This window comes from Variovorax sp. OK212 (assembly GCF_900112425.1).
Lineage (GTDB): Bacteria > Pseudomonadota > Gammaproteobacteria > Burkholderiales > Burkholderiaceae_C > Variovorax.
Genome location: NZ_FOLP01000014.1, coordinates 57,672 through 168,286, shown reverse-complemented (window position 1 = coordinate 168,286; position 110,615 = coordinate 57,672). Strand labels below are relative to the sequence as shown.

The following is a 110,615-nucleotide window of genomic DNA, read 5'->3' as shown; positions in this document are numbered from 1 at the left end:
GCACAGTGATCAAGAAATCCGTGACCATCAGCAATAAGCTGGGCCTGCACGCACGCGCATCGGCCAAGCTCACCAAGCTCGCAGGCAGCTTTCCCTGCGAGGTGTGGCTGTCGCGCGGCGACCGCCGCATCAATGCCAAGAGCATCATGGGCGTGATGATGCTGGCCGCCGGCCTCGGCTCCACCGTCGAGCTCGAGACCAACGGCCCGCAGGAGGAAGAAGCCATGAACGCCATCGTCCACCTGATGGACGACAAGTTCGGCGAAGGCGAATGAAATGGCCCACCCCCAGGCTTCCTCACTTCGTGTAACCGCCGGCCCCCTCGCAGGGGACGATGCCGGGCGCCCGGCAAAGCCGCTTCGACGGCATCTCGCAAGCTAGGTCATGACCTTCGCAGTCCACGGCCTTCCCGTTGCCCGTGGCATTGCCATCGGGCGCGCGGTGCTGGTGGTGTCCAGCCGCATCGACGTGGCCCACTACTTCATCAAGCCCGAAGAGATCGAGACCGAGATCGACCGCGTGCGCACCGCGCGCAACGCGGTGGCCGAAGAGCTCGTCAAGCTGCAGGCCAACGTCGCGCAGATGGGCCCCAACGACGCGCCGCACGAACTCGCCGCGCTGCTCGAGGTGCACCAGATGCTGCTGCAGGACGAAGCCCTGAGCGGCGGCGTGAAGCACTGGATCAGCGAGCGGCTCTACAACGCCGAATGGGCGCTGACCACGCAGCTCGAGATCATCGCGCGCCAGTTCGACGAGATGGAAGACGCCTACCTGCGCGAGCGCAAGGCCGACCTCGAGCAGGTGGTCGAGCGCCTGCTGCACCGCATGAAGGGCACGGCCGCCGTGCTCGCGCCGAGCCCGCCGCGGCGCAAGCGCGCCGCCGCCGCGGACGACGACTCCGACAACGACGACCCCACCGCGGGCGACGGCATCGACGTGCCGCTGGTGCTCATTGCGCACGACCTGTCGCCGGCCGACATGCTGCAGTTCAAGAAGAGCGTGTTCGCCGGCTTCGTGACCGACGTGGGCGGGCGCACCTCGCACACCGCCATCGTGGCGCGCAGCATGGACATCCCGGCCGTGGTCGGCGCGCGCACCGCGAGCCAGCTGGTGCGCCAGGACGACTGGGTCATCATCGACGGCGACGCCGGCGTGGTGATCGTCGACCCGTCGCCGATCATCCTGGCCGAATACGGCTTCAAGCAGCGCCAGGGCGACCTCGAGCGCGGCCGGCTCGCGCGGCTGCGCCACAAGCCGGCCGTCACGCTCGACGGCCAGCGCGTCGAGCTGCTCGCCAACATCGAGATGCCGGAAGACACCGCGGGCGCGGTCAAGGCCGGCGCCGTGGGCGTGGGCCTGTTCCGCAGCGAGTTCCTCTTCATGGGCCGCGAGTCGTCCACGCGCCAGACCCGGCTGCCTGACGAGGAAGAGCAATACCAGGCCTACAAGCGCGCGGTCGAGGGCATGCAGGGCATGCCGGTGACGATCCGCACCATCGACGTGGGCGCCGACAAGCCGCTGGACAGCAAGTCGGCCAACAAGCAGGAGCACCTGAACCCCGCGCTCGGCCTGCGCGCCATCCGCTGGAGCCTGGCCGACCCGGCCATGTTCCTCACGCAGCTGCGCGCCATTCTTCGCGCCGCGGCGCACGGCGAGATCCACCTGCTGATTCCCATGCTCGCGCACGCCAGCGAGATCCGCCAGACGCTGTCGCTGATCGACTTCGCGCGCACCGAGCTCGACAACCGCGGCGTGGTGCACGGCCAGGTGAAGCTCGGCGCCATGATCGAGATTCCGGCCGCCGCGCTCACGCTGCGCATCTTCCTGAAGCACTTCGACTTCCTGTCGATCGGCACCAACGACCTGATCCAGTACACGCTGGCCATCGACCGGGCCGACGAATCGGTGGCGCACCTGTACGACCCCGCGCACCCCGCGGTGCTGCGCCTGGTGGCCGACACCATCACCGAGTGCCGGCGCCAGGGCAAGGGTGTGTCGGTGTGCGGCGAAATGGCCGGCGACGTGGCCTTCACGCGCCTGCTGCTGGGCCTGGGACTGCGCAGCTTCTCGATGCACCCTTCGCGCATCCTCGCGGTCAAGCAGGAGGTGCTGCGCGCGGACACCGGCAAGCTCGAGGCGTGGGCCAAGAGCGTGCTCGAATCGGACGACCCCGCCGCCACCATGGCGGGCTGATTCATTCGCGAAACACCGAGGAACCGGCTTTGCCGGGCCTCCGGTGTTGCCCCCGGCAGGGGGAGGAGCGACACGAAGTGCGCGCAGCCTGGGGGCGCGCCGAAATATAACGATACACGCCGCAACCGTGGCGAAAGGACTTGCGCAGCGCGCGCAAGCACGATCAGGCCTTCTCTTCCAACCCTGAAAGAAAGGCCTGCATCATGAAGTTCGTCTCCACCTCCGTCTCGTTCTCCCAGATCATCGCGATCAGCTCGTTCGCCATGCTCGCCGCCGCCGGCGCCAAGGCCGAAAGCTACGAGGGCGTGCAGCCCGCGGTGTCGGCCAAGAGCCGCGCCGACGTCAACGCCGAAGCCATGCGCACCGCCTCGGCACCCAACCAGAACGTGGTGCGCGGCTCGCGCGGCGCCGAGACCATGGCCGTGTCGATGGAGCGCGACCGCGTCGTCGCCGAGGCCATGCGCACCGCGGCCGCGCCCGACCAGAACGTGTCTTCTGGCTCGCGCGTGAACAGCAAGGTCATCTCGACCCTGCAGAACCCCGTCGACGCGCGCGCCGCGGCCATCAACGCCAAGAGCAGCCGGCTGTAAGCAGCCCTTCAACCGCCCTTCAACCGCCCTTCGGGCTGTTGCCACCCCCGTCGCAATAAAGCGAAACACGCCGATACCCCGGCGAGAGGACCTGGCCCGGTGCGCATCGCACCATCGAGCTTCCTCCTCACAAGACAACCAAGGACTTGAAATGAAGCACTGGATCAAACGCACTCTCTTCGGTTTCGCGGGCGCCGCCATGGTGGCCGGCAGCATCGCCGGCTGTGCCGGCCAACGCCACGGCTGGAGCGGCGACAGCGCGGACTTCCGCGCGAAGATGGTCGAGCGCGTGGGCAGCAAGCTCGAGCTCGACGCCAATCAGAAACAGAAGCTCACCGTGCTCGCCGAGAAGCTGCAGGCGCAGCGCGAAGCCATGCGCGGCGCGGGCGGCTCGGGCGACCCGCGCTCGCAGTTCAAGGCGCTGTTCGCGGGCAACAAGCTCGACCAGGCCGGCGCCACGCGCCTGGTCGACGAGAAGACCACCGCCGTGCGCAACGGCAGCCCCGAGATCATTGCCGCCGCCGCCGACTTCTACGACAACCTGAACGCCGCTCAGCAGCAGAAGGTGCGCGACTTCATGGAGCGCGGCGGCCGCCGGTGGAGCCACCGTGGCTGACGTCGGCCCAGCCCCGGGCTTCGCGCGCTTCGGGTCGCTTCGCCTTCCCGCTCTGCGGGGGCAGCAGCAATGGCCCGGCGAAGCCGCTTCCACGGTGTCTCGCGAGCAGGCTGTCGAGCAGGGCACCGCGGGCACGGTGGGCGGCGTTCGCGCGCTGCTGCGCATCGAAGGCGCCGCGGTGTTCGCCGTGGCGCTGGCTGCCTATGCGCAGTTCGGCGCGGGCTGGGGCGCGTTCGCGCTCTGGCTGCTGGTGCCCGACCTCTCGCTGCTGGGCTACCTCGCGGGCCCGCGCGTGGGCGCAGCGCTCTACAACGCGGCGCACTCGTACGCGGGCCCCGCGCTGCTGCTGGCGCTGGGCGTGTTCGCCGCCATGCCGTGGGCGGTGGCCGGCAGCCTGATCTGGCTGGTCCACATCGGGCTGGACCGCGCGCTGGGCTACGGCCTGAAGTACGCCGCGGGCTTTGCCTTCACGCACCTCGGGCGCATCGGAAAGGCCGATCCATGGTGAGCGGCGTGAACCGATTGCCCCACGCACGCATCGCGCGCATCGCACGCGCCTGGATGCTCGCCGAAGCCCTCTCGCTCGGCCTGGCATCGGCGGTGCACGCCGGGCGCATCGTGCCGGGCTACGCGCATGCGCCCGCCCGCGTGGCCGAATCGGTGATTGCCACCGTGCTGGTGCTCGCCACGGTCGAGACCTGGCTGCGCCCCGGCGACGCGCGCCGCGCCGCCATCTTCGGCCAGGGCTTCGCGCTGCTGGGCACATTGGTCGGGTTGGGCACCATCGTCGCGGGCATCGGCCCGCGCACCGTGCCCGACGTGGTCTATCACGCGCTGTTGCTCTCACTCCTGGTGACGGGCCTGACCTGGGCGGTGCGATGCCGGCAGGTCTGATGGTCAGCGAAGTCATCCGCCATTTCCTTGCCAGGAGGCACAATCCCGCCATGCCGCGCATCCTGCTGATCGACGACGACGAACACCTCGCCGCGCCGCTGACCACCTACTTCGCACGCTTCGGCTGCACGCTCGAAAGCGCCGTGCGCCCGAGCGAAGGCCTTGCCAAGCTGCGCGCGGGCACCTACGACGCGGCGATCCTCGACGTGATGCTGCCCGAGATGGACGGCTTCGCGCTGTGCCGCGAGATCCGCAAGGAAAGCGACATTCCCATCGTGATGCTCACCGCCCGCGGCGAGGTGATGGACCGCGTGGTCGGCCTGGAGCTCGGCGCCGACGACTACGTGCCCAAGCCCTTCGAGCCGCGCGAGCTGGTGGCGCGCGTGCAGACCATCCTGCGGCGCCAGCGCAGCGTGCCGCAGGCGCCGGCCGCCAGCAGCCAGCAGCGCGTGTTCGACGGCCTGGCCATCGACCTCGACCGGCGCCAGGTGCTGCGCCACGGCGAGCGCGTGGAGCTCACCGGCACCGAGTTCGAACTGCTGGCGCTGCTGGCGGGCGAGCCCGGCAAGGTGTTCAGCCGCGACGACATCCTGAACCGCCTGCGCGGCCACGAGGCCGAGCTCTACACGCGCGCGGTCGACATCGTGGTGAGCCGCCTGCGCAAGAAGCTGGAGCCGCTGGACTGCATCAAGACGCTGCGCAACGCCGGCTATGCGCTGGCGGTCGCACGCAGCGAGGCGGCATGAGCGTCAACCGCAGGGACCATCGCGCAGCCATGCGCGAGATGCGGCGCCGCATGGCGTGCCATGAGGACATGTCGCGCGAAGAGTGGCGCACCCAGTGGCACGCGCGCTGGAACGAGAAGGTGCAGGGCAAGCGCCGCTGGCGCCGCTCGCTGCGCGTGCGGCTGGTGCTGATGTTCGTGATGCTCGCGCTGGTGATGGCGGCGGTGTTCATGGGCGGCATGAAGAAGTCGTTCTCCACCGGCTGGGCCGAAGCCGCCAAGCCCATGCTGACCGACTACACCGACCGCCTGGTCGCGGAGATCGGCACCCCGCCCGACGTGACACGCGCGCAGGCGCTGGTGGCCCGGCTGCCCATCACCATCCGCATCGTCGGCCCCACCGTCAACTGGGACTCCAACCCCGGCGGCGCGAGCAGCCCCGGCGGCTGGATGCACGACCGCGAGGACGTGTTCGGCGGCGAGAAGTGGTTCATTCGCCCCACCGCCGACGGGCATCGCGTGATCTTCGGCTGGGCGCCCAAGCTCTGGGAGCTGGCGCCGCGCGTCATCGGCTGGGCCACGCTGGGCCTGCTGCTGTCGTGCGTGCTGCTGGCCTATGCCTACGTGAGCCGCCTGCTGCGCCCGCTGATCGACATCCGCGAAGGCGCGCAACGCTTCGGCCGCGGCGAGTTCACGCAGCCCATTCCCGTGCGCCGCAACGACGACCTGGGCGACCTCGCGCAGCGCATCAACACCATGGCCGACGACATCCAGGCCATGCTGGACGCCAAGCGCGGCCTGCTGCTGGCGCTGAGCCACGAACTGCGCTCGCCCCTCACGCGCGCGCGGCTCAATGCCGAGCTGCTGCCGGCCACGCCCGAAGGCCAGGCCGAGCGCGAGGCGCTGCTGCGCGACCTGAACGAGATGCGCGACCTCATCAGCGACCTGCTGGAGAGCGAGCGCCTGGCCAGCCCGCACGTGGCGCTGCTGCGCGAGCCGGTCGACCTGGCGGTGCTGGTCCGCGAGACCGTGGCCGAGATGCCCGGCGCGCAGCACGTGCACCTCGACCTGGCCGAAGGCCTGCCGCCGCACGGCGTGGACCGCATGCGCATCCGCCTGCTGGTGCGCAACCTGCTCGACAACGCGCTGCGCTACAGCGCCGGCGCGCCGCGTCCGCCCTGCGTGTCGCTGCGCGCGGTGCTTGACGGCAAGAAGCAGGGCGTGGAGATCGAGGTGCGCGACCACGGCCCCGGCGTGGACGAGGAACAGCTCGAGCGGCTCACCGAGCCCTTCTACCGCACCGACGGCGCCCGCGCGCGCGCCACCGGCGGCGTCGGCCTGGGCATGTACCTGTGCCGGCTGATCGCCGAGGCGCATGGCGGCGAACTGACGGTGCGCAACGCGCAGCCGGGGCTGCAGATCATCGTCAGGTTGACCTAGCACGGGGAGCGCGCGCTGGCCCGGGCGGCGCGAGCTCATGGGCCCCGCCGTCGCTGTCGCCTGCGCTACCCGGCCGGGCCGGGCCCCACGGCTACGATGCGCCTCCGTGCCAGCGTCCGTCATTCAAGGTCAAGGAGACACCATGAGCAGCCCCCTCACCAACCACCAGGTCCGCCTCGCCAAGCGCCCCGAGGGCACCGCCACGCGCGAGAACTGGAAATTCACCACCGAGCCCGTCGGCGAGCCGGCCGAAGGCGGCGTGCTGGTCAAGACGCTGTCGCTGTCCCTTGACCCCGCCATGCGCGGCTGGCTCAACGACGCCAAGAGCTACATCCCGCCCGTGGCCATCGACGAGGTGATGCGCGCCGGCGGCATCGGCCGCGTCGTGGCCTCGAAGAACCCCAAGTTCGCCGTCGGCGACACCGTGTACGGCACGCTGGGCGTGCAGGAATACATCCTGATCGCGCAGGAAGACCTGAAGCGCAACGGCCTCGTGAAGGTCGACCTGAGCGTCGGCACCATCGGCCAGTGGCTCAATGTGCTGGGCATGCCGGGCATGACCGGCTACTTCGGCCTGATGGACGTGGGCCAGCCCCAGCCCGGCGAGACCGTGGTGGTCTCCGGCGCGGCCGGTGCCGTGGGCCAGACCGTGGGCCAGCTGGCCAAGCTCAAGGGCTGCCGCGTGGTCGGCATTGCCGGCGGCGCCGCCAAGTGCGACTGGGTGGTGAAAGAGCTGGGCTTCGACGCCTGCATCGACTACAAGGCCGGCGAGGGCGCGGTGCGCGCGGGCCTGAAGGAACATTGCCCCAAGGGCGTGGACGTGTACTTCGACAACGTCGGCGGCGAGATCCTCGACCACGTGCTGGCCAAGCTGGCGCGCAAGGCCCGCATCATCATCTGCGGCGCCATCAGCCAGTACAACAACGCCAACAGCATGCCCGCGGCCGGCCCGCGCAACTACCTGAGCCTGCTGGTGAATCGCGCGCGCATGGAAGGCATCGTGGTGTTCGACTACGCCGACCGCTATCCCATCGCCATCGCCGAGATGGCCGGCTACCTGAAGGACGGGCGCATGAAGAGCAAGGAAGACATCGTGAAGGGGCTGGACACCTTCCCCGAGTCGCTCAACAAGCTGTTCGCGGGCGAGAACTTCGGCAAGCTGGTGCTGCAGGTGGCCGAAAACTAAGAGCATGCAGCAACCGATACCCGACGACCGCACACAAGGAGTGGCAGTTCCTAGCGGTCAATTGGTCGGAATCTGCGTCATCGATTACGACATGCTCGACAGAGAAGGCCGTCCTACTGTTCGACCGTCATCAGAACATGGTGCTGGTATTTGGCGCTCAGGTCACTGGCACGTTTCCGTTGAGACGGCGGAACAACTGATAGGGAAGAGCATCTGGATTCACGAGAAGCAGCGTGGCCCCAGCCATTTCGGGGGAACAATTACGGGCTACTTCATGGAGTCTTATCCAGGTAGCCACTTCGACAGCTATGCTGTTTTCTTGTTTGTTCCAGACATCAACCACAAAGGCGTGAAAACTTCGTCGGAAGGTTGGGGCCAGGAAAAGAAATACGTCTACGCCAAATAGACTGTTCTATTTTTAGTTTGCTGCACCGGCTTGTGCCTGAGCTAAGGGCTTAGCGGCGGAAACGTCGCCGCGTCAGCTCCCCACCTTGTTCGGATCGCGCCACGCCCGCTCGAACGGCAGCCGCCACGCGTGCGGCGCGATCAGCTGGTGCACCGGCTTCGGTCCCCATGAGCCCTGCTCGTAGAGCCGCACCGGCGGCGGCGACTCGAGCAGCTGGGTCGACACCTCCCACAGCCGCTCGATGCCTTCGGCCGTGGTGAACAGCGTGCGGTCGCCGCGCATCGCGTCCAGGATGAGCCGCTCGTAGGCCTCCAGCACCTCGCCGGCCATGCCGGTGTCGCGCATCGCGAACTGCAGGCTCAGCTTGTCCAGCCGCATGCCGGGGCCGGGTCGCTTGCCGTAGAACGACAGCGACATCTTCGACGCGTCCGCCAGGTCGAAGGTCAGGTGGTCGGGCCCCTGCGCGCCCACGCCCGAGCCGGGCGGAAACATGCTCTTGGGCGGCTCGCGAAAGGCAATGGAAATGATGCGCTGGCCCTCGGCCATGCGCTTGCCGGTGCGCAGGTAGAAGGGCACGCCGGCCCAGCGCCAGTTGTCGATGTGGCACTTCAGCGCAATGAAGGTCTCGGTGTCGGAGTCGGGGTCGACGCCTTCCTCGCCCCGGTAGCCGCTGTACTGGCCGCGCACCACGTCGCCGGGCTGGATCGGCTCCATGCTGCGAAACACCTTGTTCTTCTCTTCGCTGATGGGCGCGGGCTCCAGCGCGGTGGGCGGCTCCATGGCCATGAACGCCAGGATCTGGAACAGGTGCGTGACCACCATGTCGCGGTAGGCGCCGGTCTGCTCGTAGAAGCCGGCGCGCTTGCCCAGGCCCAGCGTCTCGGGCACGTCGATCTGCACGTGGTCGATGAAGTTGCGGTTCCAGATGGGCTCGAACAGCCCGTTGGCGAAGCGGAAGGCCAGGATGTTCTGCGCCGGCTCCTTGCCCAGGAAGTGGTCGATGCGAAAGATCTGCTCTTCCTGGAACACCTCGTGCAGCTTGCCGTTGAGCGCGACGGCGCTGGCCAGGTCGGTGCCGAAGGGCTTCTCCATGACGATGCGCGAGCGCTCCACCAGCCCGGCCTCGCCCAGCGTGCGCACCACGGTCAGCGCCGCGCTGGGCGGCACGCTCAGGTAGTGCAGGCGCTGGCACTCGGTGCCCAGCGAGGCCTCGGCCCGGTCGACCGCGGCGCGCAACGCGGCGGCACCGGCCGACAGCGGCACGTAGTCGAGGGTGGCGGCAAAGGCCTCCCAGGCGGCGGGGGTGGTCTTGCGGCTGCCGAACTCGTCGAGCGCCGAGCGGGCCGCGGCGCGGAAGCCCTCGACATCGAGTTCGTCGAGCGACACGCCGATGATGCGGCAGCCCGGAATGAAGCCGGCGCTGCACAGGTGGAACAGCCCCGGCAGCAGCTTGCGCCGGGCCAGGTCGCCGGTGGCGCCGACCAGCACCACCACCTGCGGGAAACGCGGGCCGACACCGGGAGGGATCTTCGCCATGTTGTCACCTTGGAGCTGTTGTGCCCAAGGCCTAGCGATTTCGGTGCCAGCCTGGGGGGAATCAGTCGATGGCGGGGCGCATCGGCACGTCGCCCAGCGCCTCGTCGTCGCGCAGGCTGTGCGCGGCCTTCAGCAGTTCGATCGACATGCCGTCGCTCTGGCCGGCAAAGCCCTTGGCGACGCCTTCGAGCACGGTGGACAGGCCCACTTCGCCGTCGGCGCGGGCGTCCATGCTCACGTTCAGCACCCGGGCCGCCATCTGGCGGTAGGTGATGGCGCCCGCGCTGTCCAGCGCGGCCACCAGGTCCAGGTACAGCGCCAGGTTCAGGTCGAACACCAGCTTGGGGGTGATTTCGAAATCCTCGTTCTTGTTCTTGTTTTCCATGGATGGGCTCCTTTTTTCCTTGGCCTCCACTCTAGCCAGAAAAAGGGTGGGTAACCCGTCGGACACAGCCTGATTCAGTCTCCCCGCGCGCGGGTACCCATCACCGCCGCGGAGATGATGAGCCACGCCGCGAGCACGATGGTCCAGGTCAGCGGGCGGCCTGTGACCAGCAGCAACAAGGCCGTCGAGCCCAGTGGCGTGATGTAGCTCAGGATGCCGATCTGGCGCGCGTCGCCGCGCTTGAGCGCCATGTCCCACACATAGAAGGCCGCGCCCAGCGGGCCCAGGCCGCACAGCACCAGCAGCAGCCAGTCGCGCCCCGACAGCGCCACCGAAGGTTCGAGCAGCACATGACAGCCCAGCGAGAGCAGGCCCGAAACCAGCCCGAACAGGCCGATGGCCGAGGTCGGGAAGGCCGCGACGCGCTGGGTTCCGAGCGAGTAGCTGGCCCAGACGAAGGCCGAGGCCGCGGCCGGCAGGAAGCCCCAGTGGCCGGCCGGCGCCCCGCTCGGCGTGCTGCCGCCGCTCGCACCGAGGATCGCCGCCGCCGCGCCCGCGAACCCCAGCAGCCCCGCCACGATGTGCAGCGGCCGCAGCGACACGCCCGGCAGCAGCACCGGCGCCAGCACCACCATGAGCAGCGGCCACAGGTAGTTGACCAGGTTGGCCTCGACCGGCGGCGCGTAGCGCAGCGCGATGAACAGCAGGAAGTGGTAGCCGAACAGGCCGTAGATGCCCAGCGCCAGCGTGCGCGGCGGCACTTTCCAGGCGCGGCGGTCGCGCAGCACCAGCGGCCAGCTCGGCACGCTGCCGATGACCAGCGCCAGCCCCGTGAGCAGGAACGGCGGCAGGTGCGACAGGGCGGTGCCGAGCGAGGCCAGCGTGGTCCAGAGCGCGATGGCGAGCAGGGCGTAGACGGTCGAGGACATGAGCGGCGAGGCTACGCGATCCGGTCGTCGCGCAATGGCGGCGCGTCGTCGCGCAACGACGATCCTGGGTCTTGCTCCTTCCCCTCCCGGGGAAAGGTTGGGATGGGGGCGGGCCTTCGATCAGGCGCCGCGCATTTTCGGAGGCCGTCGTGCCCCCACCCGGCCCTCCCCCAGCGGAGGAGGGAGAAATACCGAAGTCAGCGGCGCAGGGCCGCCGTCAGCGCCGAAGGCGACCGGTAGCCCGTGCGGCGCGCCGTCTGCGCCACGCTCAGGCCGCCCAGCCGCAGCTCGCGCGCATGCGCCAGCCGCAGCGCGCGCAGCCACTGCATCGCGCCCATGCCCTGCTCGTCGCGGCAGCGCTGCGCGAATTGGCTGGCGCTCAGGCAGGCCACCTCGGCCAGGTCGGCCACGCTCAGCGGCTCGTGCCAGCGGGCGCGCGCCCAGTCGGCCAGCGCGGGCCAGTCGATGCGCCGGCGGCGCGAATCGGCAGTGGGCGGCGCGGGGCACCAGGCTTCCAGCAGCAGCGCCGGGCCATGCAGCAGGGCGAGCGCGGACGCCTGCGGCTGCTGGATGCACTGCGCCAGGTAGCGCGCCAGCGTGTGCAGCTGCGGCGCCTCGGCCGGCGCGCGCTCGGCGCAACGCGCCCATGCGGCGTGCGTGGTATCGAGCACCAGGCACCGGCTGTGCCGCCCGCGCGCCTGGAAGTCGTGCCGGTCGCCGGGCGCGACCACCTGCGCCTCGCCCGCGCCGATGCCGGCACCACGGCCTTCCACCTCGATCTCGAGCACGCCCTCCAGGCCGATCAGCACCTGGAAGTGGTCGTGCGCGTGGCTGCCGTGCGCGGCACTGTAGTCGCGCAGCACGAGTTCGTGGCGCGCCGGCAGGGAGAAATCGGGAGCGTGCATGGCTGGCGCGGATTGTCCGCGCAGCCTCTGCGGCACCGCAAGTGCAGCGCCTGCGTCAGGTTTGCTCGGCGTCGTGCACCGGCCGGCCGTTGACCCGCACGGCCTCGATCACGCGGCCTTCGCCGGTTGCCAGCGGCTGGGCGCGGCCCTCGGCACGCACTTCGTCGCCGATCTTCAGGCCCAGCCGCTCGAAGCCGTCGGGCCGGGTGTGGACGAAGTCGCCCGTGTCGAGCACCACGCCGTTGGCCTCGCCGTGGCGTGCGTAGTTCAGGCGCACCACCGTGCCGTCGATGCGTTCGCCGGCGCCCGCGTGCCGCGGCGCTCGCCGTCGACCGAGGCCAGCCGCTCGAAGCGGTACACCGTGTGCGCCGCCTTCCCCTTGGGGGAGGGGCCTTCCTCGGTGCCCTCGATCACCAGCGCCTGGCCGACCTGCAGGCCCGCGAGGGCGGACGCCGCGCCTTCGTCGTGGCGCTCGAAAACGAACTGCGTGGGCACGCCGTCGGTGTCGATCAGCACGCCTTCGACGCCGCCCCTGGGGCTGTACACCAGGTGCTGGAAGCGGCCTTCGACGGACCAGACATCGAGGGTGTCATGGGTGTCGTGGTTGTCATGGGAATGCGCCATGGGGAGTCCTTTGCGTGAGTGGTCGTGGAACGGAAAAACACGATCAACCGAGCCGCAGCAGCAGCGCCGACGCCGCGCACACGACCAGGAAAGGAATGCTGATGCGGTGGAACTCGCGCAGCCCGTGCGGCACCTTGGCCAGCCGCAGCGCGATGAGGTTGGCCAGCGAGCCCAGCACGCAGCCGAAGCCGCCCACGCTCACCCCGGCCGCCAGCGCGGGCAGGTCGTGCACGTAGCGGTCGAGCAGGATGGTGGCCGGCACGTTGCTGATGAACTGCGAGGTGACGATGGCGGCAAGGTAGGCGCGCCAGCCTTCGGCAATCGGCCATTGCCCCACCAGCGCGGCCACGGCCGGCAGCTCGGCGAGCTGGCGCAGGTCGACGAACATCAGCGCGATGATGGCCAGCAGCGCCCAGTCGACGCCCAGCAGCACGCGGCGCTGGAACAGCAGGTAGGCGCCGAACACCACCGCCAGGCCGGGCAGCAGCCAATGGCGGTCGAGCGCCACCACGAAGCCCACGAACAGCACGCCCGACAGCGCCAGCAGCCGCGGCTGCACCGGCGCGGCCTCGGCCGCCGGCTTGAGCGCGACGGCCGTGCGCGGCACCAGCAGCCACACGGCCACGAAGAGCCAGAACAGCATCACCAGCACGGTGGGCGCCATCATCAGCATGAAGCCGCCGAAGCTCTCGCCGGTGCGGTGCCACAGGTACAGGTTCTGCGGGTTGCCGATGGGCGTGAGGGCAGAGCCCGCGTTCACCGCCAGCGCTTCCAGCACCACCAGCCGCGCCAACGGCAGGTGCGCCTGCGTGGCCAGCACGCGCGTGAGCGGCACGAGCAGGAACAGGCTCACGTCGTTGGTGACCAGCGCCGACAGCACCGCCGCCGTGGCCACCAGCAGCAGCGCGAGCTGGCGCAGGTCGGTGGTGCGCGCCAGCAGGCGCTGGGCGGCCGACTGCAGCATGCCGCTCTTCTCCACGCCCTGCGTGATGGCCAGCAGCCCCGCCAGCGCGCCCACGGTCTGCCAGTCGACCAGGCCGAGCCAGTCCATCGGCGCGCGCGGGCGCAGGAAGGCGAACAGCACGGCCACGGCCACCAGCACCCAGAGCAGGCCGTTGCCGCCGCCCTCGTGGGCAGAGGGCGCGCTGTCTGCAGGGGGGGCGGGCAGGGTCGTGTCTTTGGTCATGGGCCGCGATCCTGCCTTGTCCGCGGGTTGCACCGCGTCAGCCGGGGGCGCGTTCGCGCAGTTCCCGCTTGAGCACCTTGCCGATGGCGCTGCGCGGCAGTTCGTCGATGAAGCTCAGCCGCGCCAGGCGCTGCGTCTTGCCGAGCTGGTCGTTGGTCCACTGCAGCAGCGCGGCTTCGGTGGTGGCGTCGCCCTCGCGGCGCACCACGAAGGCCACCGGCGTCTCGCCCCATTGCTCCGACGGCACGCCGACCACCGCCGCGTCGGCCACCGCCGCATGGCCGCGCAGCACGCCTTCGAGGTCGCTCGGGTAGATGTTGAAGCCGCCGCTGATGATCATGTCCTTCTTGCGGTCGAACAGCGTGAGGAAGCCCTCGGCGTCGAAGCGGCCCACGTCGCCGGTGCGGATGAAGCGCTTGCCGCTGGTGTCGAACCACTCGGCCTCGCGCGTCTTCTCGGGCTGGCGGTGGTAGCCGGTCATCATGCCGGCCGAGTGGCCCACCACCTCGCCGGCGGCATCGAGTTGGTCGCGCGGCAGCTCGAGGCCGTTCTCGTCGATCAGGCGGATGTCGCTGCCCGGCGCGGCCTGGCCCACGGTGTGCAGCTTGGTGGGGTTCAGGTGCGCCTCCAGGATGCAGGTGCCGCCGCCCTCGGTCATGCCGTAGAACTCGATCAGCCCGCCGGGCCAGCGCTTGAGCACGTCGGCCTTCAGCGCGGCGTTGAACGGCGCGCTGGTGCTGAACTTGAACCGGTAGGACGACAGGTCGTGCGCGTCGAAGCGCGGGTGCGCCATGAGCCGCTGGTACTGCACCGGCACGAGCATGGTGTGCGTCACGCGGTGCTTCACGGCCAGCTGCAGGTAGCCCAGCGCGTCGAACTTGGGCATCAGCACCACGCAGCCGCCGAAGGCGATGGTGGGGAAGAACACCACCAGCGTGGTGTTGGAGTACAGCGGGGTCGACAGCAGGGTGACGGTGTCGCTGTCGTATTCGTACTTGGCGCCGCGCTGCACGTGGGCCCAGCGCATGCCGTGGCCCTGCACGATGCCCTTGGGCTCGCCCGTGGTGCCCGACGAATAGATGATGTTGAAGGCCCACGACGGCTGTACTTCCACCGACCGGGGCTTCGCGCCCACCGGGGCCAGCCAGGCGTCGAACGCGCCGCCGACCTGCGAGCCGTCCAGCGCGATGCGGGGAATACCGCCCGGCGCGGCGGGGCCGATGACGTCGGCGGCCGACGCGTCGCTGAACAGGATGCGCGCGTCGGCGTCGGAAATCATCCGCGCCAGGCTCGCGGGCGTGGAGCCGGGCGCCAGCGGGGCCACGGCCACGCCCGCGCGCAGCGCGCCCAGGAACACCGCCGCGTAGTTGACCGACGAGGCGGCGCACACGGCAATGGCGTCGCCGGGCTGGAGGCCGTCGCGCTGCAGGCTGGCCGCGATGCGGTCCATCAGCGCGTCGAGCGCGCCGTAGCTCAGCGTGTGCTGCGCGTCGGCCAGCGCGGCGTGGCCGGGGGTGTGTTGCGCGTGGAGTCGAACCAGGTCGGCGATGGCGCCGAAGCTGTGTTCCATCGAGGCTTGAACAGCGGGGTGCATGGGAGAGTCGGTCCTTCAATCTTGGCCAGCCGGCAGGATAGCGGAGCCACCGGTTCTGACCAGCGCCTTGGCGACGGCCGGCCGGCGCGAGCAAACCCCCGTCAGTTGCCGCTCAGGATGCGGGCGCCACGATCCCTGCGCGCCCCCGCCGACAACGCGGACGCCTTTTGCAACAACAGGGAGTTTTCCGTGCACATCCTCTGGACGATCGTGATCGGCTTCATTGCCGGGCTGCTGGCCCGCGCCGTGTTGCCTGGCAACAATTCGATGGGCTTCATCCTCACCGTGGTGCTCGGCATTGCCGGCTCGCTGGTGGCCACCTATGCGGGGCAGGCGCTGGGGCTCTACGCCGCGGGCGCGGCCGCCGGCTTCGTGGCCTCGGTGATCGGCGCCGCCGTGCTGCTGCTGGCGTGGCACCTCGTCAGCCGCTGACCCTTTCACAACAGTTCCACAACCGTTTCACGCAAGGAGTTCCCCATGGGTCTACTCGACATCCTCCAACAGGCCATCGGCCCCCACAACGCCGAAGCCCACATCGACCAGGTCACGCAGAACGCCTCCCCCGGCGAGCTTGGCGCGGGGCTCGCCGCGGCCATGCGATCCGACCAGACGCCGCCCTTCGGCGACATGGTCGGCAAGATGTTCGGCCAGTCCTCGCCCACGCAGCAGGCCGGCGTGCTCAACCAGATCCTGGCCACGCTCGGCCCCGCGGCCGCCTCGGCGCTGGCCGGCGGCGTGCTGGGCCGCATGCTGCAACCGGGCCAGACGCAGGTCACGCCCGACCAGGCCTCGCAGCTGTCGCCCGCGCAGGTCACCGAGATCGCCGCGCATGCCGAGCAGCAGCATGCGGGCGTGGTCGACGAGGTGAGCCAGTTCTATGCGCAGCACTCGGGGCTCATCAAGACGCTGGGCGGCGCGGCCATCGCCATTGCGCTGGCGAAGATGAAAGAGAACGCCACGCGCGGCTGAGGCCGTTCGTTCAGCGCGACGACACGGTGGCGGCCTGGGTCTCCCCCGGCGCCGTGTCGCCTCCGCCCATCACCTTGTAGAGCGTGATGCGGTTGCTCTGCTCCGACAGGCGCAGGCCGATCAGCGTCTGCTGCGCGGTGTACAGCGAGCGTTGCGCGTCCAGCACTTCCAGGTAGCTGTAGCTGCCGTTGCGGTACAGCGCGTTCGACAGCGTGTAGCTCTTCTGCGTGGCGTCCACCAGCGACTGCTGCGCCGCCAGCTGCTCGCCCAGCGAGCCGCGCACGGCCAGCGCGTCGGCCACTTCCTTGAACGCGGTCTGCACCGTCTTCTCGTAGGTGGCGAGGTCGATCTCGCGCTGCGCCCTGGCGGCGTCGAGGCTCGCACGGTTGCTGCCGGCGTTGAAGATCGGCAGGCTCACCGACGGCGCAAAGCTCCACGCCCCGTTGCCGCCCTTGAACAGGCCCGACAGCGCGGTGCTCGTCGAGCCCGTGCTCGCGGTCAGCGAGATGGTCGGGAAGAACGCCGCGCGCGCCGCGCCGATGTTGGCGTTGGAGCCTTGCAGCGTGTGCTCCGCGGCCAGCACGTCGGGCCGCTGCTGCAGCAAGGCCGAAGGCAGCCCGGCGGGCACATCGACCAGCGCGCTGGCCGGCGCCATGCCGGCCGCGGGCAGCAGGTCGTCGGGCACGCCGGCGCCGGCCAGCAGGTCGAGCGCGTTGCGGTCCTGCGCCACCTGCGCGGTGTAGCTGGCCACGTCCACGCGCGCCGAGTCCACCGTGGTCTGCGCCTGGGCCAGCACCAGCGCCGAGCTGGCGCCCAGCGCGTGCATGCGGCCGGTCAGCGCGTAGGAGCGCTGCCGGCTGGCCAGCGTGTCCTGCGCGAGCTGCAGCCGCGCGTTGTCGGCGGCCAGCGTGAGCCAAGCCGAGGCGACTTCCGCCACCAGGCTGATCTGCGTGCCGCGCCGCGTGGCCTCGGTCGACAGGTAGCTTTGCAGCGCCGCCTCGTTGAGGTTGCGCACGCGGCCGAACAGGTCGAGCTCGTAGCTGCTGAAGCCCAGCGCGGCGGTGTACTGCGTGCCGATGGACGATTCGCCGCTGCTGCTCGCCGACGCCGAGGTGCGCTGGCGCGTGCCGCCGGCCGTGGCGGCGACGCTGGGGAACAGCTCGGCGCGCTGCACGCCGTACTGCGCGCGCGCCTTCTCGATGTTCCGCACCGCCACGCGCAGGTCGCGGTTGTTGGCCAGCGCCAGCGTGACGGTGCGGCGCAGCCGGTCGTCGGTGATGAAGCTTTCCCAGCCGGTGGCGGCTGCGGCAGTGGCTGCAGTCGCGGTGTCTTTCGCAGCCTTGGCACCGGTCGAGGCCGGCCACGCCGAGGCCACGGGCGCGTCGGGCCGCGAATACACGGGCGCGAGGTTCACGCAGCCCGCCAGCAGCGCGGCCGCCACCAGCGCGCAGAGTCTGAAAGCGTGTGCGGTCATGGGGTTCCTTCCGTTGCAAGCAGGGGCAGCGTGGGCGCGGCCTCGGGTTTTGTCTTCGGCGCGAAGAAGCGCCGGATCACGACGAAGAACAGCGGCACGAAGAAGATGCCCAGCGCCGTGGCGGTTGCCACGCCGCCGAGCACGCCCACGCCGATGGCGCGGCGGCTGCCCGAGCCCGCGCCGGTGCTCAGCGCCAGCGGCAGCACGCCGAACATGAAGGCCAGCGAGGTCATGAGGATGGGCCGCAGCCGCAGGCGCACCGCCTGCAGCGTGGCGTCGACCAGCGCCATGCCCTCGTCCTGCAGCTGCTTGGCGAACTCCACGATCAGGATCGCGTTCTTCGCCGACAGGCCCACGGTGGCCAGCAACCCGACCTGGAAGTACACGTCGTTCGACAGCCCCGCCAGCTTGGTGGCCAGCACCGCGCCCAGCACGCCCAGCGGCACCACCAGGATCACCGAGAACGGCACCGACCAGCTCTCGTACAGCGCGGCCAGGCACAGGAACACGAACAGGATCGACACCGCGTACAGCAGCGGCGCCTGCGAACCCGACAGCCGCTCCTGGTAGGAGCTGCCCGCCCATTCGTAGCCGATGCCCTGCGGCAGCTGCTTCATGATGCGTTCCACCGCCGCCATGGCCGCGCCCGAGCTCACGCCCGCGGCCGGGTCGCCGATGAGCTCGAAAGACGACATGCCGTTGTAGCGCGACAGCTGCGGCGAGCCGTAGGTCCAGCGGCTGCTGGCGAAGGCCGAGAACGGCACCATTTCGCTGTTGCCGTTGCGCACGTACCAGCTGTCGACGCTGTTCGGCTGCATGCGAAAGGGCGCGTCGGCCTGCACATAGACCTTCTTCACACGGGCGTTGTTGACGAAGTCGTTCACGTAGCTGCCGCCCATCGCGCTGGACAGCGTGTCGTTGATGTCCGAGGTGGAAAGGCTCAAGGCGGCCGCCTTGCGGTCGTCGATGTCGATCGCGAACTGCGGCGTGTCGTCCAGGTTGTTGCTGCGCACCTGGCTCAGTGCCGGGTCCTTGCGCGCCAGCGCCAGGAACTGTTCGCGCGCCTTCACCAGTGCCTCGTGGCCGATGCCGCCCAGGTCCTGCAGCTGCACGTCGAAGCCCGCGTTGGAGCCCAGGCCGCGCACGGCCGGCGGAAGCATCACGAACACGCTGGCGTTGTTCGCGCGCGCCGCGAGGTCCTGCGTGAAGCGGCGCGCCAGCGAGGCGGCGTCCTGCGCCTTGCCGCCGCGCTCGCTCCAGTCCTTCAGCGTGATGAAGGCGTTGCCGGTGGCCTGGTCGCCGCTCAGGCCGGTCAGCATGATGAAGTGGCCGACCTCCTGCTGCGAGACGAGGTACTGCTCGAAGCTCTTCATGGTCTGCTGCAGCTGCTCGTCGGTGGCGCTGGCGGGCAGCTTCACCTGCGCCATCAGCGTGCCCTGGTCTTCGTCGGGCAGGAACGAGGTGGGCAGGCGCATGAAGGTCACGGCCAGCACGCCCACCAGCAGCGCGTACACCAGCAGGCTGCGCTTGCCGCGCCGCAGCAGGCCGCCCACGCCCGAGCGGTAGCGGTCGGCGTTGCGCTCGAAGCTGCGGTTGAACCAGCCGAAGAAGCCGCGCCTGGCCTGGCTCTTTTCGTGGTGGCCGGCCTGCACCGGCTTGAGCAGCGTGGCGCACAGCGCCGGCGACAGCGTGAGCGCCACCAGCACCGACAGCAGCATGGCCGCCACGATGGTCACCGAGAACTGCCGGTAGATCACGCCCGTGGAGCCGCCGAAGAAGGCCATGGGAACGAACACAGCCGACAGCACCAGCGCAATGCCCACCAGCGCGCCGGTGATCTCGCGCATCGACTTGCGCGTGGCCTCCTTGGGCGAGAGCCCCTCTTCGCTCATGAGCCGCTCGACGTTCTCCACCACCACGATGGCGTCGTCCACCAGCAGGCCGATGGCCAGCACCATGCCGAACATGGTGAGCGTGTTGATCGAGTAGCCCAGCGCCGCCAGCACGCCGAAGGTGCCCAGCAGCACCACCGGCACCGCAATGGCGGGCACCAGCGTGGCGCGCAGGTTCTGCAGGAAGAGATACATGATCAGCACGACCAGCACCATCGCCTCGGCCAGCGTCTTGGCCACTTCCTCGATGGAGATGCGCACGAAGGGCGTGGTGTCGTAGCCGACCACGGCCTTCATCTGGTTCGGAAAGAAGGGCTCCAGCTCGGCGAGCTTGGCCTTCACCGCGTTCGACACCGTGAGCGCGTTGGCGCCCGTGGCCAGCTTCACGCCCATGGCAGCCGAGGGCTTGCCGTCGAAGCGCGTGTTGATGGTGTAGCTCTCGCTGCCGAGCTCGATGCGCGCCACGTCGGCCAGGCGCACCACGGAGCCGGCGCTGTCGGACTTGACGATCACCTCGCGGAACTGCTCGGCGGTGCGCAGCTTGCTGCGCGCGGTGATGGTGGCCGTGAGCCGCTGGCCGCCGGTGGCGGGCAGGGCGCCCAGTTGCCCGGCCGAGACCTCGGTGTTCTGGCTGGTGAGCGCGCTGGTCACGTCCGAGGGCATCAGCGAATACTTCTGCAGCTTCGCCGGATCGAGCCAGATGCGCATGGCATAGCCCGAGCCCAGCGCCTGCACGTCGCCCACGCCGTCGATGCGGCTGACCACGTCGAGCAGGCTGCTGGAGATGTAGTCGCCGATGTCGGTGGCCGAGGCGCTGCCGTCCTGCGAGGTGAGCGAGACGATCATCAGGAAGTCGGTGCCCGACTTGGTGACCGTCACGCCCTGGCTCTGCACCGACTGCGGCAGCTGCGACATGGCCTGCTGCAGCTTGTTCTGCACCTGCATCTGGGCCACGTCGGCGTTGGTGCCGGCCTCGAAGGTGAGCTCGATGCGCGCGGTGCCCGACGACGTGCTGCTCGACGACATCGAGACCAGCCGGTCGAGCCCCTTCATCTTCTGCTCGATGACCTGCGTGACCGAGTCCTCGATGGTCTTGGCGGAGGCGCCGGGGTAGGTCGCGTTGACCGAGACCTTGGTGGGTGCGATGTCGGGGTACTGCTCCAGCGGCAGCGTGCCGATGGACAGCGCCCCGGCCAGCATGATGACGATGGCGATGACCCACGCGAAGATGGGCCGGTCGATGAAGAAACGTGCCATGTGCGGTGCCTCAGCGGGTGGCGACGTTGGCCGCGGTGATTGCCGTGACTGCGCGTGTTGCGTCGCTGGCCACGTTGGTGTCGCCCGCCGCAACGGGCTTCACCGTGTCGCCGGCCTTCACCTTGAGCGAGCCTTCGACGATCACGCGCTCGCCGGCCTTCAGGCCCTCGGTGACCTGCCAGCGGCTGCCGATGGCGCGCGACACCTTCAGCGCGCGCTTCTCGACCTTGTTGTCGGGCGCAACCACCAGCGCCGACGCGTCGCCGCTCGCGGTGCGCGTCACGCCCTGCTGCGGGACCAGCAACGCCTGCTCGGCCACGCCCTCTTCGAGCACGGCGCGCACGTACATGCCGGGCAGCAGCGTGCGCTCGGGGTTCGGCACCAGCACGCGCAGCGTGACCGCGCCGGTGCCTTCGTTCACGGTGACGCTCGCGAACTGCAGGCGACCCGCGTGTGCGTAGGCCGTGCCGTCCTCCAGCATCAGCCGGACCGAGGCCTCGGCCTTGTCGGCGCTGCTCTTGAGCGCGCCGCTGGCCAGCTCGCGCTGCAGCCGCAGCAGGTCGGTGGTCGACTGCGTCACGTCGATGTAGATCGGGTCGAGCTGCTGCACGGTGGTGAGCGCCGTGGTCTGGCTGGCCGTGACCAGCGCGCCCGGCGTGACGGTGGAGGCCTCGATGCGCCCCGCGATCGGTGCGGTGATGCGCGTGAAGCCGAGGTTGATGCGCGCCGTGTCGAGCGCGGCGCGCGCCACGCCGAGGTCGGCCTCGGCCTGCTGCAGCGTGGCCTGGCTGTCGTCGTCGGTCTGCTGGCTCACAGCATCGATCTTGGCGAGCTCGGCGTTGCGGCGCGCCGCGGTCTTCGCGGCGTTCACGGTGGCCTCGGCCTTGGCGACGCTGGCCTGCGCGCTGGCGTGGGCCGCCTTGTAGCTCGCGGGGTCGAGCTGGTAGAGCACCTGCCCGGCCTTGACCAGCGCGCCTTCCTCGAACAGGCGTTGCTGCACGATGCCGCCGACCTGCGGCCGGATCTCGGCGCTCAGGCGCGAGCGGGTGCGGCCCGACAGTTCGGTGGTGATGGGCTGGTTCTCGGGCTGCAGGGTGACCACGCCCACTTGCACTGCGGGCGGCGCGGCAAGGGACTGGGGCGATGCGGAAGAACCGGAGCACCCCGCGATCGCGCCCAGCAGGCCGAGGGCCAGGGCGCACGCGAGGCCGGTGCGGGTGAAGCGGGAAGACATGTTCAGGGTTCCAATCAGGTTGGAATCCATGGTCTCCAGTGAATGTGGAGTCAATGTGAAGGTCCCCCGCACCGCGCGGCCTTGGCGGCGCAACGCACCGCGCGGGCCGCATCTGGCTTATCTTGTGGCCCTTCATGAAGATCAGCATCACCACCAAGCTCTTTCTCGCCGTGCTGGCCACCGCCGTGCTGGCCGTGGTTGCCATGGGCGCCGCCTCGCGATGGAATTTCGAGCGCGGCTTCGTCGGCTACCTCAACGAGCAAGGCGTGGAGCGGCTCGACGCGGTGCTGCCCAACGCCGTGGCCGCGTACCGCCAGCACGGCAGCTGGGACTTCCTGCGCGAAGGGCCCGGACCGTGGTTCGAGATCATGCGGCCCGCGCCGTCGGCGAGCGGCGAGCGTTTCGAGCCGGGGCGCACGCCGCCGCCCGTGTCCGACCTCACCGGCGCCATGCTGCGCATCGCGCTGCTCGACACCAACCGCCAGGTGATCGCCGGTTTCCGCGAGGTGCGCCGGGGTGCCACCGAGCGCGCCGTGTCGGTCGACGGCAAGACCGTGGGCTGGGTCGTCATGAACCCGTTCCAGAGCGTGAGCGAAGCGGGCGACCAGCGCTTCCAGCAGAACCAGGCGCGCGCGAGCTGGGTCATCGGCAGCCTCTGCGTGCTGCTGGCCGCGGGCATCGCGTGGTGGATCGCGCGCGTGCTGCTGGCGCCCGTGAAGCGCGTGGCCGGCGCCACGCACCGGCTGGCCGCGGGCGACTACGAAAGCCGCGTGGCCGTGTCGTCGAACGACGAAGTGGGGCAACTGGCGCGCGACTTCAATTCGCTGGCCCACACGCTGCAGCGCAACGAGCAGATGCGGCGCGAGTTCATGGCCGACGTGTCGCACGAGCTGCGCACGCCGCTGGGCGTGCTGCACGGCGAACTGGAGGCGATGGAAGACGGCGTGCGCCGTCTCGACGCGCAGGCCGTACGCTCGCTGCAGCACGAGGTCGGCATGCTCAACAAGCTGGTGACCGACCTGTACGACCTGTCGCTGGCCGACGTGGGCGCGCTGGCCTACCGCAAGGCCGACGTGGACCTGCGCGAGCTGATCGAGGCGAGCGTCGATGCCTTTCGCGAGCGGCTGGCATCGGCCGGCCTGCGGCTCGAACTCGACCTGCCGGCGCAACCGCTGGTGGCGTTCGCCGACGAGCGGCGCATGCAGCAGCTCTTCAGCAACCTGGTGCTCAACACCTGCCGCTACACCGATGCGGGCGGCGTGCTGCGCATCGCGGCGCGCGAGCAGGGCGAGGGCATCGCGATCGACCTGATGGACTCGGCGCCTGGCGTCGAGGCGGCCCAGCTGCCGCGCCTGTTCGAGCGCTTCTTCCGCGGCGAGGGTTCGCGCAACCGCGCCAGCGGCGGCGCGGGGCTCGGGCTGTCGATCTGCCGCAGCATCGTGGAGGCGCATGGCGGCACCATCGAGGCCGAGGCCTCGCCGTTGGGCGGGGTGTGGGTCGCCGTCCGGTTGCCGCGAGCCTGATGCACGAAGAGAAGCAACGATGAGCGACGCACCCGTGACCTCCATGACTCCTGTGACTTCTGCCCACATCCTGATCGTCGAGGACGAGCCGCGCATGGCCGCGCTGCTCGCCGACTACCTGAAGGCCTCTGGCTACACCTCGGCCTGGCTCGCCAACGGGCTGGAGGTGGTGCCGTGCGTGAAGGCCCGCCGGCCCGACCTGGTGCTGCTCGACCTCATGCTGCCCGGCCAGGACGGCATGAGCGTGTGCCGCGAGCTGCGGCTGTTCAGCGACGTGCCCGTGATCATGCTCACCGCGCGCGTCGAGGAGGCCGACCGGCTGATGGGCCTGGAGATCGGCGCCGACGACTACATCTGCAAGACGCCCTTCAGTCCGCGCGAGGTGGTGGCGCGCGTGAAGGCGCTGCTGCGCCGCAGCGGCCATTCGGCGCGAGAGGCGTCGCCTCTGGTGCTCGACGCGCAGGGCTACAAGGCCGCGTGGCAGGGCGCGCCGCTGGACCTCACGCCCATCGAGTTCCGCCTGCTGAAGGCGCTGGCCGACGCGCACGGGCGCGTGCTGTCGCGCGACAAGCTGCTCGACCACGTGCATGCCGACCAGCGCGCGGTGACCGACCGCGCGGTCGACAGCCACGTGAAGAACCTGCGCCGCAAGCTCGACGCGGCCACCGGCGGGCAGGAGCTGATCCGCTCGATCTACGGGGTGGGCTACCGGCTCGACCTGCCTTAGCTGCTGCCTTAAATGCAGCCTTAGCTGCTGCCTTGGCCGTTGCCCTGGCCGTCCTGGCGGCTGCGCTCGTGCGCGTCGCGCGCCAGGCTGCGCAGGTTCCATGCATGCATCGACGCCGCGCGCTGCGGCGTGTGCTGCGTGGGGAAGTGCACGAAGTGGCTGTCGGGGGTTGCGTAGATCGCGGGCGCGTCGAGCGAGAGCGTGTCCACCACCTGCGCCTCGGTGATGAGGCCGCGGGCCGTGAACACGTTCGCGAAACAGGTCTGGTCGCCGCCGTTGGCATGCACCGACGAGCGGTCGGGCGCGGCCTCGATCTGCCGGCACACCTCGTCCACCAGCGCATGCATGCCGGGCGTGTTGCGCACGCCGACCACGCTGGAGTTCATGTTCCACGCCGTGTGGTCGTTGCCCACCAGCGCCTGCCGGCCGGCCACCAGCGGCTCCATGCGCAGCGACTGGTTCATGGCGAGGATGTCGGCGTCGACCCACAGCAGGAAGTCGTGCGCCGCGAGATGGCGGCGCATGACATGCGGCTTGGCCCATGACCCCGTGAGCCCGTTTGCGAAGTCGGGAACGCGGCGGTAGAGGTGGTAGCCGTAGCCATGGCGCAGGCAGTAGCGCGCGAAGCTTTCCTCGTGCAGGCGCCCGTAGCTGGCGATGTGGTGCGTGTAGATGCTGACGAACGCGATGGGCGCGCCGGGGTTCAGGTGCAGCTCGTCGCCGGGCGGCGGCGCGGCTTGCGCCAGCACGACGAAGGGCGGGAGCTCTCCGGCCGCCAGTGCCGCGGCTTCGTCGACGAGGTTCTGCACGCCGCGGAAGTCGTAGTCGAGCGAGGGCGTCCAGTGGCCGTCGGCGTGCTGCCAGCAGGGCGCGTCGTTGGCCACGAACGGGCGTACCGTGTGCAGCGACTCGTAGTAGCTGCCGGCCCGCCAGTTGGCCTGCACGTTCGCATGGAGGCCGTTGGGCAGCGCGGCGCTGCAGGGGCGCGGCGTGAAGACGTGGCCCACCAGCGCGTTCTCGGGCTGCTCGTTGTCCTCGAGGATGCGCACCGCCCAGTGCGAGACGTGATCGACCAGCCGGCGCACCTGCTCGCGCACGGCGGCGGTGTTGCGCAACAGCAGCATGCTGGTGTTGCACAGCGTGTCGTCGCCGGCCTGCGCGCAGACCAGCGAATCGATGCCCTCGAAGTTCGGTTCCAGCGGATGCGGCCAGTAGACGACCGCGAACTGGTCGAGCACCAGCAGCAGGCTGCCCTCGCCGGCCTGCGCCAGGTGCTGGTAGATCGCGTGGAAGCGGTGGAACACCGGCTGGCGCGGGCCCCACACATGGGTGCTGTCGGCCACATGGTGCGCGTAGCCATGGCGGCGCGCATAGGCCGCGTGGTTCTCGACCAGGCCCGGGACGGGCCGGGTGGCCAGCGTGGTGAGGATGGTGGCGGGCATCTGCTCCTCCCTGAATCGAAGAAGGCCCTCGACGGGGCCTTTCTGCTTGCTTGGTTCTTCGAGTCGGTCAGGCGCCGGCGGCGTGCGCCTGCTGCGCCGCGTGGGCCTGCTGGTCCGCGTGGTAGCTCGAGCGCACCATCGCACCCACGGCCGCATGGCTGAAGCCCATCTTGTAGGCCTCTTCCTCGAACATCTTGAAGGTGTCGGGGTGCACGTAGCGGCGCACCGGCAGGTGCGAGCCCGACGGCGACAGGTACTGGCCGATGGTCAGCATGTCGATGTCGTGCGCGCGCATGTCGCGCATGACCTGCAGGATCTCTTCGTCGGTCTCGCCCAGGCCGACCATGATGCCGCTCTTGGTCGGCACGTTCGGGTGCAGCGCCTTGAACTTCTTCAGCAGGTTCAGGCTGAACTGGTAGTCGCTGCCGGGGCGCGCTTCCTTGTACAGGCGCGGCGCGGTTTCCAGGTTGTGGTTCATCACGTCCGGCGGCGCGGCCTTCAGGATTTCCAGCGCGCGGTCGTCGCGGCCGCGGAAGTCGGGCACCAGGATCTCGATCTGCGTCATCGGCGAGAGCTCGCGGATGTTGGTGATGCAGTCCACGAAGTGCTGGCTGCCGCCGTCGCGCAGGTCGTCGCGGTCGACGCTGGTGATCACCACGTACTTCAGGCGCAGCTTGGCGATGGTCTTGGCCAGGTTGAGCGGCTCGTCCTTGTCCAGCGGGTCGGGGCGGCCGTGGCCCACGTCGCAGAACGGGCAGCGGCGCGTGCACTTGTCGCCCATGATCATGAAGGTGGCGGTGCCGTTGCCGAAGCACTCGCCGATGTTCGGGCACGAGGCTTCTTCGCAGACGGTGTGCAGGTTGCTTTCGCGCAGGATCTGCTTGATCTCGTAGAAGCGCGTGGTCGGGCTGCCGGCCTTGACGCGGATCCACTCCGGCTTCTTGAGCACTTCGCCGGTCTGCACCACCTTGACGGGGATGCGCGAGAGCTTGGCCGCCGCTTTCTGCTTGGCCAGGGGGTTGTAGTTTTCGGCGCTTTGCGCGTCGCGGACGACTTCAGTGGTGCTCATTGGCAGTTCAAGGCGCCAGGAAGGTGGTGAGCTTCTGGCTCAGCACCGTGGCGGCTTCTTCCCATGTGGTTTGGATGCCGATTGTAGAAAGGTCGACCGTTTGCAGCCCCGCATAGCCGCAAGGGTTGATGCGCGAGAAGGGTTCGAGGTCCATGCCGACGTTCAGCGCCACGCCGTGGTAGGTGGCATGGCGGCTCACCTTGATGCCCAGCGCGGCGATCTTGCCGAGGCCGCGGAAGGGGTCGCCGGCGGGCTGCGGGCCGGTCAGGGCCGCGTGCGAAAACGGGTCGTCCAGGCGCACGTAGATGCCCGGCGCGCCGGGCACGCGGTGGCCGGTCACGCCGAAATGGGCAAGGGTGCGCAGCACCGATTCCTCGATGCGGTAGACGTATTCCTTGACGAAATAGCCCGCACGCCGCAGGTCGATCAGCGGGTAGGCCACCACCTGGCCGGGGCCATGGAAGGTGACCTGGCCGCCGCGGTCGGTCTGCACGACGGGGATGTCGCCGGGGTTCAGGATGTGGTCCTGCTGGCCCGCGATGCCCTGGGTGAAGACCGGCGCGTGCTCGCAAATCCATAGCGCATCGGCCGTATCGGGCGTGCGTTCCAGGGTGAATTTCTTCATGGCCGCGAAGGTGGCGGCGTAGTCGACGCGGCCCAGCGGGTGCAGTTCGATGGCGGGAGCGGCGGTGGTGGTGTCGGTCATGGCGTGGCCTGCCGCGCGGGCAGCTTGCGGGTCTCGCCGATGGCGAGCGTGAAGAAGGCGTCGTCGGCCACGCCCTGGGCCTTGCGGGCCGTGGCCAGGTCCTTGGGCGGCTGGTCGAGCGCCTCGTCGGTGAGCGAGAAGGTGGCCCAGTGCACGCCCAGGCTGCGCTTGGCGTGCAGTTCGCGGTGGATGCGCACGCTTTCGTCGGGGTTGACGTGCTGGTCGGTCATGAACCAGCGCGGCTCGTAGGCGCCCACGGGCAGCAGGGCGAGGTCGAAGCCGCCGCCCTGGGCGCTGCCCTGGCGCGGCGCGAGACGGGCCTGGATGTCGGCGAAGTCCTTCGAATAGCCGGTGTCGCCGGAATAGAAGAGGTGCATCTTCGGCGAAAGCAGCGCGAAGCCGCCCCACAGCGTCTGCATCTTGTCGCCGAGGCCGCGTGCGCTCCAGTGCTGGGCGGGCACGAGGAACACCTGTACCGCGTCGGGCGTACCGGGCGTACCGGGCGTGCCGGGTGTGTCGGTGGCAATGCCCGCGCCGTCGCGCTGGATGCGGGCCTGCCTCGCCTGCAGCGAGCCCTCGGCGGCCGGCAGCGTGATGCTGTCCCACCAGTCGAGCTCGACCGCGTTGGCGATGCCGCGCTCCGCCAGCCACGGCGCGATGCCCAGCGGCACCACGAAGAGCGGCGGCCCACCGGCCTGCGCGTTCAGCGCCTTCACGCTGCCTTCGTCGAGGTGGTCGTAGTGGTTGTGGCTGATCAGCACCAGGTCGATGTGCGGCAGGTCTTTCAGCGCGACGCCCGGCGGCTGGAAACGCTTCGGGCCGGCGAACGAGAACGGGGAGGCGCGATCGCCGAACACCGGGTCGGTCAGCACGTTGAGGCCGCCGCCGGCGGTGGGCACCTGCACGAGCACGGTGGCGTGGCCGATGAAGGTGGCGGCGGGCTGCGTGGCTGCGCCGGTGTTGGCCTGCAGGAATGCGAGATCGGGCGGGACCACCGGCGGCGCCGCCTCGGGCGCGGGCGGCAGGCCCTTGAACCACGAGGGCAACTGCCAGCCCAGCAGGACATCGGTGAAGAAGTTCTTCGGCTTGAACGCGATGTAGTTGTCCTGGAAGCCGTCGGGCCGGTGGTGCTTGCGGCTGGCGTCGTAGTACGGGTTGGGCGCCGTGGTGCAGGCGGCCACGAGGCCGCTTGCACACAGTGCCGCCGCCACGAAGCGCCAGCGCAGGGTCAAAGCACGACCTTGACCATCGGGTGCGCGGACAGTGCGCGGTACAGGTCGTCGAGTTGCTCGCGGCTGGTGGCCGTCACGGTGATGGTCACGCCCAGGTAGTTGCCGGCCTTGCTTTCGCGCAGCTCGACGGTGGTGGCGTCGAAGGCCGGGTCGAACTGCTCGGCGATCTGCGTGATCGCGTGCACGATGCCGTCGACCTTCGCGCCCATCACCTTGATGGGGAACTGCGAGGGGTACTCGATCAGCGATTCCTTGCGGGGATCGGGGACCGGCGTGGTCTCGGTTGCCGCCGGTGCTGCAGTCGCTGCAGTTGCCGCGGTGGTCGCGGTGTTCTCGATGGGGGTCGTGTTGTCGGTCATGCCGGGGCTCCGTGCTTCTGTGCGTTGCGTACCTTGGCCTGTTGGTAGGCCTTGTACAAGCTGTCGTAGATGGGGCCGGGACGGCCATTGCCAATAGCCTGGCCGTCGAGGGTGACGACGGGCAGCAGCTCCTTGCTGGCCGAGGAGATCAGCAGCTCGTCGGCGGCGAACACTTCGTCGCGCGTGATGCGGCGCAGCTCGTACGCAATGCCCTGTTCCTCGCACAGGCGCTCGAAGAGGCCGTAGCGGATGCCGGTGAGCACGAGGTTGTCCTTGGGCGGGCCCATCAGCTTGCCGTTCTTCACGACCCACACGTTGCTCGACGAGGCCTCGCTGAGCCATTCGCCGCGGAACATGATGGTCTCGGTGGCGCCGGCCTCCACGCTGATCTGCCGCGCAAGCACCGCGCCCAGCAGACTGGTGCTCTTGATGTGCGCCTTCTGCCAGCGGAAGTCGTCCGCGGTGACGCAGGCCACGCCCTTGGCGCGAACGGCGTCGGAGATCGGAGGCAGCGGGTTCACCATGACGAACACCGTCGGCACCAGGCCGCGCACCATCGCGTGGTCGCGCGGGGCCACGCCGCGTGTGACCTGAAAGTACACGGATTGCGGGGCTTCGCCGCCGGGTGCGACGAGGTGCATGACAATATCGCGCCACTGCGCGAGCGTGTGCGGGTTGTCGATCTGCAGCTCGGCGAGAGAGCGGTCGAGGCGGGCCATGTGCTCCTCGAAGCAGAAGGGCTGGCCGAAGTAGACGGGGACGTATTCGTAGATGCCGTCGCCGAAGATGAAGCCACGGTCGAGCACGCTGATCTTGGCGTCGCGCAGGGCGGTGAATTCGCCGTTGAGGTAACAAAGCGTGGCAGGCAGGGCGTCGGTGATAGGGTGCATGCCGAGAATTATGGTTGTGCAGGCATCGTCGGGCTCGCGTCAGGGAATGCGGTGCCGATTTGCATGCGGGCCACTCAGGGTGGCCGGATGGGTTGGGTTTTTACTTATAATCAATGGCTTTGTAGAAATTCTGGGTCGTCATCCGGGCTTCATTCGAAATGAAAACAATCGCCCGTCAAGACTCGGAGGTCGCTGAAGACCTCGATGCAGAATTCAAGCCGTTGACCGCCGAACAGGCGCGTGAACTGCGAGCAAAGAACCCTTCGGTCTCCCCATGGCGGGTGGTCGCGGGTCAGTTGGTTGTCGGTCTGGTGGTGGCTTTGGCCGCCTGGGGACTGACGGGGAGGCAAAATCTGGGTTGGTCCGCCGCTTACGGTGCGATCGCGGTGGTTGTTCCATCGGCGGTCTTCGCACGTGGGCTGACCGGTCGATTTTCTTCCTTGAATCCTGGCACTGCGGTGTTCGGATTCTTCCTGTGGGAAATGGTCAAGATGGCCTTGTCGGTGGCGATGCTGATCGCTGCGCCAAGGCTCGTAACGGCGCTGAGCTGGCCAGCAATGCTGGTCGGCCTGGTGGTGACAATGAAGGCGGCCTGGTTGGCGGTGATGTTCTCGCCCCGGCGCCGGAAACAGAGAGACGAGTAACGGAATGGCTGCTGAAAACGCTGCGGAACATGGTCAGACCGCGGGTGAATACATCGTTCACCACTTGACGCACCTGCAAAGCTCCAAGCCTGGGGGTGTTGCGGACCTGACTGTTTTCAATTTCGACTCGCTGTTCTTTTCGATCTTGCTCGGTGTCATCGGCTGCTGGCTGCTGTGGCTTGCTGCCCGCAAGGCTACTTCGGGCGTTCCCGGCCGTTTTCAAGCGGCTGTCGAACTGCTCGTCGAAATGGTCGACCAGCAGGCCAAGGGCATCGTCCACAACGCCACGAGCCGCAAGTTCGTTGCTCCGCTGGCGCTCACGATCTTCGTGTGGATCTTCCTGCTCAATGCAATGGACTTGTTCCCCGTCGATTTGTTCCCGGCCATCTGGGCCAAGATCTTCGGCATTGCCGGTGAAGACCCGCACCACGCCTACCTGCGTGTCGTGCCCACCGCCGACCTCTCGGTGACCATGGGCATGTCGGTGGCGGTGCTGCTGATCTGCATCTACTACAACATCAAGATCAAGGGCGCTGGCGGCTGGATCCACGAGCTGTTCACCGCACCCTTCGGCAACCATTGGGCGCTGTACCCCTTCAACTTCGCCATGCAGATGATCGAGTTCGTCGCCAAGACGGTCTCTCACGGCATGCGGTTGTTCGGCAACATGTACGCCGGTGAACTGATCTTCCTGCTGATCGCCTTGATGGGCGGTGCCTGGTCCATGTCGGCCACCGGCATCAGCCTGGCCATCGGCCACATCATCGCGGGCACGGCCTGGGCCATCTTCCACATCCTGATCATCACGTTGCAAGCCTTCGTGTTCATGATGCTGACGCTGGTCTACATCGGCCAGGCCCACGATCACCACTGATCATCGGTTTTCGTTTCTGTTTTTTGTTTTCTCTTCAACCAAAGTCCTCTAGGAGTCATCATGGAAGTTATTAGCTTTGTTGCACTGGCCGCCGGCCTGATCATCGGTCTGGGCGCTGTTGGCGCATGTATCGGCATCGGCATCATGGGCAGCAAGTACCTCGAGTCGGCCGCACGTCAGCCTGAACTCATGGGTGAACTTCAAACCAAGATGTTCCTGCTGGCCGGTCTGATCGACGCTGCTTTCATTATCGGCACCGGTATCGCTCTGTGGTTCGCAACGGCCAACCCGTTCCTGGCTCAGATCGCCAACCTGCCGAAGTAAGTCTTTCTCGTCGGACCTGCGTCGTCGTTCTCTAGGACATCTAGCGAATGGCTTCGATTCAATCCCATAGAGAGGGTGAAAAGTGAGCATTACCGGTACCCTGATCGTTCAGATGATCGTGTTCCTGATCCTGGTCGGGTTCACGATGAAGTACGTGTGGCCGCCGATCGCGAAAGCGCTGGACGACCGCGCTGCGAAGATCGCCGAAGGCCTCGCTGCCGCCGACAAGGCAAAGTCCGAGCTGAGCGCCGCCAACAAGCGCGTGGAAGCCGAACTGGGCCAGGCACGCAACGAGTCCGCACAACGTCTTGCTGACGCCGAACGTCGCGCCCAGGCCATCGTTGAAGAGGCCAAGGCCCGCGCGACCGAGGAAGGCAACAAGATCGTTGCAGCCGCCCGCGTCGAAGCCGACCAGCAGGCCGTGAAGGCCCGCGAAGCCCTGCGTGAGCAGGTCGCCGCGCTGGCCGTCAAGGGCGCAGAGCAGATTCTGCGCAAGGAAGTGAATGCGGGCGTTCACGCCGATTTGCTCGCCCGTCTGCAGACCGAACTCTGATAGAAGCCATGGCAGAACTCGCCACCATTGCACGCCCCTACGCCGAGGCGCTCTTCAAGGCGTCGTCGTCCGACGTCGCCGGCACCAGCGCATGGCTCGAAAAGATGGCCGTCATCGCGGCCAATCCCGAGCTCCAGCAGTTCGCCGACAACCCGAAGGCCACGGCCGAACAGGTGGTTGGCGTGGTTGCCGGTGCATTCGGTGCGCCGCTGACCGCTGCTGCCCAGAACTTCCTGGCCGCGCTCCTAGAGAACGGGCGTTTTTCGGTGCTGCCGGAAATTGCGAAGCAGTTCCGGACACTGGCCAACGCGAAGAGCGGCTCGTCCGACGCCGTTGTCTACAGCGCCTTCCCGATCGACGCCGCGGCCCTGGCCGGTGTGTCGGCCGCGCTCGAAAAGCGCTTCGGTCGCAAGCTCCAGGTCACGGTTCAGCAAGAGCCGGAACTGATCGGCGGCATTCGTGTGGTGGTCGGCGACGAGGTGCTCGACACCTCCGTCAAAGCGCGCCTTGAACAAATGAAAGTTGCGCTGGCGGCCTGACGGTCTCCATCGCCTTACAAAGAAAGAAGGAAAGAGTCATGCAACTCAATCCCGCAGAAATTTCCGAACTGATCAAGAGCCGCATCGAGGGCCTCGGGGTCAGCGCCAACATCCGCAACGAAGGCACCGTGGTGTCGGTGACCGACGGCATCGTGCGCGTGCACGGCCTGTCGGACGCGATGCAAGGCGAAATGCTTGAATTCCCGCCGAGCGCGGACGGCACGCCGTCCTTCGGCCTCGCACTGAATCTCGAGCGCGACTCCGTCGGCGCCGTGATTCTGGGCGAATACGAACACATCTCCGAAGGCGACACCGTGAAGTGCACGGGCCGCATTCTGGAAGTGCCGGTGGGCCCCGAGCTCATCGGCCGCGTGGTGAACGCACTGGGCCAGCCGATCGACGGCAAGGGTCCCATCAACGCCAAGATGACCGACGTGATCGAAAAGGTCGCACCGGGCGTGATCGCCCGCAAGTCCGTCGACCAGCCGATGCAAACGGGCCTGAAGTCCGTCGACTCGATGGTGCCGATCGGCCGCGGCCAGCGCGAGCTGATCATCGGTGACCGCCAGACCGGCAAGACCGCCGTGGCCATCGACGCGATCATCAACCAGAAGGGTCAGAACATGACCTGCGTCTACGTTGCGATCGGCCAGAAGGCTTCGTCGATCAAGAACGTGGTGCGCGCACTCGAACAAGCCGGCGCGATGGACTACACCATCGTGGTGGCGGCATCGGCCTCCGAATCGGCGGCCATGCAATACGTGTCGGCCTATTCGGGCTGCACGATGGGCGAATACTTCCGCGACCGCGGCCAGGACGCCCTGATCGTCTATGACGACCTGTCCAAGCAAGCCGTGGCCTACCGCCAGGTCTCGCTGCTGCTGCGCCGCCCGCCAGGCCGCGAAGCCTACCCCGGCGACGTGTTCTATCTCCACAGCCGCCTGCTCGAGCGCGCAGCCCGCGTGAATGCCGACTACGTCGAAGCCTTCACCAAGGGTGAAGTCAAGGGCAAGACCGGTTCGCTGACCGCACTGCCGATCATCGAAACGCAAGCCGGCGACGTTTCCGCGTTCGTTCCGACCAACGTGATCTCGATCACCGACGGCCAGATCTTCCTGGAAACCAATCTGTTCAACGCCGGCATCCGTCCCGCCATCAACGCCGGTATCTCGGTGTCGCGCGTGGGCTCGTCGGCTCAGACCAACCTGGTGAAGAACCAGTCCGGCGGTATCCGTACCGACCTGGCGCAGTACCGCGAACTCGCGGCCTTTGCCCAGTTCGCTTCGGACCTCGACGAAAGCACCCGCAAGCAGCTCGACCGCGGCGCCCGCGTGACCGAATTGCTCAAGCAGAACCAGTACAGCCCGCTGCCCATCTCGTTGATGAGCGCCACGCTGTTCGCGGTGAACAAGGGCTTCATGGACGACATCGACGTCAAGAAGGTGCTTGCGTTCGAACACGGCTTCCATCAGTTCCTCAAGTCGAGCCACGCACCGCTGCTGGCCACGATGGAAAAGAACGGTGCCAAGTGGGATCCCAAGCCCGCCAAGGCCGATGACAGCGAAGAGAAGAAGGCCTTCAAGAAGGTCTGCCAGGACGCCGAAGCCGAGCTGATGGCGGCCGCCACTTCGTTCAAGAAGTCGTTCGCCTGATCGACGCAAGAAGGAACTCTCATGGCAGCTGGTAAGGAAATCCGCGGCAAGATCAAATCGGTGGAGAACACCAAGAAGATCACCAAGGCCATGGAAATGGTCTCGGTTTCCAAGATGCGCAAGGCGCAGGAACGCATGCGCGCCGCGCGCCCCTACAGCGAAAAGATCCGCAACATCGCGGCCAACCTTGGCAAGGCGAACCCGGAGTACACCCACGCGTTCATGAAGACAACCGAGGCCAAGGGCGTCGGTTTCATCATCGTGACCAGCGACAAGGGCCTGTGCGGCGGCTTGAACACCAACCTGCTGCGTGCCGTCACCGGCAAGCTGCGCGAAGCGCAGGCGGCGGGCAACGTGGTCGAGTCGGTGGCCATCGGCAGCAAGGGCCTGGGCTTCCTGAATCGCATTGGCGCCCGCGTGGTGGCCCATGTGACGCAGCTGGGCGACACGCCGCATCTCGACAAGCTCATCGGGCCCGTCAAGACGCTGCTGGACGCCTACGCCGAAGGCAAGCTGTCGGCGGTGTACCTGTGCTACACGAAGTTCATCAACACCATCAAGCAAGAGCCGATGGTGGAGCAGTTGCTGCCGCTGAAGGCCGAAACGCTGCAGGCCGATCCGGGACATCATTCGTGGGACTACATCTACGAACCCGATGCCCAGAGCGTGATCGACGAACTGCTGGTGCGCTACGTGGAATCGCTGGTGTACCAGGCCGTGGCCGAGAACATGGCGTCCGAGCATTCGGCGCGCATGGTGGCCATGAAGGCTGCGACCGACAACGCGGGCAATGTGATCAGCGAACTGAAGCTGGTCTACAACAAGACCCGTCAGGCTGGCATCACGAAGGAACTGTCCGAAATCGTGTCCGGCGCGGCCGCTGCTGCAGGCGTGTGATCAAGGCAGTGCAACGGGCCGCATTGCTGACCGGGCGCGCTCTGCGCGCCTGGTAATACAAGGCCTATTTTTAGGGGACTCGCAAAAAATGAAGAAGATTCTTGCTCTGGTGGCCATCGCTGCCGCGCTGACCGCCTGCTCGAAGAAGGAAGATGCTCCCGCGCCCGCACCGGCTCCCGCCGCTGCACCCGCGCCGGCGCCTGCTCCCGCAGCACCGGAACCCGCAGCAGCACCGGCGGCACCTGCAGCAGCCCCGACGGCCTCGGCCGCCGACCTGCCGCAAGAGTGCAACGACTACCTGGCCAAGGTGCAGGCATGCGTTTCTGCGCAAAGCGGTGCTGCCGCCGATGCAATGAAGTCGAGTCTCGATCAGACGAAGGCCACCTGGGCTTCGATGGGTGCCGACAAGGCTGCGCTGGGTCAAGCCTGCAAGGCTGCCTCGGACGCCTTCGCCGCGCAAGCCACGGCCATGAAGTGCTGATCTGAACCATTCAAGGGTGCCGGCCTGTCCGGCATTCTTGCAAAAGCGGCCCGTACTGGCACCAGGACGCTTCTGCAAGAACCTGTCGCAATTATTTAGAGATCCATCCAGAAGGAAACGTCATGGCTGAAGGAAAAATTGTCCAATGTATCGGCGCCGTGGTCGACGTGGAGTTCCCGCGTGACCAGATGCCGAAGATTTACGACGCACTGAAGTTCGAAGGCAGCGCGCTGACCCTCGAAGTCCAGCAGCAGCTCGGCGACGGCGTGGTGCGCACGATTGCACTCGGCTCGTCCGACGGCCTGCGCCGCGGCATCATCGTCACCAACACCGGTGCATCTATCACCGTGCCGGTCGGCAAGGCCACCCTCGGCCGCATCATGGACGTGCTCGGCTCGCCCATCGACGAACGCGGTCCGGTCAGCCAGGAACTCACGGCTTCGATCCACCGCAAGGCCCCAGCGTACGACGAACTGTCGCCTTCGCAAGACCTGCTGGAAACCGGCATCAAGGTGATCGACCTGGTGTGCCCGTTCGCCAAGGGCGGCAAGGTGGGCCTGTTCGGCGGCGCCGGCGTGGGCAAGACCGTGAACATGATGGAGCTCATCAACAACATCGCCAAGGCTCACTCGGGTCTGTCGGTGTTCGCCGGTGTGGGTGAACGTACCCGCGAAGGCAACGACTTCTATCACGAGATGGCCGACTCCGGCGTCGTGAACCTCGAGAAGCTCGAAGACTCGAAGGTGGCCATGGTCTACGGCCAGATGAACGAACCCCCGGGCAACCGTCTGCGCGTGGCGCTGACCGGCCTGACCATCGCCGAGTCGTTCCGCGACGAAGGCCGTGACGTTCTGTTCTTCGTGGACAACATCTACCGCTACACGCTGGCCGGTACCGAAGTGTCGGCACTGCTGGGCCGCATGCCTTCCGCCGTGGGCTACCAGCCGACGCTGGCCGAGGAAATGGGCCGTCTGCAAGAGCGCATCACGTCGACCAAGGTCGGCTCGATCACCTCGATCCAGGCCGTGTACGTCCCTGCGGATGACTTGACCGACCCGTCGCCCGCCACCACCTTCGCCCACTTGGACTCGACCGTGGTGCTGTCGCGTGACATCGCCTCGCTGGGCATCTACCCCGCCGTGGACCCGCTGGACTCGACCTCGCGCCAGCTCGACCCGAACGTGGTCGGCGAAGAGCACTACAACGTGGCCCGCGCCGTGCAAGGCACGCTGCAGCGCTACAAGGAACTGCGCGACATCATCGCGATTCTGGGCATGGACGAACTGGCTCCCGACGACAAGCTCGCCGTGGCCCGCGCCCGCAAGATCCAGCGCTTCCTGTCGCAGCCGTTCCACGTGGCCGAAGTGTTCACTGGCGCGCCTGGCAAGTACGTGCCGCTGGCCGAAACCATCCGTGGTTTCAAGATGATCGTGAACGGCGAAGCCGACCACCTGCCGGAACAAGCGTTCTACATGGTGGGCGGCATCGACGAAGCGTTCGAAAAAGCCAAGAAAATCGCCTAAGGCGACAGAGGAACTCAGATGGCAAACACCATTCACGTCGACGTGGTCAGCGCGGAAGAGTCGATCTTCTCGGGCGAAGCCAGGTTCGTCGCGCTGCCCGGTGAAGCCGGTGAGCTCGGCATCTATCCGCGCCACACGCCGCTGATAACGCGCATCCGCCCCGGCGCGGTGCGCATCGAAACGGCCGACGGCAAGGAAGAATTCGTCTTCGTGGCAGGCGGCATTCTCGAAGTGCAGCCCAACGCCGTCACCGTGCTGTCCGACACCGCGATCCGCGGCAAGGACCTCGACGACGAGAAGGCCAACCAGGCCAAGGCCGCCGCGGAAGAAGCGCTGAAGAACGCGAAGAGCGACATCGACATCGCGATGGCGCAATCGGAGCTGGCCGTGATGGCCGCCCAGATCGCGGCGCTGCGCAAGTACCGCCAGAAGAAGTAATCGGTCTTCCGATTGCCCTGACAAGAAGCCGCCCTCGGGCGGCTTTTTTGCGTCTGGAACGCATGAGTTTTCGTTCGACTTCGATCTGAATTTGGTCGAAGTTCAGCCTTGTCTGGCTGAAGACCTCCGCCTAGTATTCGCCTTCGCCCGGACCCAAGGGCGGCGAAGACAAGAACACCGGAGACAAGACGCGTGGCACGCTGGAGTGGCATCACCGCCGATGAAATGCGGCTGCTGGAAACGACCTTCTGGTCGGCCGGCGGCTCACGCCACGCCATGGCCGAGCAGCTCGGCTTCTCCAAGAGCAAGGCCAATGGCCTGATCGCGGGCCTGGTCGAGCAGGGCCTGCTGTCCGAAGCCGGCCTGCAACGCTCCTCCGGCGGGCGCCGCGCCGAGAACCTCCAGCTCCACGCCGGCCTCGGCGTGCTGGTGGGCATCGACATCGGCGCCACCAGCCTCGACGTGGCCGTGCTGCGCCCCGACCTCACCGTGCTCGCCCTGCACGACGAACCCGCCGACGTGCGCCAAGGCCCGGCCGTGGTGCTGGCGCGCGTGCGCACCCTCATGCGCGAGCTGCTGGCCCGTTGCGGTGCCGTCGCCAAGGACGTGCTCGGCATCGGCATCGGCGTGCCCGGCCCGGTGAACTTCGAGATCGGCCAGCTCGTGAACCCGCCGCTCATGCCGGCCTGGGACAGCTTCTCGATCCGCGACTACCTGCGCGAGGACTACAGCGCGCCGGTGTTCGTCGACAACGACGTGAACCTCATGGCGCTCGGCGAGCTCTGGCGCCTCAAGCGCTCGCTGACCAACTTCCTCGTCATCAAGATCGGCACCGGCATCGGCTGCGGCATCGTCTGCCACGGCGAGGTGTACCGCGGCGCGGCCGGCTCGGCCGGCGACGTGGGCCACATCTGCGTCGACCAGGAAGGCCCGCGCTGCCATTGCGGCAACCTCGGCTGCGTCGAGGCCATGGCCGCCGGCCCCGCCATCACGCGCATGGCCATCCAGGCCGCCGAGGCCGGCGAAAGCGCGGCGCTGGCCGAGTGCCTGCGCGTGCACGGCCGCATCGACGCCATCGACGTGGGCCAGGCCAGCCGCGGCGGCGACACCGCGGCCAACGACATCATCCAGCGCGCGGGCAGCCTGATCGGGCAGATGCTCGCGTCGGTGGTCAATTTCTTCAATCCGTCGCACGTGTTCATCGGCGGCGGCATCACGCGCATCGGCCCGCTGTTTCTCGCCGCCGTGCGCCAGAGCGTGTACCAGCGCTCGCTGGCGCTGTCCACGCGGCACCTGGAGATCCAGTACACGCCGCTGGGCATGCAGGGCGGCCTGGTCGGCGCCGGCGTGCTCGCGATGCACGAGACCCTGAAGGTCCGCGGAGTGGCGCCATGAACGCAGAAACAAAGGGCAGCGTGGCCGTCGAGTTCGACGGCGTGGTGAAGGCCTTCGGCCCCGTGCAGGTGCTGCACGGCGTGAGCTTCGCGCTCGCGCCCGGCCGCGTGTACGGCCTGCTCGGCGAGAACGGCGCGGGCAAGTCCACGCTGATGAAGATCCTCGCGGGCTACGAGTCGCTCACCGGCGGCACGCTGCGCATCAACGGCCAGCCGCCGCAGTTCGCGAGCTCGCGCGACGCCGAGGCATTGGGCATCGTGCTGATCCACCAGGAGTTCAACCTCGCCGAAGACCTGAGCGTGGCGCAGAACATCTTCCTGGGCCATGAAAAGAAGAAGGGCTGGCTGCTCGACGACGCCTCGATGGCGCATTCCGCGGCCGATGCGCTCGCCGCCGTCGGCCTGCACATCGACCCGCGCACCAAGGTGCGCCGCCTCATCGTCGCGGAGAAGCAGCTCGTCGAAATCGCCAAGGCCATCGCCCGCCGCGCGCGCCTGCTCATCATGGACGAGCCCACCGCCACGCTCACGCCCGGCGAGACCGTGCGCCTGTTCAAGCTGATCGCACAGCTGCGCGCCGACGGCGTGACCATCGTCTACATCTCGCACAAGCTCGACGAGGTGGAGCAGGTGACCGACGAGGTCATCGTCATGCGCGACGGCCGCTTCGTGGCGCGTTCGCCCACGGCCGACGTCACGCGCCAGCAGATGGCCAACCTCATGGTGGGCCGCGAGCTGGCCGACCTGTACCCGCCGCGCGACGCCGTGGTGGCGGCCGACGCGCCCGCGATGCGTGTGCGCAATTTCACCGTGCCCGGCTGGGCGCAGGACGCGGGCTTCGAGGTGCGCCCCGGCGAGATCCTCGGCTTCGCGGGCCTGGTCGGCGCGGGCCGCACCGAACTCTTCGAAGGCCTGCTCGGCCTGCGCCCGGCGAGCGGCAGCGTCGAGATGCTCGGCAAGCCCGTGCCCGGCAACAGGGGCTGGCGCAACCCGCGCGACGCCGCCAAGCACGGCCTCACGTACCTCAGCGAAGACCGCAAGGGCAAGGGCCTGCACGTGAGCTTCGGCCTGCGCCAGAACCTCACGCTGATGGCGCTGGAGCGCTATGCGCAGCCCTGGCTCAAGCCCGAGGCCGAACGCGGCGCGCTGGCCGAGGCGGTGAAGGACTACGGCATTCGCACCGGCTCGCTCGACGTCAAGGCGTCTTCGCTGTCGGGCGGCAACCAGCAGAAGCTCGCGCTCGCCAAGGTGCTGCAGCCGCGGCCCAAGGTGGTGGTGCTCGACGAGCCCACGCGCGGTGTCGACGTGGGCGCCAAGCGCGACATCTATTTCCTGATCCAGCGACTCGCCCGCGAAGGGCTCGCGGTGATCGTCGTCTCGTCGGAGCTGATGGAACTGATCGGCCTGTGCCACCGCGTCGCGGTGATGCGCGCGGGCCGGCTCGTTGCCACGCTCGACGCGGACCATCTGACTGAAGAGGAGCTCATCGCTCATGCCACCGGAACCGCAAACTCCCCCGCCATCGCTTGAGGCCGCGCAGCAGCAGCACCGCAGCGAGGCCAGGCCGCGCTGGACGGAGCGCCTGCACGGGCTCGGCCCGGTCATCGGCCTCGTGCTGCTGTGCATTGCCGGCACCCTGCTGAACAGCGACTTCGCCACGCTGGACAACGCCATGAACGTGCTCACGCGCACGGCCTTCATCGGCATCATCGCGGTGGGCATGTGCTTCGTGATCATCTCGGGCGGCATCGACCTGTCGGTGGGCTCCATGGCCGCGCTCATCGCGGGCAGCGTGATCATGTTCATCAACTGGGCCGGGCCCGCCTCGGGCTCGCCCATGTTGGCGGTGGTGATGGGCGCGGTGCTCGCGGTGGTGCTCGGCGCGGTGTTCGGGCTGGCGCACGGCCTGCTCATCACCAAGGGCCGCATCGAGCCCTTCATCGTGACGCTGGGCACGCTGGGCATCTTCCGCGCCTACCTCACCTACTTTGCCGACGGCGGTGCGCTCACGCTCGACAACGAGCTGTCGGACCTCTACGCGCCCGTGTACTACGCGAGCCTGGCGGGCATTCCGGTGCCGGTGTGGGTGTTCGTGATCGTCGCGGTCATCGGCGGCGTCATCCTGAACCGCACGGCGTACGGGCGCTACGTGCAGGCCATCGGTTCCAACGAGCAGGTGGCGCGCTACGCGGCGGTGGACGTCGACCGCGTGAAGATCATGACCTACGTGCTGCTGGGCGTGTGCGTGGGCATTGCCACGCTGCTGTACGTGCCGCGCCTGGGCTCGGCCTCGCCGACCACCGGCCTGCTGTGGGAGCTCGAGGCCATTGCGGCGGTGATCGTCGGCGGCACCGCGCTCAAGGGCGGCGCGGGCAGCATCACGGGCACCGTGGTGGGCGCGATCCTGCTCTCGGTCATCAGCAACATCCTGAACCTCACCAGCATCATCAGCGTGTACCTCAACGCCGCGGTGCAGGGCTTCGTGATCATCATCGTGGCGTTCCTGCAGCGAGGGCGCCGCTAGGTCTTTTCGTTCGTTCCCGTTCCATCAACCACAAGGAGACACCCAGCATGACGACTTTCACCAGACGCCTCGCACTCACGGCCGTGGCCGCCGCAGCGTTCGCCAGCCTGCCCGCGCTTGCCGCGGAAAAGGTCAACCTCGGCGTTTCGATTCCCGCGGCCACGCACAGCTTCATGGGCGGCATCAACTACTGGGCCAACCAGGCGAAGAAGGACCTCGAGAAGGAACACAAGGACCTGAAGATCACGATCAAGACCGCGGCCAATGCGCCCGAGCAGGCCAACCAGCTGCAGGACCTGTCGACCGTCACCAAGATCAACGCGCTGGTCGTGTTCCCGTTCGAGTCGGCCGCGCTGACCAAGCCCGTGGCACAGGTCAAGGCCAAGGGCGCCTACGTGACCGTGGTCGACCGCGGCCTGACCGACACCAGCGCGCAGGACGCGTACGTGGCCGGCGACAACACCGCCTTCGGCAAGATCCCGGCCGAGTACATCGTGAAGCAGCTCGGCGGCAAGGGCAACGTGGTGGCGCTGCGCGGCATTGCGACCACGCTCGACAACGAACGCATGGACGCCTTCAATGCCGTTCTCAAGGGCAGCCCCGACATCAAGCTGCTGGACGCCAAGTACGCCAACTGGAACCGCGACGACGCCTTCAAGGTCACGCAGGACTACCTCACGCGCTTCAAGAGCATCGACGCCATCTGGGCCGCCGACGACGACATGGCCGTGGGCGTCCTCAAGGCCATCTCGCAGGCCAAGCGCGACGACATCAAGATCGTGTTCGGCGGCGCGGGTGCCAAGGACATGGTCAAGACCATCATGGACGGCAAGGACAAGCGCATCGGCGCCGACGTGAGCTACTCGCCCAAGTTCATCTACGACGCGATCAAGCTCACGGCCGAAGCGCGCCTGAAGGGCGAGAAGCTGCCGGCGACGACGATCATTCCTTCGGTGCTCATCACCAAGGACAACGCCAAGGACTTCTACCACCCGAACTCGCCGTTCTGAATGCCATCGGCCCAGTGGCCGATCGCTTCACACCCTCTCCCCTTGGGGAGAGGGGCGGGGTGAGGGGCGGCGGCGATGGCAAAGGCTGTGCGTGCGCGACAGCCGCTGCCCTCACCCTGGCCCTCTCCCAGAGGGAGAGGGAACAGTTTCAGGAACACCGAGGAGATCGATGACCGATTCACCGCTTCGCAAGCTGCGCTACGCCATGGTCGGCGGCGGCCGCGACGCCTTCATCGGCGCCGTGCACCGCAAGGCCATGGCGCTCGACGGCCAGATCGCACTCGCTGCCGGCGCGCTGTCGTCCAGCCCGGACAAGGCGCGCGCCTCGGGCCGCGACCTCGGCCTGGCCGACGACCGCAACCATGGCGACTGGCAGGCGCTGCTGGCCGACGAGCTGAAGCGGCCGGTGGACGAGCGCATCGACTTCGTGTCGATCGTCACCCCCAACCACGTGCACTTTCCGGTGGCGCAGGCCTTTGCCGAGGCGGGCTTTCACGTGGTGTGCGACAAGCCGCTGGTGCACACGCGCGAGCAGGCCGATGCGCTGGTCGCCACCGTGGCCAGGCGCGGCACCGTGTTCGGCGTCACCTACAACTACACCGGCTACCCGATGGTGCGGCAGGCGCGCGAAATGGTGCGCTCGGGCCAGATCGGCGAGGTCCGCAAGGTCGTCGTCGAATACAACCAGGGCTGGCTCGCGAGCCATGTCGAAGGCGGCACCAACAAGCAGGCCGACTGGCGCACCGACCCCGCACGCAGCGGCGCGGCCGGCGCCATCGGCGACATCGGTTCGCATGCCGAGAACCTCGTGGCCACCGTCACCGGCCTGGACATCGAGAGCCTGTGCGCCGACCTGGGCGCGCTGGTGCCGGGCCGCACGCTCGACGACGACGGCAGCCTGCTGTTGCGCTTCCAGGGCGGCGCGCGCGGCGTGCTCATCGCCTCGCAGATCAACACGGGGCTGGAGAACGACCTGCGCCTGCGCGTGTCGGGCACGCTGGGCACGCTCGAATGGCACCAGGAGCAGCCGAGCCAGCTGCTGCACCTGCCGCACGACGGCCCCAAGCGCGTGCTGACGCGCGGTGCGCCCTGGCTGTGCGAATCCGCGCAACGCGCGAGCCGGCTGCCGGCAGGGCACCCCGAGGGGTTCATCGAAGCCTTCGCGAACGTGTACGCGGGCGTGGCGGCGGACATCCGCGCGCGGCTCGCGGGCCAGGCGGCCGATCCGTTGGCCGCCGACTACCCGCGCGTGGAAGATGGCGCGCGCGGCGTGCGCTTCATCGAGCGCACGGTGGCCTCGGCGAAAAGCGAATTAAAGTGGACGCCCTGGTAGCGCACGGCGCGCTGCGCGGGCCTCCATGACGCCTTCCACCTCCAAAGCTTCCGACGCTTCCGACGCTTCCTCCTCGACGGCGCAGCCCTGGCTGAGCGCCCTGTGGCGGCGCTGCGTCACGCTGTTCCCGCTGAAGCTGGTCGGCAACATGGTCGCCACCATCGGCTTCTTTCCGCTGTACTTCTGGATCATGAAGAACGCGGGCCAGGCCTGGGTGCTGCCGCTCACGGCCGTCGACCACCTCATCGCCTTCTGGCCCGCGCTGCTGCCGGTGTACCTCTCGCTGTGGGGCTACATCGCGCTGCCGGTGCTGCTGGCCAAGGACAAGCGCGAGCTGTGGCGCTTCTCCTTCGGCTGCGCGGCCATGACGGCGCTGGCGCTGCTGGTGTTCTGGTTCATGCCCACGGCCATTCCCAACTTCACGGTCGATGCCGCGCCGGGCACGTCGCTGCAGTTCCTCAAGATGGTCGACTCGGCCGGCAATGCCTTCCCCTCGCTGCACGTGTCGTTCTCGGTGTTCGCCTGCGTGGTGCTGGCGCGCCAGCTGCGCGAGGTGGGCGCGCCCGCGTGGCTGCGCATCGTCAACGTGGCGTGGGCCGCGGGCATCGTCTATTCGACGATGGCGGTGCGCCAGCATGTGCTGATCGACGTGATGGGCGGCTTCGCGCTGGGCGTGGCGCTCGGCGTGGCCACGCGGCAGCGCACGCCGGCTTCGATGGCCGCGCAGGACACGCAGGACGCGCAGGTCACGAAGACCCGTCCGGCGTAGGCCGATTGCGGTATTCCGCCGCCGCGGTGCGCGCGGTACAACCCGGGCATCACCGTTCACCGATGCGGAGCCCGCAATGAAGATCCGTCTGTCCGCCTGCCTGCTCTGTCTGCTGGCTGGCGCCGTCACCGGCCCCGCCTTCGCGCTCGACTTCCCGGCGCGCAAGCCCGGCCTCTGGGAAATCCAGACCGGCGACGGCACCGGCAAGGGCCCCGCCGGCGCGCACACCATGCAGCAGTGCATCGACGCGGCCAGCGACAAGGCGATGCGCGACATGGGCCAGGGCATGGGCAAGGACATGTGTTCGAAGCAGGAGTTGCGCGCCGACGGCGGCAAGCTCGTGATGGACTCGGTCTGCAAGATCGGCAACACCACCGCCACCTCGCACGCCGTGCTCAGCGGCGACTTCAACACGGCCTACCGCATGGAGAGCAAGTCGAGCTACAACCCGCCGCTCATGGGCCGCGCCGAGGGCGCCAGCGTCATGGAGGCGAAGTGGGTCGGCCCCTGCAAGGCCGACCAGAAGCCCGGCGACATGGTCATGTCCAACGGCATGAAGATGAACGTGCTGGACATGATGAACACCCGCCCGAAAAAATAACGGGCCGGCGCAGAGCGAGTGCAGGGGGAGCGCCCAAGTAGGCGCCGGCCCACAGCGCCTCGCGGCCGAGGCTCGGCGCCACGACAGCCGGGCTGCGCCTACGATGGCGTGCCATGCCCCTCCCACAAGATGCGCAAAGTGCGCAAGAAGTGCAGGAAGATCTCGTCGTCGCCCGGCCCGAGGGCCTGTACTGCCCGCCCGGCGATTTCTACATCGACCCGTGGCGGCCGGTGGGGCGCGCGATCATCACGCACGCCCATTCGGACCACGCCCGCATCGGCCACGCGCACTACCTCGCCCACACCGACAGCGAAGGCACCCTGCGCACCCGGCTCGGGCAGGACATCAACCTGCAGACGCTGCCCTACGGCGAGGCCATCGAACACCACGGCGTGCGCGTCTCGCTGCACCCGGCCGGCCATGTGCTGGGCTCGGCGCAGGTGCGGCTCGAGCACGGAGGCCGCGTGTGGGTGGCCTCGGGCGACTACAAGACCGAGCCCGACGGCACCTGCGCGCCCTTCGAGCCGGTGCCCTGCGACACCTTCATCACCGAGTCGACCTTCGGCCTGCCGATCTACCGCTGGCCCACGCAGGCCGTGCTGTTCGCGGAGATCGACGCGTGGTGGCGCGCCAATGCCGAAGCGGGGCGCGCGTCGGTGCTGTTCTGCTATGCCTTCGGCAAGGCGCAACGCATCCTGCACGGCGTGGACGCGAGCATCGGGCCGATCGTGGTGCATGGCGCGGTGGAGCCGCTCAACGCGGTCTACCGCGCGGCCGGCGTGGCGCTGCCGCCCACTTTTCGCGTGAGCGACGAGGGTGTGGATGCGGCGATGCTGAAGCGTGCGCTGGTGCTCGCGCCGCCTTCGGCGCAGGGCACGCCGTGGATGAAGCGCTTCGGCAACTACGCCGATGCGTTCGCCAGCGGGTGGATGCAGCTGCGCGGCACGCGCCGCCGCAGGGGTGTGGACCGCGGCTTCGTCATGTCCGACCATGCCGACTGGCCCGGCCTGCAGCAGGCCATTGCGGGCACGGGCGCCGAGCGCGTGTTCGTCACGCACGGCAGCGTGCAGGTGATGGTGCGGTGGCTGACCGAGAACGGGCTGGATGCGCAGGGCTTCAAGACCGAGTACGGCGATGAAGACGACCAGGAGGCTCCGTCGCCTGTAGGCGGCGCGCAGGAGCAAGTGCCGGTGCCGGTCCCGGCGACGCGCGACGCAGATGCCGCCAGCCCCCATCCCGGCCTTCCCCCGGCAGGGGAAGGAGCCGGTACATGAAGGCCTTTGCCGCGCTGTACCGCGAGCTCGACGCAAGCACATCGAACCTCGCCAAGCAGGCCGCGCTGCAGCGCTACCTGCGCGAGGCCGACGCGGGCGATGCCGCATGGGCCGTGTACTTCCTGGCAGGAGGCAAGCCACGCCAGCTCGTGCCCACCAAGCTGTTGCGCCTGCTCGCGCAGGAGTCGGCGGGGCTGCCCGAGTGGCTGTTCGACGAGAGCTACGACGCCGTGGGCGACCTGGCCGAGACCATCGCGCTGCTCTTGCCGCAGCCGAGCGAGGCGCACGACCTCGGCCTCGCAGGCTGGGTCGAGCAGCACCTGCTGCCGCTGCGCGAGGCCGCGAAGACGGCGCCGGAGCAACTCGCCGACCGCCTGCGCGCGCAGTGGCGCCAGCTCGCGGCCGAAGAGCGGCTGGTGTACTTCAAGCTCATCACCGGCGCGTTTCGCGTGGGCGTGTCGAAGCTGCAGGTCACGCAGGCGCTCGCGGCGGTCGGCGGCATCGACGCCAAGCGCGTGGCGCAACGGCTCATGGGCTACACGCACATCGGCGCGCGGCCGCAGCCGGGCGACTACCTCGCGCTGATCGCGCCCGAGTCGAGCTCCGAGCAGGTGCAGAAGACCAGCGGGCAGCCGTACCCGTTCTTTCTCGCGCATCCGTTCAACATTCCGCTCGAGCAGTTCGACGCGGTGCTCGGGCCGCCGGCCGACTGGGTCGTCGAGTGGAAGTGGGACGGCATCCGCGCGCAGCTGGTGAAGCGCGCCGGCACGGTCTGGGTGTGGTCGCGCGGCGAGGAGCTGGTGACGGAACGCTTCCCCGAGCTGGCGGTGCTGGGCGAGGCCTTGCCCGATGGCACGGTGATCGACGGCGAGATTGCGGTGTGGCGCGAGGACAAGGTCCAGCCCTTCGCCGAGCTGCAAAGGCGCATCGGCCGCAAGACGCTGGGCCCCAAGCTGCTGCGCGAGATTCCCGTGGTGCTGCTGGCCTACGACCTGCTCGAATGGGAAGGCCGCGACCTGCGCGCGCTGCCGCAGTCGCAGCGGCGCGTGCTGCTCGACGACCTCGTCACACGCGTGCAGCACCCTTCGCTGCTGCCGAGCCCGATGCTCACGGGGGCCGACTGGACCGATCTCTCCAGGCAACGCGAAGCCGCGCGCAGCATGGGCGTCGAAGGCATGATGCTCAAGCGCCGCGATGCGCAGTACGGCGTGGGCCGCACCAAGGACGTCGGCGTGTGGTGGAAGTGGAAGATCGAGCCGCTCAGCATCGATGCGGTGCTGATCTATGCGCAGCGCGGCCATGGCCGGCGCGCCAGCCTCTACAGCGACTACACCTTCGCCGTGTGGGACGGCCCGCCCGGCCAGGAAGACCGCAAGCTGGTGCCCTTCGCCAAGGCCTACTCGGGCCTCACCGATGCGGAGATGGGGCGCGTGGACGCGGTCATCCGCAAGACCACCGTCGAAAGCTTCGGGCCGGTGAAGAGCGTGAAGCCGACGCTGGTGTTCGAGCTGGGCTTCGAAGGCATCGCGCGCAGCACGCGGCACAAGAGCGGCATCGCGGTGCGCTTTCCGCGCATGCTGCGGTGGCGTGAAGACAAGCCGGTGGCGGAGGCGGACACCTTGCAGACGCTGGCTGCGTTGCTGCCGTCATGACCGAGCCGGTGGACCCCGCATTGCTCCCTCCCCTCCCGGGGGAGGGCCGGGGTGGGGGCAAGCGGCCTCGAAGTCCGCGCGGCGTTGAAGGCCGCGAGCCCCCATCCCAGCCTTCCCCCGGAAGGGGAAGGAGCAAGACAGTAGCGGCTGCTCAAGCGACAGAGCCGGTGGACCCGGCATTGCTCCCTCCCCTCCCGGGGGAGGGGCGGGGTGGGGGCAAGCGGCCTCGGAGTCCGCGCGGCGTTGAAGGCCGCGTGCCCCCATTCCAGCCTTCCCCCAGAGGGGGAAGGAGCAAGACAGTAGCGGCTGCTCAAGCGACAGAGCCGGCGGACCCCGCATTGCTCCCTCCCCTCCCGGGGGAGGGTCGGGGTGGGGGCAAGCGGTCTCGGAGTCCGCGCGGCGTTGAAGGCCGCGAGCCCCCATCCCAGCCTTCCCCCGGAAGGGGAAGGAGCAAGACAGTAGCGGCTGCTCAAGCGACAGAGCCGGTGGACCCGGCATTGCTCCCTCCCCTCCTGGGGGAGGGCCGGGGTGGGGGCAAGCGGCCTCGGAATCCGCGCGGCGTTGAAGGCCGCGTGCCCCCATCCCAGCCTTCCCCCGGAAGGGGAAGGAGCAAGACAGTCGAAGCCGCTCAAGCGACAGAGCCGGCGGACCCCGCATTGCTCCCTCCCCTCCCGGGGGAGGGCGGGGGTGGGGGCAAGCGGCCTCGAAGTCCGCGCGGCGTTGAAGGCCGCGTGCCCCCATCCCAGCCTTCCCCCGGATGGGGAAGGAGCAAGACAGTCGAGGGCGCTCAAGCGACAGAGCCGGCGGACCCCGCATTGCTCCCTCCCCTCCCGGGGGAGGGCGGGGGTGGGGGCAAGCGGCCTCGGAGTCCGCGCGGCGTTGAAGGCCGCGTGCCCCCATCCCAGCCTTCCCCCGGAAGGGGAAGGAGCAAGACAGTCGAAGCCGCTCAAGCGACAGAGCCGGCGGACCCCGCATTGCTCCCTCCCCTCCCGGGGGAGGGCCGGGGTGGGGGCAAGCGGCCTGGGAGTCCGCGCGGCGTTGAAGGCCGCGAGCCCCCATCCCAGCCTTCTCCCGGAGGGGGAAGGCGCAATTCAAAGTCCGTCAAGGCAGCGCTCGACGCATGGTTCGCCGCGCGCGGGTGGAAGCCGTTCAAGTTCCAGCGCGAGGTGTGGAAGGCCGTTGCCGAAGGCAGGTCCGGGATGCTGCATGCGACCACCGGCGCAGGCAAGACCTACGCCGTGTGGCTCGCTGCGCTGCAGGCCTTCTCGCAGGCGCGCAAGGAAACGGCGCGCCCCGCGGCCCCGCCGCTCACGGTGCTGTGGATCACGCCCATGCGCGCTCTCGCGGCCGACACGCTGCGCGCGCTGCTGCAGCCGCTGGAAGCGCTCGGCGCCGAGGTGCATCCCTGGAGCGCGGGTGCGCGCAGCGGCGACACCTCGTCCGCCGAGCGCAGCGCGCAGAACCAGCGCCTGCCCACGGTGCTCGTCACCACGCCCGAGAGCCTCTCGCTGCTGCTCGCGCGCGCCGACGCGCGCGAGGTGCTCGGCCATGTGCGCATGACCGTGGTCGACGAATGGCACGAGCTGCTGGGCAACAAGCGCGGCGTGCAGGTGCAGCTCGCGCTGGCGCGGCTGAAGCGCTGGAACGCGGGCCTTGCGATCTGGGGCATGTCGGCCACCCTGGGCAACCTGCAGGAGGCCATGCATGCGCTGCTGGGCCATGAAGACGGCGTGCTCGTGCAGGGCCAGGTGCCCAAGAAGCTCGTCATCGATTCGCTGTTGCCGGGCCGTGCCGAACGCTTCCCGTGGGGCGGCCACCTCGGCCTCACGATGCTGCCGCAGGTGATCGAGGAAATCGCCGGCAGCAAGACCACGCTGGTGTTCACCAACACGCGCTCGCAGTCGGAGATCTGGTACCAGGCCCTGCTCGAAGCCAGGCCGGAGTGGGCCGGCAGCATCGCGCTGCACCACGGCTCGCTCGACCGCGCGGTGCGCGAATGGGTCGAGCTGGGCCTGAAGAGCGGCGAGCTCAAGGCCGTGGTCTGCACCTCGAGCCTCGACCTGGGCGTGGACTTCCTGCCGGTGGAGCGCGTGCTGCAGATCGGCTCGCCCAAGGGCGTGGCGCGGCTGCTGCAGCGCGCCGGCCGCTCGGGCCATGCGCCGGGTCGGCCGTCGCGCATCACGCTCGTGCCCACGCACAGCATCGAGATGGTCGAGGGCGCGGCCGCGCGCACCGCGATTGCGCAAGGGCACATCGAGGCGCGCCACTCGCCCGACCAGCCGCTCGACGTGCTGGTGCAGCACCTGGTGACGGTGGCGCTCGGCGGCGGCTTCGTGCCCGACGACCTGTACGGCGAAGTGCGCGGCACCGCGGCCTACGAGCACCTGTCGCGCGAGAGCTGGCAGTGGTGCCTCGACTTCGTGGCGCAAGGCGGCGCCTCGCTCGCGGCCTATCCGGACTACCGGCGCGCCGTGCCCGACGCCGAGGGCGTGTGGCGCGTGCCCGATGCGCGGCTCGCGCGGCGCCATCGCATGAACATCGGCACCATCGTCAGCGACGCGAGCATGTCGGTGCAGTACCTGGCCGGCGCGAAGATCGGCAGCGTGGAAGAGGGCTTCGTCGCGCGCATGAAGCCCGGCGACTGCTTCCTGTTCGGCGGCCGCCTGCTGGAGCTGGTGCGCATCCACGACATGACCGCGTGGGTGCGGCGCGCCAGCGGCAAGCGGCCCGCGGTGCCGCGCTGGAACGGCGGGCGCATGCCGCTGTCGAACACGCTGGCCGACGCGGTGGTGCAGCAGCTGGCGCTGGCGGATGAAGGCCGGTACGACTCGCCCGAGCTGCAATGCGTGCGGCCGCTGCTCGAGATCCAGCAGCAGTGGTCGGCTTTGCCGACGCCGCAGACGCTGCTGGCCGAGACACTGACGACGCGCGAAGGCTCGCACCTGTTCCTCTATCCGTTCGCGGGCCGGCATGTGCACCTCGGGCTCGCGAGCCTGCTGGCGTGGCGCGTGGCGCAGCACGAGGCGCGCACCTTCTCCATCGCGGTGAACGACTACGGCTTCGAGTTGCTGAGCGCGACCGGGGTCGACTGGCCCACGTTGCTGCCGCAGGTGCTGCGGCTGCCGCAGGGGGAGGGCGATGAAGCGCAGGCCGTGTTGCTGCACGAGGTGCTGGCCTCGCTCAACGCGGGCGAACTCGCGCAGCGGCGTTTCCGCGAGATCGCGCGCGTGTCGGGGCTGATCTTCCAGGGCTACCCGGGCGAGAAGCGCAGCAGCAAGCAGCTGCAGGCCTCGTCGTCGCTGTTCTGGGAGGTGTTCCGCAAGTACGACCCCGCCAACAAGCTGCTGCAGCAGGCCGAGCAGGAACTGCTCGCGCAGGAGCTCGAGATCGGCCGGCTGCGCGCCAGCCTCGTGCGCATGGCCACGCAGCAGCTGGTGCTGAAGCCGCTCGCACGGCCGACGCCGTTCTCGTTCCCGCTGATGGTCGAGTTGTTCCGCGAGAAGCTGTCGAACGAGAACGTGGCCGACCGCATCGCGCGCATGGTCGAGCAGCTGGAGAAGGCCGCAGGCGGCGTGGTCACGGCCGGCGGCGTGGAGCGCGTGAAGAGCACGCTGGCCTTCGGGCAGGAGGGGGCCGGCAAGCCGCCGGCGCCGCGGCGGGAGCGCAGGCGGCCATCACGGCCATCGCGTCCGCTACCGCCGCTGTGAAAGCCTGCTCAGCCCGCGCCGTGCGACTTCACCCACCGTACGATGTCCGCCGCGCCCATCGCGCCGGCCTGCCGTGCCACCTCGCGCCCGCCGCGGAACAGCGCCAGCGTCGGGATGCTGCGGATGTTGAAGCGCGCGCCCAGGGCCGGCACCGCCTCGGTGTCGACCTTGGCCAGCCGCACGTGCGGCTCGAGCTGCGCGGCGGCCTGCTCGTAGCCCGGCGCCATCTGGCGGCACGGGCCGCACCACGGCGCCCAGAAGTCGACCAGCACCGGGATCTCGTTGCGCGCGATGTGCCGGTCGAAGGTGGCCTCGTCGGGCAGCGCGGTGGAATGGCCGGCGAACAGGGGGCGGTGGCAGCTGCCGCAGTCGGGCGCGCTGCCGAGTTGCGCCGCGCGCACGCGGTTGGTGGTGTGGCAATGCGGGCAGACGATGTGCAGCGGGGGCGATTCGGTCATCTGCAAAAAATAAGGGCTGCGGGGGCCAATTGCAAGCCGGACGCGGCCAAGGGCGTCTTTTGCGACACTTCCAGCCCGTGACGCATCCAGACACTCCCGCTTCGTCGTTGCCGGTCCATTGGGCAGGCGAGCTGCTGCAGCTGCTGCCCGAACGGGCGCTCTGGTGGCCCGCCGGGCACGTGCTGTTCGTGGCCGACCTGCACCTGGGAAAAGCCGCCACCTACCGCGCGCTCGGCCAGCCGGTGCCGGGCGGCACCACGCAGGAGAACCTGGCGCGGCTCGATACGCTGATCGCACGGCTGGCGCCGCAGCGCGTCGTGTTCCTCGGCGACTTCCTGCATGCCGCGCAGGCCCGCACCGTGCTCGCCACCGTGGCGGACTGGCGGGCGCGCCATGCGGGCATCGCGATGACGCTGGTGCGCGGCAACCACGACAGCCGCGCGGGCGATCCGCCCGCGGCGCTGGGCATCGAGGTGGTCGACGAGCCGCACCTGCTCGGGCCGTTTGCCTGCTGCCACCACCCACAGCCGCATGCCACGCATTTCGTGCTCGCGGGGCATCTGCATCCGGCCTGCATGCTCTACGGTCCGGGGCGCGACAGGGTGCGGCTGCCTTGTTTCGTGAGCGAGGCGGGGCAAGCGGTGTTGCCGGCCTTCGGTGAGTTCACGGGCGGGTGGTTGATGGAGGCGGCGCCGGGGCGGCGTTTCCATGCAGTGGGCGGTGCGGCCGTGTGGGCACTGCCTGCGTCGGACTGATGCATTTGCACCTCTCCCCTCTGGGGGAAGGTGGGGATGGGGGCAGGCCTTCGATCAGGCGCCGCGTATTTTCGGGGGCCGTCGTGCCCCCACCCCGGCCCTCCCCCGGGAGGGGAGGCAGAAAGTCAGAGCACCACAGGCTCGTCAGGCAACTCGTTCACGTCGACGTCACCTTCGCCCAGCGGAAAGTGTTCCACCAGCAGCGCCGAGATTTCTTCCAGCGCCTGCGTCAGCCCGTCCTCGAAGCGCCCTTCGCGAAACGCCGCGCTCATGCGCTGCGCCATCGCGGCCCACTCCGCATCGTCGACCTGCGAATGGATGCCCCGGTCGGCCACGATCTCGATCGCGTGCTCGGCCAGCAGCAGGTAGATGAGCACGCCGTTGTTGTGTGCCGTGTCCCACACGCGCAGCTTGCCGAACAGCATCACGGCGCGTTCGCGGGCCGGGGCATGGCGCCACAGGTAGGACATCGGCAGGCCGGCCTCGACGCAGATGCGGATCTCGCCGCTGTGGCGCCGCTCGCTCGCGGCCACGCGGCCCGTGAGCCGCTGCATCACGGCTTCGGGCAGCGCGCGGCGAACTTCGGTTTCATCGATCCAGCGATGGCGCCAGATGCGGCCCAGCCTGGCGAACAGGGTTGCGTCGGTCGTCATCGTGTTCACCAGTTTCCCGAGGCGCCGCCGCCGCCAAAGTTGCCACCGCCACCAGAGCTGAAGCCACCGCCACCACCACTGCTGCCGCCGCTGCTCCAGCCACCACCGCCGCCCGAACTGAATCCGCCCCCGCCGCCACCCCCCGACCGGCCGGCGGCCTCGAAAAGCGTGACGACGAGCGCGACAACCCCGGCGATCACCGCGATGGCGATGCTGGCCGTGATGACGAACACGAGCAGCCCCACGCCGGCGCCGACCACCACGGTGCCCAGCTTCTTGCCCAGGATGGCGCGCACGATCGGCGCGCCCATGAAGACGCCCACGAACAGGAAAACGCCGAAGTGCTTCAGGAAATCGAAGGCGCTCTCGCCATCCTCGTTGTTCTGGCTACCAGCGTTGCCGCCGCCGCTGCGCGAAGGCGCGGGCAGCGGCTCGCCGTCGACCAGCCCGATGAGCCGGTCCAGCGCCGCGTTCAACCCGCCCGCGAAGTCGTTGTTGCGAAAGCGCGGCTTCATCTCCTCGTCGATGATGCGGCTGGCCGCCAGGTCGGGCACCGCGCCTTCGAGCGCCTTGGCCGTGGCGATGCGCATCGCGCGGTCGTTCTTGGCCACCACCACCAGCAGGCCGTCGCCCACGCCCTTGCGGCCGATCTTCCAGGCGTCGCCCACGCGCTGCGTGTAGCTCGCGATGTCCTCGGGCGCCGTGGTCGGCACCATCAGCACCACGATCTGCGAACCCTTGCGCTGCTCGAAGGCGGCGAGCTTGTTTTCCAGGCCGCTGCGCTGCGCGCCGTCCAGCGTCTGGGTCTGGTCGATCACGCGCGCGGTGAGCGCGGGCACCGGCAGCAGGCCTTGCGCCAGCGCCGGCAGCGCGGCCCAGGCCAGGCCCGTGACGACGAGCGCGGCCAGCGCGCGGCGAAGCAATGCGGCAACGGCCATCGGCTGCGGCCCTTACTTCTTGGGTGCGCCGAAATCGACCGTGGGCGGCGTGGAGATCTGCGCCTCGTTCTGCACCGAGAAGTTCGGCTTGGGCGCGTAGCCGAAGACCTTGGCCGTGAGGTTGCTCGGGAAGCTGCGCGCGAGCACGTTGTACTCCTGCACGCTCTCGATGTAGCGGTTGCGCGCCACGGTGATGCGGTTCTCGGTGCCTTCGAGCGTCACGCGCAGGTCGCGAAACGCCTGGTTGGCCTTCAGGTCGGGGTAGCGCTCCGACACCGCCATCAGCCGCGAGAGCGCCGAAGACAGCTCCCCCTGCGCCTGCTGGAACTTCTGGAAGGCCTCGGGGTTGTTCAGCGTCTCGGGCGTCACCGTGATGGAGGTGGCCTTGGCGCGCGCTTCGATCACCTTGGTGAGCGTGTCCTGCTCGAAGCTGGCCTCGCCCTTCACGGTGGCGACGATGTTGGGCACGAGGTCGGCGCGCCGCTGGTACTGGTTGAGCACCTCGCTCCAGGCCGACTTGCTGGCCTCGTCGAGGGACTGGAACTGGTTGTAGCCGCAGCCGCTCAGGGACACGACCGCCGCAAGGATCAGGAACCAGCGCTTCATCATCATTTGCATTACCTCCGCAGAAGACGCGGAAGTTAGCATAGATACCCCATGGCCCTCGACCCGCTCCAAGCCCTGCAAGCCGCCAACCGCGCGGTGCTGCCCGTCGCCTCCGATGCCTTCGGCACCCTGCTGATCGCCGGCGCGACCGGCGCATTGGGCGCGGAACTGCTGCGGCGGCTGTCGGGCAGCCACCGCCATGCCCACACCCGCGTGCTGGCGCGCGAGCCCATTCGCGATGGCCTGCGCGGCGTGGAGACCTACCTGAGCCCGACGCAGCCGATCGCGCAGTGGCCCGTCACCTCGGCCCACACCGCCATCGTGGCCTTTGACCCGCCGCGCCTGTACCACGACCGCGAGCGCGCGCTGTGGGTGCCCGAGCCCGCCCAGCTGCCCGCGCTCGCGCGCTGGCTTCGCACCTGCGGCGTGCAGACGCTGGCCATCGTGCAGCCGCACGACCAGGGCCGCCTGCCCGAGGCGCTGAAGCACGGCCTCGCGAGCCTCGACGAGCAGGCGGTGGTGGCCTGCGGCTTCGAGCGCGTGATCCTCGTGCGCTCGGCACGCAAGCCCGTGAACGCGAAGTTCGCCAACCCGCTGGAGCGGCTGGCCGCATGGATGCTGTCGGTCGTGCGCTTCATGGTGCCCAGCAGCGAGCAGCCGGTGCGCGCATCGAAGGTGGCCGAGCTGGTCGACCTTGCACTGCGCATCGCGCCGCCGGGCGTGCACGTGGCCGCGCCCGAGCTGGTGTGGCAGGCCGCGCAGGGCGACATGCAGGGCGTGGCCGCGCGCTGGCTCGGCCTGCCGGGCTAGAACCCTAGCTGCGCCACTGGCGCAGCAACTCCGCCGAATCGACCACCAGCCCCAGGTGCAGCGACACCATCGCGAGCGCCGCGCCTTCCAGGTGCGGGTCGGTGCCGCGCACCAGGTCGCGCAGCACGATCACGCGGTAGTTGTGGTTGTTGGCGTCGAAGGCGGTGTTGAGCACGCAGCAGTCGGTGAAGCCGCCGTTGAGCACCACGGTCTCGATGCGCTGGTTGCGCAGCAGAAAGTCGAGGTCGGTCGGGTAGAAGGCAGAGAGGCGGCGCTTGCTGTCCACGCGCATGTCGCCGGGCTCCACCCGCGTGACCCATTCGGTCCACCTGGAGCCTTCGATGGCGTGCGCGTCGGCATTCGGAATCTCGCCCACGTGCAGCGCAAAGGTGCGCCGCCATGCCGCCGGAATGCCGCGGATGTCGTCCTCGCCGCCGGGCCGCAGCACCGACTTGATGTGCACGATGCGCACGCCCAGCGCGCGCACCTCGTCATGGAAGCTGTCGATGGGCGCCACCACGTCGCGCGCACGCGGCGCGGGGCAGGGGCAGTCGGGGCTGTCGTCGAGGTGGCCCCGGTGCATGTCGATGGACACCACCGCCGTGGCCGCGGGGTTCAGGTAGTCGGCGAACTGCGCCGCGTCGAGCGTGCGCTCCTCGTTGTAGACCCAGGCCTTCATCGGCGTTCTTCTCTCACATAGGGTTGGCCCAGCGCACCGGGCTCTTCGTCGGCGCCGCGCCGCGACAGCGCGACCCACACCATCACGCCCAGCGTCACCGCGTAGGGCGTCATCATCACGAAGTACTGCGGCAGCTGCACGCCGGCGGCGGCCAGCTGGGGAATGAGCGCTTCGATGCAGCCGAACAGCACCGCGCCCACCAATGCCTTCCACGGCGACCAGCGCGCGAAGATCACCAGGCCCACCGCGATCCAGCCGCGCCCGCCGGTCATGCCCGCGATCCACAGCTTGGTGCTGACCACCGAGATGTAGGCGCCCGCCAGCCCCACCAGCGCGGAGCCCGCGAGCACGGCCGCAAAGCGCCACGCCGTCACGTCAATGCCCGCGGCGTCGGCCGCCTGCGGGTTCTCGCCCACGGCGCGCAGCCGCAGGCCGGTCGAGGTGCGCGCGAAGAACCACGCCACCGCGCCGAAGATCGGCAGCGTGAGCCACACCATCGCGTTCTGCTCGAAGAGCTTGCCCACGCCCGGCAGCATCGACAGCGGCCACAGCGCCATGCCGCCGATGCCTTCGGTGGCGTGGTTGGTCCACTCGGCCATGGAGCCGACCAGCGCGGTGAGCCCCTGGCAGAAGAACACCAGCGCGAGCCCGGCAATCACCTGGTTCACGCGCAGCCAGATCACCATCACCGCGAACAGCATCGACACCACGCCGGCCGCCAGCATCGCGAGCACCAGCGACACGGCCGGTTGCCCGATGGCGATCTGCGCGCCGATGCCGGCCAGCGCGCCGACCAGCATCAGCCCTTCGGCGCCGAGCGAGAGCACGCCCGCGCGCTCGCTGATGATCAGGCCGAGCGCCGCGAGCGCATACGGCACCGCGAAGTCCGGCGTGCTCGCGAGCCAGTTGAGGATGACGCCGCCGTTCATTGGAGAGACTCCCCGCCCACGCGGCGCAGCCGGTGGCGAATGAAGAAGTCGCTCGACGCGACGCACACCACGATGATGGCCTGGATCAGCTGCACCATCGAGAACGGCACCTGGTAGAACACCTGCAGGCTGCGCCCGGTGACGAACAGCGCCGCCACCAGCAGCGCCACCACCGTGGCCGCCAGCGGGTTGTTGCGCGCGAGGAACGCAATGAGGATGCCCGAGAAACCGTAGCCCTGGTAGAAGGCCTGCGTGAGCCGGCCTTCCTGCCCGGCCGCGACGGCGAAGCCCGCGAGCCCGGCCATCGCGCCCGACAGCAGCACGGCGCCGTAGATGGTGCGCCGCACCGGCACGCCATTGGCGTGCGCCACGCGCGGGTTGGCATCGACGAAGCGCAGGTACAGCCCCGCGCGGCTCACGCTCACCAGCCACCACGCCAGCAGCGCGACCACGCCCGCCAGAAGAATCGAGCTGCCCACGCCCGAGCCCAGCTCGGGCAGGCGTTCGAAGGCGCGGAACTGCGGCGAATACGGAAAGTTGTCCTTCGGGTCCTTCCAGCTGCCGTACACCAGGTGCAGCAGGAAGTTGGCCGCCATGTAGTTGAGCATCAGCGTCGAGATGATCTCGTTCACGCCGAGCTTCAGCTTGAGCCATGCCGGCCCCAGCACCCACAGCAGGCCGCAGAAGACGGCCGCCACGAACATCAGCGGCAGGCGCAGGTTCTCGGGGCCGACCTGCCACATCGAGATGGCCGTCGCGCCGATGGCGCCCCAGACCATCTGGCCTTCGAGGCCCAGGTTCCAGAAGCGCGCGCGAAACGCGATGGCGCCCGCAAGGCCGACCAGGATCATCGGCGCGGCCTGGAACAGCACGGCGCGAAAGTTCTGCCCGTCGAAGAAGGTCTGCGTGACGAACTCGTTGGCCAGTTCGTCGGCCGGCACGCCCGCGGCCACCAAAATCGCGGCGGAGATGGCCAGCCCGACGAGCAGCGCCAGCGCGAGGATCAGCGCCTGCCAGCGCCACGCCATGTGCTGGCGGATCTCCAGCGCGTAGCGGCGGCGCGCCAGCGGCTGCACCGCGCGCGGTGCTTCCTGAACGGGGTGGGCGGAAGAGGGGGGCTTGTGCGCTTGTGCCATGTCGGCCGTGAGGGTTGCTTCAGCCATGGTCGACCATCGCCTGTCCAATGGCCTGCCGGTCGGCGGGCTGCGTGAATTCGCCGGCAATGCGCCCGCGCGTCATCACGCCCACGCGGTCGGCCAGCTGCAGCACCTCGTCGAGGTCTTCGCTGATCAGCAGCACGGCGGCGCCGGCGTCGCGCGCGGCGCGCAGCCGCGCATGCACCTCGGCGCTGGCACGCACGTCGAGCCCGCGGCTCGGGCTGTGCGCAAGCACCAGCGTGGGCGACTTGCCGAACTCGCGCGCCAGCACCAGCTTCTGCGCATTGCCGCCCGACAGCAGTGCCGCCTTCTGCGCGACCGAGCGCACGCCCTGCACGTCGAAGGCGCGCACGGCGTCCTGCGTGTCGCTCTGGATGCGGCCCCGGCGCAGGCGCCACACCGGGCCGTAGCGTCCGGTGTGCACGCGCCCGATGGCGTAGTTCTCCGCCACCGACAGCCCGCCCGCAAGCGCGAGCCCGTAGCGGTCGGCCGGAATGGCGGCAATGCCGATGCCGCGGCGCGCCGATGCGGCCAGGGTCTTGAGGTCGCCGTGGCCCTCGAGCCGGATCTCGCCGTCGGTGGCTTCGCCCGGCAGGCCCATGATGGCGCCTGCGAGTTCGCCCTGTCCGTTGCCGCCGACACCGGCCAGGCCGTAGATTTCTCCGGCGTGCAATTCGAGGTCGACACCGTCGAGCACGCGCCGGCCTTCGGGCGAGGCCGGCGTGCGCAGCCCGCGCACCGACAGGCGCACCGCACCGCGCGGCGCGGCCGAGGGCCTGAAGTTCTCGCTGGCAATCGATTCGCCCACGGTGAGCTTCACCAGCTCGGCCACCGACGCCTGCGTGGGTTGCAGCGTGGCCACCGTGCGGCCGCCGCGCATCACCGTCACGCGGTCGGCATAGCTCTTCACGTCGGCCATCTTGTGCGTGACCAGCACCACGGCGGCGCCGGCGCGCGCCAGCCCCTGCACGGTCTGCAGCAGCCGCGCGGCCTCCTGGTCGGTCAGCACGGCCGTGGGTTCGTCCAGGATCAGGATGCGCGCGCCCGCAAGCAGCACCTTGAGGATCTCCACGCGTTGCTGCTCGGCGATCGACAGTGCGTCGACCCGCTTCGACGGGTCGATGTCGAAGCCCAGCTCCGAGGCCTTGTTGCGGATGTCGCGCGCCATCTCGCGCAGCCGCTCGCCATGGCTCTGGAACTCGGCCGGCGGCGGCGCGGTGAGCAGGATGTTCTGCGCCACCGTGAACGGCCGCACCAGCTTGAAGTGCTGGTGGACCATGCCGATGCGGTGCTTCGCCGCATCGCGCGGGCCGCTGAAGCGCACCGCGTTGTCGTCCACCAGCAGCTGTCCGGCCTCGGGCGCATAGAGCCCGGCCGCGATGTTCATCAACGACGACTTGCCCGCGCCGTTCTCGCCCAGCAGCGCATGCACCTCGCCCCAGCGCGCGGCGAAGTGGGCGTCGGTCAGCGCCGCAAAGCCGTCGAAGGACTTGCGGATGCCGGTGAGTTCGAGCGCGTTGGGCATGGCGTCGTTCGGTCCTTGCTTGCTTGCTGGCTGGCTGCCTGGTTGGGCGGTTGGCCTACTTCTGCGTGACCACGCCCTTGACGAACCAGTCCATCTTCCACAGGTCTGCATCGGACAGCACCGCGCCCTTGGCCACGCGCTCCTTGCCGTCGCGGTCCGCGAGCGGGCCGGCGTAGACCTGCTTGCCCTTCATGATCGCGTCGCGCTCGGCGGTGATGGCCGCGGCCTTGTCCTTGGGCACGGCGGGGCCGAAGCCCGCGATGTCGGTGCCGCCGTCCTTCATCTCGATGAAGGCGCCGTATTGCGCGGGCTTCCAGCCGCCGGCCATCACCTTCTTCAGCTCCGGCGCGAGGAACCTGTCCCACACCCACACGGAAGAGCACAGCGTGGCCTTGGGTGCGAACTGGCGCAGGTCGCGGTGGTGGCCGGTGCCGTACACGCCGCGCTCCTGCGCGACGATCTGCGGCGTGGGGCTGTCCACGTGCTGGCCGATCACGTCGGCGCCCTGGTCGATGAGCGCGGCGGCGGCCGCGCGTTCCTTCACCGGGTCGTTCCACGCGCCGGTGTAGATCACGTTGACCGTGGCGTTCGGGTTCATCTTCTGCGCGCCGAGCGCGAAGGCGTTGATGGTCCAGTTCACCACGCCGAAGGGGTTGGCCGCGACGAAGCCGAGCTTGCCGGTCTTCGATGCCGCGCCGGCGGCCATGCCGCAGAGGTACTGGCTCTCGTAGGTGCGACCGTAGAACGACTCGAGGTTGCTGCCGTTGGTGGTGCCCGAGCCGTTCAGGAAGGCCACGTCGGGGTACTTGGCGGCCAGGTCCTTGAAGCTGTCGGAATAGCCGAAGGCCGTGCCGATCACGATGTTGGCGCCGCGCTGGATGAACTTCTCGGCCGCGGGCTTGATGGCCGAGGCGTCTTCGGGCACGTTCTCCACGAACTGGATCTTCTGGCCGATCTCCTTCTCGATCTTCACGCGGGCCTCGTCGAAGGCCTGCGTCCAGCCGCCGTCGTTCTTCGGGCCGAAGTAGAGCATCGCGATCTTCGGCTTGTCCTTCAGCGTGAAGCCGTCGGCGGCCGCGGCGGGCAGCGTGGTGAAGAACGCGCCGCCGGCCGCGACGGTCATCGCGAGGCCCAGGCCGGGAGTGAGGGTGCGCAACTGCATGGAACTACCTTTGGTGGAGAGGCTTGGAGGAATGGAAGGGGCGAAGAACAAAGCAGCGAAGGCAGCGCGCGTCACATCATGAAGTTGATGCGGAACACGTTGCCCTCGGGGTCGAGCAGCACCGACTGGTACCAGTTGTAGTAAGTGACGTACGGCGCCTTGACGAGCGTGGCGCCGGCCTCGAGCGCGACCGGCACCATGCGCTCGACGTCGGCCTGGCTGTCGACGTCGATGTTCAGCAGGAACTTCACGCCGCGCGTGTCCGAGAACTCCGCCAGGTGCAGCAGTTCGTAGGCGTCGAGCGCGTTGAAGCCCAGGCTCGACTTGCCGGTGTCCAGCCCGCGGAAGATGGGCGAGCGGATCGCCTCGATCTCGGGGAAGCCGAACACGCGCTGGTAGAAGCCGCTGAGGGCGACCACGTCCTTTGCGAAGACGTTGACGTAGGAGAGATGGGCCATGCGTGGTTCAGGTGCTCAGGCGTTCAGTTCAGGCCGTGGCCTTGGTGCCGCCGAAGGTCGTCTGCTTGACGAACTTCGAGGTCAGGTGGTCGCCCGAGGAAATGGGCGCGTACTTGGCCTGCTCGCCCGGTGCCAGGCAGCTCGGCAGGCACTCGACCATCGCGTCGTAGTTGGGCTGGTGGAAGAACACCAGCGACTGGCGCCGGTTGGTGCTCGCCACCTCGAACGGCGGGTTGGTCACGCGGTGCAGCGTGGACACCCACTGGTCGTTGGTCCACTGCATCATGAGGTCGGCGATGTTGACCACCAGCCCGCCTTCGACCTGCGGCACGTCGACCCACTGGCCAGCCTTGTTGAACACCTGCAGGCCTTTGTCGTCGGGCAGCACGATGGTCAGGCTGCCGTAGTCGCTGTGCGCGCCCGCGCGCAACTGGCCGGGCAGCGGCTGCTCGCGCTGCGGCGGGTAGCTCAGCACGCGGAACATGCTGATGTGCTCGTCGATCTTGTCGTCGAAGAAAGTCTCCGGCAGCGAGAGCCCGAGCGCGAAGATGCGCATGAGCGAGCGCGAGAGATCGCTCATGGCACCGAAGTAGCCTTCGCAGGCTTCGCGGAAACCGTCGATGGGCGGCCAGCTGTTGGGCTCGAAGTGCGGGCCGGCCGCGGGGCCGCGGTGGTAGTCGTCGTTGGGAACGTTCGACGGGCCGATGGAGAACGACTCCTTCAGGTCGCCGGGCGCGGCCTCTTCGAGGCTGTACGAGAGGCCTTCTTCGCCCACCGCGCTGTAGCCACGCACCGCGTCCTCGCGCGGCCGGTCGACCTTGCGCTTCTCGCCCAGCGGCATGTCGAAGAAGCTGCGCGAGAGCGACGACACGCGCGAGATGAGCGAAGGCGCAATGCCGTGGTGGGTGATGACGAGGAAGCCGATGCTGCGGCAGGCTTCATCGACTTTCCTTGCAACCTCGGCCTTGCCTTCGGCCGTGCCGGCGAAGTAGGGCGCGAGATCGATGATCGGGACGGACAGCAGGGTCATGGCGAGTTCCTCATGCTTGGCATGCCTTTCGCCATGCAACGTCTGTGCCAGTTGGACCAAATGGACAAATCGCGCGTGCCGCGTCAGCATGGTGCGTGGCGAGCTTCTTGCTGAGGCTCGCGAAGGCCGTTGTGGCGCGAGGCGATGCACCCTGGCCTTACAGTGGTGCGCAGTACGGAAACCGAGATAGAGAGAGCGAGGGAAGATGCCGAAGACCAAGGCGCTGGCCGCAGCAGCCAGCACGCAGAGCCCGGCGCGCAAGCGTGCGAAACCCGCGGTGCGCAGCGCGTCCGCGGTGAACCGCCGGTTGCGCCAGATCGAGGACAAGCGCAGCGCCATCCTTGGCGCGGCATTGGGCCTGTTCTCGCGCTTCGGCCTGCACGGCACGTCGATCGACCAGGTGGCCGCGCGTGCCGATGTGTCGAAGAGCAACCTGCTCTATTACTTCGCGAACAAGGAAGAGCTCTACGTCAACGTGCTGCGCGACCTGCTCGCGCTGTGGCTCGAACCGCTGCGCGGCTTCAGCGCCGAGCAGGACCCGAGCACGGCCATTGGCGACTACATCCGCCGCAAGCTCGTGATCTCGCGCGACCGGCCCGATGCGTCGCGGTTGTTCTGCCTGGAGATGATCCAGGGTGCGCCGCTGTTGCGCGATGAACTCGACCGCGAGTTGCGCACGCTGGTGGAGCGCAAGTCGGAAGTGATCGCTGCGTGGGTGGAAGCGGGCAAGCTGGCGCCCGTCGACCCGCAGCACCTGATCTACGCGCTGTGGGCGATCACGCAGCACTACGCGGATTTCGGCGTGCAGGTGCAGGCGCTGTCGGGGCACACGCTCGATGACGAGGCGTTCTTCGAGCGGACCGTGGAGAACGTGCAGCGCATCGTGCTGCAGGGGATTACGCCGCGCTGAGTTCTGCTTGCTGTCTCGCGGGCGGAGCGTCTTGCTCCCTCTCCCCTTGGGGAGAGGGATGGGGTGAGGGCAGCGGCGTTGAATTCGCAGCTGCCTTTTGCAAGCGCCGGTGCCCCCTCACCCTGACCCTCTCCCCGAGGGGAGAGGGGACAAGAAAGGGAGAGGGGACAAGAAAGGGAGAGGGGACAAGAAAGGGAGCGGGGGCGAGAGGGGAAGAGGAGAAGAGGGAAAAGAAGAGGCTGCCAGTCAGTGCTGCGGCGGCACCGCGATCTCGTGGTACCGGCGATCGAAGTAGATCAACCCTTGCGCCGCCCCGCCGATCGCGATCGACACCGCTTCGCAGAACAGCACGTCGTGCGTGCCCGCGCTCGTCGCGTGCATCACGCGGCAGTCGAAGGACACGGCCGCGTCGTCGAGCATCGGCGAGCCGGTCGTCTTGCGGCTCCATCGGCCGGCCGCGAAGCGTTCGTCCATCGGCGTCTTGCCGCCGAACAATGCCGACAGCGACTGGTGCCCCGCGGCCAGCACGTTCACGCACAGCACGCCGTTCGCCTTGAATGCCGGATACACCGAGGCCGAACGGTTCAGGCACACGAGCAAGGTGGGCGGTTCGTCGGTCACGCTGCACACGGCCGAGGCCGTGAAGCCCGCGCGGCCGGCGGGGCCGTCGGTGGTGATGATGTTCACAGCCGCGCCCAGGCGCGCCATCGCATTGCGGTAGTCGGACTTGGGCAGCCCTGACAGTTCCGCGGGCATGCCATTCGGATTCGATGAAGCAGGAGATGAAGCAGGAAGTGAGGCCATGGTGTTCAGCATGTCGCGGCTCCGTCAGGCCAGCACGCAGGCTTCGTCGAAGGGCAGGCGCGGCAGGCGCCCGAATACCTTCGACGTGTCGCCGTGGCCGAGGTTGATGAGGAAGTTGACGCTCCAGTCGGTGCCCTCGAAGAAGGTGGCGTCGACCTTCGCCTTGTCGAAGCCCGACATCGGGCCGGCGTCCAGGCCCACCGCGCGCGCGGCCAGCAGCAGGTAGCCCGCCTGCAGGCTGGCGTTGCGAAAGGCGGTCTCGTGCGCGGCCTCGGGGCTGCCGGTGAACCAGCTGCGTGCATCGGCGTGCGGGAACAGCGTGGGCAGCTTGTCGTAGAACTTGCGGTCCCACGCCGCGATGACCGTGACGGGCGCGCTCATCGTCTTGTCGAGGTTGCCTTTGGAGAGCGCGGGCGCGAGGCGCTCCTTGCCCTCTGGCGTGCGCACGAACACGAAGCGCGCGGGCGAGCAGTTGGCCGAGGTCGGGCCGAGGCTCGCGAGCGTGTAGATCTGCTGCAGCTGCGCGTCGGTGACGGGTTCACCGGTCCAGCCGTTGTGGCTGCGCGCGGCGGTGAAGAGCAGCGACAGCGCGGCGTCGTCGAGGGTGGTGCGAGTGGTCATGCGGGAAGAGGAGATGGCGCGGGCGCATCGACCCGCGAAAAAAAGGCCAGCAGGGTGCTGTTGAACGCATCGGCCTCGGTCACGCTGTGGGCGTGGCCGCCGTGCGCCATGAGGTTGAGCGTGGCGTTGGGCAAGCCGTCGGTCAGGCGCAGCGAGCAGGTCCAGGGCACGAGCACGTCGTCTTTCGCGGCGGCCACCAGCGTGGGGGCGGCAATGCCGGCCAGGCGCGCGTCGATGTCGAAGGCGCGCAGCGCTGCGATGCGCGCGCGCATGTTGGCCTCGCCGGGGAAATGCGCGAAGGCGTGATCGACCTCGTCCGCCACGCGCTTCGCATGCGCGGCGCACCACGCGGCGGGGTACAGGAAGATCGGTTGCGCTTCCACATACGCGCGCGGACCGACGGCGCCGAGCAGCGCGAGCCGTGCGTCGAAGCAGCGCGCCGAATGCGGGTTGGGTTTCGACCAGGCGTTGATGAGCACCAGGCTCGCGATGCGCGACGGTGCATCGAGCGCCAATTGCAGCCCCACGAGCCCGCCGAGCGCATGGCCCGCGAAGTGGCAGCGCGAGGTGTTCGTGGCGTCGAGGATCTCGCGCACGTCGTTCGCCATGTCGGCGATCGCGTAGGCCTCGGGCAGCGCGGCGGGGCTGCGGCCCGTGCCGCGCTGGTCGTAGGCGATGACGCGGTGCCCCGCGGCAATGAGCGCGCCCAGCTGCGGCTGCCAGAACCCGGCCGAGCCGCCGAGGCCCGACGACAGCAGCACGGTGGCGGCCGCATCGGACGGCCCGTGCACCTCGTAGTGCAGCGCGGTCATGCGGCTCAGCCCTTCGGGTCGATCTTGCCGACGTGCGCGATCGAGGCGATCTCGATCAGCGCGTCGGGCTTCACCAGGCCGCACTGGATGCAGAAGCGCGCCGGCTTGGTGCCGGGAAAGAACTCCGCATACACGGTGTTGATCTTCGCGTAGTCGGCCCAGTCCTTGATCATTATCTGGTTGAAGGTCACGTCGTCCATGGTGCCGCCGGCGGCCTCGACCACGCCCTGGATGGTGGTGAGCACGTGGCGCGCCTGCGCGGCCGCGTCGCCCACGTGGACCACGTTGTTGTCCTTGTCGAAGGGCAGCGTGCCCGACACATAGAGCACGCCGTCGGCGAGCGTGCCGGGAACGTAGGGGGCGAGGGGAACGCCGGTGCCGGGCGGGATGATGGCTTGCTTGGGCATGAGGAAGGCTCCTTGGAAAGAATCAGGCGGTGGCGGCTTCGGCCACGTGTTCAGGCGCGAAGGTCTGGCAGAACCGGTCCACCGTGGAGACCCATCCGAAGAAGGTCTCGACGTTGTAGACCGAGGCCTTCTGGATCGCGGGCCCGCCGAGCTCGTGCGTGGCGTCTTCCAGCATCACCGCGAAGTACTCGAGGTGGAACGCGTCGCGCAGCGTCGACTCCACGCACACGTTGGTCGCGATGCCGGTGAACACCAGGTGGCGGATGCCGCGCGCGCGCAGCGTGCTGTCCAGCGTGCTGTTGAAGAAGCCGCTGTAGCGCGTCTTGGGCACGACGATGTCGCCGGCCTGCGGCTTCATCTGCTCGATGAGCTCGTAGTCCCAGCCGCCCTTGGCGAGGAACTTGCCCTGCAGCTCGGGCCTGGCGCGCATGGTCTTCAGCGCGTTCGACTTGTGCCAGTTCGGCGAGCCGGGACCGCCGGCCTCGACGTACGACGCGTCCCAGCCGTTCTGCAGGAACACGACCAGCATGCCGGCCGCGCGCGCCGCGGCAATGGCGCGCACGATGCCGGCAATGGTGCCTTGCGCGCCCGAGATGTCGAAGCCGGCCGAGTCGACGTAGCCGCCGAGCGAGGCGTAGGCGTTCTGCATGTCGACGACGATCAGCGCGGAGTCGGTGGCGTGCAGCGCGAGCGGTTCGGGGCGCGCGGGCAGCACCCGCGGTGCGGGCGCGCCGGGCAGGCGAGGCGCGCCCACGGGAATGTTCGAGGTGAGGGTGGCGTTGCGTGCGGGTGTGCTCACTGGGGCTCTCCTGTTCAGGCCGCGAGGCGCTCGGGTTCGGCCACCTGCGAGGGCACCGGGCTCTGCACGTGCGCGCGGCTTTTCATGAGCGGCTGGATGCGCTCGCCGAAGGCTTCCACGCCCTGCACGAAGTCGTCGAAGGTCAGCAGCACGCCTTCGGTGCCGGGCACCTCGGCCACTTCGTCGAGCATGCGTGCCACGCTGGCGTACGAACCCACGAGCGTGCCCATGTTGATGTTCACGGCCGAGGTGGGGTCGGCCATCTGGCGCACGTTGGTGTCGGCGCCCGATTTGGTGTCGGCCGCGCCCTGCTGGCCCAGCCAGGCAATGGCCTCGTGGTCGGCGCCGGCCTTGTAGTGCTCCCACTTGGCGCGCGCGGCCTCGTCGGTCTCGTCGGCGATCACCATCATCAGCACGTAGGTGGTGACGTGGCGGCCGGTCTTGGCGGTGGCCTCGATGAGTTTCTCGGCCGCGGGCGCGAAGGCCTTGGGCGTGTTCACGCCCTTGCCGAAGCAGAAGTTGTAGTCGGCGTATTTGGCGGAGAACGCCATGCCCGCGTCGCTCTGGCCGGCGCAGATCACCTTCATGTCGGCCTGCGGCTGCGGGCTCATGCGGCAGTCGTCCATCTGGAAGTGGTCGCCCTTGAAGTCCGACTGGCCGGTGCCCCACAGGTCGCGCAGCACCTGGATGTATTCGCTCAGGTATTGGTAGCGCGTGCCGAAGAACTGGTCGCCGGGCCACATGCCCATCTGCGAGTACTCGGGGCGCTGCCAGCCCGTGACGAGGTTCAGGCCGAAGCGGCCGTTGGAAATGGAGTCGATGGTCGACGACATGCGCGCCACGATGGCCGGCGGCATGACCAGCGAGGCGGCCGTGGCAAAGAGCTTGATCTTGCTGGTGACGGCGGCCAGGCCGGCCATGAGCGTGAACGACTCGAGGTTGTGGTCCCAGAACTCCGTCTTGCCGCCGAAGCCGCGCAGCTTGATCATGGACAGCGCGAAGTCCACGCCGTAGCGCTCGGCCTTCAGCGTGATCTGCTTGTTGAGTTCGAAACTGGGCTTGTACTGGGGGGCGTTTTCGGAAAGCAGCCAGCCGTTGTTGCCGATGGGAATGAAGATGCCGACGTTCATGGAAAGGCTCCTGTTGCGGGGTTGTGCAACGCCTTGCATGCGCCGTGCCAGTTGAATAAGTCGTTTTGAATCAATGGCTTAAGAAGATTCAGCGTTCAGGTTTTGACCATTTGGTCCAAAGTGGAGCAGCCGAACGGCCCGGATTGCCGCCGCACGGTGCGGGCCGGACCAAACCGGTGCAGTGCCGCGGTCACGGAGTGCGCGGCAGAATCACGCCATGCCCAAGACCCCACTCCGCGCCGCCGCGGCCATCAGCGGCACTGCCGACGATGTCGAGGCCGCCTTCTACGAAGCGCTGCAACGCGGCGACATCGATGCGCTGATGGCCTGCTGGGCCGACGAGGACGAGGTGTTCTGCGTGCACCCCGGCGGCCCCCGGCTGGTGGGGGCCGTGGCGATCCGCGCGGCCTTCGAGCAGATGTTCGGCAACGGCGCCATCCACGCCATGCCGGCGAAGGTGCGCAAGATCGAGTCGCTGGCCAGCGCGGTGCACAACGTGCTGGAGCGCATCGAGGTGCTCACCGCCGAAGGCCCGCGCCATGCCTTCGTGCTGGCCACCAACGTCTATCACAAGACCGCCGAAGGCTGGCGCATGGTGGCGCACCACGCGAGCCCCGGCAGCGCACGCGAACCGGACGACGCCAACGATCCGCCCCAGACCCTGCATTGATGCCTTCCTTCGTTTCTTACTCCCCTTCTTCCGCGTCTTCTTCGCCGGCATCGTCTTTTCAACCGGCGCTGGCCTACGCCGCGCCGCGCTGGCTGCCCGGCGGCAACCTGCAGACCATCTGGGCCGCGCTGTATGCGCGGCGCTTCGACGGCCCCGCGCCGGTCTACCGCCGCGAGCGCTGGCCCACGCCGGACGGCGATTTCGTCGACGTCGACTTCGTCGATGCGCCTGCTTCGGCCGCCAAGGCTGCGCCCCTGCTTGTGCTGTTCCACGGCCTCGAGGGTTCCTCGCGCAGCCACTACGCGGAGGCGTTCGCCGCGTTCGCCGCCTCGCGCGGCATGGCCTTCGCGGTGCCGCATTTCCGCGGCTGCAGCGGCGAGATGAACCTGGCGCCGCGCGCCTACCATTCGGGCGACTTCGAGGAAATCGGCTGGATCCTGGCGCGCATGCGCGACCAGCATGCGCAAAAGGGCGGCGGGCCGGTGCTGGCCGCGGGCGTGTCGCTGGGCGGCAATGCGCTCATGCGATGGGCTTCGGAAGCGGGACAAACCGCGTCGGGCGTGGTGAGCGCCGTGGCCTCGGTCTGCGCGCCGCTCGACCTGGCCGCGGGCGGCGAGGCCATCGGCCGCGGCTTCAACAAGCTCGTGTACACGCGCATGTTCCTGAACACCATGAAGCCCAAGGCGCTGGCCAAGCTGGCGCAGTTTCCGGGCCTGTTCGACCGCGAGCGGCTGCTGGCGGCGCGCAACCTCCACGACTTCGACAACGTCTTCACCGCGCCGCTGCACGGTTTTCGCGACGTCGACGACTACTGGTCGCGCGGCTCGGCCAAGCCGCACCTGGCGTCGATCCGGGTGCCCGCACTGGTGGCGAACGCGCGCAACGACCCGTTCTTTCCCGCGAGCAGCCTGCCCGGCACCGGTGAAGTGGGCCCGCACGTGACGCTGTGGCAGCCCGAGCACGGCGGCCACGTCGGCTTTCCGATGGGGCCGCCGCCCGGCCATGTGCGCGGCATGCCGGAGCAGGTCGGCAACTGGCTGCAGATGCAGTTGCACATGCAGTCGCACGGCGGCACATTGACTGACGGCGCGGGCTTGCCGGCAGGAAGAGAATGACGCCATGGACGACATCGTCAAACAAGCATTGGCCAAATGGCCCAACGTGCCGCACTGCTACGGCTGGCTCGGCCTCGACGCGCGCGGCAACTGGTACATGCGCGACGACCGCACCCAGGCGCAGGGCCCCTTCCGCAGCGCCAAGGGCTCGATGCTGCGGCACGACAAGCTGATCGACTTCATTCACCGCAACTACGAGCACGACGACGAAGGCCAGTGGTTCTTCCAGAACGGGCCGCAGCGCGTGTACGTGGAGCTGGAAGCCGCGCCGCTGGTGTGGCGCGTGGCCGAGGAGGGCGACGGTTTCACCGTGACCTCGCACACCGGCAGGGCGGTCGAGGTCTCGGGCTGCCTGCTCGACGCGGAAGGCCGGCTCTACCTGGCCTCGCCGATCGGCCTGGGCCTGGTGCACACGCAGGACGTGGGCATTGCGGCCGAGGCCGTCGAGCGTGGCCTGTGGACGCCCGAGGCCGTGCAGGCCGACGAGTTGCCCGGCCGCTTCGGGCATGTGCTGAGCCCGGCGGAGCGCCATGCCGAAGCGGCTCCGGCGCCGTCCAAGCCCTGAACCCGCGTTTTTGACGCCCATGAAAAAGCCGGCGCTGGGCCGGCTTTTTCTTTGGATTAGGGAAAACGCTTACTTGGGTGCAGCGCTGGCCTCGGAGGCCGCAGGGGCTGCGGGCGCCGCTGCGGAGGCTGCGCCTGTCGCAGGAGCAGCACCCGAAGCGCCTTCGGCCGGGGCTGCCGCCGCCGGGCGGTCGGGCACCGGGAACTTGGCGCCGCCGGCATTGGCCATGTAGACCACGGCACGGCCCACTTCGAGGTCTTCGAAGTCGCCGCCGCCCTGGGCAGGCATGGCGCCCTTGCCCTTCAGGGCATGTTCGAGGAGGGTGGCGTAGCCCTGGCCTATGCGAGGGCCCCAGGCCGCGGCGTCCTGGAAGTGCGGTGCGCCGGGGATGCCCGGGGCGCCGTGGCAGGTCGCGCACTGAGCCTTGAAGACCGCTTCGCCGGCCGCCAGGGGGCGGTTGGCGTCACGGATCTCGATGGCACCGATCTTCTTCAGTCGCTCGGCCACTTCGCGGTCGCGCGCTTCCTTGGTCACCCCGTAGAGCGCCATGTTGTCGCCCTCCGCGGTACCGGCGGGCTTGTTGCCCGAGACCACATAGGAAACAAGTCCCACGATGATCAGGATCGGAATGATGAAAGAGAAAAATACCGCGAGCAGCAGTTGCTTCGGGTTCTTGATCGGCCCGGTGTGGGCTTCTTCTGTGGCCTGGTAATGCGGGTCTGCGCTCATTGGCGTCCTCAATATCGGGGGCTCGTCGGGGGGCGTTTCCTAACCAACCGGCGATTATAGAGAGACCCCCCGCCGAACAGGGCAAGGGACCACCCTTAGAGGACACCTTCGCGTCTCAACCCTTGTTGGCGTCGCGCGTGGCCCAGCCGCCACCCAGGGTCTTGTACAGCGTGACCTGGTTCTGCAGCTGCAGCAGCCGCGTGGTCACGGCCGACTGCTGCGCCGTGAACAGCGAGCGCTGCGCGTCCAGCAGGTCGAGCGCGCTGGCAATGCCGTTGCGGTAGCGCAGGTCGGAGAGCTTGAAGCGCACGCCTTCGGCCTCGGCCTGCGCACGCTGCGCGCGCACCTGCTCGCCCAGCGTGGCGCGGCCCGCGAGCGCATCGGCCACTTCGCGGAACGCCGTCTGGATCGACTTCTCGTACTGCGCCACCGCGATCTCGCGCCCGGCCTTGGCCGAGTCGAGCGTGGCGATGTTGGCGCCGGCATTGAAGATCGGCAGCGTCACCGTGGGCGCGAACGACCAGGCCTTGGAGCCGCGGTCGAACAGGCCCGAGAACTCCGAACTCGCGGTGCCGATGCTGCTGGTGAGCGACACGCGCGGGAAGAAGTTGGCGCGCGCCGCGCCGATGTTGGCGTTGGCCGCAATCAGCTGCTGCTCGGCCGAGCGGATGTCCGGGCGTTCGGCCAGCAGGTCCGACGGCAGGCCGGCGGGCACGTCGGGCATCGGGCTGATGCCGTCCAGGCCCTTGGTGCCGCCGGCGGTGGCTTCGGCGGGCACCGGCGCGCCCAGCAGCAGCGCCAGCGCGTTCTCGTCCTGCTGGCGTACGCGCAACTGCTGCGCATACGAAGCGCGCGCGGTTTCCAGCAGCGAGTTCGCGGCCTGGAAGTCGAGCTCGGACGACACGCCGTTGTCGAAGCGCAGCTTCGTGAGGCGCACCGACTCGTCGCGCGTTGCCAGCGTCTGGCGCGTGATCTCCAGCAGCTCGTCGTCGGCCAGCAGCGTGAGCCAGCCGTTGGCGACCGAGGCGATCAGGCTGATCTGCACCGCCTTGCGGGTCTCGTCGGTGGCCAGGTACTGCGCCAGGGCCTGGTCCTTCAGCGCGCGGATGCGGCCGAAGAAGTCCAGCTCCCAGGCCGTGAAGCCGAAGTTCACGGCGTACTGCGAAGACACGCTGCCCTGGCTCGGGTCGATCGCGCGGTAGGCGTTGGGGCTCGAGCGCGAGCCCGTGCCCGTGAGGCCCAGCGCCGGGAACAGCGCCGAGCGCTCGATCTGGAACTGCGCGCGCGCCTGCTCGATGTTGAGCACCGACACCCGCAGGTCGCGGTTGTTGGCCAGCGAGGTCTGGATCAGGCCCGCCAGGCGGGCGTCAGTGAAGAAGTCCTGCCAGGGCAGGTTGGCCGCGGCCTGGCCGGCCGGTTGCGACGGGTCGCCCGGGTAGGTGGTCGGCACCGGCGCGGCGGGGCGCTCGTAGGTCGGAATGAGCGAGCAGCCGGCCAGCAGCATGGCCGCTGCCAGGGCCGTGGGAATCAGTTTCTTAGTCATGCTTGGGTTCCTCCTCGATGCCGGCGGCGGCGGCATGCCGCTTGTCGGCCTCGCGTTGTCGTGCGCTGCCCTTGAACAGCGTGCGCACCACCACGAAGAAGATAGGTACGAAGAACACGGCCAGGGCGGTGCCGGTGATCATCCCGCCGATCACGCCGGTGCCGATGGCACGCTGGCTGGCCGAGCCCGCGCCCGAGGCGAGGAACAGCGGCAGCACGCCCAGCCCGAAGGCCAGCGACGTCATGATGATCGGGCGGAACCGCAGGTGGGCCGCGGTGAGCGCCGCTTCCACGACCCCCTTGCCCTGCGCCTGCAGGTCCTTCGCGAACTCGATGATCAGAATCGCGTTCTTCGCGGACAGGCCGATGATGGTGATCAGGCCCACCTGGAAGTACACGTCGTTCGAATACGAGCGCAGCATGGTCGCCAGCAGCACCCCGATCACGCCCAGGGGCACCACCAGGATCACCGCCAGCGGAATCGTCCAGCTCTCGTACAGCGCGGCCAGGCATAGGAACACCGCCAGGATCGCGAAGCCGTAAAGAATGATCGACTGCGAGCCCGCGAGCTTTTCTTCACGCGACTGGCCGGTCCATTCGAAGCCGAAGCCTGCGGGCAGTTGCGCCGCGAGCTTTTCCATCTCGGCCATCGCGGCGCCCGTGCTGAAGCCGGGTGCCGCGTCGCCGCTGATGCGGATCGCCGGGTAGCCGTTGTAGCGCACCGTCTGCGTGGCGCCCTTGACCCACTTGGTGGTCGCGAACGCCGCGAGCGGCACCGGCAGGCCCTGGCTGTTGCTGGCGTTCAGCTTCAGCAGGTCGTCGGGCTGCATGCGGGCCGGCGCATCGGCCTGCACCACCACGCGCTGCAGGCGGCCGCGGTTCGGGAAGTCGTTCACGTAGCTGGAGCCCAGCGAGGTCGACAGCGTCGAGTTGATCGCGTCGAAGGTCACGCCCAGTGCGTTGGCCTTGTCGCGGTCGATGTCGATCTGCAGCTGCGGCGCGTCTTCCAGGCCGTCAGGGCGAACCTGCGCCAGGATCTTGCTCTGCCCGGCCATGCCCAGCAGCTGGTTGCGTGCGTTCACCAATGCCTCGTGGCCCGCGCCGGCGCGGTCCTGCAGGCGGAAGCTGAAGCCGGTCGCGTTGCCCAGCTCAGGAATGGGCGGCGGGCTCAGCGGGTAGATGAAGGCGTCGCGGATGCCCGACAGCGCACCGAAGGCACGGCCGGCCAGCGCGCTGGCGGAGTGGGCCGGGTCCTTGCGTTCGTCCCAGTCCTTCAGCGTCACGAAGGCAAGGCCGGCGTTCTGGCCCTGGCCCGAGAAGCTGAAGCCCATCACGCCCACCATGCTCTGCACTTCGGGCTGCTTCAGGATGAAGCCTTCGACCTGCTGCATGACCGACAGCGCACGCTCCTGCGTGGCGCCAGGCGGCAGCTGCACGTTCACGATGATGTTGCCCTGGTCTTCCTGCGGCAGGAACGAGCTCGGCAGGCGCATGTAGGCCACCACCACCGCGCCGATGATCGCCGCGTAAATGATCAGGTAGCGCGCCGCGCGGCGCAGCAGGCGCGAGACCACGCTTTCATAGCCCTTGGCCGTGCGCGTGAACACCCGGTTGAACCAGCCGAAGAAGCCGCGCTTCTCGTGATGGTGGCCGGCTTCCACCGGCTTGAGCAGCGTGGCGCACAGCGCGGGCGTGAGCGACAGGGCCATGAAGGCCGAGAACGCGATCGACGCGACCATCACCGCCGAGAACTGGCGGTAGATGTTGCCGGTCGAGCCGGCGAAGAACGCCAGCGGCACGAACACCGAGATCAGCACCACGGTCACGCCGATGATGGCGCCCGAGATCTGCTTCATGGCCTTGCGCGTGGCTTCGAGCGGCGACAGCCCCTCTTCGCTCATGATGCGCTCGACGTTCTCCACCACCACGATGGCGTCGTCCACCACGATACCGATCACCAGCACCATGCCGAACATGGTCAGCACGTTGATCGAGAAGCCCAGCGCCAGCAGCGTGGCGAAGGTGCCCAGCAGCGCCACCGGCACCACGATGGTCGGGATGATCGTGTAGCGCCAGTTCTGCAGGAAGATGAACATCACCACGAACACCAGCGCCACGGCTTCCAGCAGCGTCTTGACCACTTCGGTGATCGAGATGCTCACGAAGCGCGAGCTGTCGTACGGAATCGCCCACTTCACGCCCTGCGGGAAGTACTTGGAGAGCTCGTCCATCTTGGCGCGCACCGCCTTGGCGGTCTGCAGCGCGTTGCCCGAAGGCGTCTGCTGCACGCCCACGCCCACGGCCGGCTGGCCGTTCAGGCGCGCCGAGGTGGCATAGGCCTGGCCGCCCAGTTCCACGCGGGCCACGTCCTTCAGCCGCACGGTCGAGCCGTCGGTGTTGGCGCGCAGCACGATTTCCTTGAACTGGTCGACGTTGGCGAGCTGGCCGTTCACCACCACGGTGGCGGCAATCGCCTGGCCGGGCACGTTCGGCAGGTCGCCGATGGTGCCGGAGGCCACTTGCGCGTTCTGCGCCTTGATGGCGTTGTTCACGTCGGCGGCCGACAGGTTGAAGCCCTGCAGCTTGGTCGGATCGATCCAGATGCGCATCGCGTTCTCGGTGCCGAACAGCTGCGCCTGGCCCACGCCGGGAATGCGCTGCAGTTCGGGAACGATGTTGCGCGAGGCGTAGTCGCCCAGTGCCACCGGGTCGTAGGCCGGGTTGTCGGACGAGAGGATCGTGAACAGCAGGAAGTTGTTGCGCGACTTGTCCACGCGCACGCCCTGCTGCGTCACCGTGGCCGGCAGGCGCGGGGTTGCGCGCGACAGCCGGTTCTGCACGTCCACCTGGGCGAGGTCGGGGTCGGTGCCCTGCTCGAAGCTGATCGTGATGGTGCCGGTGCCGTCGGCTTGCGCCACCGATTCCATGTAGATCAGCCCTGGCGAGCCGTTCATTTCACGTTCGATCACGGACAGCACGCTGTCCTCGAGCGTCTGGGCCGACGCGCCGGGGTAGGCGGCGTTGATCACGATGGCTGGAGGAGCCACCGGCGGGTACTGCGAGATCGGCAGCTGGGTGATTGCAACGCTGCCCATCACCAGGATGAACAGCGCGATCACCCAGGCAAAGATCGGGCGGTCGATAAAGAATTTGGCCATGCGGGCGCGCTCCTAACTTACTTCTTCTCGGCCGGGGCCGAAGCCTGGCCACCGGCCGCAGGGGCCGCTGCTGCTGGAGCCGAGGCGGCTGCTGCGGGCGCGGCAGCGGCGTTGGGGTCCGTCTTCTTCCAGGGCACCGCCTTCACGGGCGTGCCGGGCGGCATCATCTGCAGCTTCTGGAAGCCGTCGACCATCACCTGTTCGCCGGCCTTCAGGCCGTCGAGCACCACCCACTGGTTGTCCTTGGCGGCGCTGATCTTCACCGTGCGCTGGCTGATCTTGCCGTCGGCGCTCACCACCGAAACCGTGTCGCCCTGCTGCGTGCGGGTCACGGCCTGCTGTGGCAGCGTGATCGCGTTGGTGGCCTGGGCCTGCTCCAGCTTCACGCGCACATACAGGCCCGGCAGCAGCTCGCCCTTGGGGTTGGGCACTTCGGCGCGCAGCGTGATCTGGCCCGTGGTCGAGTCGACCGTGAGGTCGGAGAACAGCAGCTTGCCTTCCAGCGGGTAGTCGGAGCCGTCTTCCAGCACCACGCGGATGCTGGCGGCTTCACCGCCGCCGGCGCGCTTGTACTGGCCGTCGGCCACGGCGCGGCGCAGCTTCAGCACTTCGGTGGCCGACTGCGTGAAGTTCACGTACACCGGGTTGATCTGCTGCACCACGGCCAGCTCGGTGGCGTCGCCCTGGCCCACCAGCGCGCCTTCGGTCACCAGCGCGCGGCCGATGCGGCCCGCGATGGGCGAGGTCACGTCGGCATAGCCGAGGTTGATTCGGGCGGTCTGCACCGCGGCGCGGCCGGCGGCCACGTCGGCCTCGGCCGTCTTCTGCGAAGCCACGGCCGTGGCGTATTCCTGCTTGCTCACCGCGTTGGCCTCGACCAGCGGCTTGTAGCGGTCGGCCAGGGCCTTGGCCTGCACGGCGTTGGCTTCGGCGCGGGCCAGCGTGGCCTGGGCGTTCTGCGAAGCGGCCACCAGCGGGGCGGGGTCGATGCGGAACAGCAACTGGCCGGCCTTCACGTCGCTGCCTTCGCGGAATTCGCGTTTCAGCAGGATGCCGGCCGCGCGGGCGCGGACCTGGGCAACGCGGGAGGCCTCGAGGCGCCCGGGCAGTTCGGTGACCAGGCCGACGTCGGTCGGCGCAGCCACGACCACGCCGACTTCGGGGGCGGGGCGGGCGCCGCCGGGGGCACCGCCGGCGGCGGGCGCATCGCTCTTGCCGCAGCCCGCAAGGACCAGGAGCACGACGGCAGCCACGGTCGCGAGACGCGGCGAAAAGGACGATTGACGCGAGACATGCAGGAGAGGCATGCGATTCCTTTGAAGCGAAGACGGGAGATGGCGCGTTCTCGGAGCGAACCGGAAACCTGTACAGCCAGGCGGGCCATCGGGGAAGCCGGGTAGTTTACATACATTCATGGATGTATAGTGACAGCCACGCAATGGCCCCACGATACGTAAAGGGCGTTGCCTTTACAAATCAGGAGACTTGGTGGCACGTCGTACGAAGGAAGAAGCACTGGCTACGCGGAATCGCTTGCTCGATGCCGCGGAGCTGCTGTTTCAGGCGCAAGGCGTCTCGCAGACCACGCTGCAGCAGATCGCGCAGCAGGCCGGCGCGACGCGGGGCGCCATCTATTGGCATTTCAAGGACAAGGCCGATCTCTTCAACGCGATGATGGAGCGCGTCATCCTCCCGCTGGAAGCCGGCCCCAAGGCCGCCATTGCCATCGGCAGCGACGACCCGCTGGTCGAGATCGAAGAGGGCATGGTCCACGCGCTCACCCTCATGACCACCGACCCGCAGGTGCGCCGCGTGTTCGACGTGGCCACCCACAAGGTCGAGTACACGCACGACATGGCCTCGGTGCAGCAGCGCCACCTCGACGCGCGCAACGCCTGCGTGGTCGATTTCGAGAAAGCCCTGCGGCTGGCCGCGCGGCGCGACCGCATCAAGCTGCCGGTGCCCGGCTACGTGGCGGCGCAGGGGCTGCACGCGCTCATCAGCGGGCTCATCCAGAACTGGCTGCTCGACCCCGAGGCCTTCGAGCTGGTGCCCACGGGGCGGCGCACGTTCAGGGTCTATCTGGCGGGGCTCGGCTTCGCCCGGCCGCTGCCCGGCGCCCCTGTTGCGAACGAACCCGAAACACTGGCCGCCTGATAGGCCATAATCACGGGCTCCGGCGCATGCCGGAACCCCCATCCTCGCTGTATTTCAACGGATAGAATTCGGCCCTCCGAAGGCTGAGATCCAGGTTCGATTCCTGGCGGCGGGACCAAATATGAATCCGGAAGAGTGAAAACTCTTCCGGATTTTTTTGTTTCCGCTCTGGGAACGAGCAATGCGAGCTCGCAGTGGTTCGCCAATGGTTGTGCATCAGCAGGGTGCACGCTCGGCGGCATATTTTCCAGAAGTCGGGCCCATATGCTTCACCGGTTTTTCAGCGTAGCTTGAAGCTCAGTGGAAGAAGGCTCGCGGTGTCTTGTGCAGTCGGGAAAGCCGGGCTGTCGCGATCCGTGGGCCCTACTGAATGACGGCGCTGCGCACGTCAGAGGCGGGTTTAGTCTTCTCGAAAGCAGTCACTGATTGGAAAGGCAGGACCGCCCAAAGCTGTCGTCAGTAGCGCGCGGAAGCAGACATTCGAGACTGGGCTTGGTCGACTATCACCAACCCCGTCTTTTCTCGAAAAATGACCGCAAGTGAGTTCCTGATCGTCTGCCATTCCCAGTCCCCCGGCAGAAACTCAATACGGTATTCGATGTACCCATCAAGTGACGCCGCGTCGTCTTGACTCAGCGTTGCTGTGAAGCCCGATATGCCGAGATCTACGTCGAGGTGGTCGACTCGACGAACGATTTGGTCAACGACCATCACCTCAATTCCGCTTGAATCGGTCTTGCGAATCAGGGAAAAGCAGTAGTCCTGCAGCGGGTCATGGCAATAAATGTAGGCCGCTCCATCGTAGTCGCTGTGCCGCGGTGAAGCACTGACGGTTGCGTGAAGCTGCATTTCACTCCCATATATGTCATTAAGCAGTCCAGCCGGCTGACGTCGGATCTGGCCCGTTGTGATGGTGGCATATGCGCGCCATGGCAATCACTGGATGTTCTCGATTGTGCTGAGAAACTCGGGGTGGCCTTCGCTGGGTACGCTCCAAGGGGACAGCCGCGCGCAACTGCGCAAGACAACGGGCTGTTGGCACGTGCAAAAAAGATGCGCCCGCAGCTGACCCACATAACGGCGGATCTGCTATCTCGACAAGCCGCGTCAAAGATCTTTGATCCCTTGCTCCCATGAATATGGGGTCTCGCAAACCCTCGTGGCGCCAATCGCACCGGGCACCACACTTCAGCACTCTTAAAAGCTGAGGAGACAACATGAAGAAGATGGCGGTTTTGATTGCAGCCCTTTGCATGAGCTGCGGCGTGCTGGCCCATTCAGGGGGCACGGACAAGAATGGCTGCCATCGAGATCACAAGAACGGCGGTTCCCATTGCCACTGATGCGGAAGGCATGAAATGAAATCGATCATTGTTTGCGCAGCAATCCTGGCGTTGGGCTCTTCCGCTTTTGCCAGGGGCGGCGGTGGGCACAGTTCGAGTGGCCATGGCTCGCATTCATCAAGCTATGGCTCCAGCACTGGGTCAAGCTCAAGTGGTAGCCATTCGACCAGCGGCTACACCAAGAGCAATGGAACTTATGTCGCTCCGAGCCATGCGACCAACCCGAACAGCACGAAGGCGGACAACTGGTCCACCAAGGGCAATGTCAACCCCTACACAGGCAAGGCTGGGACCAAGTCTCAGGATTGACGCCGCAGGAGACTTGCTCTCTGTGCAGCAGGAATCAGAGTCGCCGGTGCCAGCGATGGTGCTGCCGCGATTGGGCTCAAGGCGCCTCTTCAGAAGATTCCAGTGTTTAGGCTGCTTGCTTGAGCAGGGCGCCATGCGCACGCCCCCTCGATATACTGCGCCCGTCACGCCAAAAGCGCGACCGGGATTGGTCTCCTGAAGCATCTCTGCGACGCAAGCCGCAGTTCCCCGCAGGGTCTGCGGCTTCGTCGTTCGTGCCTCCAGTTTTGGCGGCTCGACGGGCGGGCGCAAGCCCGGCCGGTTCTCGCAAGAGGTGCCCGGTAGACCAACCCGTCGAGCTGCCGCCTTCGATTGGTCTCGGGAGCGGTGGTTTCAGCAAACCGCACCTCTTGGAGGCCATCCATGGCTGATTCCGTCAATGCGTCCGCGCACGCCCCTTCGTTTCCCGAATCCCTCGCCCTGCAAGCAGACGACGACATCGAGAGCATCCGCAGCGTGCACTGCGCCTACGCGTGCCTCGAAAAGCTCATCCTTCCGCAGCGGGTTGACGACACGGAGGAGCTTCATCCGAACCGCTCCGAACTCGGGGCCCTGATGTGCCTCGTGAACGAGACGCTGCAGCGGCGCATCGACGCGGCCGACGCGACGATCAAGTCCTTGCGGGATGTGTTGGGTGATGCTGTCGGTGATGCCTTGCGCGAAGGCCAGACGCCATGAAAGCCTTCGACGCGAAGCCATCGGCACGCCGAACCCCCTTTCCCCCCTGTGCGTCTATCCCCTGAATGCGGGATCCGCCCGGCACGCCGAGGTCCATAGACTGCCCGTTACAAAAAACAACCGGTAGACCAGGACCATGAAACCCATCAGGCTGCTTGCCTTCTTGTTCGCGGTGTCGGCCGCCCTGCAGGCGCACGCCGTGGGGTTCACCGATCCCACCGGCCTGCGGTGGGAGCTGCCGCCCGATCCGACGAGAAACGCGCATGCGGACATCCTCGAGGACGCATGCCGCAACTTCAAGATCGGCGGCCGGCAGTCTCGCCTGCCGACGTACAAGGAGGCGGCGGCCGTTGAGCGAGGCGGCCACGCGAGCATGAGCGACGAGCAGAAGGCGAACTTCGAGACCACGCGCAACGCCGCCGGCCAGAACTGGCCGAGCGCGGAGTTCGTGGTGCTCGCCAAGTCCGGCGACGACTTCTGGCGCGCCGGCCTGCGCACCAGCAACTACAACCACGCGATCAAGCCGAACGACTTCCACAGCCTGACCATCTGCGTGGGCGACGCCAAGGTGGTCGCCAAGGCGCCGGAGAAGAAGCCCGAGCCCAAAAGCGAGGCGCCTTCCAGGCCGGTGAAGCCGCTGGGCCCGGTGCTGACCCGCGTGCCGTCGCACGAGCAGACCGCGGAGCAGCGCGCCCAGCAACTCGCCAAGGCCGAAGCCGACAGCAAGGCGCGCACGGCCGCCGCGCAGGCCAAGACCAAGGCCGAGGCGGAAAAGGGCCTGGTGATCGCGAAGGCCAAGGAAGACAAGCAGCGCGCCTGGTGCGCCGCCGAAACCAACCGCCACGGGTTGTGCTCGTGCATCAAGTTCTATCCCGGACCGGGCAACGCCTGCGGAAAGTAGCCGCGGCGCTGACGTGATCCCGATGTGAGCCGCGCGCTGCCGCAAGGCGCGCCGGTCGCGTCACAGCAGATCTTCGTCGACCACCAGTGACAGCAGCGACCACCGCAGCCGCTGCGCCCAGGTCGACTCGGGCTCCTGGTGCAGCACCCACCGCTGTCCGCCGCGCAGGAAGCTCCACTGCAGCCCGCCGCGCTCCGGCGCCTCGCTCACCGCAAAGCTCGCGGGCATGCGCTCGCGCTCGATGAGGTCCGCGAGTTCGCCCGCCAGCGCGGGGCTGTCGACGACCAGCCCCAGCTCCGTGTTGCAGTGGGCCGAGCGGCGGTCCATGTTCATCGAGCCGACGTAGAACCAGCGCCGGTCGATCACGGCCAGCTTGGCGTGCAGGCGCCCCAGCGAGCCGGCGCCGCGGCCGCTTTCGGTCTCGGCCGGGCGCGGCTCGCTCGCGGGCATCAGCTCGTACAGCGTGGCGCCCAGCGCCAGGATGGCGCTGCGGTGCCGCGCATAGCCGTAGTGCACCAGCGGCTCGTCGGTGGTGGCCAGCGAGTTGGTCATGACCGACACGCGCGCGCCGCCCTGGCTCGCATGCGTCAGCGCGTCGATCATGCGGGGCATGGGCACGAAGTAGGGCGACACGACCAGCACCTCGGAGCGCGCGGTGCGAAACAGGTCGAGGTTCGCGGCCATCACCGCGCCTTCGGTGCCGTCCAAGTCGCCGCCCGCATCGCCCGCCACCGGCTGCGCCTGCACCACCGCGTCGGCGACCACGCGCACGCTGGCGGGCACCAGTTCGACCCGCCCTTGCGCCAGTTGCACGCCGACCGCGCCGCGCCCCAATGCATCGCGTTCGCCGGCCGCGGGCATGAAGCGCCCGAGGTGGCGCACCAGCGCCGCGAAGCGTTCGCGGGCGTAGGCGGGTGCGGGCCGGTCGCCGGCTGCAATGGCCTCGAAGGGGTACGACAGCGGCCCGTTCCAGAACGCGTCGAAGCTCGCGGACAGCTCGCGCACCGCGGGGCCGGCCAGCAGCGCGTCCATGTCGATGAAGTTCGCCGGCTTGCTGCGGCCGAAGTACTCGTCGGCAATGTTGCGGCCGCCCGTGATGGCAAAGCTGTTGTCGGCAATGAAGAGCTTGTTGTGCATGCGCCGGTTCACGCGCCCGATCTGGTGCAGCGACAGCAGCACGCGCGTGCGCAGGCCGCCGCTGCGCACGGGCAGCGGGTTGAACACGCGCACCTCGACGTTGGCGTGCGCGGCCAGGCCGGCCAGCAGCTCGTCTTCGCCGCCCGCGTACAGGTCGTCGACCAGCAGCCGCACGCGCACGCCGCGCTGTGCCGCGTCGCGCAGCTCGCGCAGAAACTGCCGGCCCGAGGTGTCGTCGGCCACCACGTAGTACTGCGCGTCGATGCTGTGCTGCGCGGCCGCCGCGAGCGCGATGCGCGCGTCGAAGGCATCGTCGCCGCCCGGCAGCAGCCGCACGCCGGACAGCGGCCCCGCCGCACCGGGCAGTGACGCGGCGGCGATGTGCGCGAGCGTGCTGTCCCCGACGTCGGTGCGCGCCTGCGAGGCGACCCGCTGCACGTCGCCGGGCAACGCGGCGCAGCCCGCGAGCATCGACAGCGCGACCATGAGCGCGCCGCACAGCGCGCGGCTGATCACGAGGTGCTGAAGCGCCAGGATGCACAGCCGGCACGCAGTGAGCCGCAAGGCAGCAAGGGAAGCGGCGAGCAAGGCGGCGAGGGGCTTGTCGGTGGTGTTCATGGCGGTTCCAGGTGCATCGAACGCGGCGTTGCAATCGATGCGGCCAGTCTTCCGCGCGGCCCCCGCCGCAACAATTGAACGCAGCGCCTAGCGGCGGCCTAGTCCCGCGGCGCATCCACGGCACGGCTTGGGGGTGGCGATCGGACTAGGCCTTTGGTGTAGGTGCGTGCGCTCGCTTATTGAGGTCCTTTGCGCTAACCTGCATCGAGGCGGGGAGGTCAATGCGCTACCGAGAGGGCCCTATGAAGGTTCTGTTGGTCGATGACCATGAAATCGTCTGGAACGGCACGCGCCTCCTGCTGGAGCGCATGGCCGCCGAGATCGAGCCCGGCAGCCCCCTTCACTTCGAAGCCGTGCGGGACGCCGAGCACGCCTGCCGGCTGGAGCCCGCGGGTGTCGACCTGCTGCTGCTCGACTACCACCTGCCGCAGCTCTCGGGCGTTGCCGCGCTGAAGGCCGTGAAGGCGCACTTCGAGGCCACGCCGGTGTGCATGCAGTCGGCCGAGAGCTCGCCGCAGCGCGTGCGCGAGGTCATCGAGGCCGGCGCGGCCGGCTTCATACCCAAGTCGTATCGGCTCGAGGACATGGAAGCCGCGTTGCGCGTGGTGCTGCGCCACCGCATCTACCTGCCGGCCGAGTTCGTGCTGGCCGACGACGTGACGCGCGCGCGCTACCCCGACGAGCTGCCGCGCGAAGACCTCGCCGGCTTCCTGCGCGCCGAGCTGTCGCCGCGCCAGCGCCAGGTGCTGGCGCTCGCGATACGGGGCACGCCCGTCAAGCTCATCGCGCGCCAGCTGTCGATTGCCGAGGGCACGGTGAAGGTGCACCTGTCGATGGTCTACCGCGCGTTGGGCGCGCGCAACCGCACCGACGCCATGTGCCGCGTGTTCGACGCGCAGGCGGCGTGGGCGCTCGAGGCGGCCTGAGCGTGGGCACCGGCATGTCCACCGTGCCAGACGTGCCCGCTGCGTCCGTGGCGTCCGTGGCGTCCGTGGCGCCAGAGGTGCCACCTGCCCCCGTCGTGCCGAGCGAGCTCGACGAGCGCCGCCTGCAGGTCGTCGCCGAGCAGGCCGTGGGGCTGCGCTGGCAGATCCTGCTCACCGCGGTGGTGGTGGCCGCCATCGTCTGGCGCGACGTGCCGGCGCCCTTCGTGCTGGGCTGGTTCGCCGCGGTGATCGCCAGCCGCGAGTGGCGCGCCGCCGCGCTCGCGCGCATGGCCGCCGACCGCACGCGCCCCATTGCCGCGCGGCTGCGCGCCACGGTGCGCTGGAACGTGCTGATCGGCGCGTGCAACGGCTCGGCGGCGCTGTTCATGACGCGGCTCGACCCGACGCTCGACGCGGTGCTCACGATGATCCTGGTGTCCTGGGGCGCGGGCGCGGTGTCCACCAGCGCCACCGTGATGCCCGCCTTCCTGGCCTACGCGGGCCTGCTCTTCGTGCCCACCGCCGCCATGTGGCTGGTGTCGGGCGGCTGGCTCGGGTGGTGCGTGGGCGCGCTGGTGCTGATGTTCTTCGGCGTGCAGACGCGCTTCGCCAAACGCAACCTGCAGACCTTCGAGGAGTCGTTCGGCATCCGCGCCGAGAACCAGGCGCTGGCCACCTCGCTGGAGTTCGAGCGCGCGCAACTCGCCATTGCGCGCGACGAGGCGGTGCGCGCCAACAACGACAAGAGCCGCTTCCTGGCCGGCGCCAGCCACGACCTGCGCCAGCCGCTGCAGGCCATGGCGCTCAACGTGGGCGCGCTGCGCCACGTGGGCATGGCGCCCGACGCGCGCGCCATCGTCGACGTGGTCGACACCAGCCTGGAGCAGCTGCGCGCCATGCTCGACGCGCTGCTCGACGTGTCGAAGCTCGACGCCGGCGTGGTGGTGGCGCAGCCGCAGCGCGTGCGGCTCGACCGGCTGCTGTCGGCCGTGATGAGCAGCTTCGGCGCGGCGGCCGCGGCGCGCCAGGTCGAGCTACGCACCGCCTGCCCCGGCGGCCTGGCGGTGCACACCGACCCCGACCTGCTGCGCCGCATGCTGGCGAACCTGATCGACAACGCGATCAAGTTCTCGCCTTCAGGCGGACGGGTCGATGTGCGCGTTCGTGCGGAGGACGCGGCGCATGTGGAGCTCGCCGTGCAAGACACCGGCCCCGGCATCGCGCCCGAGAACCATCGCCTCGTGTTCGAAGACCTGGTGCGGCTGCAAGGGCCGGGCGAAGGCAGCGCGCCTGCCGCGGGACACGGGCTGGGCCTGGGCATCGTGCGGCGCATGGCGGAGTTGCTCGGCGTGCCGGTCGAGCTTGAATCGAGTCCCGGCGCGGGCGCCTGCTTTCGGCTGCGGCTGCCGCGCGCGGCGCCGGCCGATGCGCAGGGCGACGACACGCGCGCGCCGTGGAGCCTGGCCGGGCGCTGCGTGCTGGTGCTCGAAGATGACCCGATGGTGCGCGGCGCCTACCTCAACGCGCTGGGCGCAATGGGCTGCCGCGTGCTGTCCGCGGCCACCGTCGAAGAGGCACTGGCCCAGCTCGGCCAACCCGGCCAGCCCGATGCGGTGGTGGTCGACTGCCGGCTGGGCGGCGGCGTGTCGGGCTTCTACGCGGTCGAGCGCCTGCGCGCGCAGCGCTGCGACGTGCGCGCATTGCCTGCGCTGCCCGCATTGCCCATCGTCATGGTCACGGCCGACACCGACCCGGCGGTGATCGAGGCGGCGCGCAGGCATGCCCTGCTGCTGCTGCGCAAGCCCGTCGACGACCTCGGGCTGGGCCGCGCGCTGGCCGAGGCCATCGACCGGTCCTGAATCCTCACCCGCATCCACACGTCCACACGTCCACACGTCCACACGCACGTTGACAGGAGCCGACCATGACGAACGGCAGCCGCCGCGACGACCAAGACGACCACGACCCGGGCGATCGCCTGCTCTCGCAAGGCGCCGAGGTGCTGGTGCGCGAGATTCTCGCGGCGCCGCCCGGCGCATTGCACTGCGAGGTGCTGGTCATCGGCAGCGGCTATGGCGGTGCGGTGGCTGCGGCGCGGCTCGCGGGGGCCGTGCCCTTGGACGCGCCGCCCGGCGCGGCACCGGCCAAGGTCTATGTGCTGGAGCGCGGCAGCGAGTACCTGCCCGGCGAGTTTCCGGCCAGCTTCGCCGAACTGCCGGGCCATGTGCGCTTCAGCATGCAGGACGGCAAGCCGGCGCGCGGCAACGCCTCGGGCCTGTTCGACGTGCGCCTGGGCGGCAAGGTGAACGCGCTGCTGGGCAACGGGCTGGGCGGCGGCTCGCTCATCAACGCGGCGGTGATGGAGCGCGCCACGCCCGACGCCTTCGAGAGCGGATGGCCCGCGTATGTCGACCCGCACGCGCTGGCCGACGGCTACGCCAAGGCCGAGGCCATGCTGTCGCCCGAGCAGATTCCGGAGACCGTCTCCAAGCTGGCCTCGCTGATGAAGGCCGGCGCGCGGATGCATGCGGCCTCGAGCGGCAAGGCCCGCGTGGCCATCGCCTTTGCGGACGGCACGCACACGCCGGCCAACGTGGCGATGCACCGCTGCCTGCGCTGCGGCGACTGCGTCAGCGGCTGCAACCACCGCGCCAAGAAATCGCTGGACACCAACTACCTCGCGCAGGCCCATGCACGCGGCGCGCGGCTGTTCACGGGCGCCACGGCGCACCGCATCAGGGCCTTGCCTGGCGGTGCGGGCTATGAAGTCGAGTTCTTCTTCACCGACCGGCGCAAGGCACGCACCGACAACACGCGGCCCTATGTGCTGCGCGCGCGCCGCGTGGTGGTGGCCGCGGGCACGCTGGGCTCGACCGAGCTGCTGCTGCGCTCGCAGGCGGGCGGCCTGCCGGTTGCGCCGTCGCTGGGCGCGGGCTTCTCGGCCAACGGCGACATGATCGCGGTGGCGGCCGACCAGGACGACGAGGCGCTGTCCAGCGCGCTGGAAGGCGACGCGCCCGAGCAGCGGGGCATCGGCCCGACCATCACGGGGCTGGTGCGCACCCGCGCGAAAAAGGGTGAGAAGGGTGAGAAGGGCGAGCGCCCGCTGGTGATCGAGGAGTTCGCCATACCCGGCCCGCTGCGCCGCCTGCTGGCCGAGGTGGTCGCCACCACCGACGCGCTGCAGGGGCTCGCGCGCATGGACTTCGATCTTCATTCGCCGGACGAGACGCGCGACCCGCTGGCCGTGGACGACGACATGCTGCGCCGCACGCCGGTCTACGGAATGATGGGCGACGACGGCGCTGGGGGCACGGTCGAGTTCGTCGGCGGCAGCGACGGTGACAGCGATGGCGATGTGCTGGCCGACGCGCAGGTGCGCGTGGCGTGGCCGAAGGTGGCCGCGCTGCCGGTGTTCGCGGCACAGCTGCGCGCGCTGCGCACGGCGCACGGCGGCTCGGGCGGGCTCGGCGGGCGCGTGCTGCCCAACCCGCTGTGGCAGCCGATTCCGCCGTTCGGCAGTCTCGCGGCCTTCGGGAGCGCGCTGGACGACGTGGGCTCGGTGCTCACGGTGCATCCGCTGGGCGGCTGCCGCATGGCCGACCGGCGCGAAAGCGGCGTGGTCGACAGCCACGGCCGCGTCTACAGCGGCGCGGGTGAAGTGCAGTCGCTGCTGCCCGGGCTGGCGGTGCTCGACGGGTCGATCGTGCCGGTGTCGCTGGGCATCAACCCCTCGCTGACCATCGCGGCGCTGGCCGAGCGCGCGGTGCCGGTGCTGGCCGCCGACTGGGGCCTGGCGCTGGCCGACGCGCCGCCGCCGCCCGCGTCGCAGCGCCCCTTGCGCCGCGACCTCACGCACCCGCGCACGCCCGCACCCACGCGCGTGTCGCTGCGCGAGCGCATGACGGGCCGCGTGCTCATCGACGGCCAGCCCTTCGACCTCAGCGCCGAGGCGGAGTTCGAACCCGTCGACGTGCCCACCCTGCGCGCGGCGCCCCGTTCGCTGTCGCAACCCGTGGTGACCTTGTGCTTCGGCAAGGGCGACAACGCCCCGGTGGCGCACTGCACCGGCACCGCCGCGATGCTGGTGCGCGAGAAGTGCGACAGCATCGTTCGCATCCTGCGCAGCCACGGGCTCGCGCGCAAGAAGCTGCTGGCGCTGGTGAAGCTCTTTCTCGAGCCGCAAGGCTCGCAAGGCGATGCGCCGGCCGGCCCTGCCGATCCTGCCGATCCTGCCGACGAGGAAGACAACGCCGTCTTCGAAGGCCCGACCATGGCCGACCTGCTCGCGCTGTGCTCTCACCTCGGGCAGGCGCGCCTCATCGAATACGAGTGGACGGTGCAGCGCGTGGAGAACGGCCCGCCGCTGAAGGTGGGCGACCGCCTGACGCTCACCAAGCGCATCGCGTTCGTCGAAGGCGGCAACCCCTGGCGGCAACTGAGCGAAGGCGAGCTGCGGCGCGTCGGGCCCTTCACGTCGCAGGACCTGGGCTGGATGACGCTCGACCCTTCCTACTTCGTCGAGAAGCAGCAGCCCCTGCTGTGCGTGGAGCACCAGCAGGACATGCCCAACCAGCTGGGCGACCTGGCCGAGCTGGCGCTGTGGGTGCTGCGCATCGTGCTGCAGATCCACGTGCTGGACTTCGTGCCGCCGCCGGACTCGCCGAAGACCGAGTGCGAACGCCTGCCCGGCGTGGTGGACGGCGTGACGCCGGAGCCTGTCGATGTCCTGTCCTGTCCAGGCGCCCGCGCTGCGCCGCCGCGGCTGCTGTCGCGCTACCGACCGCCGTCGCCGCGCGCCGGCACGCGGCCCGTGATGCTGATCCACGGCTACGGCGCGAGCGGCTCGACCTTCTCGCACAGGAGCATTCCCGGCAACCTGGTGCACAGCCTGCTCGAGGCGGGACGCGAGGTGTGGGTGCTCGACCTGCGCACCAGCATCGGCTTCCCGGCCCGGCCGCGCGCGTACTGGTCGTTCGACGAGGTGGCCGAGACCGACATTCCCGATGCCGTGCGCACCGTGCAGGCGGCCTATGCAAGCACGGGCACGGACACGGACACGGACACGGACACGGGCGTGGCCCCGGTGCAGATCGACGTGGTGGCGCATTGCATCGGCGCGGCCATGTTCAGCGTGGCGGTGCTGCGCACGCCCGGGCTGCACGAGGACATCGGCGCGGTGGTGCTGTCGCAGGTCGGGCCGCTGCTGCGCGCGACGGCGTTCAACCGCTTCCGCGGCTACGTGGCGGGCTACCTGCAGCAGTTCGCCGGCATCGACGAGTTCGACACGCGCCCCGAGCTCACGCGCATGAAGCGCCTGCTGGTCGACGGGCTGCTGGCGACCTTTCCGTACCCCGACGACGACGGCGAGGCGCAGACCCTGAAGACGGCGCCGGGCTTCGCGGCCGTGCGGCACCGGGCCGACGCCATCTTCGGCCAGACCATGCGGCTGCACAACATCGGCAAGGACACGCTGGATTCGCTCGACTCGATCTACGGCTTCGTGAAGCTGCGCGGCCTCTCGCAGGTCGGCTGCTATGCGCGCGAAGAGGTGCTGACCGACGCCGGCGGCCAGAACCGCGCGGTGGCGTTCGAGCAGATCGGCAGGCGCTTCGGCTTTCCGGTGCTGATGCTGCACGGGCGGCAGAACGCGGTGTTCGACTGGCGCGGCTCGTACGACAGCTTCTGGCTGCTCAAGCGCGTGTTCGGCAAGGACGACGGCCTGCCGCGCGATCCGCCCGAACTGCCGGCGCCGGGCAAGGGCGACCTCTTCCTGGGCGAGGGCACGCCGCACCAGCTGCGGGTGCTCGACGCCTACGGCCACCAGGACACGCTGATCGGCGAGAAGGCCTGCGACGACGTGTTCCCGCACATCGTCGGCTTCCTCGATGTCTTCGGCGGGAAGCCGGGCGTCGAGAAGCCGGCCGACCCCGACTGGCTGGTGAGCCTGCCGTGGACCGGGCCGTGGCTCGGCCACGCGAGCCGCGTGGCCGGCAATGCGGGCCGGCTGCATTGCCGCCTGGCGCTGCGGCCGCCGCCGGCGCATGCGTCGGCACGCGCCGTGGTCTTCGTGCCCGCGACACGCGAGAACGGGCAGTGGCAGTTCGACTTCTCTTTCATGGTCGGCCGCGTGGCCACGCGCGAGACGCTGCTGCAGGCCGCTGTCGAGGTCGACCTGTTCGACCACATGCTTCCGAAGTACCAGGGCTTTGCCGTGCTCACCGTGCATGACGACCTGCCGATGGCGCGCGGCCCGGTCGAGGTGCTGGGCCGGTCGCTGATGAGCGGGCTCTTCGCCGACCCGCACGACGAGCCGATCGATGCGATCCGCGCGCAGGTGGAGCACATGCTGAAGACCGCGAGCGGCCCGCAGCTGGACCGCGCCGTGGTGCGGCTCGACCCCGCGTGGACCGGCGCCGTGCAGCCCGACGGCACGCCCGCGCAGGACGCGCTGTGCTTTGCGCTCGCGAGCTGCCAGTACATGCCGGGGCTGGTCGACCGGCTGCCCGCGCAGGTGTCGTACCAACGGCTTGCAGATCGGCTGGAAGGGAAGGAGGGGACCGAAGCGCTCGTGCCGCCGCACAAGCCGCAACTGCTCCTGCTCACCGGAGACCAGGTCTACGTCGACCAGACCGCGGGGCTCTTCGTGCCCGCGGGCGGCGACGACGTGGGGCAGGCCTATGCGCTCACCTTCAGGCTGGAGGCGCTGCGGCAGGTGATGGCGTCGCTGCCGACCTACCCGCTGCTCGACGACCACGAGGTGATGGACGACTGGGAGCCCAGCCCCGACCCGTACGGCAACCCGGCCGAGCAGGTGGCGCTCGACAGCTACTTCGCGCAGCAGCACAAGCTGGTGCACGACATCGATGCGCGGCGCTGCGACCAGCGGCCTTTCGACTACCGCATCGCGCCGGCCGGCTTTCCGTTCTACATGCTCGACACGCGCAGCCTGCGCCAGCGCCGTGCGCTGCGCACCGACGCGCCGGCCGCGGCCGTTGCGACCCCGTTGGCGCAGGCCGCCATTCGCGCCGAGCCCGGCATGGCCGACCTGAAGACGTGGCTGGAGGCCGCGTCCGCCGAGGTGCCCAGGTTCATCGTCTCGCCCGTGGCGCTGTTCCCCATGCCGCGCGCGGCCGTCTTCGGCGACCCGGCGCAGCGCCTGGGCATGGACGACTGGAGTGGCTACCCGGCCTCGCAGCGCGTGCTGCTCGAGCTGCTGCGCGACACCACGGCGCGGCATGTGGTGGTGCTGTCGGGCGACCGGCACATGTCGAGCGTGTCGAGCCTCTGGCTGCAGGGCGCGGGCGGGCCGGTGGAGGTGATCTCGGTCGTGTCTTCGGGCCTGTATGCGCCCTGGACCTTCGTCAATTCGCGGCCCGACGAGTTCTGGCTCGACGGCACGGCGGACCTCGGCCCCGCGCCGGACGCCTTCGGCGCGACGATGGTCACGGCGGCGGTGGGCACCGGCAACGGCTTTGCCGTGGTGCAGGTGGAGCGCGGCGCCACGGGGCATTGGCGCATCGGCGTGAACCTCGACCTCGACGACGGGCTCACGCGCTGCCTGCGCGACCTGGACCCGGCCGCGGGCGACGGCTGGACGGTGCAGGGGCCGGCGCGCTTCGCCCGCGTGTAGCGGCTGTGCCCATGTCCGCGCTTGTTCCCGTGCCTGCTCCCGCGCCTACGCCATCGCGAAATGCGACGGAGGCCGCCCCAGCGTCCTGCGGAACATGGTCGAGAACGCGCCCGGGCTGTCGTAGCCCATGTCCAGCGCCACCGCCGTCACCGGCTCGCCCGCGGCCAGCCGCGACAGCGCCACCAGCACGCAGGCCCGCTGGCGCCACTTGCCGAAGGACATGCCGGTCTCCAGGCTGAAGCGCCGGTTGAAGGTGCGCTCGCTCACGTGGAGCCGGGCGGCCCACGCAGAGGGCGCCGCATGCACGTCGGGTTGGCGAAGAAAGTCCACGCACAGCGTGGCCAGCGCCGCGTCGCGCGGCAGCGGCACGTGCAGCGGCAGCACCTCGGCGCGGGCCAGCTCGTGCAGCACCAGGCGCATCAGCACGCCGTCGCGGCCCTGCCTGTCGTAGGCCGCCGGCAGGTCGACCGCCTCCATCAGCAACTGGCGCAGCAGCGGCGACACGTTGAGCACCTGGCACTGGTCGCCCTGGCGCGGCACGGCGCGCGGCTCGATGTAGAGGCTGCGCGTGCTCACGCCCAGCATGCGCACGCGGTGCGGCTTGCCGGCCGGAATCCACACGCCGCGTTGCGGCGGCACCACCCACGCGCCGTCGTCGGAGCCGACCTCCATCACGCCCGTGGCACCGTAGAGAAACTGCGCGCGGCGGTGGCTGTGCGTGGGCAGCAGATGGCCCGGCGGGTAGTCGGTGCCGATGGCCAGCACCGGGCGGTCGACGGCGTCGACGGTGTCGATGGAGATGTTGCGCATCGCAAAAAGGCTGGCTGTGGGGAACGCTGCGGGGTTGGCCGAAATGAAGACATCATTGTCGAACATGCGCAAGCGCGCCAGGCGGCCGGGGCCTATCGTCAAGGCCTTCCTTCAACGCTTCCTGGAGTTCCTTCGTGTCGATCTATCTCGTGCTCGCGGCTTTCGGCGGGCTGGCGGGCGTCACCACCGTGCTGTTCGGCTTCGGTGGCGGCTTCGTCGTGGTGCCCTTGCTGTACCGCGCATTGGTCCTCGCGCACGGCGCCGACAGCGCGGTGGGCCGGTCCGCCATGCACATCGCCGTGGCCACGTCCACCTGCGTGATGATCGTCAGCGCGCTGCTCGCCACGCGGCGCCACCAGCGCGCCGGCACGATCGACTGGGCGCTGATCCGCCCGCTGCTGGGCTGCATCGGCATCGGCGCCGTGGTGGGCGCGGCGATGGCCGTGGCCGCCAACGGCGAGTTCGTGCGCTGGGCCTTCATCGCCTACCTGGGCCTGACCATCCTCGACTGCCTGTTTCGCCCCGGCTTCATGACGCACGACGCAGCGGCCGTGGTGCGCCCGCTGTCGCGCACAGTGGCCACTGTCGGCAGCTTCTTCATCGGGCTGGTCGCGGCCTTCCTCGGCGTGGGCGGCAGCGTGATGACGGTGCCGCTGATGCGCCGCCGCGGGATCGACATGACGCGCGCCACCGCCATGGCCAACCCGCTGTCGCTGCCCATCGCCGTGGCGGGCACGGCCACCTACATGGCGCTGGCGTGGCGCGCCACCTCGACGCTCGAGGGCTGGCACATCGGCTATGTCGACGTGCCCGCGTTCGCCGCGCTGGTGGCCGGCTCGCTGGTGGGCGTGCGCGCCGCGGCGCCGCTCATCGGCCGCATGCCGCACCGCGTGCACGCCTGGGGCTACATCGCGCTGCTCGCGCTGGTGCTGGCGGGCATGGCGCTGCGCTGAGCGCGTAGGCCAAGTTCGGCTCTTGGGCCCGGCCTGTTGCGGCGCCGCGCCGAGCCTGACACCATGGACGCATGCCATACCAACTCCATTACTGGCCCACCATCCAGGGCCGAGGCGAATTCGTGCGGCTCGCGCTCGAAGCGGCCGGCGCCGACTACGTCGACGTGGCGCGCCTGCCCGAGTCCAAGGGCGGCGGCGGGTCCGCGCTGGGCGAGCGGCTGGACGACCCGAACAACGCGCGCCCGGCGTTCGCGCCGCCGTTCCTGGTGGACGGCGACGTCGTGGTCGGGCAGACCGCCGCGATCCTGCTGTACCTGGGGCCGCGGCTCGGGCTGGCGGGCGTGGGCGAGTCCGACGGGCTGTGGACGCACCAGCTGCAACTGACCATTGCCGATGCGGTGGCCGAGGCGCACGACACGCACCACCCGATTTCCACCGGCGCCTACTACGAAGACCAGCGCGAGGCCGCCGAGCAGCGCGCGAAGGCCTTTCGCGACGAGCGCATTCCGAAGTTCCTGAACTGGTTCGAACGCATCCTGCAGCGCAACCCCGCGGGCAGCCTGCACCTGGTGGGCGACACGCTGACCTATGCGGACCTGTCGCTGTTCCAGCTGGCCGACGGGTTGCACTACGCCTTTCCCAAGGCCACCGCGCGGGCGCTGGCCGCCACGCCGGCGGTGGAGAAGCTGCACGACAACATCAAGCGCCGCCAGCGCGTGCGCGACTACCTGCAGAGCCCGCGGCGCATCGCGTTCAACGAAGACGGCATCTTCAGGCGCTACGCCGAGCTCGACGGCTAGCCGCGCGGCCCTTCACGCGACCAGTGCCGCCGCGTCTTTCCACGCCGGCAGCAGCACCAGCCCTTCGACCGTCACCGGCTTGCGCTGCGGGCCGAACAGGTAGCGGTGCGGAACGACGCCTTCGAGGTGGTGCAGCACGTCGGTGCGGTCGTCGATGAAGTGCGTGATGTGCAGCTGCCGACAGTGGTCGGCCTTCTGCGGCCGCTGCAGGCAGAAGCGCAGGTTGTCGGGCGCCATGCCGGTGCGCTCGAAGAAGCGGTGGTGCCGAAGCCATGCGCGGCTCTTGGCCTGCACGCTGGGCCCGCACTTCGACACCAGCCACACGCGGCCTTCGAACTTGTCGACCAGCGGCGCCACGGCCTCGAACATGCCTTCGTAGGGCGGGGTGTCGAGCGCGTCCTGCAGCGAGCCGCCGATGAACGCGGTGTCGGCGCCGTCGGCGCGTTCGGCGGCGATGAGCACGCGGCCGATGTCGATGCCCAGGCGGGGGATGGATGGCTTGTTCTTCATTTCTTGTTCCTCGTGTGTTGATGCAGCCGGATCGTAGAAACGAAGGCCATCATCGGGAACTACTGATATTGGATGTGCTATCCATAAAATGGATAGATGGACGTTCCACACATTCCACGCACCAACCTCGACGCGCTGCAGTCGTTCGGCGTGTTCGCCGACACGCTGAACTTCAGCGAATCGGCGCGCCTGCTGCACATCAGCCAGCCGGCGCTGCACGCCAAGGTGCGCAAGCTGTCGGAGCAGCTCGACGCCAAGCTGTACATGCGCGTGGGCAGCGCGCTCGAACTCACGCGTGCGGGCGAGCAGGTCGCGCGGCATGCGCGGGAGCTGTTGCTGCTCAACCAGCGCTTCACGAAGGGGCTGGCCGAGGGGCAGGACACGCCCGTCGTCACGCTGGCGGCGGGCGAGGGCGCTTACCTGTACCTGCTGGGCAAGGCGCTGTCGCAGTTCTCGGGGCCGGGCGCCTCGCCGCACCTGCAGCTGCTCACGCGCAACCGCGACGAGGCCATCCAGGCGGTGCGCGCGGGCCAGGCGCAGCTGGGCATTGCGCCGCTGGGCACGGTGCCGGCGGACCTGCATGCGGTGCGCCTCACGGTGGTCGGGCAGGTGCTGGTGGTGCCGCGCACGCACGCGCTGGCGTCGCGCAAGGCGGTGCGCCTGCGCGACCTGAAGGGCGCGCAACTGATCGTGCCGCCGGCGGGACGGCCACACCGCGAGTTGCTCGGGCGGCTGCTGCAGGCCGAGTCGGTGCCGTGGCAGCCGTCGCTCGAGGCCAATGGCTGGGAGCTGATGCTGCGCTTCGCCCAGCTGGGTTTCGGCCTGACGGTGGTCAACGCCTGCTGCCGCATTCCGAAGGGGCTGGCGGCGGTGCCGCTGCAGGGCTATCCGCCGCTCGAATACCACGTGTTCCACGCGGCCGACCGGCCTCCGTCCGCGCATGTGCAGCGCCTGTGGAACGCGCTGCTGGCGCACGCCGATCACTGGAAGACGACATGACACCCGAAGACACGAGCAAGTTCATCGCCTATGTGCTGCGGCACGCGCCGGAGTCCATCGGGCTGCGGCTCGACGCGCAGGGCTGGGCCGGCATCGACGCGCTGGTGGCGGGCGCGGTGGCCGGGGGACGCGAGCTGGCGCGGGCGGACGTCGTGCGCGCGGTCGATTCGGGCACCAAGAAGCGCTACGAGCTGTCGGGCGACGGGCAGCGCATTCGCGCGCTGCAGGGCCATTCGACGCCGCAGGTCAGCCGCAGCTTCGAGGCAGTGGTGCCGCCGGCCGTGCTTTTTCACGGCACCGCGACGCGCTTTCTCGATGCGATCCGCGAACAGGGCCTGAAGCCGGGATCACGCCAGCATGTGCACCTGTCCGCCGAAGAAGCGACCGCGGTGCAGGTCGGGCAGCGCCATGGCAAGGCGCATGTGCTGCAAGTCGACGCGGCCCGCATGCATGCGCTGGGCCACGCGTTCCATCGCGCGGAAAACGGCGTGTGGCTGACCGACGCCGTGCCGCCCGAATTCCTGTCGGGCTAGCTTTCTTCGTCGGCGCCGTTGCGGATGCGCAGCGCGGTTTCGTACAGCGTGTTGCGCGGCGCGCCGCTGATCTCGGCGGCCAGCTTCACGGCCGTTTTCACGGGCAACTCGGCCAGCAGCAGGCGCAGCACGCGCTCGCCTTCGGCACCGTCGTTGCCACTCACCGCCACGGGATGCAGCACCAGCGCGAACTCGCCGCGCGTGCGGTCGCGGTCGGCGGCGAACCAGTCGGGCAGGGCGCTGGCCGCCACGGTCGCGATTTCCTCGAACTGCTTGGTGAGCTCGCGGCCCACGGTGACGCGGCGCTCGCCCAGCGTGGCCAGCGCGCGCGCCAGGGTTTCGATGCGGTGCGGCGCCTCCAGCAGCACCACGGCGCGCGGCTCCTGCGACAGGGCCTGCACGGCGGTGTCGCGCTCGCCGGCCTTGCTCGGCAGGAAGCCCGCGAAGACGAAGGCGCTGCTGGCGTTGCCGTCGCCGCCGTCGGCCACCAGGCCGGCCGCGCCCACCAGGGTGGTCACGGCGCTGGCGCCCGGCAGCGGCAGCACGCGCTGGCCGGCCGCGCGCACGGCCGCGGCCAGACGCGCGCCGGGGTCGCTCACGCCGGGCGTGCCGGCGTCGCTGACGTAGGCGATGCGCTCGCCCTGCGCAAGGCGCGCCACCACGGTCTGCGCGGCCTCGGCCTCGTTGTGCTGGTGCACCGCGAGCAGGCGCGAGCCGGGCCGGTCGATGCCGTAGGCGCGCAGCAGGGTCTGGGTGTGGCGCGTGTCCTCGCAGGCGATGGCGTCGACCAGTTGCAGCACATGCAGCGCGCGCAGCGTGATGTCGGCCAGGTTGCCGATCGGCGTGGCGACCACGTAAAGGGTGCCCTGCGGATAATGCTGCGCACCCGCGGCGTCGTGCGCGGCCGCGAGGGCGGCGCCGAAAGAAGCAGGGGCGAGTGAAGCCAAGAGGTTTCTCCGAGAGAACGAAAAGAAGATTGCAGGCAGGGAGCCATGAAGACCACCAGCACGACCACCGGTACCGCCGCCACCACCAAGCGGCGCGGCGATGCGGCCGAGGACGCCGCGCTCGCGCATCTGCAGGACGCCGGCCTCGTGCCGCTGGCGCGCAATTATCGGACCCCCGGGCGCGGCGGCGGCGAGATCGACCTGATCATGCGGGATCCGCGGGGTTCTTCCGGCGGCACGCTGGTGTTCGTGGAGGTGCGCCAGCGCAGCACCGGCGCGCACGGCGGCGCGGGCGGCAGCATCACCGGGCCGAAGCAGCGGCGCATCGTGTTCGCCGCGCAGCATTACCTGAGCCGGCTGCGCACGGTGCCGCCGTGTCGATTCGACGTGGTGCTGGTCGAGGAGAAAATCACCTGGCTGCAGGCCGCGTTCGACGCGAGCTGAAGCGGGCCAACGCGGCCCTTCCCGGGAACTGAAGCCTTGCGCGAGGCTCCACAACTCACACGTCTTGTTTCACAACCCCCAGTTATCATCCCGCCTCATGCTCGAGCAACGGATTCAGCAGCACTTCATCGACAGTGCCGACCTCAAATACCAGACCGGACCGGTCCTCAGCAAACCCATCTCTCAAGCGATGCAGGCGATCCTTGCCTGCGTGACCAGCGGCGGCAAGGTGCTGGCCTGCGGCGCCGGCGTGTCGGGGCTGCTGGCGGCCCAGTTCGCCTCGCAGTTCGTGGGCCGTTTCGAACGCGAGCGGCCCGAGCTCGGCGCCATTGCGCTGCCGGGCGACAGCACCGACCCCAACGCCGACAGCGCCACCTCCATGGACGCCGACCGCTTCGCCCGCCAGGTGCGCGCGCTGGGCCAGGCCGGCGACGTGCTGCTGGCCCTGAGCGCCAGCGGCCAGTCGGCCGCGGTGCTGGCCGCCGTGGCGGCCGCGCACGAACGCGACATGACCGTGGTCGCGCTGCTGGGCAATGCGAGCGCCGGTGCTTCGGCGCCGGGCGCGGGCAGCAGCGGTTCCGGCGGTGCCATCGGCCGCGCGCTGCGCGAGACCGACGTCCAGATCAGCGTGCCGCACGAGCGTGCGGCGCGCATCCATGAAATCCACCAGCTCGCGCTGCATTGCCTGTGCGACGGCGTGGATGCCCAGTTACTCGGAGAACAGGAAGTTTCCCCATGACCCTCATCACCATGAAGACCATGACGAAGACATCGACCCAACGTTTCGCCATTGCACTCACCCTCGGCACCGCACTGCTCGCCGGCCTCTCGGCCTGCGTGCCGCTCGTGGTGGGCGGCGCCGCGGTGGTGGGCGTGGGCATGGTGGCGACCGACCGCCGCAGCTCGGGCGCCCAGCTGGACGACCAGGGCATCGAGCTGCGCGCCGCGGCCCGCGTGCGCGACATCGCCAACGACAACATGTACGTGAGCGTCACCAGCTTCAACCGCCAGGTGCTGCTGACCGGCGCCGTGGGCAGCGATGCCGACCGCCGCCGCGTCGAGGACGAGGTGAGCCGCATCGTGAACGTGCGCTCGGTGGTGAACGAACTCACCGTGGGCGCCTCGAGCACCTTCCAGGACCGCTCGAACGACCTCTACGTCACCGGCAAGATCAAGGCCTCACTGCTCGACGCCAAGGACATCTTCGCGAACTCGTTCAAGGTGGTGACCGAGCGCGGCACGGTCTACCTGATGGGCATCGCCACGCGGCGCGAAACCGACCGCGCCACCGAGATCACGCGCGGCGTGTCGGGCGTGGTGAAGGTGGTGCGCGTGGTCGAGGTGGTGTCCGAAGCCGACCTGGCGGCCAGCCAGGCCGCGAACCAGGCCGCCGCGCAGCGCGGCGGGCAGGGCCCGGCGCCGGTGACGTCGGCCTCGCCGTCGACGTCATCGTCGTCTTCTTCTTCCTCCTCGTCGCGCGTGCCGCTGCCGCCGATGGAGCCGCTGCCCGCGAGCGGCGCGACCACGTCGCCGATCCGCTGAAGACGCCGTATTGAAGGCGTTGAACTGAAAAAGCCCGCATCAGCGGGCTTTTTTCATTTGAGCCGGGTGATCAGGCTCGAGGTGTCCCAGCGCCTTCCGCCGGACTGCTGCACGTCGGCGTAGAACTGGTCGACCAGCGCCGTGACCGGCACGCGCGCGCCGTTGCGCTTGGCTTCGTCGAGCACCAGGCCCAGGTCCTTGCGCATCCAGTCGACCGCGAAACCGTAGTCGAACTTGCCTTCGATCATGGTCTTGCCGCGGTTTTCCATCTGCCAGCTCTGGGCCGCGCCCTTGCTGATGACGCCCAGCACGGCTTCCATGTCGAGGCCGGCGCGCTGGCCGAAGGCGATGGCTTCCGACAGGCCCTGCACCAGGCCCGCGATGGCGATCTGGTTGACCATCTTGGCGAGCTGGCCGGCGCCGCTCTCGCCCAGCAGCGTGACCGCGCGCGAGAACGCCATGGCCACGGGCTTGATGCGTTCGAACACGGCCGCGTCGCCGCCGCACATGACGGTGAGCGCGCCGTTCTGCGCGCCGGCCTGGCCGCCCGAGACGGGGGCGTCGATGAAGTGCATGCCCAGCGCCTGCGCCGCCTTCGCCAGCTCGCGGGCCACGTCGGCCGAAGCGGTGGTGTGGTCGACGAAGGCCGCGCCCTTCTTCATGCCGGCGAAGGCGCCGTCGTCGCCCAGCACCACGGAGCGCAGGTCGTCGTCGTTGCCGACGCAGCAGAACACGATGTCCGCGCCGGCCGCGGCTTCGCGCGGCGTGGGCGCATGGCGCCCGGGGGCGCCGAACTCGTCGGCCCAGGCCTGTGCCTTGGCGGGCGAGCGGTTGTAGACCGTGACGGTGTGGCCGGCCTTGGCCAGGTGGCCGGCCATGGGGCCGCCCATGACGCCGAGGCCGAGGAAGGCCACGGTCTGCGCCGGGACGGATTCGTAGGTGCGGGTGTTGATGCTGCTCATGGGGCGACAGCTTAAAGCCATTCCGCGACAGGTGCGATAGGCTCAAACCTGTACGTGCACGTACATGTTTGGCTAGACTTGCCGCACCATGACCGCCGTGAACCCCGCCAGGACCATCACCGTGCGCGATGCCGCGGCGCGGCTCGGCGTGACCCCGCGCACGCTCAAGTACTACGAGGAACTGGGCATCGTGGTGCCGGTGCGCAGCGAAGGCGGCTACCGGCTGTACGAGCAGGCCGACCTCGACAAGCTGGCGCGCGCGCTGCGCATGCGTTCATTGGGGTTCTCGCTGACGGTCGTCACCGCCATGCTGCAGCAGCCGGTGGACGCAGCGCCGCCCGACGGCGGCCGTCCGCGGCTGTCGAACACCTCGCTCAAGGCCTTGCGCGAAACGCTGAGCGAACAGCTCGGCACGCTCGACGCGCGCGTGGCCCAGGTGCGCCGCGAGCTCAAGGAAGCCGCGGCGCTGCAGGCGCAGCTGCGGCGCGACCTCGGCTACGTGGAGCGCCGCCTGGCCGGCGAACCGGTGGAGGAGGCGCTGGAGCAGCGCCGCAAGGAGAGGCCGGCACCATGAACCCGCCGGCCCTGGCGTGGCTCCGGCGCGGCCATCGCGATCCTGGCGGCAGCGTCGCCGTGGCGCTGCTGCCCTGGGCCATCGGCCTCGTCACGGCCATCGACTACTTCGACAACGCGCTGTTCGCCTTCTTCGCCAGCTACATCGCCGGCGGCGTCAACGCATCGCCCGACGAGCTGGTGTGGGCCTCCAGTGCCTACGCGCTGGGCGCGGTGCTCGGCATTCTTCACCAGCACGCGTGGATCGAGCGGCTGGGCTACCGTCGCTACCTGGCCATCTGCATGTTCGCCTTCGCCGCGGGCGGCGTGGGCGCGGCGCTGTGCGACAGCTCGATGCAGCTGACCGCGGCGCGTGCCGTGCAGGGCTACTTCGTCGGGCCGATGCTGGGCGCCTGCCGCATCCTGATCCAGATCGGCATTGCGCCCGCGCGCCGCGCCAAGGCGCTGAAGGCGTTCATGGTGCTCATCGTGTTCGGCGGCGCGCTGGCGCCCATTGCGGGCGCTTTTCTTGTCACCAATTTCGACTGGCGCTGGCTGTTCGCCAGCACCGCGCCGGTGGCAGCGCTCATCGGCCTGCTGGTGCTGTGGACGCTGCCCGACATCGGCGACGTGGCGCCGCACGAGCGCACCGAGCCGCACTACGTCGCGTACATGGTGTTCGCGCTCGCGCAGGCCGCGCTGCAGGTGGTGCTCACGCGCTCGCACTTCGAGCTCTTCACGGGCTCGCCCGCGCTCATCGGGCTGACGCTGGCCGGCGTGGGCGGGCTCGCGTGGTTCGGCTGGCAGCAGTGGCGGCACCCGGCGCCGCTGGTGCGGCTGCATGCGCTGCGCAGCGCGCCTTTTCGCGTGGGGCTGGCGCTGTACGTCGTCTATTACTACCTGTCGACCGGCTTCAGCTACCTGCTGCCGCGGCTGATGGAAGGCGGGCTGGGCTTCACGGTGGGCAGCACCGGCTACTTCACGGGCGCGGTGTCGCTCGCCACGGGGCTGCTGGTGTTCGTGTACCTGAAGTACTCGGCGCGGCTGGCGCGCAAGAAGTGGCTCATCGTCACCGGCTTCGGCATTGCGGCGCTGGCGGCGTGGTGGCTGTCGCGGGTCACGCCGCAGGTGGGGCGCGAGGCCCTGCTGGGGCCGCTGCTGCTGCGCGGGTTGCTGATGCTGTTCGTGGTGCTCCCGGTGGCCAACCTCACCTTCAGGCCCTTCGCGGCCGAGGAGTTCGCCCACGGCTACCGGCTGAAGAACCTCGTGCGGCAGCTCGCGATTTCGTTCGCGACCTCCACCGTGATCGCGCTGCAGCAGCACCGGCTGGCACTGCACGAGGTGCGGCTGAGCGAGTCGGCCAACCCGGCGAACGCGAGCTTCATGCAGGCGCTGGACTCATTGACCCACGGCTTCGTTGCGGCGGGCCATGCGGCGGGCGAGGCGCATGCCATGGCGCTGGGCACGCTCTGGCGCACGCTCGAGCAGCAGGCCACCTTCATGGCCTCGCTGGACGGGTTCACCGCGATGGCGGTGCTGGCGCTGGCGGCGGGGGTGTTCGCCGCCTGGCAGAAGACGATCGACTGATCACGCCACCGCGCGATCCGATCAGACGATGGCGAAGTGCTCCGTGCCCGCCGACAGGTCGGTGCTGCGCGCGCGCTGGCTGTTCAGCTTGATCTGCAGGCGCAGGTCGTTCGCCGAGTCGGCGTTGCGGATGGCGTCGTCGAAGCTGATCGAGTGGCCCTCGAACAGGTCGAACAGCGCCTGGTCGAAGGTCTGCATGCCCAGGTTGCGGCTCTTCTTCATGATTTCCTTGATCTCGCCCACTTCGCCCTTGAAGATGAGGTCGGAAATCAGCGGCGTGTTCAGCAGCACTTCCACGGCGGCCACGCGGCCCTGGCCGTCTTCGGTGGGCACCAGCCGCTGCGACACCAGCGAGCGCAGGTTCAGCGACAGGTCCATCAGCAGCTGCGCGCGGCGCTCTTCGGGGAAGAAGTTGATGATCCGGTCCAGCGCCTGGTTGGCGCTGTTGGCGTGCAGCGTGGCCATGCACAGGTGACCGGTCTCGGCGAAGGCCACGGCGTGCTCCATGGTCTCGCGATCGCGGATTTCGCCCATCAGGATCACGTCGGGCGCCTGGCGCAGCGTGTTCTTCAGCGCCGCTTCCCAGCTGTCGGTGTCGATGCCCACTTCGCGCTGGGTGATCACGCAGTTCTTGTGCGGGTGCACGAATTCGACCGGGTCTTCCACCGTCACGATGTGGCCGAAGGAGTTCTCGTTGCGCCAGTCGATCATGGCCGCCAGCGTGGTCGATTTGCCCGAGCCCGTGGCGCCCACCATGATGGTGAGGCCGCGCTTGGTCATGGCCACGTCCTTCAGCACCTGCGGCATGCCCAGGCCGTCGATGGTCGGCAGCTTGGCGGGAATGGTCCGCAGCACCATGCCGACCTTGCCCTGCTGCACGAACGCGTTCACCCGGAAGCGGCCGATGCCGGTGGGCGAGATTGCGAAGTTGCACTCCTTGGTGCGCTCGAACTCGGCCGTCTGGCGGTCGTTCATGACCGAGCGGGTGAGCGCCAGCGTGTGCTGCGCGCCCAGCGCCTGCTGCGACACCTTGGTGACCTTGCCGTCGACCTTGATGGCGGGCGGAAAGTCGGCCGTGATGAACAGGTCGCTGCCGCTGCGGCTCACCATGAGCTTGAGCAGGTCGTTGATGAACTGGCTGGCTTGATCGCGTTCCATGATGTCGGTGCTCCGGAGGGCTGGGTCAGCCAGGGAAGTTTTCTGGGATCTTTGCCTTGCCGCGGGCTTCGGCAGCCGAGATGGTGTTGCGGCGCACCAGTTCCGTCAGGTTCTGGTCGAGCGTCTGCATGCCCTGGCCCTGGCCGGTCTGGATGGTGGAGTACATCTGCGCCACCTTGGCTTCGCGGATCAGGTTGCGGATGGCCGGCGTGCCCAGCATGATCTCGTGCGCCGCCACGCGGCCCTGGCCGTCCTTGGTCTTGCACAGCGTCTGCGAGATCACCGCCTGGAGCGACTCCGACAGCATGGCGCGGATCATTTCCTTTTCCTCGCCCGGGAACACGTCGATGATCCGGTCGATGGTCTTGGCGGCCGACGACGTGTGCAGCGTGCCGAACACCAGGTGGCCCGTTTCGGCCGCGGTCATCGCGAGGCGGATGGTTTCCAGGTCGCGCAACTCGCCCACCAGGATGGCGTCCGGGTCTTCGCGCAGCGCGGAGCGCAGCGCGTTGGAGAACGACAGCGTCATCGGGCCGACTTCACGCTGGTTGATCAGGCACTTCTTCGACTCGTGCACGAACTCGATCGGGTCTTCCACCGTGAGGATGTGGCCGTACTCGTTTTCGTTGAGGTAGTTCACCATGGCCGCCAGCGTGGTCGACTTGCCCGAGCCCGTGGGGCCCGTCACCAGCACCAGCCCGCGCGGCTTGAGCGCGAGTTCGCCGAAAATCTTCGGCGCGTTGAGTTGCTCCAGCGTCAGGATCTTCGAAGGAATGGTCCGGAACACCGCGGCCGCGCCGCGCGCCTGGTTGAAGGCGTTCACGCGGAAGCGCGCGAGGCCGTCGATCTCGAACGAGAAGTCGACCTCCAGGAACTCTTCGTAGTGCTTGCGGTGCGTGTCGCTCATGATGTCGTACACCATGGCGTGCACGCCCTTGTGATCGAGCGCATCGACGTTGATGCGGCGCACGTCGCCGTTGACGCGGATCATGGGCGGAAGACCTGCGGAAAGGTGCAGGTCGGAGGCTTTGTTCTTGACGCTGAACGCCAGCAATTGGGTGATGTCCACAGGGCTCCTCGGCTCGGGTGCGGTGACGTTTTGATACGATTTTGGACGATTATGACGATGATTGGCGACGACCTCCAGCATGTAAACAACCGGATCGCGAAGGCATGTGTAACGGCCGGGCGCAACCCGGGCGAGGTGCGGCTGCTGGCGGTGTCCAAGACCTTCGGCCCGGATGCCGTGCGCGAGGCGCATGCGGCGGGCCAGTCGGCCTTCGGCGAGAACTACGTGCAGGAAGGGCTGGACAAGATCGAGGCGCTGGCCGATCTGCGCGCCACCCTCGAGTGGCACTGCATCGGCCCCTTGCAAAGCAACAAGACGCGGCCTGTGGCCGAGCAGTTCGACTGGGTCCACAGCGTCGACCGGCTGAAGATCGCCGAGCGTCTGTCGGCCCAGCGGCCGGCGCAGCTGGCGCCGCTCAATGTATGCCTTCAGGTTAATGTGGACGGCGGCCCCAACAAGTCGGGCGTGCCGCCGGAAGAGGCCGTGGCGCTGGCGCTTGCTGTGGCGGCTTTGCCACAGCTTCGGCTGCGCGGGCTCATGGCCATCCCCGAACCGGCCGAAAGCTTCGATGCGCAGCGCGAACTGTTCCTGCGCGCGCATGCGGTCTACCGGGCGATTGGCGAGGCGGGTATCGCGCTCGACACGCTCTCGCTGGGCATGAGCGCCGACCTCGAGGCGGCCATCAGCGCGGGCAGCACGATGGTGCGGGTGGGCACGGCGATCTTCGGCGGGCGGGCGCGCAAACCGGCCTGATCCCCCGATCGGCCCGATCGGCCCGACTGGCCTGAATAGGGCTGTGCGCCGTCAGATGCCCAGCGGCAGACGCGCGCTGCTCTTCACTTCTTCCATCACCGCATAGGTGCGCGTCTCCCGCACGCCGGGCAGCTGCCACAGCACCGTGCCGGCGAACTCGCGGTAGGCGGCCATGTCGGCCATGCGGGTCTTGAGCAGGTAGTCGAAGCCGCCCGCGACCATGTGGCATTCCATGATCTCGTCGCGCACGTGCACGGCCGCCTTGAACTGGTCGAACACGTTGGGCGTGGTGCGGTCCAGCAGCACCTCGACGAACACCGTGAAGCCGCGGCTGAGCTTGTGCGGATCGAGCCGCGCCTCGTAGCCGAGGATGAACCCGTCGCGCGTGAGCCGCTGCACCCGCGCCAGCACCGCCGTGGGCGACAGCGCCACCGCCTCGGCCAGCTTGAGGTTGGTGATGCGGCCGTCTTCCTGAAGGATCTTCAGAAGCCGGAGATCGATGCGGTCCAGGTCGAGCATTGGAGGATTATCCGGCTCGATCATCGAATCGCGGCGGAAGATGCGGGCTATGGAGGACGGCCATAGGAGATAGAACCAAGGAAATGCCCTTGGCCTACCCTTTGCCGGACGAGGCGCACAAACCGTGCGGCCGGCCTTTGCGCGTCAGCGGATGACGCTCGGCGTTGGAGCTTCCGTTTGTGCTTGCGCTTGCGCCTGCGCCGCTGCCCGGCGGTTCATGTAGTCGGCCGCCGCCTGGCGATAGCTTGGCTGCGCGGGGTCCGCGCCGGCTTCGCCGTTCTGCCTGGCCGCGAGGCCCGACTGGATCCACAGGCGGGTGTCGGCGGCCACCGCGGCGCGCGTGTGGGCCGAGACCACGACGGGCTGCTGCGAAATGCCGTCGGTGTAGCCCTGCGTGGGCGCGGCCTTCAGCCACTGCCGGGCGTCGGCCTCGACGGCGGCGCGCGTGGCCGTCGAGGTCGTCGCCACCGGGCGCGGATCGCCTTCGGCGTAGTTGCCGGCGAAGCTGGGCGCTGCGGTGGCGCCCAGCAGGGTTGCCAATGCGGCGGCGGCGAGAAGGCGGGCGGCGGACGGTTGCGGGGTCATTCGTGAACTCCTTGAAGTGGGTGGCTGTGCCTGGTTGGTGAGCCCACTCTACGAAGCGCATCCGCCGGATCGATAACCCGCCGATGACGGTTTTGTCATGTGCCGCAACCTGCGCCGCGACACCCGCCACGACACCCGCTGAGACACCCGCCCCGGTGACCCGAAACACCGCGTCCCAACTTCTCTTGCATAACCGCCAGCGCGGCGCGCATAAGCCATGGCGCGCCGCGCGCGAGAGGTCTATCGTTGCGGCCATCCGTTCAACCTAGGGATCTCTCATGAGCGAAAAACTCTCCTTCGTCAACCCGACCGCCAACAGCCCGTGGGGCACGTATCTCTCGCAGGTCGACCGTGTCGTGCCGTACCTCGGCCCGCTGGCCCGCTGGGTCGAAACCCTGAAGCGCCCCAAGCGCGCGCTGATCGTCGACGTGCCGATCGAGATGGACGACGGCACCATCGCCCACTACGAGGGCTACCGCGTGCAGCACAACATGAGCCGCGGCCCGGGCAAGGGCGGCGTGCGCTTCCACCCCGACGTCACGCTCGAGGAAGTGATGGCCCTGTCGGCCTGGATGACCATCAAGACCGCGGCGGTGAACCTGCCCTACGGCGGCGCCAAGGGCGGCATCCGCGTCGACCCCAAGAAGCTGTCGCAGAACGAGCTCGAGAAGATCACCCGCCGCTACACCAGCGAGATCGGCATCATCATCGGCCCGCACACCGACATTCCCGCGCCCGACGTCAACACCAACGGCCAGATCATGGCGTGGATGATGGACACGTATTCGATGAACACCGGCGGCACCGCCACCGGCGTCGTCACCGGCAAGCCGCTGCACCTGGGCGGCTCGCTGGGCCGCGTGAAGGCCACCGGCCGCGGCGTGTTCGTCACCGGCCGTGAAGCGGCGCGGCGCCTGGGCATGGACCTGCGCGGCGCGCGCATCGCCGTGCAGGGCTTCGGCAACGTGGGCTCGGTCGCGGCCGAGCTGTTCGCGGAAGCGGGCGCGAAGATCGTCGCGGTGCAGGACCACACCGGCACCATCGTCAACAGCAACGGCCTCGACCTGGCCAAGCTGATCCCGGTGGCCAACAAGGACGGCGTGGTCGCCTTCAAGGCCGGCGGCGACATCGTGCCGAACGAGGACTTCTGGAACGTCGAATGCGACATCCTGATCCCGGCCGCGCTGGAAGGCCAGATCACCGCCGAGCGCGCGCAGAAGACCACCGCCAAGCTGGTGCTCGAAGGCGCCAACGGCCCGACCGTGCCGCAGGCCGACGACATCCTCGCCGAGCGCGGCGTGCTGGTCGTGCCCGACGTGATCTGCAACGCCGGCGGCGTGACGGTGAGCTACTTCGAGTGGGTGCAGGACTTCTCGTCGTTCTTCTGGGACGAGGACGAGATCAACGTGCGCCTGGACCGCATCATGATGAATGCGCTCAACCAGATCTGGGACACCGCGGACAAGCACAGGATCACGTTGCGCACGGCGACGTATGCGGTGGCGTGCGAGCGCATCCTGATGGCGCGCCAGGAGCGCGGCCTGTACCCCTGAGCCAGGGAGATCGCGCGAAAAAGCGCGAAAGAAGCGCGCCGGGGTCCTTGTATCCTGCGGGCTCATGAACAGCCCGCCCATTCATCTCGATCCCGCGTTCGTCGCGTCGCCCGATGCCCTTTTCGAATGGCTCGGCGCCGCGGTGACGTGGGACGAGCGCATGAAGGCACGCAAGACAGCCAGCTTCGGCGTGCCCTACAACTACTCGCAGATCGCCTACGAGCCGGTGCCTATGCCCGCCGAGCTCGAAGCGCTGTGCGGCCGGATCGAAGCCGCACTCGGGTTCCGCCCGAACAACTGCCTGCTGAACCACTACGCGGACGGCGCGTCGTCGATGGGCTTCCACTCCGATTCCAGCGAGGCGCTGGCGCCCGGGACCGGCGTGGCCATCGTATCTGTCGGCAGCACCCGGACGATCGCTTACCGCCGCAAGGCCGACAGCGCCGTCCGCTTCGACTACCCGCTGCCCCACGGCTCCCTGCTGTACATGTCGGATGCCGTCCAGCAAGAGTGGCTGCATGCGATTCCCAAGGCAGCCGGTGTGGGCGAGCGCATCAGCCTGACCTTCCGCGCGATCCTGAAATGACCTCCGTGCGACTTCAGCGCGCGCTGGTGGCGCTCGACGGACTTTCCGTCGGCGATGCGTTCGGGCAATGCTTCTTTCAACGCGAAAACGCCTCCGAGGCGCGATGGGTCGAACGGCAGCTGCCGGACGCACCCTGGCTGTACACCGACGACACCGAGATGTCTCTTTCGGTCGTCGCCGCACTGGGGCGGCAAGGCGAGATCGAGCAGGCATCGCTCGCACTCAGCCTCGCGCGGCATTACGACTACGAACGCGCCTACGGGCCGTCGATGCACCGCGTGCTCGCGCGCATTCGGGCGGGCGAGGATTGGCGCACGGTCACCAACGACGCCTTCGAAGGGCAAGGCTCCTACGGCAACGGCGCCGCCATGCGCGCGGCGCCGATCGGCGCCTTCTTCGCGGACGACAGCGCGGCTGTTGCCGAGCAGGCGGCCCTTTCGGCGGCGGTCACGCATGCGCATCCCGAAGGCATTGCCGGCGCGGTGGCGGTGGCCTTGGCCGCGGCGCAGGCTTGCCGGTTCCGCATGGCCGGGCAGCGTCCGTCGCACGCGCAGTTCCTGGGCGGCATCGTCGAGCAGCTTGCACAGGGTGAGGTGCGTTCCAGGCTGGTCCGGGCGCAATCGATGGATCGGGTCGCCTCGCTCGACTTCCCCGTTTCCGTCCTCGGCAACGGCATGGCGATGTCGGCGCAGGACACCGTGCCCTTCGCGCTGTGGTGTTGCGGGCAGGCGCTGGACAACTACCAGGATGCGCTGTGGCTGGCAGTCGGTGCCGGCGGTGATCGCGACACCTTGTGCGCTATCGTCGGCGGCGTGGTCGCTTGTTTCGTCGGCGCGCAAGGCATTCCTGCGGACTGGCTCGAGCGCCGCGAAGTCCTGCCCGAATGGCACCTTTCCTGAGCTCACCTCCATGAACACTGTCGGCACCGTCGAGAACACCCGCATCCAGGACCTGCTCGCCGACGGGCGGCGCAAGCTGCTGGGCCTCGTGGGCGCACCGGGTGCCGGCAAGTCCACGGTGGCCGCCGCCCTGAAGTCGATGCTGGGTGACCGCGCCCAGGTCGTCCCCATGGATGGCTTCCACCTCGCCAACGCCGAGCTGCAACGGCTCGGCCGCGCCGCCCGCAAGGGCGCGCCCGACACCTTCGACAGTGCCGGCTACGTTTCGCTGCTGCAGCGCCTGCGCGAACAGCGCCCGGACGGCGACATCGTCTATGCGCCCGAATTCCGCCGCGAGATCGAGGAGCCGATCGCCGGTGCCATTGCCGTGCTGCCGACCACGCAGCTCGTCATCACCGAAGGCAATTACCTGCTGCACGACGTCGGCCCGTGGGCCGGCGCGGCGGCGATGCTCGACGAGGTCTGGTACGTGGACATCGACGACGCGGTGCGCGAAGAGCGCCTGGTGCGCCGTCACCAG

At 68.9% G+C, this 110,615-nt stretch carries 111 protein-coding genes and 1 tRNA gene (2 of these 112 cut by a window edge); 64 read left to right on the top strand and 48 right to left on the bottom strand.

The genetic code is table 11. The annotated features are described in order from the left end of the window. From BM004_RS29880 to BM004_RS40900, 11 genes are all read left to right on the top strand, one after another. On the top strand, positions 1-37 hold the final stretch of the coding sequence (locus BM004_RS29880; protein ID WP_093136325.1) for a PTS sugar transporter subunit IIA. The gene continues 419 nt to the left of window position 1, outside the view; the window shows 37 of its 456 coding nt (coding positions 420-456); the start codon falls outside the window, past its left edge; it ends in the stop codon at positions 35-37. Beyond that, positions 6-275 (top strand): HPr family phosphocarrier protein, encoded by a 270-nt coding sequence (locus BM004_RS29875; RefSeq protein WP_081266134.1) that lies wholly within the window; start codon positions 6-8, stop codon positions 273-275. Before BM004_RS29880 ends, BM004_RS29875 begins: the two co-directional genes overlap by 32 nt. Positions 276-384: 109 nt before the next feature. Further along, positions 385-2,193, top strand: a complete 1,809-nt coding sequence (gene ptsP, locus BM004_RS29870; RefSeq protein WP_093136328.1) for a phosphoenolpyruvate--protein phosphotransferase — start codon at positions 385-387, stop codon at positions 2,191-2,193. Between the two features lie 203 nt (positions 2,194-2,396). After that, positions 2,397-2,783, top strand: a complete 387-nt coding sequence (locus BM004_RS29865; protein WP_093136354.1) for a DUF4148 domain-containing protein — start codon at positions 2,397-2,399, stop codon at positions 2,781-2,783. Positions 2,784-2,934: 151 nt separating this feature from the next. Beyond that, positions 2,935-3,399 carry a Spy/CpxP family protein refolding chaperone gene (locus BM004_RS29860; protein WP_093136330.1) on the top strand — a complete coding sequence of 155 codons (465 nt, stop codon included), beginning with the start codon at positions 2,935-2,937 and terminating at the stop codon, positions 3,397-3,399. After that, a complete protein-coding gene (locus tag BM004_RS29855) occupies positions 3,392-3,907 on the top strand; it encodes a DUF4260 domain-containing protein (RefSeq protein ID WP_093218832.1) in 516 nt (171 codons plus the stop codon). The genes BM004_RS29860 and BM004_RS29855 overlap by 8 nt, the downstream gene beginning before the upstream one ends. Positions 3,908-3,912: 5 nt before the next feature. Continuing rightward, positions 3,913-4,293, top strand: a complete 381-nt coding sequence (locus BM004_RS29850; protein WP_256220107.1) for a hypothetical protein — start codon at positions 3,913-3,915, stop codon at positions 4,291-4,293. A gap of 50 nt (positions 4,294-4,343) precedes the next feature. Further along, positions 4,344-5,039, top strand: a complete 696-nt coding sequence (locus BM004_RS29845; protein WP_177206639.1) for a response regulator transcription factor — start codon at positions 4,344-4,346, stop codon at positions 5,037-5,039. A 29-nt stretch (positions 5,040-5,068) separates the two neighbouring features. Beyond that, positions 5,069-6,457: a HAMP domain-containing sensor histidine kinase gene (locus BM004_RS29840; protein WP_371271032.1), complete on the top strand. Its 1,389-nt coding sequence runs from the start codon at positions 5,069-5,071 to the stop codon at positions 6,455-6,457. Between the two features lie 142 nt (positions 6,458-6,599). Further along, positions 6,600-7,643 carry an NADP-dependent oxidoreductase gene (locus BM004_RS29835; RefSeq protein WP_093218831.1) on the top strand — a complete coding sequence of 348 codons (1,044 nt, stop codon included), beginning with the start codon at positions 6,600-6,602 and terminating at the stop codon, positions 7,641-7,643. Positions 7,644-7,647: 4 nt separating this feature from the next. After that, on the top strand, positions 7,648-8,049 hold the full coding sequence (locus BM004_RS40900; protein WP_143072555.1) for a hypothetical protein: 402 nt from the start codon (positions 7,648-7,650) through the stop codon (positions 8,047-8,049). Positions 8,050-8,121: 72 nt separating this feature from the next. Here the strand turns inward: BM004_RS40900 and zwf are convergent, their stop codons facing one another. From zwf to BM004_RS29800, 8 genes are all read right to left on the bottom strand, one after another. After that, positions 8,122-9,585, bottom strand: a complete 1,464-nt coding sequence (zwf, locus tag BM004_RS29830) for a glucose-6-phosphate dehydrogenase (RefSeq protein WP_093218829.1) — start codon at positions 9,583-9,585, stop codon at positions 8,122-8,124. Positions 9,586-9,646: 61 nt separating this feature from the next. Further along, positions 9,647-9,970, bottom strand: coding sequence for a hypothetical protein (locus tag BM004_RS29825; protein ID WP_093136344.1), 324 nt, complete (start codon positions 9,968-9,970; stop codon positions 9,647-9,649). Positions 9,971-10,044: 74 nt separating this feature from the next. Then, positions 10,045-10,899 carry a DMT family transporter gene (locus BM004_RS29820; protein ID WP_093218828.1) on the bottom strand — a complete coding sequence of 285 codons (855 nt, stop codon included), beginning with the start codon at positions 10,897-10,899 and terminating at the stop codon, positions 10,045-10,047. 197 nt (positions 10,900-11,096) lie between these two features. Continuing rightward, entirely contained in the window at positions 11,097-11,804 is a 708-nt protein-coding gene (locus BM004_RS29815; RefSeq protein ID WP_093218826.1) for an AraC family transcriptional regulator, read from the bottom strand. A gap of 55 nt (positions 11,805-11,859) precedes the next feature. Continuing rightward, positions 11,860-12,081: a hypothetical protein gene (locus tag BM004_RS42125; protein ID WP_256220106.1), complete on the bottom strand. Its 222-nt coding sequence runs from the start codon at positions 12,079-12,081 to the stop codon at positions 11,860-11,862. Next, entirely contained in the window at positions 12,072-12,428 is a 357-nt protein-coding gene (locus tag BM004_RS42120; protein WP_256220105.1) for a hypothetical protein, read from the bottom strand. The genes BM004_RS42125 and BM004_RS42120 overlap by 10 nt, the downstream gene beginning before the upstream one ends. Before the next feature lie 43 nt (positions 12,429-12,471). Further along, positions 12,472-13,614 (bottom strand): SLC13 family permease, encoded by a 1,143-nt coding sequence (locus BM004_RS29805; protein ID WP_093218824.1) that lies wholly within the window; start codon positions 13,612-13,614, stop codon positions 12,472-12,474. A gap of 37 nt (positions 13,615-13,651) precedes the next feature. Further along, on the bottom strand, positions 13,652-15,184 hold the full coding sequence (locus BM004_RS29800) for a class I adenylate-forming enzyme family protein (RefSeq protein WP_093218823.1): 1,533 nt from the start codon (positions 15,182-15,184) through the stop codon (positions 13,652-13,654). A 213-nt stretch (positions 15,185-15,397) separates the two neighbouring features. On the opposite strand from BM004_RS29800, the gene BM004_RS29795 reads away from it, so the two are divergent. After that, positions 15,398-15,640 (top strand): GlsB/YeaQ/YmgE family stress response membrane protein, encoded by a 243-nt coding sequence (locus BM004_RS29795; protein ID WP_093132613.1) that lies wholly within the window; start codon positions 15,398-15,400, stop codon positions 15,638-15,640. Between the two features lie 45 nt (positions 15,641-15,685). Next, the gene (locus BM004_RS29790) at positions 15,686-16,177 is read left to right on the top strand and encodes a hypothetical protein (RefSeq protein WP_093218821.1); all 492 of its coding nucleotides are present in this window, start codon (positions 15,686-15,688) and stop codon (positions 16,175-16,177) included. A 10-nt stretch (positions 16,178-16,187) separates the two neighbouring features. Here BM004_RS29790 and BM004_RS29785 read toward each other — a convergent pair whose 3' ends face one another. The 3 genes from BM004_RS29785 to BM004_RS29775 are packed head-to-tail and all read right to left on the bottom strand — an operon-like array spanning position 16,188 to position 22,034. Then, positions 16,188-17,651, bottom strand: a complete 1,464-nt coding sequence (locus BM004_RS29785) for an efflux transporter outer membrane subunit (RefSeq protein WP_093218820.1) — start codon at positions 17,649-17,651, stop codon at positions 16,188-16,190. Beyond that, positions 17,648-20,800, bottom strand: a complete 3,153-nt coding sequence (locus tag BM004_RS29780) for an efflux RND transporter permease subunit (RefSeq protein ID WP_093218818.1) — start codon at positions 20,798-20,800, stop codon at positions 17,648-17,650. Before BM004_RS29780 ends, BM004_RS29785 begins: the two co-directional genes overlap by 4 nt. Before the next feature lie 10 nt (positions 20,801-20,810). Next, positions 20,811-22,034, bottom strand: coding sequence for an efflux RND transporter periplasmic adaptor subunit (locus BM004_RS29775; protein ID WP_177206638.1), 1,224 nt, complete (start codon positions 22,032-22,034; stop codon positions 20,811-20,813). A 134-nt stretch (positions 22,035-22,168) separates the two neighbouring features. On the opposite strand from BM004_RS29775, the gene baeS reads away from it, so the two are divergent. Together baeS and BM004_RS29765 are read left to right on the top strand one after the other, a co-directional pair. Then, entirely contained in the window at positions 22,169-23,557 is a 1,389-nt protein-coding gene (gene baeS / locus BM004_RS29770; RefSeq protein WP_093218815.1) for a sensor histidine kinase efflux regulator BaeS, read from the top strand. A gap of 19 nt (positions 23,558-23,576) precedes the next feature. Beyond that, positions 23,577-24,284, top strand: coding sequence for a response regulator (locus BM004_RS29765; protein ID WP_256220104.1), 708 nt, complete (start codon positions 23,577-23,579; stop codon positions 24,282-24,284). A gap of 20 nt (positions 24,285-24,304) precedes the next feature. Here BM004_RS29765 and BM004_RS29760 read toward each other — a convergent pair whose 3' ends face one another. The 6 genes from BM004_RS29760 to BM004_RS29735 all read right to left on the bottom strand — a co-directional run bounded on the left by BM004_RS29760 (position 24,305) and on the right by BM004_RS29735 (position 29,982). Beyond that, complete coding sequence (locus BM004_RS29760) at positions 24,305-25,726, bottom strand: glycosyltransferase family protein (RefSeq protein WP_093218814.1); 1,422 nt, start codon at positions 25,724-25,726, stop codon at positions 24,305-24,307. A 67-nt stretch (positions 25,727-25,793) separates the two neighbouring features. Beyond that, on the bottom strand, positions 25,794-26,795 hold the full coding sequence (gene lipA, locus BM004_RS29755) for a lipoyl synthase (RefSeq protein ID WP_093218812.1): 1,002 nt from the start codon (positions 26,793-26,795) through the stop codon (positions 25,794-25,796). 7 nt (positions 26,796-26,802) lie between these two features. Then, positions 26,803-27,501 (bottom strand): lipoyl(octanoyl) transferase LipB, encoded by a 699-nt coding sequence (gene lipB / locus BM004_RS29750; protein ID WP_093218810.1) that lies wholly within the window; start codon positions 27,499-27,501, stop codon positions 26,803-26,805. Further along, complete coding sequence (locus tag BM004_RS29745; protein ID WP_256220103.1) at positions 27,498-28,733, bottom strand: MBL fold metallo-hydrolase; 1,236 nt, start codon at positions 28,731-28,733, stop codon at positions 27,498-27,500. The genes lipB and BM004_RS29745 overlap by 4 nt, the downstream gene beginning before the upstream one ends. Continuing rightward, positions 28,730-29,092: a YbeD family protein gene (locus tag BM004_RS29740; RefSeq protein WP_256221804.1), complete on the bottom strand. Its 363-nt coding sequence runs from the start codon at positions 29,090-29,092 to the stop codon at positions 28,730-28,732. Before BM004_RS29740 ends, BM004_RS29745 begins: the two co-directional genes overlap by 4 nt. Further along, positions 29,089-29,982, bottom strand: coding sequence for a D-amino acid aminotransferase (locus BM004_RS29735; protein WP_093132634.1), 894 nt, complete (start codon positions 29,980-29,982; stop codon positions 29,089-29,091). Before BM004_RS29735 ends, BM004_RS29740 begins: the two co-directional genes overlap by 4 nt. A gap of 158 nt (positions 29,983-30,140) precedes the next feature. On the opposite strand from BM004_RS29735, the gene BM004_RS29730 reads away from it, so the two are divergent. The 20 genes from BM004_RS29730 (at position 30,141) to BM004_RS29635 (ending at position 52,171) form a co-directional block, all read left to right on the top strand. Beyond that, on the top strand, positions 30,141-30,626 hold the full coding sequence (locus tag BM004_RS29730) for an ATP synthase subunit I (RefSeq protein ID WP_093132636.1): 486 nt from the start codon (positions 30,141-30,143) through the stop codon (positions 30,624-30,626). A gap of 4 nt (positions 30,627-30,630) precedes the next feature. Beyond that, complete coding sequence (atpB, locus tag BM004_RS29725) at positions 30,631-31,500, top strand: F0F1 ATP synthase subunit A (RefSeq protein WP_093132638.1); 870 nt, start codon at positions 30,631-30,633, stop codon at positions 31,498-31,500. A 60-nt stretch (positions 31,501-31,560) separates the two neighbouring features. Next, complete coding sequence (atpE, locus tag BM004_RS29720) at positions 31,561-31,824, top strand: F0F1 ATP synthase subunit C (protein ID WP_007830191.1); 264 nt, start codon at positions 31,561-31,563, stop codon at positions 31,822-31,824. A gap of 82 nt (positions 31,825-31,906) precedes the next feature. After that, entirely contained in the window at positions 31,907-32,377 is a 471-nt protein-coding gene (locus BM004_RS29715; protein WP_093132640.1) for a F0F1 ATP synthase subunit B, read from the top strand. 8 nt (positions 32,378-32,385) lie between these two features. Further along, positions 32,386-32,916, top strand: coding sequence for a F0F1 ATP synthase subunit delta (locus BM004_RS29710; RefSeq protein WP_093132642.1), 531 nt, complete (start codon positions 32,386-32,388; stop codon positions 32,914-32,916). Positions 32,917-32,954: 38 nt separating this feature from the next. Next, on the top strand, positions 32,955-34,568 hold the full coding sequence (atpA, locus tag BM004_RS29705; protein ID WP_093218808.1) for a F0F1 ATP synthase subunit alpha: 1,614 nt from the start codon (positions 32,955-32,957) through the stop codon (positions 34,566-34,568). Between the two features lie 21 nt (positions 34,569-34,589). Continuing rightward, a complete protein-coding gene (gene atpG / locus BM004_RS29700; protein ID WP_093132646.1) occupies positions 34,590-35,465 on the top strand; it encodes a F0F1 ATP synthase subunit gamma in 876 nt (291 codons plus the stop codon). A gap of 88 nt (positions 35,466-35,553) precedes the next feature. Then, positions 35,554-35,946: a hypothetical protein gene (locus BM004_RS29695; protein ID WP_093132648.1), complete on the top strand. Its 393-nt coding sequence runs from the start codon at positions 35,554-35,556 to the stop codon at positions 35,944-35,946. Between the two features lie 122 nt (positions 35,947-36,068). Then, a complete protein-coding gene (gene atpD, locus BM004_RS29690; RefSeq protein WP_093132650.1) occupies positions 36,069-37,469 on the top strand; it encodes a F0F1 ATP synthase subunit beta in 1,401 nt (466 codons plus the stop codon). Between the two features lie 18 nt (positions 37,470-37,487). Next, on the top strand, positions 37,488-37,907 hold the full coding sequence (locus BM004_RS29685; protein ID WP_093057730.1) for a F0F1 ATP synthase subunit epsilon: 420 nt from the start codon (positions 37,488-37,490) through the stop codon (positions 37,905-37,907). Between the two features lie 225 nt (positions 37,908-38,132). Further along, positions 38,133-39,302, top strand: a complete 1,170-nt coding sequence (locus BM004_RS29680) for an ROK family protein (RefSeq protein ID WP_093218807.1) — start codon at positions 38,133-38,135, stop codon at positions 39,300-39,302. After that, positions 39,299-40,831: a sugar ABC transporter ATP-binding protein gene (locus tag BM004_RS29675; protein ID WP_093218805.1), complete on the top strand. Its 1,533-nt coding sequence runs from the start codon at positions 39,299-39,301 to the stop codon at positions 40,829-40,831. The genes BM004_RS29680 and BM004_RS29675 overlap by 4 nt, the downstream gene beginning before the upstream one ends. Continuing rightward, positions 40,794-41,825 carry an ABC transporter permease gene (locus tag BM004_RS29670; RefSeq protein WP_093218804.1) on the top strand — a complete coding sequence of 344 codons (1,032 nt, stop codon included), beginning with the start codon at positions 40,794-40,796 and terminating at the stop codon, positions 41,823-41,825. Before BM004_RS29675 ends, BM004_RS29670 begins: the two co-directional genes overlap by 38 nt. Before the next feature lie 47 nt (positions 41,826-41,872). Then, positions 41,873-42,835: a substrate-binding domain-containing protein gene (locus tag BM004_RS29665; protein ID WP_093132658.1), complete on the top strand. Its 963-nt coding sequence runs from the start codon at positions 41,873-41,875 to the stop codon at positions 42,833-42,835. Between the two features lie 169 nt (positions 42,836-43,004). Then, positions 43,005-44,168 (top strand): Gfo/Idh/MocA family protein, encoded by a 1,164-nt coding sequence (locus BM004_RS29660; protein ID WP_093218802.1) that lies wholly within the window; start codon positions 43,005-43,007, stop codon positions 44,166-44,168. 25 nt (positions 44,169-44,193) lie between these two features. Next, the gene (locus tag BM004_RS29655) at positions 44,194-44,937 is read left to right on the top strand and encodes a phosphatase PAP2 family protein (protein ID WP_093218801.1); all 744 of its coding nucleotides are present in this window, start codon (positions 44,194-44,196) and stop codon (positions 44,935-44,937) included. Positions 44,938-45,013: 76 nt separating this feature from the next. Then, on the top strand, positions 45,014-45,538 hold the full coding sequence (locus tag BM004_RS29650; RefSeq protein ID WP_093218799.1) for a DUF3617 domain-containing protein: 525 nt from the start codon (positions 45,014-45,016) through the stop codon (positions 45,536-45,538). Positions 45,539-45,651: 113 nt separating this feature from the next. Further along, positions 45,652-46,812, top strand: a complete 1,161-nt coding sequence (locus BM004_RS29645) for a ligase-associated DNA damage response exonuclease (protein ID WP_093218798.1) — start codon at positions 45,652-45,654, stop codon at positions 46,810-46,812. After that, positions 46,809-48,464: an ATP-dependent DNA ligase gene (locus BM004_RS29640; RefSeq protein WP_093218797.1), complete on the top strand. Its 1,656-nt coding sequence runs from the start codon at positions 46,809-46,811 to the stop codon at positions 48,462-48,464. Before BM004_RS29645 ends, BM004_RS29640 begins: the two co-directional genes overlap by 4 nt. A gap of 974 nt (positions 48,465-49,438) precedes the next feature. Further along, positions 49,439-52,171, top strand: coding sequence for a ligase-associated DNA damage response DEXH box helicase (locus tag BM004_RS29635; protein WP_093218796.1), 2,733 nt, complete (start codon positions 49,439-49,441; stop codon positions 52,169-52,171). An 8-nt stretch (positions 52,172-52,179) separates the two neighbouring features. Here the strand turns inward: BM004_RS29635 and trxC are convergent, their stop codons facing one another. Next, positions 52,180-52,629: a thioredoxin TrxC gene (trxC, locus tag BM004_RS29630; RefSeq protein WP_093218794.1), complete on the bottom strand. Its 450-nt coding sequence runs from the start codon at positions 52,627-52,629 to the stop codon at positions 52,180-52,182. A gap of 77 nt (positions 52,630-52,706) precedes the next feature. Here trxC and pdeM point away from each other — a divergent pair, with 77 nt between their 5' ends. Next, positions 52,707-53,384: a ligase-associated DNA damage response endonuclease PdeM gene (pdeM, locus tag BM004_RS29625; RefSeq protein ID WP_093218792.1), complete on the top strand. Its 678-nt coding sequence runs from the start codon at positions 52,707-52,709 to the stop codon at positions 53,382-53,384. A 125-nt stretch (positions 53,385-53,509) separates the two neighbouring features. On the opposite strand, the gene BM004_RS29620 is transcribed toward pdeM, so the two are convergent. Genes BM004_RS29620 through BM004_RS29610 form a run of 3 tightly spaced genes read right to left on the bottom strand, consistent with a single transcriptional unit; the run spans position 53,510 to position 55,587 of the window. After that, positions 53,510-54,037, bottom strand: coding sequence for a TPM domain-containing protein (locus tag BM004_RS29620; RefSeq protein WP_093132884.1), 528 nt, complete (start codon positions 54,035-54,037; stop codon positions 53,510-53,512). A gap of 5 nt (positions 54,038-54,042) precedes the next feature. Next, the gene (locus BM004_RS29615; RefSeq protein WP_093218791.1) at positions 54,043-54,975 is read right to left on the bottom strand and encodes a TPM domain-containing protein; all 933 of its coding nucleotides are present in this window, start codon (positions 54,973-54,975) and stop codon (positions 54,043-54,045) included. 12 nt (positions 54,976-54,987) lie between these two features. After that, positions 54,988-55,587: a LemA family protein gene (locus BM004_RS29610; protein WP_177206642.1), complete on the bottom strand. Its 600-nt coding sequence runs from the start codon at positions 55,585-55,587 to the stop codon at positions 54,988-54,990. A gap of 45 nt (positions 55,588-55,632) precedes the next feature. Here BM004_RS29610 and BM004_RS29605 point away from each other — a divergent pair, with 45 nt between their 5' ends. After that, a complete protein-coding gene (locus tag BM004_RS29605; RefSeq protein ID WP_093132675.1) occupies positions 55,633-56,391 on the top strand; it encodes a hypothetical protein in 759 nt (252 codons plus the stop codon). A 4-nt stretch (positions 56,392-56,395) separates the two neighbouring features. On the opposite strand, the gene BM004_RS29600 is transcribed toward BM004_RS29605, so the two are convergent. From BM004_RS29600 to BM004_RS29570, 7 genes are all read right to left on the bottom strand, one after another. Continuing rightward, entirely contained in the window at positions 56,396-57,070 is a 675-nt protein-coding gene (locus BM004_RS29600) for a cysteine hydrolase family protein (protein WP_093132677.1), read from the bottom strand. After that, positions 57,067-57,999, bottom strand: coding sequence for an ABC transporter permease (locus tag BM004_RS29595; protein WP_093218789.1), 933 nt, complete (start codon positions 57,997-57,999; stop codon positions 57,067-57,069). Before BM004_RS29595 ends, BM004_RS29600 begins: the two co-directional genes overlap by 4 nt. Then, positions 57,996-59,162 carry an ABC transporter permease gene (locus BM004_RS29590; protein ID WP_218152743.1) on the bottom strand — a complete coding sequence of 389 codons (1,167 nt, stop codon included), beginning with the start codon at positions 59,160-59,162 and terminating at the stop codon, positions 57,996-57,998. The genes BM004_RS29595 and BM004_RS29590 overlap by 4 nt, the downstream gene beginning before the upstream one ends. Further along, positions 59,155-60,681: an ABC transporter ATP-binding protein gene (locus tag BM004_RS29585; protein WP_093218787.1), complete on the bottom strand. Its 1,527-nt coding sequence runs from the start codon at positions 60,679-60,681 to the stop codon at positions 59,155-59,157. Before BM004_RS29585 ends, BM004_RS29590 begins: the two co-directional genes overlap by 8 nt. A gap of 55 nt (positions 60,682-60,736) precedes the next feature. Beyond that, positions 60,737-61,843 (bottom strand): BMP family ABC transporter substrate-binding protein, encoded by a 1,107-nt coding sequence (locus BM004_RS29580; protein WP_093132683.1) that lies wholly within the window; start codon positions 61,841-61,843, stop codon positions 60,737-60,739. A 71-nt stretch (positions 61,844-61,914) separates the two neighbouring features. Then, on the bottom strand, positions 61,915-62,301 hold the full coding sequence (locus BM004_RS29575) for a VOC family protein (protein WP_093218786.1): 387 nt from the start codon (positions 62,299-62,301) through the stop codon (positions 61,915-61,917). A 28-nt stretch (positions 62,302-62,329) separates the two neighbouring features. Then, positions 62,330-63,331 carry an isopenicillin N synthase family dioxygenase gene (locus tag BM004_RS29570; RefSeq protein WP_093132687.1) on the bottom strand — a complete coding sequence of 334 codons (1,002 nt, stop codon included), beginning with the start codon at positions 63,329-63,331 and terminating at the stop codon, positions 62,330-62,332. A 205-nt stretch (positions 63,332-63,536) separates the two neighbouring features. Between BM004_RS29570 and rutR the strand changes: the two genes are divergently transcribed. Beyond that, complete coding sequence (rutR, locus tag BM004_RS29565; RefSeq protein ID WP_093132689.1) at positions 63,537-64,241, top strand: HTH-type transcriptional regulator RutR; 705 nt, start codon at positions 63,537-63,539, stop codon at positions 64,239-64,241. A gap of 246 nt (positions 64,242-64,487) precedes the next feature. On the opposite strand, the gene rutF is transcribed toward rutR, so the two are convergent. From rutF to rutA, 6 genes are all read right to left on the bottom strand, one after another. Continuing rightward, on the bottom strand, positions 64,488-64,997 hold the full coding sequence (gene rutF / locus BM004_RS29560; protein WP_177206637.1) for an NADH-dependent FMN reductase RutF: 510 nt from the start codon (positions 64,995-64,997) through the stop codon (positions 64,488-64,490). Between the two features lie 72 nt (positions 64,998-65,069). Then, a complete protein-coding gene (locus tag BM004_RS29555) occupies positions 65,070-65,666 on the bottom strand; it encodes a malonic semialdehyde reductase (protein ID WP_093218782.1) in 597 nt (198 codons plus the stop codon). Then, entirely contained in the window at positions 65,663-66,478 is an 816-nt protein-coding gene (gene rutD, locus BM004_RS29550) for a pyrimidine utilization protein D (protein WP_093218781.1), read from the bottom strand. Before rutD ends, BM004_RS29555 begins: the two co-directional genes overlap by 4 nt. Before the next feature lie 5 nt (positions 66,479-66,483). Beyond that, positions 66,484-66,885 carry a pyrimidine utilization protein C gene (gene rutC / locus BM004_RS29545; RefSeq protein ID WP_093132696.1) on the bottom strand — a complete coding sequence of 134 codons (402 nt, stop codon included), beginning with the start codon at positions 66,883-66,885 and terminating at the stop codon, positions 66,484-66,486. A 22-nt stretch (positions 66,886-66,907) separates the two neighbouring features. Next, the gene (gene rutB / locus BM004_RS29540; protein WP_256220101.1) at positions 66,908-67,684 is read right to left on the bottom strand and encodes a pyrimidine utilization protein B; all 777 of its coding nucleotides are present in this window, start codon (positions 67,682-67,684) and stop codon (positions 66,908-66,910) included. 14 nt (positions 67,685-67,698) lie between these two features. Continuing rightward, entirely contained in the window at positions 67,699-68,814 is a 1,116-nt protein-coding gene (rutA, locus tag BM004_RS29535; protein ID WP_093218779.1) for a pyrimidine utilization protein A, read from the bottom strand. A 217-nt stretch (positions 68,815-69,031) separates the two neighbouring features. Here rutA and BM004_RS29530 point away from each other — a divergent pair, with 217 nt between their 5' ends. From BM004_RS29530 to BM004_RS29520, 3 genes are all read left to right on the top strand, one after another. After that, complete coding sequence (locus BM004_RS29530; RefSeq protein ID WP_093132700.1) at positions 69,032-69,484, top strand: YybH family protein; 453 nt, start codon at positions 69,032-69,034, stop codon at positions 69,482-69,484. 68 nt (positions 69,485-69,552) lie between these two features. After that, positions 69,553-70,599, top strand: a complete 1,047-nt coding sequence (locus tag BM004_RS29525) for a YheT family hydrolase (protein ID WP_093218845.1) — start codon at positions 69,553-69,555, stop codon at positions 70,597-70,599. 4 nt (positions 70,600-70,603) lie between these two features. Continuing rightward, positions 70,604-71,164 carry a DUF2946 family protein gene (locus BM004_RS29520; RefSeq protein WP_093218777.1) on the top strand — a complete coding sequence of 187 codons (561 nt, stop codon included), beginning with the start codon at positions 70,604-70,606 and terminating at the stop codon, positions 71,162-71,164. A gap of 69 nt (positions 71,165-71,233) precedes the next feature. Here the strand turns inward: BM004_RS29520 and BM004_RS29515 are convergent, their stop codons facing one another. From BM004_RS29515 to BM004_RS29500, 4 genes are all read right to left on the bottom strand, one after another. After that, entirely contained in the window at positions 71,234-71,893 is a 660-nt protein-coding gene (locus BM004_RS29515; RefSeq protein ID WP_093218775.1) for a c-type cytochrome, read from the bottom strand. Positions 71,894-72,008: 115 nt separating this feature from the next. After that, on the bottom strand, positions 72,009-73,436 hold the full coding sequence (locus tag BM004_RS29510) for an efflux transporter outer membrane subunit (RefSeq protein WP_093132706.1): 1,428 nt from the start codon (positions 73,434-73,436) through the stop codon (positions 72,009-72,011). Then, positions 73,429-76,593 carry an efflux RND transporter permease subunit gene (locus BM004_RS29505; protein WP_093132708.1) on the bottom strand — a complete coding sequence of 1,055 codons (3,165 nt, stop codon included), beginning with the start codon at positions 76,591-76,593 and terminating at the stop codon, positions 73,429-73,431. The genes BM004_RS29510 and BM004_RS29505 overlap by 8 nt, the downstream gene beginning before the upstream one ends. A 17-nt stretch (positions 76,594-76,610) precedes the next feature. Continuing rightward, the gene (locus tag BM004_RS29500; protein ID WP_093218774.1) at positions 76,611-77,900 is read right to left on the bottom strand and encodes an efflux RND transporter periplasmic adaptor subunit; all 1,290 of its coding nucleotides are present in this window, start codon (positions 77,898-77,900) and stop codon (positions 76,611-76,613) included. Between the two features lie 178 nt (positions 77,901-78,078). Between BM004_RS29500 and BM004_RS29495 the strand changes: the two genes are divergently transcribed. Together BM004_RS29495 and BM004_RS29490 are read left to right on the top strand one after the other, a co-directional pair. After that, positions 78,079-78,750, top strand: a complete 672-nt coding sequence (locus BM004_RS29495) for a TetR family transcriptional regulator (RefSeq protein ID WP_093132712.1) — start codon at positions 78,079-78,081, stop codon at positions 78,748-78,750. A 43-nt stretch (positions 78,751-78,793) separates the two neighbouring features. After that, positions 78,794-78,868 (top strand) — tRNA-Arg (locus tag BM004_RS29490). Positions 78,869-79,206: 338 nt separating this feature from the next. Here BM004_RS29490 and BM004_RS29485 read toward each other — a convergent pair. Next, positions 79,207-79,599 (bottom strand): hypothetical protein, encoded by a 393-nt coding sequence (locus BM004_RS29485; RefSeq protein WP_093132714.1) that lies wholly within the window; start codon positions 79,597-79,599, stop codon positions 79,207-79,209. Between the two features lie 368 nt (positions 79,600-79,967). Between BM004_RS29485 and BM004_RS29480 the strand changes: the two genes are divergently transcribed. From BM004_RS29480 to BM004_RS29465, 4 genes are all read left to right on the top strand, one after another. Then, positions 79,968-80,093 carry a YHYH domain-containing protein gene (locus BM004_RS29480; RefSeq protein WP_094030693.1) on the top strand — a complete coding sequence of 42 codons (126 nt, stop codon included), beginning with the start codon at positions 79,968-79,970 and terminating at the stop codon, positions 80,091-80,093. 15 nt (positions 80,094-80,108) lie between these two features. Continuing rightward, on the top strand, positions 80,109-80,402 hold the full coding sequence (locus BM004_RS29475) for a hypothetical protein (RefSeq protein WP_093132716.1): 294 nt from the start codon (positions 80,109-80,111) through the stop codon (positions 80,400-80,402). 402 nt (positions 80,403-80,804) lie between these two features. Then, the gene (locus BM004_RS29470; protein ID WP_093218772.1) at positions 80,805-81,119 is read left to right on the top strand and encodes a hypothetical protein; all 315 of its coding nucleotides are present in this window, start codon (positions 80,805-80,807) and stop codon (positions 81,117-81,119) included. 136 nt (positions 81,120-81,255) lie between these two features. Beyond that, positions 81,256-82,020 (top strand): hypothetical protein, encoded by a 765-nt coding sequence (locus tag BM004_RS29465; RefSeq protein WP_093132720.1) that lies wholly within the window; start codon positions 81,256-81,258, stop codon positions 82,018-82,020. Positions 82,021-82,080: 60 nt separating this feature from the next. Here BM004_RS29465 and BM004_RS29460 read toward each other — a convergent pair whose 3' ends face one another. Then, a complete protein-coding gene (locus tag BM004_RS29460) occupies positions 82,081-83,775 on the bottom strand; it encodes a phospholipase D-like domain-containing protein (RefSeq protein ID WP_093218770.1) in 1,695 nt (564 codons plus the stop codon). A 242-nt stretch (positions 83,776-84,017) separates the two neighbouring features. Between BM004_RS29460 and BM004_RS29455 the strand changes: the two genes are divergently transcribed. The 3 genes from BM004_RS29455 (at position 84,018) to BM004_RS29445 (ending at position 92,334) form a co-directional block, all read left to right on the top strand. Then, positions 84,018-84,701 carry a response regulator gene (locus BM004_RS29455; protein WP_177206636.1) on the top strand — a complete coding sequence of 228 codons (684 nt, stop codon included), beginning with the start codon at positions 84,018-84,020 and terminating at the stop codon, positions 84,699-84,701. A gap of 14 nt (positions 84,702-84,715) precedes the next feature. Next, positions 84,716-86,560, top strand: a complete 1,845-nt coding sequence (locus tag BM004_RS29450; protein ID WP_143072552.1) for a hybrid sensor histidine kinase/response regulator — start codon at positions 84,716-84,718, stop codon at positions 86,558-86,560. A gap of 65 nt (positions 86,561-86,625) precedes the next feature. Next, positions 86,626-92,334 (top strand): alkaline phosphatase D family protein, encoded by a 5,709-nt coding sequence (locus tag BM004_RS29445; RefSeq protein ID WP_093218765.1) that lies wholly within the window; start codon positions 86,626-86,628, stop codon positions 92,332-92,334. 45 nt (positions 92,335-92,379) lie between these two features. Here BM004_RS29445 and BM004_RS29440 read toward each other — a convergent pair whose 3' ends face one another. After that, positions 92,380-93,144, bottom strand: a complete 765-nt coding sequence (locus BM004_RS29440; RefSeq protein WP_093132729.1) for an AraC family transcriptional regulator — start codon at positions 93,142-93,144, stop codon at positions 92,380-92,382. Between the two features lie 134 nt (positions 93,145-93,278). Here BM004_RS29440 and BM004_RS29435 point away from each other — a divergent pair, with 134 nt between their 5' ends. Together BM004_RS29435 and BM004_RS29430 are read left to right on the top strand one after the other, a co-directional pair. Then, positions 93,279-94,097 (top strand): sulfite exporter TauE/SafE family protein, encoded by an 819-nt coding sequence (locus BM004_RS29435; RefSeq protein ID WP_093218764.1) that lies wholly within the window; start codon positions 93,279-93,281, stop codon positions 94,095-94,097. A gap of 71 nt (positions 94,098-94,168) precedes the next feature. Then, the gene (locus BM004_RS29430; protein WP_093218762.1) at positions 94,169-94,897 is read left to right on the top strand and encodes a glutathione S-transferase; all 729 of its coding nucleotides are present in this window, start codon (positions 94,169-94,171) and stop codon (positions 94,895-94,897) included. A 12-nt stretch (positions 94,898-94,909) separates the two neighbouring features. Here BM004_RS29430 and BM004_RS29425 read toward each other — a convergent pair whose 3' ends face one another. Further along, positions 94,910-95,407, bottom strand: a complete 498-nt coding sequence (locus tag BM004_RS29425; RefSeq protein WP_093218761.1) for a hypothetical protein — start codon at positions 95,405-95,407, stop codon at positions 94,910-94,912. Between the two features lie 96 nt (positions 95,408-95,503). On the opposite strand from BM004_RS29425, the gene BM004_RS29420 reads away from it, so the two are divergent. Both BM004_RS29420 and BM004_RS29415 read left to right on the top strand, forming a co-directional pair. After that, entirely contained in the window at positions 95,504-96,406 is a 903-nt protein-coding gene (locus tag BM004_RS29420) for a LysR family transcriptional regulator (RefSeq protein ID WP_093218759.1), read from the top strand. Next, positions 96,403-96,939 carry an RNA 2'-phosphotransferase gene (locus tag BM004_RS29415; protein WP_093218757.1) on the top strand — a complete coding sequence of 179 codons (537 nt, stop codon included), beginning with the start codon at positions 96,403-96,405 and terminating at the stop codon, positions 96,937-96,939. The genes BM004_RS29420 and BM004_RS29415 overlap by 4 nt, the downstream gene beginning before the upstream one ends. Here the strand turns inward: BM004_RS29415 and rsmI are convergent. Then, a complete protein-coding gene (gene rsmI, locus BM004_RS29410) occupies positions 96,936-97,886 on the bottom strand; it encodes a 16S rRNA (cytidine(1402)-2'-O)-methyltransferase (protein WP_093218756.1) in 951 nt (316 codons plus the stop codon). The two genes, BM004_RS29415 and rsmI, sit on opposite strands and share 4 nt — an antisense overlap. A gap of 45 nt (positions 97,887-97,931) precedes the next feature. Here rsmI and BM004_RS29405 point away from each other — a divergent pair, with 45 nt between their 5' ends. The 3 genes from BM004_RS29405 (at position 97,932) to BM004_RS29395 (ending at position 99,872) form a co-directional block, all read left to right on the top strand. Continuing rightward, the gene (locus tag BM004_RS29405; protein ID WP_093218754.1) at positions 97,932-98,330 is read left to right on the top strand and encodes a YraN family protein; all 399 of its coding nucleotides are present in this window, start codon (positions 97,932-97,934) and stop codon (positions 98,328-98,330) included. A gap of 97 nt (positions 98,331-98,427) precedes the next feature. Further along, positions 98,428-99,069 (top strand): SIS domain-containing protein, encoded by a 642-nt coding sequence (locus BM004_RS29400; protein ID WP_093218753.1) that lies wholly within the window; start codon positions 98,428-98,430, stop codon positions 99,067-99,069. Between the two features lie 5 nt (positions 99,070-99,074). After that, positions 99,075-99,872 (top strand): BON domain-containing protein, encoded by a 798-nt coding sequence (locus tag BM004_RS29395; protein ID WP_177206641.1) that lies wholly within the window; start codon positions 99,075-99,077, stop codon positions 99,870-99,872. Positions 99,873-99,925: 53 nt separating this feature from the next. On the opposite strand, the gene BM004_RS29390 is transcribed toward BM004_RS29395, so the two are convergent. Further along, positions 99,926-100,834, bottom strand: coding sequence for an NAD(P)-dependent oxidoreductase (locus BM004_RS29390; protein ID WP_093218751.1), 909 nt, complete (start codon positions 100,832-100,834; stop codon positions 99,926-99,928). 88 nt (positions 100,835-100,922) lie between these two features. Here BM004_RS29390 and BM004_RS29385 point away from each other — a divergent pair, with 88 nt between their 5' ends. Together BM004_RS29385 and BM004_RS29380 are read left to right on the top strand one after the other, a co-directional pair. Then, the gene (locus BM004_RS29385) at positions 100,923-101,408 is read left to right on the top strand and encodes a MerR family transcriptional regulator (RefSeq protein WP_093218750.1); all 486 of its coding nucleotides are present in this window, start codon (positions 100,923-100,925) and stop codon (positions 101,406-101,408) included. Next, the gene (locus BM004_RS29380) at positions 101,405-102,973 is read left to right on the top strand and encodes an MFS transporter (protein WP_093218748.1); all 1,569 of its coding nucleotides are present in this window, start codon (positions 101,405-101,407) and stop codon (positions 102,971-102,973) included. The genes BM004_RS29385 and BM004_RS29380 overlap by 4 nt, the downstream gene beginning before the upstream one ends. Positions 102,974-102,994: 21 nt before the next feature. Here BM004_RS29380 and BM004_RS29375 read toward each other — a convergent pair whose 3' ends face one another. Further along, entirely contained in the window at positions 102,995-104,131 is a 1,137-nt protein-coding gene (locus BM004_RS29375) for a PilT/PilU family type 4a pilus ATPase (protein WP_093218747.1), read from the bottom strand. Positions 104,132-104,156: 25 nt separating this feature from the next. After that, positions 104,157-105,200, bottom strand: coding sequence for a type IV pilus twitching motility protein PilT (locus BM004_RS29370; protein ID WP_093132776.1), 1,044 nt, complete (start codon positions 105,198-105,200; stop codon positions 104,157-104,159). Between the two features lie 51 nt (positions 105,201-105,251). On the opposite strand from BM004_RS29370, the gene BM004_RS29365 reads away from it, so the two are divergent. Beyond that, on the top strand, positions 105,252-105,953 hold the full coding sequence (locus BM004_RS29365; RefSeq protein WP_093218745.1) for a YggS family pyridoxal phosphate-dependent enzyme: 702 nt from the start codon (positions 105,252-105,254) through the stop codon (positions 105,951-105,953). 51 nt (positions 105,954-106,004) lie between these two features. On the opposite strand, the gene BM004_RS29360 is transcribed toward BM004_RS29365, so the two are convergent. Both BM004_RS29360 and BM004_RS29355 read right to left on the bottom strand, forming a co-directional pair. Beyond that, positions 106,005-106,472 (bottom strand): Lrp/AsnC ligand binding domain-containing protein, encoded by a 468-nt coding sequence (locus BM004_RS29360; protein ID WP_093132781.1) that lies wholly within the window; start codon positions 106,470-106,472, stop codon positions 106,005-106,007. A 144-nt stretch (positions 106,473-106,616) separates the two neighbouring features. Beyond that, complete coding sequence (locus tag BM004_RS29355; RefSeq protein WP_093334563.1) at positions 106,617-107,057, bottom strand: hypothetical protein; 441 nt, start codon at positions 107,055-107,057, stop codon at positions 106,617-106,619. Positions 107,058-107,335: 278 nt separating this feature from the next. On the opposite strand from BM004_RS29355, the gene BM004_RS29350 reads away from it, so the two are divergent. The 4 genes from BM004_RS29350 to BM004_RS29335 form a co-directional block, all read left to right on the top strand. After that, on the top strand, positions 107,336-108,610 hold the full coding sequence (locus BM004_RS29350; protein ID WP_093132785.1) for a Glu/Leu/Phe/Val family dehydrogenase: 1,275 nt from the start codon (positions 107,336-107,338) through the stop codon (positions 108,608-108,610). A gap of 64 nt (positions 108,611-108,674) precedes the next feature. Next, positions 108,675-109,196 (top strand): alpha-ketoglutarate-dependent dioxygenase AlkB family protein, encoded by a 522-nt coding sequence (locus BM004_RS29345; RefSeq protein ID WP_093132787.1) that lies wholly within the window; start codon positions 108,675-108,677, stop codon positions 109,194-109,196. After that, the gene (locus BM004_RS29340) at positions 109,193-110,095 is read left to right on the top strand and encodes an ADP-ribosylglycohydrolase family protein (protein ID WP_093218742.1); all 903 of its coding nucleotides are present in this window, start codon (positions 109,193-109,195) and stop codon (positions 110,093-110,095) included. The genes BM004_RS29345 and BM004_RS29340 overlap by 4 nt, the downstream gene beginning before the upstream one ends. A 10-nt stretch (positions 110,096-110,105) precedes the next feature. Further along, positions 110,106-110,615, top strand: partial view of a nucleoside/nucleotide kinase family protein gene (locus BM004_RS29335; RefSeq protein ID WP_093218741.1) — the 5' portion only. The gene runs 117 nt beyond the window's last position; only the first 510 of its 627 coding nucleotides appear in the window; its start codon is at positions 110,106-110,108; its stop codon lies beyond the right edge, outside the window.

Excerpts from the sequence above, each read along its gene's own strand:
- ptsP (WP_093136328.1), top strand. The coding sequence starts at position 385 with ATGACCTTCGCAGTCCACGGCCTTCCCGTTGCCCGTGGCATTGCCATC.
- BM004_RS29865 (WP_093136354.1), top strand. The coding sequence starts at position 2,397 with ATGAAGTTCGTCTCCACCTCCGTCTCGTTCTCCCAGATCATCGCGATC.
- BM004_RS29860 (WP_093136330.1), top strand. The coding sequence starts at position 2,935 with ATGAAGCACTGGATCAAACGCACTCTCTTCGGTTTCGCGGGCGCCGCC.
- BM004_RS29845 (WP_177206639.1), top strand. The coding sequence starts at position 4,344 with ATGCCGCGCATCCTGCTGATCGACGACGACGAACACCTCGCCGCGCCG.
- BM004_RS29840 (WP_371271032.1), top strand. The coding sequence starts at position 5,069 with ATGCGCGAGATGCGGCGCCGCATGGCGTGCCATGAGGACATGTCGCGC.
- BM004_RS29835 (WP_093218831.1), top strand. The coding sequence starts at position 6,600 with ATGAGCAGCCCCCTCACCAACCACCAGGTCCGCCTCGCCAAGCGCCCC.
- BM004_RS40900 (WP_143072555.1), top strand. The coding sequence starts at position 7,648 with ATGCAGCAACCGATACCCGACGACCGCACACAAGGAGTGGCAGTTCCT.
- zwf (WP_093218829.1), bottom strand. The coding sequence starts at position 9,585 with ATGGCGAAGATCCCTCCCGGTGTCGGCCCGCGTTTCCCGCAGGTGGTG.
- BM004_RS29825 (WP_093136344.1), bottom strand. The coding sequence starts at position 9,970 with ATGGAAAACAAGAACAAGAACGAGGATTTCGAAATCACCCCCAAGCTG.
- BM004_RS29820 (WP_093218828.1), bottom strand. The coding sequence starts at position 10,899 with ATGTCCTCGACCGTCTACGCCCTGCTCGCCATCGCGCTCTGGACCACG.
- BM004_RS29815 (WP_093218826.1), bottom strand. The coding sequence starts at position 11,804 with ATGCACGCTCCCGATTTCTCCCTGCCGGCGCGCCACGAACTCGTGCTG.
- BM004_RS42120 (WP_256220105.1), bottom strand. The coding sequence starts at position 12,428 with ATGGCGCATTCCCATGACAACCACGACACCCATGACACCCTCGATGTC.
- BM004_RS29805 (WP_093218824.1), bottom strand. The coding sequence starts at position 13,614 with ATGACCAAAGACACGACCCTGCCCGCCCCCCCTGCAGACAGCGCGCCC.
- BM004_RS29800 (WP_093218823.1), bottom strand. The coding sequence starts at position 15,184 with ATGGAACACAGCTTCGGCGCCATCGCCGACCTGGTTCGACTCCACGCG.
- BM004_RS29790 (WP_093218821.1), top strand. The coding sequence starts at position 15,686 with ATGGGTCTACTCGACATCCTCCAACAGGCCATCGGCCCCCACAACGCC.
- BM004_RS29785 (WP_093218820.1), bottom strand. The coding sequence starts at position 17,651 with ATGACCGCACACGCTTTCAGACTCTGCGCGCTGGTGGCGGCCGCGCTG.
- BM004_RS29780 (WP_093218818.1), bottom strand. The coding sequence starts at position 20,800 with ATGGCACGTTTCTTCATCGACCGGCCCATCTTCGCGTGGGTCATCGCC.
- BM004_RS29775 (WP_177206638.1), bottom strand. The coding sequence starts at position 22,034 with ATGTCTTCCCGCTTCACCCGCACCGGCCTCGCGTGCGCCCTGGCCCTC.
- baeS (WP_093218815.1), top strand. The coding sequence starts at position 22,169 with ATGAAGATCAGCATCACCACCAAGCTCTTTCTCGCCGTGCTGGCCACC.
- BM004_RS29765 (WP_256220104.1), top strand. The coding sequence starts at position 23,577 with ATGAGCGACGCACCCGTGACCTCCATGACTCCTGTGACTTCTGCCCAC.
- BM004_RS29760 (WP_093218814.1), bottom strand. The coding sequence starts at position 25,726 with ATGCCCGCCACCATCCTCACCACGCTGGCCACCCGGCCCGTCCCGGGC.
- lipA (WP_093218812.1), bottom strand. The coding sequence starts at position 26,795 with ATGAGCACCACTGAAGTCGTCCGCGACGCGCAAAGCGCCGAAAACTAC.
- lipB (WP_093218810.1), bottom strand. The coding sequence starts at position 27,501 with ATGACCGACACCACCACCGCCGCTCCCGCCATCGAACTGCACCCGCTG.
- BM004_RS29740 (WP_256221804.1), bottom strand. The coding sequence starts at position 29,092 with ATGACCGACAACACGACCCCCATCGAGAACACCGCGACCACCGCGGCA.
- BM004_RS29735 (WP_093132634.1), bottom strand. The coding sequence starts at position 29,982 with ATGCACCCTATCACCGACGCCCTGCCTGCCACGCTTTGTTACCTCAAC.
- BM004_RS29730 (WP_093132636.1), top strand. The coding sequence starts at position 30,141 with ATGAAAACAATCGCCCGTCAAGACTCGGAGGTCGCTGAAGACCTCGAT.
- atpB (WP_093132638.1), top strand. The coding sequence starts at position 30,631 with ATGGCTGCTGAAAACGCTGCGGAACATGGTCAGACCGCGGGTGAATAC.
- atpE (WP_007830191.1), top strand. The coding sequence starts at position 31,561 with ATGGAAGTTATTAGCTTTGTTGCACTGGCCGCCGGCCTGATCATCGGT.
- BM004_RS29710 (WP_093132642.1), top strand. The coding sequence starts at position 32,386 with ATGGCAGAACTCGCCACCATTGCACGCCCCTACGCCGAGGCGCTCTTC.
- atpA (WP_093218808.1), top strand. The coding sequence starts at position 32,955 with ATGCAACTCAATCCCGCAGAAATTTCCGAACTGATCAAGAGCCGCATC.
- atpG (WP_093132646.1), top strand. The coding sequence starts at position 34,590 with ATGGCAGCTGGTAAGGAAATCCGCGGCAAGATCAAATCGGTGGAGAAC.
- BM004_RS29695 (WP_093132648.1), top strand. The coding sequence starts at position 35,554 with ATGAAGAAGATTCTTGCTCTGGTGGCCATCGCTGCCGCGCTGACCGCC.
- atpD (WP_093132650.1), top strand. The coding sequence starts at position 36,069 with ATGGCTGAAGGAAAAATTGTCCAATGTATCGGCGCCGTGGTCGACGTG.
- BM004_RS29685 (WP_093057730.1), top strand. The coding sequence starts at position 37,488 with ATGGCAAACACCATTCACGTCGACGTGGTCAGCGCGGAAGAGTCGATC.
- BM004_RS29680 (WP_093218807.1), top strand. The coding sequence starts at position 38,133 with ATGCGGCTGCTGGAAACGACCTTCTGGTCGGCCGGCGGCTCACGCCAC.
- BM004_RS29675 (WP_093218805.1), top strand. The coding sequence starts at position 39,299 with ATGAACGCAGAAACAAAGGGCAGCGTGGCCGTCGAGTTCGACGGCGTG.
- BM004_RS29670 (WP_093218804.1), top strand. The coding sequence starts at position 40,794 with ATGCCACCGGAACCGCAAACTCCCCCGCCATCGCTTGAGGCCGCGCAG.
- BM004_RS29665 (WP_093132658.1), top strand. The coding sequence starts at position 41,873 with ATGACGACTTTCACCAGACGCCTCGCACTCACGGCCGTGGCCGCCGCA.
- BM004_RS29660 (WP_093218802.1), top strand. The coding sequence starts at position 43,005 with ATGACCGATTCACCGCTTCGCAAGCTGCGCTACGCCATGGTCGGCGGC.
- BM004_RS29655 (WP_093218801.1), top strand. The coding sequence starts at position 44,194 with ATGACGCCTTCCACCTCCAAAGCTTCCGACGCTTCCGACGCTTCCTCC.
- BM004_RS29650 (WP_093218799.1), top strand. The coding sequence starts at position 45,014 with ATGAAGATCCGTCTGTCCGCCTGCCTGCTCTGTCTGCTGGCTGGCGCC.
- BM004_RS29645 (WP_093218798.1), top strand. The coding sequence starts at position 45,652 with ATGCCCCTCCCACAAGATGCGCAAAGTGCGCAAGAAGTGCAGGAAGAT.
- BM004_RS29640 (WP_093218797.1), top strand. The coding sequence starts at position 46,809 with ATGAAGGCCTTTGCCGCGCTGTACCGCGAGCTCGACGCAAGCACATCG.
- trxC (WP_093218794.1), bottom strand. The coding sequence starts at position 52,629 with ATGACCGAATCGCCCCCGCTGCACATCGTCTGCCCGCATTGCCACACC.
- BM004_RS29620 (WP_093132884.1), bottom strand. The coding sequence starts at position 54,037 with ATGACGACCGACGCAACCCTGTTCGCCAGGCTGGGCCGCATCTGGCGC.
- BM004_RS29615 (WP_093218791.1), bottom strand. The coding sequence starts at position 54,975 with ATGGCCGTTGCCGCATTGCTTCGCCGCGCGCTGGCCGCGCTCGTCGTC.
- BM004_RS29610 (WP_177206642.1), bottom strand. The coding sequence starts at position 55,587 with ATGATGATGAAGCGCTGGTTCCTGATCCTTGCGGCGGTCGTGTCCCTG.
- BM004_RS29605 (WP_093132675.1), top strand. The coding sequence starts at position 55,633 with ATGGCCCTCGACCCGCTCCAAGCCCTGCAAGCCGCCAACCGCGCGGTG.
- BM004_RS29600 (WP_093132677.1), bottom strand. The coding sequence starts at position 57,070 with ATGAAGGCCTGGGTCTACAACGAGGAGCGCACGCTCGACGCGGCGCAG.
- BM004_RS29595 (WP_093218789.1), bottom strand. The coding sequence starts at position 57,999 with ATGAACGGCGGCGTCATCCTCAACTGGCTCGCGAGCACGCCGGACTTC.
- BM004_RS29590 (WP_218152743.1), bottom strand. The coding sequence starts at position 59,162 with ATGGCTGAAGCAACCCTCACGGCCGACATGGCACAAGCGCACAAGCCC.
- BM004_RS29585 (WP_093218787.1), bottom strand. The coding sequence starts at position 60,681 with ATGCCCAACGCGCTCGAACTCACCGGCATCCGCAAGTCCTTCGACGGC.
- BM004_RS29580 (WP_093132683.1), bottom strand. The coding sequence starts at position 61,843 with ATGCAGTTGCGCACCCTCACTCCCGGCCTGGGCCTCGCGATGACCGTC.
- BM004_RS29575 (WP_093218786.1), bottom strand. The coding sequence starts at position 62,301 with ATGGCCCATCTCTCCTACGTCAACGTCTTCGCAAAGGACGTGGTCGCC.
- BM004_RS29570 (WP_093132687.1), bottom strand. The coding sequence starts at position 63,331 with ATGACCCTGCTGTCCGTCCCGATCATCGATCTCGCGCCCTACTTCGCC.
- rutR (WP_093132689.1), top strand. The coding sequence starts at position 63,537 with ATGCCGAAGACCAAGGCGCTGGCCGCAGCAGCCAGCACGCAGAGCCCG.
- rutF (WP_177206637.1), bottom strand. The coding sequence starts at position 64,997 with ATGCCCGCGGAACTGTCAGGGCTGCCCAAGTCCGACTACCGCAATGCG.
- BM004_RS29555 (WP_093218782.1), bottom strand. The coding sequence starts at position 65,666 with ATGACCACTCGCACCACCCTCGACGACGCCGCGCTGTCGCTGCTCTTC.
- rutD (WP_093218781.1), bottom strand. The coding sequence starts at position 66,478 with ATGACCGCGCTGCACTACGAGGTGCACGGGCCGTCCGATGCGGCCGCC.
- rutC (WP_093132696.1), bottom strand. The coding sequence starts at position 66,885 with ATGCCCAAGCAAGCCATCATCCCGCCCGGCACCGGCGTTCCCCTCGCC.
- rutA (WP_093218779.1), bottom strand. The coding sequence starts at position 68,814 with ATGAACGTCGGCATCTTCATTCCCATCGGCAACAACGGCTGGCTGCTT.
- BM004_RS29530 (WP_093132700.1), top strand. The coding sequence starts at position 69,032 with ATGCCCAAGACCCCACTCCGCGCCGCCGCGGCCATCAGCGGCACTGCC.
- BM004_RS29520 (WP_093218777.1), top strand. The coding sequence starts at position 70,604 with ATGGACGACATCGTCAAACAAGCATTGGCCAAATGGCCCAACGTGCCG.
- BM004_RS29515 (WP_093218775.1), bottom strand. The coding sequence starts at position 71,893 with ATGAGCGCAGACCCGCATTACCAGGCCACAGAAGAAGCCCACACCGGG.
- BM004_RS29510 (WP_093132706.1), bottom strand. The coding sequence starts at position 73,436 with ATGACTAAGAAACTGATTCCCACGGCCCTGGCAGCGGCCATGCTGCTG.
- BM004_RS29505 (WP_093132708.1), bottom strand. The coding sequence starts at position 76,593 with ATGGCCAAATTCTTTATCGACCGCCCGATCTTTGCCTGGGTGATCGCG.
- BM004_RS29500 (WP_093218774.1), bottom strand. The coding sequence starts at position 77,900 with ATGCCTCTCCTGCATGTCTCGCGTCAATCGTCCTTTTCGCCGCGTCTC.
- BM004_RS29485 (WP_093132714.1), bottom strand. The coding sequence starts at position 79,599 with ATGCAGCTTCACGCAACCGTCAGTGCTTCACCGCGGCACAGCGACTAC.
- BM004_RS29480 (WP_094030693.1), top strand. The coding sequence starts at position 79,968 with ATGAAGAAGATGGCGGTTTTGATTGCAGCCCTTTGCATGAGCTGCGGC.
- BM004_RS29475 (WP_093132716.1), top strand. The coding sequence starts at position 80,109 with ATGAAATCGATCATTGTTTGCGCAGCAATCCTGGCGTTGGGCTCTTCC.
- BM004_RS29470 (WP_093218772.1), top strand. The coding sequence starts at position 80,805 with ATGGCTGATTCCGTCAATGCGTCCGCGCACGCCCCTTCGTTTCCCGAA.
- BM004_RS29465 (WP_093132720.1), top strand. The coding sequence starts at position 81,256 with ATGAAACCCATCAGGCTGCTTGCCTTCTTGTTCGCGGTGTCGGCCGCC.
- BM004_RS29460 (WP_093218770.1), bottom strand. The coding sequence starts at position 83,775 with ATGAACACCACCGACAAGCCCCTCGCCGCCTTGCTCGCCGCTTCCCTT.
- BM004_RS29455 (WP_177206636.1), top strand. The coding sequence starts at position 84,018 with ATGAAGGTTCTGTTGGTCGATGACCATGAAATCGTCTGGAACGGCACG.
- BM004_RS29450 (WP_143072552.1), top strand. The coding sequence starts at position 84,716 with ATGTCCACCGTGCCAGACGTGCCCGCTGCGTCCGTGGCGTCCGTGGCG.
- BM004_RS29445 (WP_093218765.1), top strand. The coding sequence starts at position 86,626 with ATGACGAACGGCAGCCGCCGCGACGACCAAGACGACCACGACCCGGGC.
- BM004_RS29440 (WP_093132729.1), bottom strand. The coding sequence starts at position 93,144 with ATGCGCAACATCTCCATCGACACCGTCGACGCCGTCGACCGCCCGGTG.
- BM004_RS29430 (WP_093218762.1), top strand. The coding sequence starts at position 94,169 with ATGCCATACCAACTCCATTACTGGCCCACCATCCAGGGCCGAGGCGAA.
- BM004_RS29425 (WP_093218761.1), bottom strand. The coding sequence starts at position 95,407 with ATGAAGAACAAGCCATCCATCCCCCGCCTGGGCATCGACATCGGCCGC.
- BM004_RS29420 (WP_093218759.1), top strand. The coding sequence starts at position 95,504 with ATGGACGTTCCACACATTCCACGCACCAACCTCGACGCGCTGCAGTCG.
- BM004_RS29415 (WP_093218757.1), top strand. The coding sequence starts at position 96,403 with ATGACACCCGAAGACACGAGCAAGTTCATCGCCTATGTGCTGCGGCAC.
- BM004_RS29405 (WP_093218754.1), top strand. The coding sequence starts at position 97,932 with ATGAAGACCACCAGCACGACCACCGGTACCGCCGCCACCACCAAGCGG.
- BM004_RS29400 (WP_093218753.1), top strand. The coding sequence starts at position 98,428 with ATGCTCGAGCAACGGATTCAGCAGCACTTCATCGACAGTGCCGACCTC.
- BM004_RS29390 (WP_093218751.1), bottom strand. The coding sequence starts at position 100,834 with ATGAGCAGCATCAACACCCGCACCTACGAATCCGTCCCGGCGCAGACC.
- BM004_RS29385 (WP_093218750.1), top strand. The coding sequence starts at position 100,923 with ATGACCGCCGTGAACCCCGCCAGGACCATCACCGTGCGCGATGCCGCG.
- BM004_RS29380 (WP_093218748.1), top strand. The coding sequence starts at position 101,405 with ATGAACCCGCCGGCCCTGGCGTGGCTCCGGCGCGGCCATCGCGATCCT.
- BM004_RS29375 (WP_093218747.1), bottom strand. The coding sequence starts at position 104,131 with ATGGAACGCGATCAAGCCAGCCAGTTCATCAACGACCTGCTCAAGCTC.
- BM004_RS29365 (WP_093218745.1), top strand. The coding sequence starts at position 105,252 with ATGACGATGATTGGCGACGACCTCCAGCATGTAAACAACCGGATCGCG.
- BM004_RS29360 (WP_093132781.1), bottom strand. The coding sequence starts at position 106,472 with ATGCTCGACCTGGACCGCATCGATCTCCGGCTTCTGAAGATCCTTCAG.
- BM004_RS29355 (WP_093334563.1), bottom strand. The coding sequence starts at position 107,057 with ATGACCCCGCAACCGTCCGCCGCCCGCCTTCTCGCCGCCGCCGCATTG.
- BM004_RS29350 (WP_093132785.1), top strand. The coding sequence starts at position 107,336 with ATGAGCGAAAAACTCTCCTTCGTCAACCCGACCGCCAACAGCCCGTGG.
- BM004_RS29345 (WP_093132787.1), top strand. The coding sequence starts at position 108,675 with ATGAACAGCCCGCCCATTCATCTCGATCCCGCGTTCGTCGCGTCGCCC.
- BM004_RS29340 (WP_093218742.1), top strand. The coding sequence starts at position 109,193 with ATGACCTCCGTGCGACTTCAGCGCGCGCTGGTGGCGCTCGACGGACTT.